Genomic DNA, 109,551 nt, shown 5'->3' on the forward strand with positions numbered 1-109,551 from the left:
GTGCTCGCCCTGGCCGAGTCGAACGTCCCCACGCTGCCGATCGAGGCGCCGCTGCTGCTGGCCCAGGGGGAGGCGGACACCCTGGTGCGCCCGGACGCCCAGCGCGACTACGTGGCGCAACGCTGCGAGGCCGGCCAGGAGCTGGAGTACCGCACCTATCCCGGGCTGGACCACATGGGATTGGTGAGCGGCGACTCGCAGCTGCTGGCCGACCTCGTGGAGTGGACCGGCGCGCGGTTCGCGGGTGGGGACTGGTCACCCACCTGCTGAGGGTCTCAGGCCGCGCTGGCGGCCGAGCCGTTGACGCGCTTGATGAGCTCTACGAACGCGTTCAGGTAGCCGACGAGGAAGCCGGCGGTCTCCTCGTCGGTGACCTCGCCCTCCTCGGTGAACAGGCCGGGGGTGGACTGGATGAAGCCCTCGGGCTGGCCCAGCTGCGGGGAGGCGAAGTGGGTCAGGATGGACTTCAGGTGCTGCTGTGCGATGGCGGCGCTGATGGGGCCGCCGGAGGTGCCGATGACCGCGGTGGGCTTGCCGGTGAAGGAGTTCTGGCCCCAGGGGCGCGAGGCCCAGTCGAGGGCGTTCTTCAGGTAGCCGGGGATGGACCGGCTGTACTCGGGCGTGACCAGCAGGACGCCGTCGACGTCGGCGATGGCCTGCTTGAAGTCGCGGGCCACCTGCGGGTAGTCGGCGTCGAAGTCGGGGGAGTAGAACGGCAGCTCGTCGATGCGGATCTCGGTGAGCTCCACCTGGGCGGAGGCGGCGAGGCGCTCGAGGGCCTTCGCGAGACGACGGTTGATGGAGGTGCTGGAGAGACTGCCGACGATGTAGCCGATCTTGGTCATGTGAACCCGCTTCCTGGTAGATAGTTGCAGATTCAACTTAGTCCTCTTCGGTCGCGGGGCCAAACCCGGCGTCTCCGTGTTCGCCCGCGGCGGAAGCCGCGTCGCGACGCCTGCGCGCCGCCCTACCGAGGACCAGACCCCACGTCACCCCGCCCAGCGTCAGCGCCACCGTCAACAGTTCCTGCCAGGTGGGTGCCCTCGACTCCAGGACGAGCGTGTAGACGAGGGCGAACATCACCTCGGTCACGATCAGCATCCCGAGCGCCGAGGCGCTGAAGTACCTGGCTGCCCGGCTCCACAGCGCAGTGGAGACCCAGGACGCGCCCAACCCGAGCACGAGGCCCCAGACCAGCACCCCCGTCGGGAAGGAGCCGATGAACTCGCCGGGGGATCCACTGGTGACGGCCAGTGCCGCCACCAGCAGCGGCAGGGTGACCAGCGTGCCGACGCCGGTCAGGCTGGTCCAGATCACCGTGCGGTGGTGCGGGTTGTCCGCCACGTACTCGGCGTTCCAGGTGCTGAAGACGTTCCAGTCTCAGGATCAGGACGGAGGAGAGCCCGAACACCCCGTAGCGGGCGAGCGTCAGCGGGATCCCGCCGACGCCACCGGCGGCAGGTGCGACGAAGGCCAGTCCCCACAGGGCACACGCGCCCAGCGCGCACACGAGTGCTGCTCTCACTTCGCCTCCTGCCGGGAACTCTACTGTCCACGTCGTCGCCGTCGAGGCTGTCGAATTGGCTGGAGGGGCAGGTACGCTTGGAGCAGTAACGCAATCCGTGTTTGCAGTAGAGACGAGGACAACCCCAATGGCGAACCCCGTATTCGCACGCAGTGACTCCTTCAACGGTCGCCGCATGCAGCAGAACAACTTCCAGCAGTACCAGCAGCCCGGCCAGCCGCAGGGCTACGGACATCCGCAGGGCTACGGCCAGCCGCAGGGCTACCAGCAGGTGCCGACGCAGCAGGCCGGCGGTGTGATGACCCTCGACGACGTGATCGCGAAGACCGCCATCACGCTGCTCGTGGTGTTCGCCGCCGCGCTCGCCACCTTCATGCTCGTCCCGATGAGCCTGCTCTACCCGATCATGATCGGCTCGGCGGTCATCGGCCTGATCACGGTCTTCGTCGTCGCCGGACGCCACAAGCTGCCCGTGGGTGGCGTGATGTTCTACGCGCTCGTCGAGGGCGTGTTCGTCGGCGCCATCTCGAAGTTCTTCGAGACGCAGTGGCCCGGGATCGTCGTGTCCGCGGTGTTGGCCACGTTCGTCGCGGCGGCGGCCACCCTTGCCGCCTACAAGTTCTTCAACATCCGGGTCACCCCGAAGTTCCGCAAGTTCGTGACCATCGCCACCATGTCGCTCGCCGGCGTGCTGCTGGTGAACTTCGTGCTCGCGCTGTTCAACGTGGACACCGGCCTGCGTGACATCGGCTCCGGCGCCGGCTGGCTGTCCATCGGCATCTCGGTGCTCGCCGTCGGCCTGGCCGTGTTCAACCTGATCGTGGACTTCGACTTCGTCGAGCGCGGCATCGCCTCCCGGGCACCCGCGAGCGAGTCGTGGCGCGCAGCCTTCGGCATCACCGTCACGATGGTCTGGCTCTACATCGAGATCCTGCGCATCCTGTCCTACTTCAGGGACTGATCCAGCGCCATCTGGCCCACGTAGCGGGCCAGGAGGTTGCGCGAACTGATCGTCCAGTGCAGCCTGCGCCAGGATTGCCAAGGCACCCAGCCGGCCCGCTCCGTCGACCCTCCCAGGTCGTGGACCACGGGCTCGCTGGGTGCTTCGCATGTTGCGCCGTAGACCACCCGCAGGGCGTGGTAGTCCTCCAGCACCCCTGAGTTCGAGCGCCCCACCCAGTGGTCCGAGTCCAGCGTGAGGACGCGGTCGATCGTGATGCGCTGCCCCGACTCCTCGAACACCTCGCGAACCACGGCCTGGGCCGGTGACTCCCCGGGGTCCACCCCGCCGCCGGGCAGGGCCCAGGTGCCGGGCACGGCGGTGAGCGAGGAGTTGACGGTCCCCAGCAGCCCCCGCTCGGACAGAACCACCGCGTAGGCGCCCACGCGCTGCTTGGTCACGGGCACCTCGTCGGGCCCGGCCTCGTCGAAGACCACATTCGGCCTGCGCCTGCGGGCCTGCGGCCGCTCGCCGGCCTTCCGCACGAGGTAGGTGAACACGATCTCGCCGTCGACGAGGACGGTGGACAGGGGCCGGAGGGGGATGTATCCAAGCCCGAGGAGTTGGTCACGAGGGTGCTCCCCGTGCGCGACCGTGAACCGGACACTCGGCGGGGCCACTGGTGTGGTGACCCCGATGATGCGCATTGGGACAGTCTAGGCGGGTTGCCGCGATACGCTGATCCGGACGCGCTGCAGCCCCAGAAGGAGTGGTCACGATGGAGTACCGGGACAACGTGAAGCTGGATCGGGCGCGCGTGCGCTACGGCGGTGGCGGCGGACGATCCGGAGGCCGCGGCATGGCCGTGGGTGGCGGCATCGGCGGTGTGATCGTGCTGGTGCTGGTGCTGCTGTTCGGCGGGAACCTGGGCGACGTGCTGGGCGGCGCCGCCATGCCGGGCGAGAACCAGCAGCCCACTGGGGAGCAGCTCGAGTGCGAGACCGCGGCCGACATCGAGGCCAACCGGGACTGCCGCTTCGCCGCCTACGACATCGCCGTCCAGGACTACTGGAGCTCGGTGATGAAGGGCTACGAGTACGGGCAGATGGTGCTGTTCAGCGGGCAGGTCCAGACCGCCTGCGGCACGGGCTCCTCCCAGATGGGTCCCTTCTACTGCCCCGGTGACCACACCGTCTACATCGACGGCGAGTACATGGGACAGCTGTTGGACCAGCTCGGTGCCGCCGGTGGTGACGCGGCCGAGCTCTACATCGTCGGACACGAGTACGGACACCACGTGTCCAACCTCACCGGCCAGATGCAGCAGTCCCGCGCCGGAGGGAACCAGACCGGCCCCAAGTCGAACCAGGTGCGCCTCGAGCTGCAGGCGGACTGTTACGCCGGCGTGTTCTTCAACAACACGATCCAGGACCCGGACTCGCCGATCGAGAGCGTCACACGGGACGACCTGATGCGCATCGCCGACGCCGCCCGCGCCGTCGGTGACGACCACATCCAGGAGCGCTCGGGTGGCCGCGTGGTTCCCGAGAGCTGGACGCACGGCTCGTCGGAGATGCGGCAGCGCTGGGTGGCGAAGGGCTACGACTCGGGGGACCCGAACGTGTGCGACACGTTCGCCACCGACGACCTGTGACCTACTCGAAGTAGGCCGAGAGGTCCCGCCCCTGCAGGTCGGTGTGGAAGATCGTGCCCCCGCAGTCGTAGCGGACCACCGGCTGGACGCGTTGGTGGCGGTTGTCCACGACGACGGAGCAGTCCTGTTCCGGGTCGTCCCGGAACTCCGCGATGGCCATGGAGATGGCGGTTGCGTCCAGCAGCAGCGGGTCGAAGGGTTCCAGCCCGAGGGTCTCAGTGCGCTGCGCGGTGAAGGTGGGCAGGCTACCGAGGCGAGTGCGCCGCTCGATCACGCCCTCGCCCTTGGGGACGTCGGCCCAGTAGCCCTCCTGCGGGCTGAAGCCCACGGCCAGGACCACCTGCGTGGCGCCCGTGACCGCCTTGAGACCGGAGGTGATGTCCGCGACGCTGTGGGTGTCGAGGGCCTTCACGACGGTGCCGTCGCGGTGGAAGAAGACCGTGCTGGACTCCGGGCGAGTGGTGACCGTCATGTAGACCTCGCCGCCGCGGTACTCCACCACCTGCAGCACCTGGTTCTCGGAGCTGGTCGCGTGCAGCGCCGCGACGTCGAGGATGCGACGCAGGTCGCCCAGCGGGAAGGTGGTCGGGTTGAAGCTGGCCTGGCCAAGGTTCTGGACGTCGCTGTCGGCCACCGAGATCACCCCGTCGCGCCAGCGGTAGGTGCGAACCTGGTCCTCGTGGTCCAGCACCGTGAGGGTCGCTTGCGTGGCGGTCACGTCCAGCTTCAGCGCCGGCAGCTCGGAGGCCACCCGGTGCAGTTCCGCGACCACCTCGTCGGCGTGGTCCACCATCTCGCCCTGGATGGGGAACTCCCCGGGGAGCGTGGCATCCGGCGAGGGGGAGGGCCGGCGGGTGTAGGAGCGCGAGGGCGTCGTCGCCCGGGTGGTGGTGACGCTCGGGGAGGCGGTGGGCGTGGAGGTGGCCGATGGCGCGACGGTTGCCGACGCCGGGCCGCTGGCGGGGACCGTCGGTGGCGCGACGGTGGGTTGGCCGACGACGGGCGCGCATCCTGCCAACGTCAGGACCAACGTGGCCAGGGCTGGCAGCGGGCGCAGTTTCACCGCTCAAGCCTAGCTCGCGTTAGGCTCGCTCCATGGCTGCCCGGTTCCTCGCGTCACACCCCTGCCAGGATGCCTGTGGCGTCATGGAGACGGGGGAGTCCGTCGAGGGTGCCCCCGTGTACGCGTGCCCCGGCTGCGACACCCGCTGGATCGAGCTGGGAGAGCGCCGTCCCGCTGACCAGCCCGGTCAGGATCAGGCCGACGGGCCGCACTTCACTCCGGTGGCGTGCACGGGGCAGTAGCCGTTCGGGTTCTTGTGCAGGTACTGCTGGTGCTCCGCCTCGGCGTAGTAGAACGTCTGCCCGGTGGAGATCTCGGTGGTGATCTCGCCGTAGCCCGCCTGGGTGAGGCTCTCCTGGAACGCCTCGCGCGACCGCTGCGCCGCGGCCAGCTGCTCCTCGTCGACGGGGAAGATCGCCGAGCGGTACTGGGTTCCGATGTCGTTGCCCTGGCGGTTCAGCTGGGTGGGGTCGTGCGCCTCCCAGAAGATCCGCAGCAGCTCGTCGTAGCTGACGCGAGCGGGGTCGAAGACGACCTTCACGGTCTCGGTGTGCCCGGTGCTGCCGGTGCAGGACTCGGCGTAGGTGGGATTGGGCGTGAACCCGCCCATGAACCCGACGGCGGTGTTCACGACGCCCTCGGTCTGCCAGAACATGCGCTCCTCGCCCCAGTAGCAGCCGAGAGCGAAGTAGGCCACCTCGGTACCCTCCGGCTCCGCGTCGAGCGGCAGCCCCAGCACCGCGTGCTCCGGCACGGGGAACAGCACCGGCTCGTCACGCCCGGGGAGCGCCTCCTCCGGGGTGATCGTGCGCGGTTCGAGGTGCTTGCGGATCCAATCCATCACGTCGATGTCCATGGCCCCAGCCTATGCGCGCCAGTCAACGGCGCGGCCGCCCTGCCGCTCCAGCTCCGCGTTGGCGCGGCTGAAGGGGCGTGACCCGAAGAAGCCGTTTCTTGCGGACAGCGGCGACGGGTGCGCACTGGCGATCACGGGCACGTCCCCGAGCAGGGGCTGCACCCCCTGGGCGTCACGGCCCCACAGGATCGCCACGAGTGGCCCGCCGCGCGCTGCCAGGGCGCGCACCGCCGCGGCAGTGATCTCCTCCCAGCCCTTGCCGCGGTGGGAGGCCGAGACCCCGGGCCGCACGGTCAGCACGCGGTTCAGCAGGAGCACCCCCTGCTCGAACCAGGCGGACAGGTCCCCGTGGCCGGCGGGCGGGATCCCGAGGTCCGCCTCGAGCTCGGCGTAGATGTTCGCCAGGCTGCGCGGGATGGGACGGACGTCGGGGGCCACCGAGAAGCTGAGCCCGACGGGATGGCCGGGCGTCGGGTACGGGTCCTGTCCCACGACCAGCACGCGGACGTCCGCCAGTGGCCTGCTGAAAGCCCTCAGCACGTGTTCCCCGGCGGGCAGGTAGCCGCGTCCGGCGGCCAGTTCGTCCCGCAGGAACGACCCCATGGCATGGATGTTCGGTTCGACGTCGGCGAGCGCCTCGGCCCAGTCCGGCGCAACGAGTTCTGAGAGGGGCTTTGCCATGGCCAGAACTTTGCCACAGGGACATCAGGGTTGATTCAGGGTTCCAATCCGTGAAGAAGTGTTCCCACAATGGAAAGGACGTTTTAACATTGGTGCATGAGCAACTTGGATCTTGGACCGATCCTCGACGAGCTGGCCGCCGGGCGGATCGACGCCGCGGAGGCCAATCGTCGGATCGAGGAACTGAAGCAGGGCGCAGAGCCCAGGGAGACCGCCGCCGAGGAACCGTCGGACGGGGAGCGGCCGAGGAGCAAGCCCCGGGCGGGCGGGCTCGAGCGGATCGCCATCACCGCCGTCGGGCGCCGGGTGCGCGTCGAGGCCGACCCGTCGGTGACCACCCTGACGGTCGAGGGGCAGCACGTGCTGCGCCGCAACGGCACCGTCATGGAGATCAGCAGCACGGGGGACTTCGGCCCCAGCTTCAACGGCTTCTCGCTGATCCGGCCGCCGCGCAGCCTCGACGACCTGCGCGACATCGGGCTCGGCAAGGAACTGGTCATCAAGGTGAACCCGCGCCTGGTGGTGGACGCCGAACTGACCACCGGGGGCCTGCGGACCTCGGGCGTGCCGAAGCTGGGTCGCATCCGCGTCACCGGGGGTGGCTGCTCGCTGGAGGACGTCACGGAGGTGTCCGACCTGCTCTCGCAGGCCGGCGCCGTGACCGTCGAGGGCCCGATCAGCACCGGGCGCTCGAAGCTGCGGGTGGAGTCGGGAAGCCTCACAGTCAACCTCACGGAGGGTGCCAACGTCACCATCCGCGGTGAGGCGCGACTCGGCCGCATCAACTGGCCCGGGGACAGCGACAACGTCGACGAGCTCATCGTCGGCAACGGCTCGGCCCGCCTCGACATCAGCGTCGTGATGGGCCTGGCGAGCATCAGGAACACGGAGGACGAGTGACATGCCGAACCACCTGTACCACGCCCCCGCAGACTGCCCCGTCTGCGGCGAGGACCTGATCATCACCCGCAAGGGTTGCCTCAAGTGCGGCACGGAACTGGCCGGCGAGTTCGCCAGCTGCACCTACTGCGCCCTCGACGAGGCGGAGCACGAGATCCTGAAGGTGTTCCTCACCTCACGCGGGAACCTGCGCGAGGTGGAGAAGCACCTGGGAGTGTCCTACCCGACGGCGCGGGCCCGGTTCGACGCCGTCGTCGCCAAGCTCGGCTTCGGTGCCGCCGTCCCCGACGACGGCCAGCAGGGCGAGCCGTCCCCCGGGGAGACGCCGCAGGAGCAGATCCTCGCGCGCGTCGCCGCGGGGGAGATCAGCAGTGAGGTGGCCGCCGGGCTGATCGCCGCCCTCTGAGTGGCTGTGGCTACAGGACCTCGACCTTGAGGATCGTGACGCTCAGCGTCTTCCCGGTCGGGGTCTCGTAGCTGACCTCGTCGCCCACCCTGCGGCCGTTCACGGCGGCGCCGAGCGGCGACTGTGGGGAGACGGCGTTCTCCACGGATGCGTCCGTGCCCAGCACCTCGCGGGAGCCGAGCAGGAAGGTGTCGGTGTCGTCCTCGTCACCGTCGAACGCGACAGTGATCACCTTGCCGGGCAGCGCCTCGTCGGGATCGCCCTCGGGCTCACCCACCTGTGCTGTGCGCAGGAGCTGCTCCAGCTGGCGGATGCGGCCCTCCATCTGGCCCTGTTCCTCGCGGGCGGCGTGGTAGCCGCCGTTCTCGCTGAGGTCCCCCTCCTCGCGCGCCGCGGCGATGCGGGCGGTCACGTCGGGACGACCAACGGTCTTGAGCTCGTTGAGCTCGGCTTCGAGTGCGTCGTGGGCCTCTTGGGTGAGCCACACGGTGTCGGCAGTGTTGTCGGACATCGAACCAGCCTAGCCCACTCAACCGGCCAACTGACAGCCCTCGAGGTCGACGGCCGCTGCTTCGCGGATGGTTCTGATCTCGACGAAGACCTCGGTGAGTTCCTTGTCGCCCGGCGGTACGTCCACCTGGAGCTCGCCGACACGCTCGTAGTTCTCCGCCTGCGCGAACAGGAAGCAGGTGGCGGGCTCGGCCGGATCCTTGCGCTGCACCACCAGTTCGACCTCGGTCACCTGGGCGCTGACGGTGTCGAAGGCCCGCACGAGCCCAGCGACCGGAGGGTTGGAGCGGATCAGTCCCGAGACGGCGACGATCACCACCGCGGCGACGAGCGCCACGGCCGCACCGATCCCGACGGCCACGTCCACGGGGTTCCGCTTCGGGTAACGGGCGGAGATTCGCGCGCGTTCGGCGTCGGAGAGTTGAGGCTTGGTCACGCCACCATTGTGCCCGGCTGGTAAAGGCGGCTGCGCACGGGCCAAGATTGGAGGCATGAACCGGCCCGGACCCGCCCCGCTTCGTCTGATGCACGTCCACGCCCATCCGGACGACGAGTCGAGCAAGGGCGCTGCCACGACCGCGAAGTACGTGGCCGAGGGGGTCGAGGTGATGGTGGTCACCTGCACCGGCGGGGAGCGCGGCGACGTGCTCAACCCCAAGCTCGCCCACGACCCCGAGGTGATCGTCAACATCGCGGAGATCCGTCGACGGGAGATGGCCGAGGCGCGCTCGATCCTGGGGGTGGACCAGGTCTGGCTCGGGTTCGTCGACTCCGGGTTCCCGGAGGGGGACCCGCTCCCGCCGTTGCCCGAGGGCTGCTTCGGGCTGGAGGACCCGGTCGTCGCAGCCGGTCGCCTGGTGAAGGTGATGCGTGACTTCCGCCCCCACGTGGTGACCACCTATGACGAGCGCGGCGGCTACCCCCACCCGGACCACGTCCAGTGCCACAACATCACGGTCGAGGCGTTCCGGGCCGCTGCCGACCCGTCGCTGTGGCCGGAGCACGGACCCGCCTGGCAGGCGGCCAAGCTCTACTACCACATGGGGTTCCACCGGCGGCGCTACGCAGCGCTGGAGGAGCTGATGCACGAGCACGGCCTCGAGTCCCGCCAGCCCGCCCCGACCCGTGACGACGACCCGTTCTCCGACGGCCGGATCACGACCTTCGTGCACTGCGGCGACTACTTCCACGTCCGAGACGCGGCGCTGCGCGCCCACGCCACCCAGATCGACCCGGACGGCCCCTGGTTCGCGGTGCCGCTGGAGATCCAGCAGGCCGGCTGGCCCACCGAGGACTACCAGCTCGTGATCTCGAAGGTGCCGACGATGATCCCGGAGGACGACCTGTTCAAGGGGTTGCGGCAGGTGCCGCTCGAACCCGAGTTCGTGATCTAGGTGTTGTTCCGGGTAGCCCAGGCCAGCCGCGCCGCGCTCGCGGCGATGGCTGCGTGGGCCGTCGGGAACCTGTTGCCCGGGGAGATGGCGCAGTACGCCTACGCTGCCGCCCTCGGCGCCTTCGTCGCCACCGGGACGACCCTGGTCACCATCGCCCGGGCCGCCACCCAGCGCGCCGCCGGGCTGGTGATCGGCGCCGCGATGGGCCTGTTGCTGCTGCCGCTGGACGTCTACGGACTGCTCAAGATCGGGGTGATCGCGGCGGTCGGGGTGCTGGTGGAGGGGGTGCGGGCGCTCGGCGACGGGGCCTCGATGGTGCCGGTGGCGGCGGTGTTGGTGATCCTGTTCGGCGGTGTGGACGCAGACGGCTACGCGATCGGCTACGTGGGCCAGTTCAGCCTCGGCATGTTGGTGGGCATCACGATCAACGCGGTGGTGATGCCGCCGCTGCACGTGGACGAGGCGCGCGGCAGGAAGAACCGCGCCATCGGGGAACTCGCCGACCGGCTGGACGAGCTCGCAGCCATGCTGCGCGGGGTGTGGCCGCCGGATCGCGAGGACTGGGCCAACTGGGCGCCGGAGCTGGAAGCCTGGGTGGTCGACGTCGAGGACGAGCTCGGTGAGGCTCGTGAGAGCCGCCGGTTCAACATCCGCACGCTGTGGCGTCGGGACCGGATCGCCGACGACGAGGCCGACGGGGCCGCGCTCCGCTCGGTGGTCAACCGAGCCATCAACGTCATCGACGCACTCTCCGGCGCAGCGTGGGAGACGCCCGTGGCGGTCCACGTGGACGGGACGGACCGTGACGCCGTCGCCGACGCCGTCGCGGCGGCTGCCGCGCACCTGCGGGCATGGGCTGGGCGCGAGGACGTGCGGGAGGTGTCGGACGCCTCGCTGGAGGCCATCGACAGGCTCTACGCCCGCGCCGTCGAGCACGGGGAACCGGAGTCAGGTGTGCTGGCCGTCGTCTTCTCGCTCCGCGCGCTGAGGGCGCGCGTGGACAGGGTGGCTCAGCGACGCGCCTGACCAGCCTTGCGGCGGCGGCCGTGCTGCCACCAGGCGGCCAGTCCGCCTCCGATGGCGCCGCCGAGGTGGCCCTGCCATGAGACACCGGCGGCCGTCGGCAGCAGCCCCACGAGGATGCCGCCGTAGACGAGCAGCAGCACCACCGACAGCGCGATCTGCCCCGGCCTGCGCGTGAAGAAGCCGCGGATCAGCAGGTAGGCGAGCCAGCCGAAGACCAGCCCCGAGGCGCCTGCCGTGACGGTGTTTGCCGGGGCGACCAGCCACACCAGCAGCCCTGAGCCCAGGATGGAGGCCGCCGTGGTGACCAGCCAGCGGGCCAGTCCCGCCAGGTAGGTCAGGACCCCCAGCACCATGAACGGGCCGCTGTTGCCCAGGAGGTGGACCCACCCGTAGTGGAGCCACGGGGCGACGAGGACATTGTCCAGCGAGTCGAGGCGGCGCGGTTCGATCCCGAGGGGGTCCAGACTGTTGGAGGTGGCCTGGTCGAACACCTCCAGGGCCCACATGAGGGCCAGCAGCGCGCCGATCACGAGTACGGCCCGGACGACGGGGTGCATCCTCCGGTCAGGTGCCGCGTGGGTGGTCATGGCGTCCATTGTCCCACTCGGCGGAGCGATAGCCTTCGGTGCATGGCCAACCGACTCGGCGACGCGACCAGCGACTACCTCCTCCAGCACGCCCACCAACCCGTCGACTGGTGGCAGTGGGGGCCAGAGGCCCTCGCCCACGCGGCGGAGACGGGCCGTCCGATCATGCTCTCGGTGGGGTACGCCTCGTGCCACTGGTGCCACGTGATGAGTGACGAGTCCTTCGAGAACGCGGAGATCGCCGCCCAGATCAACGAGAACTTCGTGCCCGTGAAGGTGGACCGGCAGCAGCACCCCGACGTCGACGCCGTCTACATGGCCGCCACGCAGGCGCTGAACAACGGCTCCGGCGGCTGGCCCATGACGGCCTTCCTCACCCCGGACGGCAAGCCCTTCTTCACCGGCACCTACTTCCCGCCGGAGCCGCGCGACGGCATGCCTTCCTTCCCGCAGGTGCTCGACGCGTTGGCCACCGCCTGGGCGGAGCGCCGCGACGAGGTGGTGGGCTCGGCCGACGTGATCGCGCAGCAGCTGGCGGGGTCCTCCGAGCCGGAGCCACCGTCGCAGGCGCCCGACCTGCGCGACGCCGTCGACACCATCGGTGCGGACTTCGACGTCATCCACGGCGGCTTCGGCAACGCACCCAAGTTCCCCACCGCCACGGTGCTCGACGCGCTGCTGGTCAAGGGCGATCCCAAGTCCCTCGACATGGCCCAGCGCACCCTCGAGTCCATGGCCCGGGGTGGCATCCACGACCAGGTGGGCGGCGGGTTCCACCGCTACAGCGTCGACGCCGGCTGGGTGGTGCCGCACTTCGAGAAGATGCTCGACGACAACGCCGTGCTGCTGCGCGCCTACGTCCGCGGCTGGCGCCGCACCGCGGACCACGACACCGCCCTGCGCGCCCTCTTCGAGCGCACCGCCTACGGCATCGTCAGCTGGCTCGTGCACGAGATGCGCACCGAGAGCGGGGCCTTCGCGGCTGCGCTCGACGCGGACTCCACCGACATCCGGGGGATGACCTTCGAGGGAGTCTTCTACCTCTGGAACCAGGAGGTCCTCACCGACGTGCTCGGCGAGGAGCTGGGCGGGTGGGCTGCCGACACGTTCCACGTCACGGCGGGCGGCACCTTCTCCGACGGGTTGTCCGTGCTGCAGCTGCGCGGCCGCCCGGACCCGGACAAGCTCGACGACGTCCGCGCCAAGCTGCTGGCCGAGCGGGCCTCCCGGTTCCGGCCCGCCACCGACCGGCTCGTGGTCGCCGGCTGGAACGGCCTGGCGATCTCGGCGCTGGCAGACGCCGCGATGGTCTTCAACGAGCCGCGCTGGCTCGAAATCGCTCTCGAGGCGGCCCAGTACCTCGTCGACGTGCACCTGGCCGACGGCGACCTGCGCCGCAGCTCCCTCGAAGGTGTCGCGGACTCGGCCGGCGGCTCCGCGGAGGACCACGGCGCCGTGGCCGAGGCGTTCGCGGTCCTCGCCGGGATCACTGGTGACGCCACGTGGCTGCGCCGTGCGGAGGGTCTGGTGGAGCGCGCCCTCGAACTCTTCGGTGCACCCGACGGCGGCTTCTTCGACTCCGCAGCCTCTGACCTGTTCGACCGACCCCGCTCCCTGACCGACCACGTCTCGCCCAGCGGCACGTCCGCCCTGGTGTCCGCGCTGCGCCAGGTCGGTCTGCTGGCCGAGCGGGAGGACCTCCTCGCCAGGGCCGAGGAGGCCGCCCGCACCACCTGGGCGACGGTTGCGCGGGCGCCCCGGTTCGCGGGCTCCGCGCTGTCGGACCTGATGGTCAGCGACGAGGCGCGGCGTGGGCTGAAGCGCGCCACCGTCGTCGTCTCCTCCGAGGACCCGTTCGACGAACTCGCCCGTGCCGTGTGGCGGATGGCGCCGGCGGGCTCGGCGATCCTGCGCGCGGCTCCCGGGACCGAGGGCTGGGGCAGCCTGCTGCAGGGTCGCTCGGAGCGGGCCGTGTACGTGTGCCGGGGCACCGTCTGCTTCGATCCTGTCGCCGACTACAACGAGTTGAGGACGCCGCTGTGGCGCCGCGCCTGAGCGCGGGGGCTATGGTGGGGCATGCTGATCTGGATCGATGACGAAGTGGTCGACGGCGCTGACGCCGTCGTGAGCGTGCACGACCATGGCCTCACCGTCGGTGACGGGGTGTTCGAGGTGGTCAAGGCCCCGGGGCTGGCGCCATTCGCACTCGAGGCGCACCTGCGTCGGCTGGTCACCTCGTCGCAGCGGATGGGACTTCCGCTGCCCGACGTGGACGTCGTCGGGGCGGCCGTCACGCGGTTGCTCGAGGCCCATCCCGGCCCCGACGCGCAGTTGCGCATCACGTGGACCGCCGGCGACGGGCCCCAGGGGTCGGATCGCGCGCGGGAAGGCAGCCCGCGCCTGGTCGTCTCGGCCGGTCCCATGCGCAGGCGCGACGCCGCTGAGAGCCTCGCAGTGATGCCGTGGGTGCGCAACGAGCGCGGCGCGATGGCCGGGGTGAAGACCACCTCCTACGCCGAGAACGTGGTGTCCCTGGCCCGCGCGCACGCCGCCGGGGCGGGTGAGGCAGTCTTCGCCGACACCCGGGGCCGGCTCTGCGAGGGCACCGGCAGCAATGTCTTCGTCGTCCGGGGCGGCCGCATCACGACGCCCACCCTCGACGTCGGCTGCCTCGCCGGCATCACGCGCGCACTGGTGCTCGAGTGGAGCGGGGCGGAGGAGGAGGACATGCCACTGGAGGCGCTCGAGGACGCCGACGAGGTCTTCCTGACCTCCACCACCCGCGACGTCCAGGCGGTCACCCGGATCGTGTGGCCGGACGGCCGGGAGCGCGAACTCCCGGCCGGGCCACTCACGGGCGAGGTGGCGCAGGGGTGGGCTAGTCGCTACGCCGCATCGACCTGATCCCCAGCCACAACCCGAGGGCGGCGGTCAGGCCGGCGGCGACGAACCCCCACACGACGGCGGGGGAGCCGAAGTCCCCGGCGAACAGTGCGCGCTCCGCCTCGACCACGTGGGTCAGCGGGTTCACCCGCGCCGCCACCTGCATCCATCCGGGCCCGCCCTCCAGCGGCAGCAGCATCCCGGACAGGATCATCAGCGGGAACAGGAACGTCTGCTGCACGGCCCAGAACATCCAGTCCTGCTTGCGGACCGCGATGGCAAGGGCGTAGCTGAGCGAGCTGATGCCCACGCCCAGGACGGCGAGCAGCACCAGGCCGGCGACGGCGCCCGGCAGGCTGAACCGGAAACCGAACGGCAGCATCACCAGCACCACCAGCAAGGCCTGTGCCACCAGTGTGATGAGCTCCTTCATCGCGCGGCCCACCAGCAACGACGAGCGGCTGAGCGGGGTCACCAGCATCCGTTCGTGCGCCCCGGTCTGCATCTCGTAGAGCAGGTTGGAGCCCACCGCGCTGGAGCCGAACAGGGAGATCATCGCCAGGATGGCCGGGACGAACCACTGCCAGACCTGTCCGGGGAGTTCGTCGCCCAGGTTCCCGGCCAGCAGGGGCCCGAACAGCGCCAGGAAGAAGATCGGCTGGACGAGGCTGAAGATGATGGAGAAGGGGTCACCCAGCACGGGACGCATTTCCCGGGAGGTGACGATGGCGGTGTCGGTCAGGACGCTCATGATGCGGTCTCCAGTTCGGGGGTCGAGCCGGTCTCGCGGAGGCTGCGGCCGGTGAGGTTCAGGAACACGTCGTCGAGGGTGGGGCGGCGCACCTGGATGTCCGCGATGTCGATGCCTGCGGCGTCGGCCAGGTGCACCAGGTCGGTGACCCTGCTGGAGCCCTGCGCGATTCCCGCGTGCACGACGGTGCCGTCGACAGCCACCTCGCTGGTGGCCTCCCACTGCGTCAGGCGTGCGGCAAGGTGGTCGGCGTCGGGGCGGCTCCCCGCGGTGACCGACAGCCGGTCACCGGCGTGCCGCGTCTTGAGCGTCTCGGGGGTGTCGTCCGCGATGACTGCGCCGTGGTCGATGATCACCACGCGCTCGGCCATGGTGTCGGCCTCGTCGAGGTAGTGGGTGGTGAGCAGCAGCGTCATGTCCGTGGCCGCCCGCAGCGCCGAGATGTGCTCCCACAGGTTGGCCCGGTTGTGCGGGTCGAGTCCGGTGGAGGGCTCGTCCAGCACCAGGAGTTCCGGGGCGTGCATCAGGCCCATCGCCACGTCCAGCCGACGTCGCTGGCCGCCCGAGAGCTCGGAGACCTTGGTGCGCTCCTTGCCCGCCAGGTCCAGCCCGTCCAGCAACTCCTGGCCACGGCGCCTGGCCTCCGTGCGGCTGAGCCCGAACGTGATGCCTTGGTAGTACAGCTCGTCGAGGGCGCGCTGGCCGTGGCCGGCGCCGTTGCCCTGCCCCACGTAGCCGAGGCGGCGCCTAACCCGCGCCGGGTCCCGCGTCACGTCGAAGCCGGCCACGCGGGCCGTGCCCGCCGTCGGGGCCAGCAGTGTGGTCAGCATCCGCATGGTGGTGGTCTTGCCGGCGCCGTTGGGTCCCAGCACCGCGACGGTCTCACCACGTTCGACCCGCAGGTCGATGCCGCGCACCGCGTGCACGGTTTCGGTCCGGCTCACGAAGTCCTTCGTCAGCCCCTTCGCTTCGATCATCTCTGTCTCCCGCTCCTGCTCTGGTTGGGTTTGCATGATGAACGCTACGAGCAGTAGAGGACAGGTTCTGTCCGCTACCGATGCGAGAATGAAGTCATGTCGAATCCGTCCGGAAGGTTGCTCGAGCTGCTCTCGCTGCTCCAGGCGCGCAGGGACTGGCCGGGCGACGCCCTCGCCCAGCGCCTCGAGGTGAGTCCGCGAACGGTGCGCCGGGACGTGGAGCGGCTGCGGGACCTCGGATACCCGGTGCAGACCACCAAGGGCCCCGCGGGCGGGTATCGCCTGGCCCCCGGACTGGACCTGCCGCCGATGCTCTTCGACGACGACCAGGCCGTGGCGGTCGCCGTCGCGCTCCAGACCGCCTCCACCGGGCTCGCGGGGATCCAGGACGCCGCGCTGCGGGCGCTGGCCACGATCCGCCAGGTGCTGCCCGCCAGGCTCCGGCACCGTGTCGACGCCCTCCAGGTGACCGCACTGCGCCACAGCGGTGGCGCCGAGGAGGTGGATGCCGAGGCGCTGCTGCACATCGGGGCCGCGATCAGGGACCACGAGACCCTGCGCTTCGACTACGCCGCGAGGGACGGGGGCGAGTCAATGCGTCGCGGCGAGCCGTACCGGATGGTGGCTCGGGGCAGCCGCTGGTACGCCTTGGTGTGGGACCTGGACCGCAGGGACTGGCGCACTTTCAGGGTGGACCGGATGGGGTTGCGCACCAACGGTCCCCGCTTCGTCCCGCGCGAGCTCAGCGACGAGGAGGTGGCCGCCCACTTCGGCGCGGAGCGGGAGCAGCCGAGCTGGCCCGTCACCGGAAAGGTGCTGATGCACGACTCGGCCCGCGCGGTCTCGAGGTGGCTGCCCCCTCACCAGGGCAGCGTCACCCCCGTCGACGAGGGCAGCTGCGTCGTGGAGCTCGGCTCCTGGTCCCACGGCGCGATGGTGGCCTGGCTGCTGTTGTTCGAGACCGACTTCGAGGTGATCGAACCCGAGGGACTGAACGAGGCCCTGGCCGACGTCGGAGCACGTGTGGCCAGGGCCTCGCAGCGGTAGGGGGAGTGGCTCAGCCCTCGCCGAGCATGTCGGTGACCAGGGCCGCGATCTGGGAGCGCTCGGAGCGGGTCAGCATGACGTGGGCGAACAACGGGTGGCCCTTCAGCTTCTCCACCACCGCGACGACGCCGTCGTGCCGACCTACGCGCAGGTTGTCGCGCTGCGCCACGTCGTGGGTGAGGACCACGCGCGAGTTCTGGCCGACGCGGGACAGCACGGTGAGCAGGACGTTGCGCTCGAGCGACTGGGCCTCGTCGACGATGATGAACGCGTCGTGCAACGAGCGGCCCCGGATGTGGGTGAGCGGCAACACCTCGATCAGGCCCTGCTCGAGGATCTCGTCGATCACGTACTTGTTCGTGACGGCCGAGAGGGTGTCGAAGACGGCCTGGCCCCAAGGCTGCATCTTCTCGCCGGCCGTGCCGGGGAGGTAGCCGAGGTCCTGGCCGCCCACCGCGTACAGGGGGCGGAACACCATCACCTTGGAGTACTTGCGCTGTTCCAGCACCGCCTCCAGTCCCGCGCACAGGGCGAGCGCGGACTTGCCGGTGCCGGCCCGTCCACCGAGGGAGACGATTCCGATGTCGTCGTCCATCAGGAGCTCGAGCGCCACGCGCTGTTCGGCGGACCTTCCCCGTACGCCGAACACCTCGCGATCCTGCTTGATCAGCTTGACCTCGCCCGACGGGAGCTTGCGTGCCAGCGCCGAGGAACCCGGGGCGTGCAGGACCACGCCGCTGTGGACGGGGACGCCGTCGGCCTCCGCCAGTTCGACGGTGCCGTGCTCGTAGAGGGCGCCGACGTCGTCGGAGGTGACGTCGAGTTCGGTCATGCCGTTCCAGCCGGTCTCGAGCGGTAGCTCGTTGCGGTACTCGTCCGCGGCGAGCCCCACGGCGGCCGCCTTGACGCGCAACGGGACGTCCTTGGACACGAGCACCACGTCGTGGCCCTCGTTGCTGTAGTTGAGCGCTACGGCCAGGATGCGGGAGTCGTTGTCGCCCAGCCGGAACCCGGAGGGCAGGGCCGTCGGGTCGGTGTGGTTGAGTTCGACGCGCAGGTTGCCGCCGGCGTCGTTGATGGCCATCGGCGTGTCCAGCCGGCCGTGTTCCAGCCGGAGGTCGTCCAGTAGGCGCAGGGCGGAGCGGGCGAAGAAGCCGAGTTCGGGATGGTGGCGCTTGGCCTCGAGTTCGGTGATCACCACGATGGGCAGCACGACGTTGTGTTCCGCGAATCTGAGGACTGCCTTCGGGTCGCTCAGCAGGACTGAGGTGTCGATGACGTAGGTGCGGATCGCCTGCTCCGCTTCGGTGGGTGCGGCGACTGCCTGGTGATCGTTGACGTTGAGCACTGGTGCTCCCTTCGCAGGGGGCAGACCCTGGGTCTGACCCCCGTGGGTGGGTCAGGTGGCCTGGGTGGCTTCGATGGAGCGGTTCTCCATGGACGTCAATGTAACCCGCCGGACCCGTGGATCGGGGAGGAACCGCGAAGAAATCACACTGCTGTAACTCGGCGTTCATGTTCGGACCCGGGACCGGGTGATTTCCTGGGTCGTAGTCTCGGGGGCATGACTTACCCGCTGCTGTCAGACGAACTGCTGGACCGCATCCGCGAGCGCGCCGCCGGGCACGACCGCGAGAACACGTTCCCCACCGACGACCTCGAGGAGCTGGCAGCCGTCGGCTACCTCACCGCACTGGTGCCGAAGTCCTTCGGCGGGGGAGGGCTGAGCCTCGAAGAACTCACGCGTGAGCAGATGAGGCTGGCCGGGGCGGCACCCGCGACGGCGCTGGCGGTCAACATGCACCACGTCTGGCTGGGCGTTGCCAAGGTGGTCCACGAGCGCGGCGAGGACAGCTGTGACTTCATCTTCACCGACGCCATGGCCGGCGAGGTGTTCGCGTTCGGTGTCTCCGAGGCGGGCAACGACCTGGTGTTGTTCGGCTCCGCCTCCGAGGCCGCGCCCGACGGCGAGGGTGGCTACGCGTTCACGGGCACCAAGATCTTCACCTCCATGTCGCCCGGGTGGACCAGGCTGGGGACCTTCGGGACCGACTCCACTGGCGAGGACGGCCCGCACAACGTCTGGGGCTTCGTGAACCGGGACGCCGGCGGCATCACCGTCAAGGACGACTGGGACGCGCTCGGGATGCGGGCGTCGCAGTCGTGCACCACGGTCCTCGACGGCGTCGCCGCACCGGCGGACCGGATCGTGCGGCGGATCCCGCCGGGCCCCACGATGGACCCGTTCATCTTCGGCATCTTCGCCAACTTCGAGATCCTCCTCGCCTCGGTCTACACCGGCATCGCGCAGCGCGCGCTGGACGTAGCCGTCGAGGTGGTGGGTCGGCGCAAGTCGATGAAGAACCAGGGCGCCCCCTACGGCAACGACCCTGACATCCGCTGGCGGCTGGCTGACGCAGCGATCCAGCTGGACGGGATGTTCCCGCAGATCTCCCAGATCGCCCGCGACGTCGACGAGCAGGTGGACCGGGGAGCGCGTTGGCTGCCGCAGCTGTCCGCGGTGAAGTCGCGCGCCACCGAGGTGGCCAAGGACGTCGTGGAGAAGGCCATCCGCGCCTCGGGCGGCTCGTCCTACTTCAACCGGCACGAGCTGTCGCGCCTCTACCGCGACGTCCTCGCAGGGCTGTTCCACCCCAGCGACGACGAGTCCGTGCACGCCGCATGGGCCAACGTCCTGCTCGGCAAGCCGGTGGAGTGGCCCCCCGCGGAGTGACTACTTGAGGATGAACCCGACCCGCAGCAGACCGTCGTCGGTGGTGGCCAGGTCCTCGACCAGTTCGGTGGCCTGCTCGAAGGCGGGCTTGTCCGGGTTGAGCACCTCCAGGTAGACCTTGTGCTCGGCCAGCGAGGCGACGGCGCGCTGGACGTCCTCGGCCTCCACGTCCACGCAGTGCGTGCTTCCCGGCCCGTTCTCGAACACCCACCTCGGGTTGTGCTCGGCGCTGGCGACGGCGTCGTGGACGGCGTTGCCGAACTCGATGTGGTCCGACTGGTTCGGGATCTCCTCGGTGTAGTTGGGGCCCGTGTAGCAGGTGATCACCACGTCGGGTCGGCGTGCGTCGATCTCCTTCGCCACGGCGTCGCGCAGCGTCTCGTCGTTGCGGAGCCTGCTGTCGGGGAAGCCGAGGAAGTCGACCACCTCGACCCCGACGTGCGCGGCTGCGCGCTGCTGTTCCTGCTCGCGCAGCGGGCCGCACTCCTCGGGGGACATGCCCTCGATACCGGCCTCACCGCTGGTGGCGAGCACGTACTCGATGGTCTTGCCGCCCCGGGTCCAGTGGCTCACCGCTGGAGCCATTCCCCACTCGACGTCATCGGGATGGGCGACGAAGACCACGGCCTTGTTCCAGTCCTGTGGGAATTGGTTCGTCATGCACCAAGACTACGTCGCGCCGGCCCCGTGCGGTCCCGGGACGGGTCAGGAGATGCTGAAGACCGCGAGCGCGATCGCCACGAGGTGGCAGGTGGCGGCAAGGATGGTGCAGGTGTGGAACACCTCGTGGAATCCGAACCAGCGCGGGCTGAGGCGGGGCTGCTTGGTTCCGTAGGCGAGCGCGCCGAGGGAGTAGAGCAGTCCTCCGACGATCACCAGGACCACGACGGCGGGGCCGCCGTTGGCCCAGAACTGGCCCAGCCAGCCGACCGCCGCCCAGCCCATCGCCACGTAGAGCAGCGTGTAGAGCCAGCGGGGGGCGCCCAACCAGACGATGCGGAACAGGACGCCCACCACGGCGATGCTCCAGATCAGCACGAGCAGGAAGACGCGGGAGTCGCCCTCGAGAAGCAACAGCGACAAGGGCGTGTAGGTGCCGGCGATGAACACGAAGATGTTCGCGTGGTCGATGCGGCGGAACACGGCAAGCGTGCGGGCGTTCCAGTTGCCCCGGTGGTAGGCGGCGCTTGTGCCGAACAGTTGGACGGCCGAGAGGGTGAACACCCCGCAGCCGATCCGGCCCAGCAGCGTCGGGGCGAAGATGGTCAGGACGAGTCCGGCGACCAGCACCAGGGGTGCGAAGCCCAGGTGCAGCCAGCCGCGCATCAGGGGCTTCTCCGGCGTGGTGCTCATCGTCGTCCGTTCAGTGCTTACGCTCACGTAGGTTACGGTACCGTAGGTTGTCCCGGTCCGCCATGGCGAAAACGCTACCTGCGCGATCTTCGCGGGGGAACGGCGGGGCGTCGCTACCCTGTTGGCATGACCTTTCTCCGCCGCGTCATGGAGCGCGTGTGGCCGCCCAGATGGTTGTACAGGACCTACGAGACACAGCTGCTCGAGAACCTGGACCGGGCCCGCCTCCCCGAGCACGTCGCAGTGCTCGCCGACGGGAACCGGCGTTGGGCAAGGCTGAACGCCCCTGGGCAGCCCCTCGTCGTGGGCTACCGGGCAGGCGCCGCGAAGCTGGAACAGTTCGTCGAGTGGTGCGACGACGTCGGCCTGAAGGTGGTCACCCTCTGGGTGCTGAGCACCGACAACCTGGACCGGTCGACCGACGACGAGCTCCAACCCCTGCTCGGCGTCATCTCTGACCTGGTGGCGGACCTGGCGGCCACCGGCCGCTGGCGGGTGCAGGCCGTCGGCGCACTGGACCTGCTGCCGCCCGAGTGCGCGGCCAACCTGCGGGAGTCGGCGGCTGCGACGGCCGACGTGAAGGGGATGCACGTCAACGTCGCCGTGTCCTACGGCGGGCGCCACGAACTCCGCGACGCCGTGCGCTCACTCCTGGCTGACCGGGCCGCGGCCGGCACCACCCTCGACGAGGTCTCCCGCACCCTGGAGATCGACGAGATCTCCGACCACCTCTACACCAAGGGTCAGCCGGACCCGGACCTCATCATCCGGACCTCGGGGGAGCAGCGTCTCTCGGGGTTCCTGCTGTGGCAGTCGGCGCACAGCGAGTTCTACTTCTGCGAGGCGCTGTGGCCCGACTTCCGCAAGGTGGACTTCATGCGCGCACTGCGCAGCTACACCCAGCGGGAGCGCCGCTACGGACGCTGAGCGGCCGATTGGTCGGGTCCGCCCGAGCGTGGGACGATGGGCCAATGGCTGGCAGGAACAAGAACGCAGGTCCCCGCGACATGGTGATCTCGCTGTTGGTCCTGATCGTGCCGATCGCCCTCATCTACTGGTTCTTCACGATGGATCCCGAGCCCGAGGTGGAGCGGCTGGACTACGGCCCCGTGCTCTCGGTGGCCGAGGAGGAGTCGCCGTACCCGGTGCTGCGGCCGGTCAACCTGCCAGAGGACTGGGTGCCGGTACGGGTCGCGTGGGCCACGGACGGCGAGCCGTGGATCAACAACGAACCCGCTGAGGGGAACTCCTGGCAGCTGGGATTCATGGCGCCCAACCAGATCTACGTGGCGGTGCAGCAGCGCGACCGCGCCCCCGTGCAGTTCATCGGCCGGGTGACCCGCGACGGCGCCGCCTCGGGAGAGTCAGTCACCCTGGCGGGGCGGGACTGGGAGCGGTGGGTCTCCGAGGACGGGCGCTCCCGCAGCCTGGTCTGGCGCGACGGCGAACTGAGTGCCGTCGTGACCGGCGACACGGACTTCGAACAGCTCGAGGCGTTCACCGCGACGCTGGCCGAGACCGGCTAGTCCTGCTGCTCGCGTTCCTGCCTGGCCTTCGCAACGACGGCGCGGGCGGCGTCGAGGTGCCCCTGGCAGATCGCCGCCAGCTCCTCGCCGCGCTTCCACAGCGCCATCGAGTCGGCCAGCGGGGCACCACCGGACTCGAGCTTGCGGACCACCTCGATCAGTTCCTCCCGGGCGGCCTCGTAGGTGAGTTCCTCAGCCATTGCTGTCCTCCTCCGTGACGCCGACGACGTCGAGTTCCAGCTGGCCATCGGCCAGGTATGCGTTGATGCGGGTCCCGGGGTGTGCGTCGCCGACGGAGGACACGGACTGCCCGCCGCCGTCGACCAGGACGGCGTAGCCGCGCTCCAGGGTGGCCTTCGGCGACATTGCGCGGATGCTGCTGATCGCCGAGCGCAGGTCCGACTCCTCGTGGCGCAGCCGCTGCTCGATGCCGGAGGCCAGTCGGTGTCGCAGCAGTTCCAGCTTGTCCAGGTGCGCGCCGAAGGTGGACGTCGGGTCCAGCAGGACCGGCCGGGTGCGGACGTCGTCCAGCCAGCGCTGGGCCACGTCGAGGCGGTTGGCGAGGGCGCCGTCGAGCCGGTGCCGCGCCTGCGAGACGACCTCGGCCTCCTGGTGGAAGTCGGGCACGACGCGCTTGGCGGCGTCGGTGGGGGTGGACGCGCGCAGGTCCGCGACGAAGTCCAGCAGCGGCACGTCCTGCTCGTGGCCGATGGCTGAGACCACCGGCGTGGTGGCCTCAGCGACGGCGCGGACCACCCCCTCGTCGGAGAACGCCAACAGGTCCTCCAGGCTGCCGCCGCCGCGCGCGATGATGATCACGTCCACCTCTGGGTCCGCGTCCAAGCGCTGCAGCGCGAGCATCACCGACTCGGCCGCGTGCGGGCCCTGCACCGTGGCGTACGCGATGCGGAAGCGGGCGGGCCAGCGGTTCTCGACGTTGGTCAGCACGTCGCGCTCCGCGTCGGAGCCCTTGCCGGTGACCAGGCCGATCGTGCGCGGGATGAACGGGAGCCGACGCTTGCGGTGCGGCTCGAACAGGCCCTCGGCCTGGAGCTTGCGCTTGAGCTGCTCCAGCCGGGCGAGCAGGCGCCCCTCGCCGGCGACGCGGATCTCGAGGCACTCGAAACTGAGCGAGGAGTTGCGGTCCCAGAGGCGGGGGCGGAGCCGGGCGGTGACGCGTGAGCCCTCCGGTAGCGGCCCGGCGGCGTCGAGCACCAGCGCCGAGGCGGTGACGGAGGCCGAGACGTCGGCGATCCTGTCCCGGAAGGTCAGGAACTGCGTCGGGCCGCTGCGGCGCTTGATCTCGATCACCTGGGCGTCCACCCAGATCTCGCCCAGCCTGCCCACCCAGTCCTTGACCGCCATGACGACGCGGCCAAGGGGCTGCGGCTCCTCGGCCGAACTGTTCATCGCCATGACGGGTACCCTACCGGCGGGCACCGACAAACCCGTCGATACGCTGATCGGCATGAAGCGTGCGAAGGGCCCGGCAAGGGGGTGGCTCCCCAACCAGCACGGGGCCTGGGCCATGCTGGTGCTGCCGTGGCTGTTCGGGCTCGCCCACACCGTCGGTGCCGGACGGTTCCGGATCGAGCAGGGGGTCCTGTTCGCGTTCTGGTTGGTCGGTTACTTCGCCTTCTTCGCGGCGGGCCTGTGGCTGAAGTCGCGGTTCAAGCCCCGCTACGTGCCCGCGCTCGCCACCTACGGCGCCGGGGCCGCGGCGCTGGGGCTGGTGCTGCTGGTCCTCACGCCGAGCTGGTGGCCCTGGGTGTTCGTCTTCGCGCCCATCTGCTCCTTCGCGCTCTGGCTGTCCTGGCGGCGCCACGAGCGCGACGTCGTGTCGGGGCTCGCCACCATCGTCGCGACCTGCCTGATCCCGGTGGTGATGGGCGGCTGGTCCCAGGTGCCCGTGGCCGTCGCGCTCGTGTGCTTCGGGTACTTCTTCGGTACCGTCGCCTATGTCAAGACCGTGATCAGGGAGCGGGGCAAACCGGGCTGGGTGGCCTTCTCCGTGGCCTGGCACGCCGCGTGCGCCGTTGCCGTCGCGTGGGTCCCCGAACCGCTGCCGCGCTGGTGGCTGGTGGCGTTCTTCGTCGCCGTCGCGGTCCGCGCCCTGCTGGTCCCGCTGCTGGGCCCGATGCGCGGCCGGAAGGTCGACGTGAAACTCGTCGGTATCTGGGAGATCGTCACCTCTGCGGTGCTGGTTGCGGTCATGCTCCCGGCGCTGCTGGGTTGATCCTCACCAGCCTCGCCTAGACTGGCAGGCATGAACGCCCCCCAGACCAAGAAGCAGGTCCTCGTCGCAGCCCCCCGTGGCTACTGCGCCGGCGTGGACCGGGCCGTGATCACCGTCGAGAAGGCGCTCGAGACCTATGGCGCACCGGTCTACGTGCGCAAGCAGATCGTGCACAACCGGCACGTTGTCGAGACACTCGAGAAGCGCGGAGCCATTTTCGTGGAGGAGCTCGACGGGGTGCCCGAGGGCTCCACCGTGGTGTTCTCCGCCCACGGCGTCTCGCCGGCCGTGCACGCCGAGGCCGCCCAGCGCCAGCTGAAGGCGATCGACGCCACATGCCCACTGGTGACCAAGGTTCACCGCGAGGCCGTGCGCTTCGACAAGGAGGACGTGGACATCTTCCTGATCGGCCATGCCGGCCACGAGGAGGTGGAGGGGACCACCGGTGAGGCCCCCGACAGGATCACCCTCGTCGAGCACCCCGACGACGTCGACGAGCTCGACGTTCCCACCGACCGCCCCATGGCATGGCTCAGCCAGACCACTCTCAGCGTGGACGAGACCATGGAGACCGTGAACCGGCTCCGCGAGAAGTTCCCGCTCCTGATGGACCCCCCGTCGGACGACATCTGCTACGCCACCCAGAATCGGCAGCAGGCCGTGAAGCAGATCGCACCTCGGGTGGACCTGATGATCGTGGTCGGCTCGAAGAACTCGTCCAACTCGGTGCGCCTGGTCGAGGTCGCGCTCGAGGCCGGCGCCGGTGCCTCCCACCTCGTCGACTACGCCACGGAGATCGACGAGGCCTGGCTGGAGGGCGTCACCTCAGTCGGCGTCACCAGCGGTGCCTCCGTGCCCGACGAACTGGTGCAGGGCGTCCTGGCTTTCCTCGAGGAGCGTGGCTTCCCGCCCGCGACGGAGGAGCGCCTGACGGAGGAGAACCTGACGTTCTCGCTGCCGCCGGAACTGCGCCGCGACCTGAAGGCGAACACAGCCCTCAAACACTGATCCTGCTGCGATCATGGGTGGATGCGTGAGATCAGGCAGAGCCGCAAGCTGAAGGACGTCCGCTACGACGTCAGGGGCCCCATCCTCGTGGAGGCCGAGCGCCTGGAGTCGCTGGGGCACAGGATCCTGCGGCTGAACATCGGGAACCCGGCTCCGTTCGGCTTCGAGGCGCCGTCCTCGATCGTCGCGGACATCGTGCACCACCTGCCCGAGGCCCAGGGCTACAGCGACTCGCGCGGGATCTTCTCCGCACGCACCGCCGTGGCGCAGTACTACCAGAGCCATGGTCTGGTGGACTGCCACGTCGACGACGTCTTCATAGGCAACGGCGTCTCCGAACTGATCTCGCTGGTGCTGCAGGCCTTCATCGACGACGGGAACGAGATCCTCGTCCCCGCCCCGGACTACCCGCTGTGGACCGGGGCGGTCTCCCTCTCGGGCGGCACTCCGGTGCACTACCTGTGCGACGAGGAGCAGGGCTGGGCCCCGGACCTGGCCGACATCGAGTCCAAGATCACAGAGAACACCCACGCGCTGGTGATCATCAACCCCAACAACCCCACCGGCGCCGTCTACGACGAGGCGACCGTACGGGCCCTCGTGGACATCGCGCGCAGGCACGACCTGGTGGTCTTCAGCGACGAGATCTACGAGAAGATCCTGTTCGACGGCGCCGTCCACCACCATGCGGCCACCTTCGCCGGCGACGACGTGCTGTGCCTGACCTTCAGCGGCCTGTCCAAGGCGTACCGCGTGTGCGGCTACCGCGCCGGCTGGGTGATGGTCTCCGGTCCCAAGCACTTGGCGCGCGACTTCCTCGAGGGCCTCACCCTGGTCTCCAACATGCGGATGTGCTCCAACGTCCCCGCCCAGCACGCCATCCAGACCGCGCTCGGCGGCTACCAGTCGATCGAGGAGTTCATCGGCCCGGGCGGCAGGTTCTACGAGCAGAGCATGCTGGCGCACCGACTCCTGAACGAGATCCCCGGCGTGAGTTCGGTGAGACCCTCGGGTGCGCTCTACGTGTTCCCGAGGCTGGACCCGGAGGTCTACCCGATCACCGACGACCAGGCGTTCGTGATCGACCTGCTGCGCTCGCAGCACATCCTCGTGACGCACGGCACCGGCTTCAACTGGCCGGAACCGGACCACTTCCGGCTGGTGACGCTGCCGGACGTGGAGCTGCTCGAGGAGGCGATCGGCCGGATCGCCGAATTCCTCGAACAGGTCAGATCAGAAACCTGAAGAAGGGGCTCTCGGCCGCCACCACTTCCACCTGCATGCCGGACTCGGTGATGCGCTGGAGCAGGAACTCGTAGTCGCCGGGCTGTCCCAGCTCTACGCCCACCAGGGCGGGCCCGGTGTCGCGGCTGCTGCGCTTCACGTACTCGAAGTAGGTGATGTCGTCCTCCGGGCCGAGGACGTCGTTGAGGAAGCGGCGCAGCGCCCCCGGCTCCTGGGGGAACTCCACGAGGAAGTAGCGCTTGCGGCCCTCGTGAACCAGGGACCGCTCCACCACCTCCGCGTAGCGGGCGACGTCGTTGTTGCCACCCGAGACGATGGTCAGGACCGTGGACCCCGCCGGGATGGCGATGCGGTTGCCGACGCCAGCGGTCGGGAGCGCGGCGGGGGCCAGGGCGCCTGCCGGCTCGGCGATGATGCCGTCGACCTGGTACATCTCCAGCATTTCGGAGCAGACCTGCCCCTCGGGGATCCTGACCAGTTCGACGTCGGCCTCGCGGATGACGTCGAAGGTGTAGTCGCCGACGCGGCTGACGGCTGCGCCGTCGACGAAGGTGTCGATTTCCTGGAGTTCCACCGGCCGGCCCGCGGAGATCGCGGCGGCCACGCACGGTGCGCCCTCCGGTTCCACCCCGACGATCCGGACCGCGGGATGATTGCTGCGCAGCCAGGCGGCGGCACCGGCCATCAGTCCACCGCCGCCCACCGGCAGCACCACCACGTCGGGCACCCGGTCGAGCTGCTCGAAGGCCTCCACGATGGCCGTCGCCTGGCCGGAGGCGGTGAGCGGGTGGTCGAAGGCGGGCACCATCGTGGAACCGTTGGCATCCGCGAACTCCTTCGCGGCGCGGCTGGCCTGGTCATAGGTGGACCCGGACATGATCAGTTCGACGTGGCCCTTGCCGAGCTGGAGGATCCGCTGCCGCTTCTGGCGTGGCGTGGTGGTGGGCACGATCACCGTGCCGCGGATGCCGAGCACCGCGCAGCTCTGCGCCACGCCCTGGCCGTGGTTGCCAGCCGAGGCGCAGACCACGCCGGCAGCCTGCTGCTCCCGGCTCAGCTGGCTGATCAGGTTGTAGGCGCCGCGCAGCTTGTAGGAGCGCACCGGCTGCAGGTCCTCACGCTTGATCCAGATGTCCGAGCCGGTGGCCGCCGAGAGCCTCGCGTTGCGCTGCACCGGGGTGCGCGCGGCGATGCAAGACAACCTGCTCGTGGCCTCGGGTACCAGTGCTGCCAGTTCAGTCAGGGCGCTCATTCGCCCATTGTGTCACCGGTGCCCGTGCGCCTGCGCAGCTCCCTAACGGTGCCGAGCTCCAAGTCCGGTTCCTCGTCGAACAGCGACGCCTCGAGGGCGCGGCGCTCCTGTCGGTCCTGGTAATCGATCATCTCCGGCACGGAGATCTCGCGAGGGGTGGTGTCCACGGTGGGTAGCTCCTTGAGGTCCGCGTCCACGACGTCGAGGTCCTTGAGCTTGCGGGCGGAGACCATCACGCGCGTCTCCAGGGTTCCGACGGCCCGGTTGAAGTGGCCGACCGTGGTGTTGAGGGACTTGCCCAGCTTCTCGAAGTGGTCCCCCAGGGAGGAGATGCGTTCGTGGAGTTCCCGTCCGAGCTTGGAGACCTTCGCGGCGGACTCCGCAAGTGCCGCCTGCTTCCAGCCGTGGGCGACGATGTGGAGCAGGGGGATGAGCGTGCCGGGAGCGGCCAGCATGATGTTTCGGCGGGCGGCGTACTCGTGCAGGTCCGGCTGCTGCTCCAGCGCCAGGCGGTAGAACTCGTCGGAGCCGAGGAACAGGACCACGAACTCGGGCGAGCCGACGTCCAGGTGCCAGTAGTTCTTGCCGCTGAGGTCGTCGATGTGGCCGCGCACATGGCGGGAGAAGGTCTCCAGGTGCTTCTTCTGCTCGACCATCTCCTCGGTGTTGTAGGCGTCGAGGACGGCCTTCAGCGGAACCTTGGAGTCCACGAACACCACCTTGCCGTCGGCAAGGTTGATGCGCATGTCGGGGCGGAACCGGTCGCCGTCGGAGCTGGTGTAGGAGGTCTGGTCGTCGAAGTCGCACCTGGCCATCAGGCCGGAGATCTCGACGATCCGGCGCAGGCTCTGCTCGCCCCAGGAGCCGCGGACCTGCGGGGTGCGCAGCGCCGTGCTGAGGCTCAGCGCCTCCCTGCGGATGGTCTCGCCGGAGTCCTTGACCGCCTGCACCTGTTCCCGCAGTTCGGCGGCGAGGGTGGCGCGCTGCTTCTCGACGTCGTTGAGCCGGTCGCTCAGGCGGTTGAGGTGCTCCTGCAGGGGAGTCACCATCTGCTGGGTGGCGGCCAGGCGGTCACTGGCAGTCTTGTCCGCCTTCGCGCTCTGCGCCTCGAGCGACTGCTCCGAGAGCAGCTTGAAGCGGTCCTCCATCGCCCTGCGGTCCGCCTTCAGCTCCTCGGTCAGCCGCAGCGCGGAGTCCCGCTCCGCCTCGGCGGTGGCCCTGCCCGACAGCGCCGTGGTCAGTTCACTGCGGACCTCCGCGGTCTGCCGCTGCGCCTCGACCGCCGCCGTGCGCAGGTCTGCCATCTGCGTCAGGTGGCCGGCCAGTTCGGAGCGGACGATCGCAGCCTCCTCGCGGGCGCGGCTGGCCTCGGAGCGGGCGGTCTGGGCATCGAGCCTGGCATCCGAGAGCACCTTCTCCTGCTCGGCCGTGGCCTCGGCCACACGGGTGCGTCGTGCCAGCACGTGGCCGGCGAGGGCGCCCAGCAGTGCCGCGACGATGCTGACGATGATGCCTGTGGTGGTCATGTGTCCACCATTTCAGGAGCCACCGACAATTGGGGTCAGCGACGCCGCCGCAGGCGCAACTTCTCCAGCTCCGCGCGCTCCGACTTGGTCAGGCTGTGCAGGCCGTTGGCGCTGATCTTGCCCAGCAGGTCGTCGAGACGCTGCTCGTCGGAGGTGTGGCGCTTCTCGGTGCGGGTGGGCGCGCGGTGCCGCGTCCTGCGCCGTCGGGTCCGCTGCTGGCTGCCGGGGATCCAGGAGTACGTACCGAGCAGCCCGACGCGCTTGGCGGCGAGGGCGACGATCACCAGCGCGATCAGCAGCGAGAACAGGCCACCCCACGCCCGGGCGGCCAGCATCTGCAGCACCTGCAGGCCGAGCAGGACGGCGCCGATCACCCAGGCGGGGATGTTGAAGAAGAACCGGCGGGTGGGGTACTCGGCGATCCACAGCAGCAGGATGAACAACTCGATGGTGTTCATGCCGAGCGCGGCCACGGAGCCGCGGGCCACGACGCCCACCAGGACGGTCGAGATGGTCAGGGCGCCCCAGCACCACAGGTACAGGCGAGCCATCGGGGCGCGGCCCACCTGCGACTCCAGGGCGGTGCCGAAATACCACAGCAGCACCAAAGTCAGCAGGCTCCACAGCGAGATCTGGTCGGCCAGCGGCCACGTGAACAGGCGCCAGACCTCGCCGTTGAACAGCGCGTCGGGCACGAGCGCGAGCAGCATCGGCAGGAACGGGACGATCACGGAGGCAAGCAGACCGAGGGCGCCGAGGGCCACCACGAAGATGGTGGACGTCACGTCCACCCGGCCTACCCGGAACCAGGAGTCCCCTTGCGCACGGGGTTCGAATGCACCACTCACAGGTACTAGGTTCCCATGCCGCTCCAAACGTGGCCAGAGCCGGGGCGGCGGTGCGGTCCACTGCGCAGGAACTCAGTCAGTGGAAGTGGGCCCGTTGCCGGGCCCAGAACCGATTGTTGATTCGTTTCAGGGATCTCGGGTGGAGTCAGCGGATGGCGATCACGTCGCCGGGAGTGGCGTGCTGCAACCACGTGCGCATGTTGGCCTTGGTGATCGACACGCAGCCCGCCGTCGCGCCGGAACCGTGCACGTGCAGGAAGATGGCTCCGCCCTTGCCCTTCACCGCGGGGGAGCGGTTGTAGTCGATGACCCCGACGAGGTCGTACTGGCCCGCGTAGTCGGCGAGGTGCTCGGACTCGGACCTGTCGAAGCCGCCGGCCGAGGCCTCGCGCCACTGGTTGTAGTGGGGCGAGTCGTTGTCGAGCACCCAGTAGGAGTTGGGGCCGACGTCGCGCCAGGACAGCGCGGTGCCCGGGTCCGGGTCCAGCCCGAAGGCGTCGTTGACGGTGAAGTCGCCGGTCGGGGTGGTCAGGGTGTCCTGCCTGCGCTCGGCCGCCGGGGCGGTGCCGCGAGCCCCGATCCTGCCGGTCGTGTCCCGGAACACTGTGCGCACGGTGCAGGAGGTGTTGGGCACCCGCTGCACCATCGTCACGACGGCGGTGGTCCCACTGCTGCGCACGGCCGTGGCGGTGGCGCGGGAGGCGGGCAGGTCGATCCTGATCCCTTCGACCGTCACCGTGCAGCTGCGTGGCGTCGTCACGTCGGGTGGGGTGGTCGTGCGGCCGAACTGCACCAGGTTGTTGAAGATCCACCTGTCCTGTTTGACGTAGCGGCCACCGGAGGCGGCCACCACCGTCGCGCGGATGAACGAGCGGCAGCCGTTGGGGCCCGTCCACTCGTCCTTGCAGGACGTGCGCCACTGCCTGCCGTTGGAGGTGAAGTCCCCGGTGCTCGCGAGCGGGTTGTCGCCCCACGCGGACTCGGGGATCGGGAGGTAGGTGAGGTTGTTGAAGGCCCACCCGTTGACCACCTCGTAGCCACTGCCGGGGTGCTCGATGATCTGGGTCGCCCAGATCTCACTCTGGCAGCGATGGATGGTGGAGGTGTACTCCTCGCACCAGGTGCGCCACTGGCGGCCGCCGACGGTGTGCTCGCCCGGCGTCGTGTAGACCCAGCCGGTGTCCGCCGCAGCCGGGCGCGGAAGCATGCCGACGGCGAGCAGCACGCCGAGCAGGACAGCGACGAGGAATCGGAGCGCGCGCCGCCCACCGTCGACCGATGGCTTCGGGAACGGAACGACTGTGGCCATTTCGGAACTCCTCTGGAGGTCGGGGTCCCGACGATAGTTCACGAACCAGTCACCGCTCCCGGCTATCGTGGGGGGCCGAACCAGCCGCGAAGGAGCGTCCTGTGTCCAAACCGATCCTGCTGTCCGTCGACGACGGCCTGGCACGCATCACCCTGAACCGGCCCGAGCGGCTCAACGCCTTCGACGCCGCCCTCGCGGCGGCGTGGGAGGAGACAGCGCTCGAGGCCACCTCCCGCGACGACGTCGGCGCCGTCCTGATCGACGCCGCCGGCCCCGCCTTCTGTGCCGGGGGCGACGTGGTGGCGATGGCCACCGAGATGGGCTCCGGCGCTGAGATCGAAGCGCTGGCGCACAGCATCAACGGAGGCATCGCCGCCCTGCGCAACTCGAGCATCCCGGTGGTGGCGGCTGCGCACGGCACGACCGCCGGCGGAGGTCTCGGCATCCTGCTCACCTCCGACTACGCCGTCGTGGGGCGGAGCTCCCGGGTCGGCAGCCTCTACGCCAAGGTGGGGCTCACCCCGGACCTCTCGGTCACCGCGCAGCTCGCCCGGGCCGTGGGGGAGCGCCGTGCCCTGCAGTTGGTGCTGACCGATCGGATGCTCGCGGCCGACGAGGCCTTGGCCTGGGGGCTGGTTGCCGAGGTGGTCGACGACGACGCCGTCGCTCGCAGGGCGGAGGAGGTGGCCCGCTCCTGGCTGGCCGGGGCAACCCGCGCCTACGGCGAGGCCAAGCGCCTCGTGCGCTCCCAGCCGGACCGTGCCTTCGCCGAGCAGCTCGCCGAGGAGGCCGAAACCATCGGCGCCATCTTCGGCAGCGACGACGCCCGCGCCCGCATCGCCGCCTTCGCGGGGAAGGCCCGCTCGTGACCGCCGCGAAGCCCCTCGAGGGCCGCACCGTCCTGATGTCCGGCGGCAGCCGCGGCATCGGCCTGGCCATCGCGCTGCGCGCAGCCGCCGACGGCGCGAACGTCACGATGCTCGCCAAGACCGACCAGCCCCACCCGAAGCTCAAGGGCACCGTCCACACCGCCGCCGAGCAGGTGCGCGCCGCCGGCGGGAGGGCGCTGGCCGTCGTCGGTGACGTCCGCAGCGACGACGACATCGCCCGCGCCGTCGAGGCCACCCTCGCCGAGTTCGGCGGGATCGACGTCGTCGTCAACAACGCTTCCGTGATCGACCTGTCCCGCACCGCGGAGCTGGCCGCGAAGAAGTACGACCTGATGCAGGACGTCAACGTCCGGGGCACCTTCATGCTCTCCCGGGCGGCCGTCCCGGCGCTGCGGGAGAGCGCCAACCCGCACATCCTCTCCCTTTCCCCACCGCTGAACCTCTCGCCCAGGTGGCTCGGGGCGCACACCGGCTACACGCTCGCGAAGTACGGCATGACGATGGCGACCCTCGGTCTGGCCGCCGAGTTCGCGGAGGACGGGATCGCGGCCAACACGTTGTGGCCCAGGACCACCATCGCGACTGCTGCGGTGCGCAACGTGATCGGCGGTGACAGGCTGATGGCCGTGAGCCGGACCCCCGAGATCTACGCCGACGCGGCCTATGAGGTGATCACGCGGCCCGCGTCGTCGTGCACCGGCCAGACACTTGTGGTGGAGGACGTGCTGGCCGAGGTGGGGGTGACGGACCTAGCCCGGTACGCAGCGGTTCCCGGGACCCCGGACGAGATGCTGTTCCCCGACATCTTCCTGTGAGCCGCGCCAGAGGCCGCGGGCGTCTCCGGTGGGTGATCTGGTTGACTGTTGGTCATGCTCAAGGACGCCGCCGCCCACCTGGATGACCTCGCCGACTTCGTCGTCGCCTCGCCCACCTCGTTCCACGCCGCTGCCACGGCTGCGGCCAGGCTGGAGGCCACCGGGTTCCTGAGGGTCGACGAGAAGGGCGCGTTCCCCCGCGGGGCCGGGAAGTTCTTCATCGTCCGCCACGGCGCGGTCGTGGCCTGGCTGCAGCCCGGCGAGATCGACGAGGCGGCCGGTTTCCGCATCGTGGGGACCCACACCGACAGCCCCGCCTTCAAGGTGAAGCCGGGTGAACTCCTGTCCAGTGCGGGCTGGAGCCAGGTGGGCGTCGAGGTCTACGGCGGCATGCTGGTGAACTCGTGGCTGGACCGCGAACTCGGGATCGCTGGCCGGATCGTCACCAGGGACGGCCAGGAGCACCTGGTGCGCACCGGCCCGATCGCGCGGGTGCCGCAACTGGCCATCCACCTGGACCGCGGCGTCAACGACGGCCTCAAGCTGGACAAGCAGACCCACCTGCAGCCCGTCCTCTCGCTCGCGCCCAAGGGGGGTCTGCTGAAGCACCTGTGCGAGCTCGCCGGGATCGACGCGGCCGACGTGGCGCTGCACGACCTCTACTGCTTCGACGTCGCCCCGCCGGCAAGGTTCGGGCTCCACGACGAGTTCTTCGCGTCCGGACGGCTGGACAACCTCTCGAACACCCACGCCGCGCTGACCGCCATCGAGTCCGCGCAGCCGGGCCGCGACGTCGCCGTGTTCGCCGCGTTCGACCATGAGGAGGTCGGCTCCGCCACCACCTCGGGCGCCGCCGGCCCCATCCTCGAGGACGTGCTCGTGCGGATCGCGTCGGCCTCCGGCCTCGAAGTCGACGGGACCCGCGCCATGCTCGCTCGTTCCTCCTGCGTGTCCGCCGACACCGGGCACGTCGTCCACCCCAACTACCCGAACCACCACGACCCGGTCGTGAGGCCGTTGCCCAACAAGGGTCCACTGGTGAAGCTGAACGCCAACCAGCGCTACGCCACCGACGCCGTCGGCGGGGCGATCTGGCTCGAGGCCTGCGAGCGGGCCGGGGTGCCCACGCAGCCGTTCGTCTCCAACAACGCCATCCCCTGCGGATCGACCATCGGACCCATCACCGCCACCCGTCTCGGAATCACCACCGTGGACGTCGGGATCGGGCTGCTCAGCATGCACTCGGCCCGCGAGATGTGCGGCGTGGAGGACCCCCACCACATGGCCCGCGCACTGTCGGCCTACTGGGCGGCGTGATGCCGGCAGGCGTCCGGTTCGCCACGCCCGAGGACGTCCCCGCGCTCGTCGCGCTGGCGGCCGCGACGTTCCCGCTGGCCTGCCCGCCCGGGACCGACCCCGCCGACATCGCCGAGTTCATCGCGACGAACCTGACCGTCGACGAGTTCGCTGCGCACGTGGCCTCGCCCACGAGGGTGGTGCTGGTGCACGAGACCGGGGGAGTGCTGGACGGCTACGTGCTGATGTTCGGCGCCTCCGAGGTCCGGCCCGAACCGTCGTTCGGAGTAACCCGCGAGCCGAGCGCCTACCTGTCCAAGTGCTACGTGCTGCCAGGCGTGCTGGGCGGCTCTGTGGCCGGACCGCTGATGGATGCGGCCAAGCAGGCGGCGGTCGGGGTCCTCGGTGCCGGGTCCATCTGGCTGAACACCAACGTGGCCAACGAACGGGCCGCCCGGTTCTACCGGAAGCACGGTTTCCAGCGGGTCGGCGGCAAGCAGATGCAGGTTGGTGCGGCCCTGATGGACGACGACGTCTTCGAAGTCCTGCTCCCGGCGGGCTAGACTCCACCCTTGTGGCACTCACCATTGGAATCGTCGGTCTACCCAACGCCGGCAAGTCGACCCTGTTCAACGCACTGACCCGCAACGAGGTGCTCGCCGCGAACTATCCGTTCGCGACGATCGAGCCCAACGTGGGCGTCGTCGGTGTCCCCGACGACCGGCTCCCGCAACTGGCGAAGATCTTCAACTCCGAGCGGATCCTGCCCGCGACGGTCAGCTTCGTCGACATCGCCGGCATCGTGAAGGGCGCCTCCCAGGGGGAGGGCATGGGCAACGCGTTCCTCGCCAACATCCGCGAGGCCGACGCCATCTGCCAGGTCACCCGCGTGTTCGAGGACGAGGACGTCATCCACGTCGACGGCAAGGTTGACCCCGCAGACGACATCGACACCATCACCACCGAACTGATCATGGCCGACCTCGCCACCGTCGAGAAGGCACTGCCGCGCGTCGAGAAGGAGGCGCGCATCAAGAAGGAGTCGCAGCCGAAGCTCGCCGCCTACCAGGCCGCGAAGGACGCGCTCGAGTCGGGCAAGGGCGTACGCGCCGCTGGCCTGGACCTGGAGGAGCTGCGCGACCTGTTCCTGCTGACCGCCAAGCCCTACATCTACGTCTTCAACTGCGACCAGGACGAGCTGGGTGACGAGGACCTGAAGGCCCGGATGCGGGAGGTGGTCGCCCCCAACGAGGCGATCTTCCTCGACGCGAAGTTCGAGTCCGAACTCGTGGAGATGGACGAGGACGAGGCGCGCGACTTCCTCGTGGAGATGGGCGTGGAGGAGCCGGGCCTCGACGTGCTGGCCCGCGTCGGCTACGACACTCTCGGACTGCAGAGCTACCTGACTGCCGGCCCCAAGGAGTCCCGCGGCTGGACCATCCCCAAGGGTGCGACGGCGCCCGAGGCGGCTGGTGTCATCCACACCGACTTCCAGAAGGGGTTCATCAAGGCTGAGGTCGTCAGCTTCGAAGACCTCGTCAACACCGGATCCATGGCGGCCGCCAAGGCTGCGGGGAAGGTGCGCCTCGAGGGCAAGGACTACGTCATGCAGGACGGCGACGTCGTCGAATTTCGTTTTGCGCTTTAACCTCTGGCGCTGGGGTTGTTGAGGAGCGTCACTCGTTCTCGATCAGTGTGATCGTGTAGTTCTCTGGCGATGGTAGTTCGACATGGTCATCGCCGAAGGGCATGTAGTTGACGGAGTGCAGGCGTTCATCGACGACCCAGAGCTCGAGTAGTCCGAGCGTTGTTTCTCCATCGGATACTTCGGCGAAGCTGAAGGGGCCACCGTCATGCATGATGCCTTGAGCATTGGCAGCGGGTGTGACGGAGATGAGGAAGCAAGCGCAGTCGTCGTGCTCGTAGCCACCCCAGGTGGCTTCTGTGAGCTGGGACCGTGCGATTGAAGATGCGGTGCCTGTGCCGCTGCAGAGAATGGCCAGCAGTCTGTTTTCCAGGGGAGTGAAGCTCCCGCCGGCGACTCGAGTGTACTTCGGGGTCATGGTGCTCCGGTCTTCGAAGGTTGCGCGGCCAGTCCGTTTAGTTGCCGGCAATGCGGTTGAGGGTCGCCACGAGGTTCAGGAACGTGCGTCTGCCGTCTGGCGTCAGCTGAACCAGCGTTGTCCCGTACCGGTTCTTACGCTCCTTGGAGATCTCCACCAGGCCGCGATCCTCCAGGTCTCGGAGGATCTTGGAAAGGTCGGGCATCGACAAGCCCGTTGTATCTTGCAGAGCAGGGAAGTCCGCTTGTTCGACCTGACTCAGGTACGACAGCGTGACGAATCGCTTGGGTGCGACCAGGTGCGCATCGATCTCTGCATATGACATTTCAGCGGCGGATCAGAAGCACGACATAGAACACCAGCCATGCCGCAGGGGCCAAGCCCGCGAAGATGAACGCTTCAGGGAACGGAATCGTCTCGCCATGCAAGAGGCCCCGCCAGACGGGGATCAGGAGCCAGACGGCGAATGCTGCGGAGATGATGGTCCCCTTTAGCCTGGGCTCGTTCGGCTGGCTCAGTCGCTTGGAGATCCAGACGTTTGACGTGACGATTGCGCCTAAGGTGAGTGGGATGGCCCACCAGGGAAATCCGCTCAGCGCGAGAAGCCCGGACGCGAATGACAGCGCGATCGTGGCAATCGCGCTCAGATGGTCACCGGCGCTGAAAACTCGCCGAGGTCTCGGCGGCATTGAGTCAAGCAGGCGCTGTGCTTCGATGGCAGTGACGTTCTGGTGCTCGCTCGGTTCGGCGTCCTTCATGGTGCCAAGATAGCAACTAGTTGCAGAAAACGAAAGTAGTGCTTTGGGCTGTCGGCCCCAGAGGTTGGTATGTGTGGCGACGTGGTGGAGTTTCGCTTCAACGTCTGAGCACCGTTCGGAGTGCGGCTGAGCAAGACGCGGGATCTGAGCAAGACGCGGGATCATCGAGCCCGCGACCGCTATGACTCGCAGTGACTTGAAGACGTACACGTGTGTCAGTGTTGTCCACATGACCGACTTTGTTGGACGCGCGCGAGCCTTCGTCAAAGCGCGCTATCCGCAGGCGATCGCAGCCTTTCTTGGCGGTAGTGCCGCATCTGGGGAAGCGACCGACTCCTCCGACTTGGACATCCTGATTGTCCTGCCCGATAGGTGGACATCCGTCGGATTCGTCGAGACGACGGAGTTCGACGGCCAGATTGTCGAGGCCTTCGTGTACGGACGCGAAGCGCTTCAATCTTGGATGGCGAAGGGGCGAAGTGACGCACGACCGGTTCTGGACCGCTTGGTTGCAGGAGGCGTGTCTTTGGTGACGAGTGAGATTTCCACGTCCATCGCAGCGATTTCGCGCGAAGCCCTGCGCGGCGGTCCCTCGCCCATCGCTCAGGAAGAGCTGAATCGTCGTCGCTACAGTCTGTCGGCTGTCATTGACGATGTCACCGATGCGATGGATCCGGGCATCCGGTGCGTTGCGATGGTAACGGCCTGGAAGGAAGCAGCTGAGCTGGCGCTACTGTCGAATGCGCACTGGCTCGGAACCGGGAAATGGTTGGTGCGGGAGTTACGTGCCAATGGGGACCCCTTTGGGCTCGCAGCCTTGGCCGTCGCTGGGTGGTCTGACGAGAAGGCTCTCGTAGACGCGTGCGATGCCGTCCTCGAGTCGACCGGCGGCTATTTGCAGATCGGGTTCACTCGGGGCACAAAGCCGAAAGACTTGTGAGGCTCTCGGCTCATCAGATGCCTATCCGTGACGCAACCCGGTGGAGTTCCGCTTCAACGTGTAGTCGGCTTCGTGGTGACGTCTGCTCAGCTGACCGAACCGGCGGGGTGCGAGGATCGGGAGGTGGCTTCCATCCAGACGCTGACCGATTCCGAACGACGACTCCTCGCGGGCTGGGCGGCCGACTGCGCCCAGCGCGTCCTGCCCTTGTTCGAGGCGGAGGCACCCGACGACGACCGCGTCCGCGACGCCGTGGAGCGCACCCGCGCCTACGCGCGGGGCGAGAGCTCGGCCGCGGACGAGATCCGCAAGCGGCTCGTCGCGGTCAAGGCTGCGAGCGCCGCGACGTCGCCGGCCGGTGCGGCGGCCGCCCGGGCAGCGGCCCAGGCGTCCGCCGTCGCCCACATGGGTGCCCATGCCCTCGGTGCGGCGGCGTACGCCGCGAAGGCGGTCTCGCTGGCGGGTCGGGCCGGGCCCGACGCCGTCGAGGCAGAGGTGGCCTGGCAGCTGTCTCGGTTGACCGACGAGCAGCGCTCCGTGCTGCGGCAACTACCGTCTCTGGGCACTGACAGCTCCGGACCACTCGGTCCGGGCCTCCTGGCAGGTGGTGTCCTCGGGACGGTCATCCGGCAGATCCAGGACGCGCTCAACCAGTAGGGCATGTCGAGCCTGGTCCGGGGTTGTGGTCTCGACACGCGCTGCTCGTTCCTCGCGGCGCTACTCGACCAGCGGGGACGGGGATTCCGTTGGTCGAGTAGGGCGCCCTGCGCCCGTGTCGAGACCTGTCACGAGGTGTGGTCTCGACCAGCGGAGGGCGGGGATCAGGCGTTCGGTGCCCGTCCCGCCGGTTGGGAGGGCTCGGGCAGGAGCGGGTCCGGCTGCCGCAGCCCGGCCTCCGCAGGTGCGTCCGGGCCGACCCTCAGGCGGGCGCCGTCGACGATGACGTCCACGGGAGCGTCGCCGCGCAGCATGGTGATCGTGGTCCCCGAACGTGTGGTGTCGACCAGCAGGAGGCGGCCGCGCCAGGTGACGCGGAACCTGATGCGGGTCAGTCGCGACGGCAGCAGCGGCGCCAGTTCGAGTTCCTCGTGGTCCTCGCGCAGGCCGCCGAGGCCACAGGCGAGGGCGAGCCAGCTTCCCCCGACGGAGGCGAGGTGCAGGCCCTTGTCCGTGTCCCCCTGCAGATCCCTCAGGTCCACCAGCGTGGACTCGCGCAGGTAGCGCAGGGCAAGGTCGGGGTGCTGGGCCCGGGCGCACACCACTGCCTGGACGCTGGCCGACAGCGACGAGTCCCGTACCGTGCGAGCCTCGTAGTAGTCGAGGTCGCGTGCCACCTCCTCGTCGGTGAAGTCCTCGCGACACCACCACAGGGCGAGCACCAGGTCCGCCTGCTTCACGACCTGGCGCCGGTAGAACTTGGCGTAGTGCTGGTGGTCCTGCACCGGGTAGGAGTCCTGCTTGTCCTCGAAGCGCCACTCCCGGTAGGTGGTGAAGTTGGTGTTCATGGGGTGGACCCGCCTGTCGGGGTCCCACGGGACGTGGACGGCCGCGGCCGCGGCGCGCCACGCCGCCACGTCGTCGTCGACGACGCCGAGCCGCGCGGCCTCCTCGGGTTCGGCGGCGCACGCATCCGCGGCGCGCACCAGGTTGCGCCGGGCCATCAGGTTGGTGAACACGTTGTCGTCGACGACCCCGGTGTACTCGTCGGGGCCGGTCATGCCGAACAGGTGCCAGCCACCGGCTTCGTCATCGTGGCCCATGGACATCCACAGGCGTGCGGTCTCGACCAGGATCTCCAGTCCACGCGTCCCCACCAGGGAGGCCCCGGTCACGTGGCTGTGCAGCCAGAGGGCGCGCGAGACGTCGGCGTTCACGTGCATGGCCGCGGTGCTGGCAGGCCAGTAGGCCGAGGTCTCGTGGCCGTCTATCGTCCGCCACGCGAAGGTGGCGCCCTTCAGGTCGAGCACCCCTGCCCGCTCCCGGGCGGCGTCCAGGGTTGAGGCGCGCCACGCGAGCAGCCGGGCGGCCGCGTCAGGGTGCAGCAACGTCAGGGCAGGGGCCACGAAGCCCTCGATGTCCCAGAATGTGTGCCCGCTGTAGCCCAGTCCCGTCAGTCCCTTGGCGCCGAGCGGGGCCCGGGAGATGCAGGCGGTGCTGGTGTGGAGCACGAACAGGTTGTACCGCATCGCCTGTTGGAGTTCCGCGTCTCCCTCGACCTCGACGTCGGCGCACGTCCACCACTGGTCCAGTGCCTCGCGCTGGTCCGCCACCAGGGCGTCCCAGCCCTTGTCCACGCCGGAGTCGACGACGGTGCGCGCCGACTCCAGCAGCGAGTCGTTCCCCGTGTCGCGGGACCAGACGTGGCCGATCACCTTGACCAGCTCCAGGGGTTCGCCCTCCTCCAACTCCGTGACGACGGTGGTGACGACGTGGTCCTCGGACACCGACTCCGTCCGGACGTCGGTGGCCCCGGTGACGAGGTGCTGCGCGGCCGCGCCCACCCTGATCCCGGTGCGCCTGGTCACGGCGCTCAGCACCCCGCCCGTGTCGTCGTTGGACACCTCCAGCACCTCGAAGGGGTCGTCCAGGGCCTCCGCCACGCGGGGGTCGTCGCTGTCCACCTCCGGCGGGCTGGCTCCCAGCACCAGTTCCGAGCGCACGGTGACGTGGGCGGTGCCGTCGAGGGCCCGGACGCGGTAGCGGATCACGCTCACCGAGCGTTCCCTCAGCGAGACCAGCCTCTCGGAGCGCAGCTCCATCGTCGTCCCCGACGCGGTGCGCCAGACCAGGTGGCGCTCCAGCACGCCGGTGCGAAGGTCGAGCGTGCGTCGGTGGGTGACGGGGTCGATCGTGCGCACGTCCAGGGGCTCGCCGTCGACGGCGAGCCGGATGGGGGTGCCGTCGGCGACCGCGATCATCGCCTGCCCCTCCTCGGGCAGCCCGTAGCCGGGCTCCGGGTACGAGAGGGGATGCGTCTCGAACACGCCCGCGAGGAACGTCCCGCGGAAGCCGTGCGGCTCGATCTCGTCCAACGTGCCCCTGATGCCGAGGTAGCCGTTCGAGAGGCTGAAGACGGACTCGCTGACGCCCATGGCGTCCAGCGCCACCGACGCCTCGCGGATGCGCCAGGGGTCGACGTCGATTCGAGGTGCAACCATGCTCCAACGATGCCGCACCGGAGGCCACCCGGTGCGGATTCGCGGCCAGCTCATCGCGGCCGTGCGGCTCCCGGATCCTCGGGCGGCACCAGGGCCACCAGCGTCACCCCGACCGATGGGATCTTCGCCTCCGGCGTCACGACCGTCACGTCACCGTCGGCGATCGTGAACATCAGTACCGCGTCGTCGCCGCGCCGCTCGCGGAACTGCTCGAGGGTGAACTCCTCGGTGAGTTTGGTGCGCTTGACGGTGTACCCGTCCTCGATCAGCTGGCGCAGCTGGTCGTGCGTGCGAGCCGGATGGAAACACGTCCGGGCGCTCAGGTGTGACGCGGTCTGGGTGCGGGGGGAGCCGGCGCCGGTCTCGGCGTCGGAGCGGGGGAGTTGGTACACGTTCGCCCGCCCCAGGACGTGGGCGAACTCGCGCGCCGCGGTGGCGTTCACCTCGTCCTCCGGCGTGCCCGCGATCAGGGACTTGATACCGGGCAGCTCCATGTCCTTGGCGGCGTAGTCGCTGAGGATGTTGGCCGTGACGGAGCGGAGCCCGGCCCGGCGCGCCCCGGCCAGCTTGGTGTAGTCGCGCGCCACCAGCGTTGTCGTGACGTCTGCCGCGTCGAGCGCCTTCGCGGCCTCGACCATCCAGGGCGAGCCACCCACGAACACCACGCCCTGCGGCGAGGCGGTCGCCAGGCCCAGCTTCTCGGCCAGCCTGCCCACGCCGAGGCCGTAGATCGCCACGGTGCACACGATCACGAAGAAGACCAGTGGCACCAGTTCCTCTGCCTGGGCCGCCAGTTCCATCAGGTTCTGGGCGCGCCGTTGGAGCGCTGCGGCCTCCTCGCCGCTGGCCCCGGCGGCCGCCTCCGCGGTGGACTCGGCGGCGTGCATGAACTCGAGCCCGAAGATGCTCGTCACGGCGGCCGCGACGATGCCGCGCGGTGCCATGAACGACAGCAGCGTGCGCTCCTGGCGCGTGACGGGCGTCCCCAGGAGGCCCAACAGGATGCTCGCCGGCCGCACCAGCACCACCAGGACGAGGACGAACACGATGCCGCGGGGGGCGATCGCGGCCACCGCCTCAGGGGCGATCCGGCCCGCTAGCATCACGAACAGCACCCCGACGAGCAGTACCTGCAGGTGCTCGGAGAACTCCTGGACGTGGCGCAGGTGCAGCTCCGGACGGTTGCCGAGGTAGATGCCCAGGACGGTCACCGTCAGCAGGCCGCTCTCGGACTGGATCGAGTTGGACAGCACCAGGGAGCCGATGGCGACCGAGAGTACAACGACGCCGTGGAGGAAGTCCGGCACGAGGTGGCGCCGGACCAGTTGTTCCAGCAGCCACCCGAGCCCCAGCCCGAGCACGGCGGCCACGCCGATGGTCAGCAGCAGGGAGCCGACCAGTTGCGGCAGCGCGTCGCCGCTGCGGCCCAGCAGCACGCCCTGGAACACCAGGACGGCGAGGATTGCGCCGATGGGGTCGACGACGATGCCCTCCCACTTCAGCAGGGCGGCGACCCGTCTGGTCGGCCGCAGCATTCGCAGGATCGGCCCGATGACCGTGGGGCCCGTCACGATCAGGATGGCGCCCACGAGCAGCGCCACCTCGAGTGAGAAACCGAGCAGCCAGGCGGTGACGGTGATCAGCACCCATGCGATCAGCGGCGTGATGGAGAACAACCGGAGCACCGGACGGCCGAGGTCTCGCACGTCCCGCAGTCGCAGTGAGAGGCTGCCCTCGAACAGGATGATCCCCACCGACAGGGTCACGGCGCCGAACAGGACGTCGCGGCCCAGTGCCGCGTCGGGCGAGACCAGCCGGCCCAGCCCGAAGCCCACCACGAGGAGCAGCAGGATGGACGGGACGCGGAGTTGCCAGGCCGCCCACTGGCACAGGGCGGCGACGACGGCCACCAGCGCGAGGTAGCCGGCGGGATCCATCCCGGCCAGCGCGGTGAGCAGTGACTCCCAGAGGTGTTCCACCTTCAAAGCCTCCCACGGCTCAGTGCCGCGCCGCCGTAGGCTGTGGAACATGATCGACGTCTTCCAGGCCTTGGGGGCGGCCCTCGGGCTGGAGGCGGGCCTGTACCGGGACTACACGGCGGCGACGCTGTGGGCCGCGCTCGGGGTGGCGCTGCTGGCCGGGACCTCGACGATGCTCGGCCACGTCGCGATCCTCCTGTTGAACAAGATCTCCGGCCTGAGACTGGTGACCAGCCTGCTGCTGAGCTTCGTGACGCTGGTTTTCCTGTACGCGAGCCAGGGTGCGGTGACCTGGGCGGTGGCGACGCTCACGCTGCGGCGCACGCTCCCGCTCGTGCCGCTGATAGCCGTCGCGTTGCTGGCGCTGGCGCCCCTGGTGTTCAACTTCATCACGGCGCTGCCCCATCTGGGGCTGGGGATCGGACGGCTCCTGCAGGCGTGGAGCTTCCTCGTGTTCTGGCTCGGCGTCGGGGTCACGTTCCAGTTGTCGTGGCCGTGGGCGCTCGGGTTCACGATCAGCGGGTGGCTGGTGATGCAGTTGGCGTCCCGGCTCCTGCACCGCCCCCTCGGCTGGGTCTACTCCCGGCTCTGGACGCTCGCCACCGGCCGGCCCACCATGGTGACCTCACAAGACATCCTGAGCGGCATGCCCATCATTCCTGTGGTGGCGAAATGATCGGCTGGACGCTCGGCATCCTCTTCCTGCTGCTCCTGCTCTTCGTGCTGCTCTCGCCGCTGGAGTCGCTGCGGTGGTGGGCCGACAGGGGGGAACGGGAGGTGCGCCAGACCTTCGAACTGTTGCCCCCGGAGGCCGACGCCGAGGACCAGGCGGGGCGCTACGTCGTCTACCTCTCCGGGGTGGGGGTCGTCGGTGGTGACCGACTGTCCGCGCGCGAGGAGGCCTGGCTGGAGGCGCTGCAGGAGGACCTGCCCGAGGTCCGCGTCGTCTCCGACGTGTTCCCCTACGCAGTCGACAACCGTGGACTGCTCCAGCGCACGACCGTGTGGCTCTGGTCGCGGCTGGACCGCTGGCGTCGGGCGGGTTCCATCAAGTTCGTGCCGTTGCTGATCAACATCCGCAACATCGCGAAGGTGCTCGTCTCGGCCGACCCGCGCTACGGTCCCACCCTCAACATCGGTCTCGCCCAGGAGATCTGGTGGTCCCTGCAGCGCCACGGCTACGTGCCGGGCACCAACACGCCCGTCACCATCGTCGGGTTCTCCGGCGGTGGCCAGATGGCGCTCGGGGCCGGGTGGTTCCTGAGCGGGCTCGGGGTGCCGGTCTCGGTGATCTCGGTCGGTGGGATCTTCGGCGACGACCCCGGCCTGGACCGAATCAGCCACCTCTGGCACCTCCGCGGCGGCAAGGACCACATCCAGCACCTGGGCACGATCGCCTTCCCGGGGCGCTGGGCAACCGCGCCGCTGTCGCCGTGGGGACGGGCGAAGCGGGAGGGGCGGATCACGACGAGGGTGATCGGTCCGATGAAGCACGACGGACCGCGTGGCTACTTCGGCAGGCGCGCGTTCGGAGCCGACGGCCGCAACCACTCCGACCTCACGCGCGCCGCCGTCTCAGACATCATCCGGACCATGGCCGCGCAGAGTTGATCGTCGGCCACGGATGGATTTAGGCTAGACAAGCCTTACCAATTCTGCATCGCCAGCCAGGTGGGGCCGGTGGGCCGCCACCACGCATCCGAGACCCGCCAAGGAGTTCCTGCATGAGTCGCCAGACGAACGGTGCGTTCCGCGCCAGGGTCGCCGGCATCCGGAGGCTGTCGGAGAACTTCACCCGCATCACCTTCGCCGGAGACGAGCTGCGCCACCTCGGCTCGGCCGGCTTCGACCAGCGGATCAAGCTCCTGTTCCCGCTCGCCGACGGCGGCTGGACGGACTTCGGCCTGTTCTCCGGCGCCACGATCTCCCAGTGGTACACCGCCTGGCGGCAACTGCCGGACGAACAGCGCAACGCCATGCGCACCTACACGGTGCGGGCGTCGCGCCCCGAGGCGGGCGAGGTCGACGTCGACTTCGTGCTGCACGGCACGGACGGCCCCGCCTCGGCCTGGGCTTCCGGCGCCGCCGAGGGCGACGGAATCGTCATCATCGGCCCGGACAGCCGGGCCGAGGGTGACGCCGGTGGCATGGAGTGGCACCCGGGCACGGCGAGGCGGGTGCTGATCGCCGGCGATGAGACGGCGGTCCCCGCGATCTGCTCGATCGTGGAGTCCCTGGACGAGGGAGTCGGCGGCCACGTCTTCCTGGAGGTGCCCTCGAGTGCCGACGTCCTCCCGCTGCGGGCCCGTGCGGACCTGAGCATCGAGTGGCTCGCCCGCGACGGCTCTGGCCACGGCAGCCTCCTCACCCCTGCGGTGGAGCGGTGGGGGCGGGAGCACGTCGCCCGAAGGGAGGCCGCCGAGGTGGAGCTCGAGACGGACCCGGACGCGCTGCTGTGGGACTCGCCGGGGGAGGCCCGGCGGGAGGCCTACGCATGGTTGGCCGGGGAGGCGGGCGTGATCACGGGCCTGCGCCGCCACCTGGTCCGGGACCTGGGGCTGGACCGCTCGTCGGTTGCGTTCATGGGCTACTGGCGCACGGGCCGCGCCGAGAACTGAGAGGCTGGAGCCGTGAAGAAGATCGGTTTCCTGTCCTTCGGGCACTACCGCGCCCCCGTGTCGACGGCCGGCAGCACGCTGCGGCAGCACGTGGAGATGGCCCGCGCCGCCGACGAGCTCGGCTTCGACGGCGCCTGGCTGCGCGTCCACCACTTCGAGCAGACCCTGTCCAGCCCCTTCCCGCTGCTCTCGGCGATGGCGGCCGTCACCACCCGACTCGACGTCGGCACCGGGGTGGTGGACCTGCGCTACGAGAACCCGTTGTACATGGCGGAGGAGGCCGCGGCCACCGACCTGATCAGTGACGGTCGGCTGCAGCTCGGGGTGAGCCGCGGCTCGCCCGAGCATGCCGCCGACGGGCAGGAGCAGTTCGGCCAGGTCCTCGCCGAGGGCGAGTCCTGGAGCCAGCACGCCCGCGGCAAGCTCGACACCTTCCGGCGAGCCATCGCCGGCGAGCCCGTCGCGCGCTCGCACGTGGCGATGCAGAACGGGGACGGGCCCGACCTGCCCGTGCGTCCCCTGAGCGAGGGGCTCGGGGACAGGATCTGGTGGGGTGCGGGCACCCATGCCACCGGCGTCTGGGCGGGGGAGCAGGGGCTCAACCTGCTCAGCTCGACGTTGCTGCTGGACGAGGACGGCAGGCCCTTCCACGTGCAGCAGGCCGACCAGGTGCGCGCCCACCGCGAGGCGTTCGCCGCAGCCGGGCACACCGGCGGCGGGCGGGCCGCGGTCACGCGTCCCGCGTTCCCGATCACCTCCGACGTCGACCAGCGCTACTTCGGCCTGCATGGCGGGACGGGGGACGCCGTCGGGGTGTTGGACAACACCCGGGCCCGCTCGGGCCCGGAGATGGCGGGTTCCGTGGAGGAGGTCGTCGCGATGCTAAGGGCCGACGACGCCGTCGCCGAGGCCGACTACGTACTGTTCGCCTGTCCCAGCCAACTCGGGCTCGACTACGTGGTCCACTGGATGGGGAACCTGGTCACCGTGGCGCGGGAACTGGGCTGGAAGTAGCCAGGAACGGCGTCAGGAGGCCCGGGGTGGCGGCGTCGGCCAGGGCGATCCCGTCGGCTGTTGCGACGTCGAGGACGCCGACCGACCCCGAGCCCGCGCCGGTGGTGGCCTCCAGCGTGACGAGGCCGCGGCGGCGCTGGAACCAGGACTGCCGCACGTTCCACCCGATGATGGCCTCGCGCTCGAGCGCGTCGGTGGTGCGGTGGAGGCTGCCCGACCTGGCCACCAGGTAGTGCTCGTCCAGGCGGTGCCCCAGGCTGCGCCAGCCGTCCCGCGCCAGCCAGAGCCCGGCGGCCGCGATGACCACCACTCCCAGCGCCATGGCCCACCACCAGCCCGGCAGCAGCGCGACGACGAGGGGCACGGTGACGACCAGCCAGCCGAGCACCACCCACAGCACCCGGAGTCGTCGGCGAAGGAATGCCTGCCGCGGGTGGGGTGCGAGGAGTTCGGGGGCCGTGGCCGGGCCGTCAGTCTCGAGGACCTTGGCCGCGACGGCGTCGGCGATGTCGCGCGGGGCGTAGGGGAGCAGCACGTTGGACTGGCTCAGGTCGTTCTTGCCGCCCTCGGAGCCCTGATTCTTCAGCCCGATCGCAAGCGCCTCGACCTGTGCGGCTCCCGCCAGGCGGACCCCGAGCGGTTCGGCGACACGCACGCCGCGGAGCCGCTCCTCGGGGAGCGAGACGGTGCGGGTCGTGAGGAGTCCGCGGCGTACCTGCAGCAGGCCGGCGTCGCGCTCCAGCCTGTGGTTCCACCAGAGCTCAGCGTGGACCAGCAGCGAACCGATGATTCCGAGCACCAGCGGGACGACGACGAGCGCGGTCACGACCACTCCCCAGCCTGCCCGTGCCGCCGTGCCGATGACCCAGTCCCAGGCCAGTTCGCCGAAACCGTCGGCGAACTGCAGGGCGATGCCCCAGATGCCGGCCGCGATCACCAGCGGGACCCAGGACAGCGGTGCGTAGGCGAGCCAGGCGGGGGCGAAGCGGCCCAGCACCCTCGCGTCCGCCACGCCCCGGGGAAGCAGTTCGGCCTGCAGCTGCTGGGCACTCGCCCGGTCCACCGGCGAAAGCTTCGCGGAGCCGTCGGAGCCGGTCTGCTCGGCGGTTCCGATGTGGAGGGTCGCCAGTCCGAAGAGGCGCTGGAGGGGGCCGGCGGACAGGTCGATCGCCCGGATCCGGTTGCGGGCGAAGGTGCGGGTGGTGCGCTTGAACACGCCGCTGCGGAGGACGAACTGTTCCGGGGTCACGGTCCAGGAGGTGTTCTTCCACACCAGCCAGCTGCCGAGGGCGACGCCGCCGACGACGAGCGCGACCACGCCCAGCACGCCCAGCGCCGACCACGGGGTCCACAGCAGCGCCAGCACCAGCGTCGTCGGCACCGCGATGAGCAGGACGACGGCGGCAGTCTGCACCACGGCGACCAGGACACTCAGCCGGCTGAGCCGGTGCTCGGTCATACGGCGTCCTCCGCCGTCGCCTCCGTGAGTTCGCTGAGGCGCGCGGCCAGTTCGTCGGCCGTGGCGACGGCCAGCCCGGAGATCTTGACCGGGCCGCGCGACGACGCCGTCGTGACCACCACGGTGGCCAGTCCGAAACGCTGCTCGAGCGGTCCGCGGGTGCGGTCCACCGTCTGCACCCGCGAGAGGGGAGCGATCCGCGACTCCACCCAGAACCAGCCCCGGCGCGCGTGCACCGCCGTGGCGCCCATCTCCCACAGGTGGTTGCGGTACCGGTACCGGGGCAGGACCAGCATGATCGGCAGGCCGACGGCGGCCACCGCGATGGCGGGCCCGAAGAACCACCACCTGCCCGCCGGGATCAGCACTCCTAGGGCGACCAGCACCGCCAGCGCGGGCACCACCCACAGCGCCTGCTGCAGGGTCCACCACGGCACCGCCCTGCGGTCGGCCCGGTTGGCCGGGGCCCTCAGCGTGGGGCTTGACATGGTCTCTCCTGTTTGCTCAATATCGGGTCCTGTCGTGCTTGGCGAGCCAGGCGTCGAACACGTCGGTCCCGCCCTCGACCTCGATCCGGTGGAACGGGATCGAGCGCTCTGCGTGGGGCAGGTCGATCTCTTCGTAGATGAAGGCGTCGCTGAACCCGGCGCGCTCGGCGTCGTGCTTCGTGGTGGCGAAGAACACGGCCGAGGGTCGGGCCCAGTAGATCGCGCCCAGGCACATCGGGCAGGGCTCGCACGAGGCGTAGACGACGGCCCGGTGCAACTGGAAGTCCGCCAGCTTCGCGCACGCCTCCCGGATCGCCACGATCTCGGCGTGCGCCGTCGGGTCCTTCGTGCTCGTCACCTGGTTCCAACCCTCGGCCACCACCTCGCCGTCGAGGACGACCACAGCCCCGAACGGTCCTCCGGCGTCGTCGTCCAGACCACGGGCGGCCAGGGTCACGGCGTGCTGCAGGTGGCGGGCGTGTTCGGCATCCTCGGCCGTGGCGGCCGGGTCGGGTGGTAGGTGGCTCACGATGCCACCGTAGGACATCCGTTCGCGTCGCGCAGGTGGTGGGTGAGTTCGTGGGAGAAGTAGAGGGCCAGGGACGAGACCGTGAACGGCGCCCCGTCCCCGCGGCGGCCGGGGCGTTCCCACTCCTCGGCGGAGAGGCCCTCGAGCACTCCCGCCGTCTCCGCGGTGGCGACGGCGAACTCATCGGCCACCGCTGCGGGCGAGGCGTTCCAGTACTGCCGGGCGATCGCCGTCGCGTCGCCGTCGAAGTTCGAGAACACCGGGTCGTCCTCGGCCACCATGGCGCGGGTGCGTTCCTCCCACACGGTGACCACGTCGCGCAGGTGACAGGCGTACTCGAGGGGGGACCATGTGGTCTCGGCCGGGCGGTGACGGGCGTCGTCGCGGGCCAGCACCGCAGTCCAGGCCGGCGCCGCGGCGCGGAGGCGCTGCACGCTCTCGGCGGCAGGGTGCGGACTCCAGCCGCACTCGTCGCAGCCCTGTTCGAGCACGACGAGCCAGTCGCGGGTGTCCGGCGGAGGGGTGGCGGGTACGGGGGTCATGGCGCCCAGCCTAGGACCGCGACCACGCGCCCCGGGGCTCAGTGGCCGAGCTTCAGCCAGCCGAGAACACTGTGGCGACCGCGCGGGCGCTGCCTGCGGACCCGCTCGTTGTAGGCGAGCTCGGCCATCTCCCGGGCGGCGTTGTGCGCCACGAGGTCCTGCTGGATGTAGAGGTACTCATTGGGGCCCATGGCCTGCTCCGATCGCGTTGGGGTGGAACTCGCTGATGTCTTCAGGGTAGATCCTAAAGAACTCTTTAGCAAGATATGTTGCGAAAGAAGTGTTGTGGAATCTTCGGGGTGGTTCTGGGGGTTTCAGGGGCGAGTGTGCGGTTCCGCGTAGATGAGGGAGAGGGCGTGGATGAAGCGGGCGCCCTCGGGGCGTCGCTCCGGGTCCCGGCGGTCCTGGAAGCGCGTGATGATCTCGGTGATCTCAGCGCCCAGGGCGCTGACCTCCTCGACGGTCGCCCAGAACCCGACGTTGGAGACCTGGGTGGCGTCCAGCCAGTCCTTGGACTCGTCGTCCATCCTGGCGGCGACCCGCCGGAAGGCCTCGGCGCGGTGCGTCACGGTCTGGACCGCGAGCTCGGTGGAGGCCAGCACGGTCTCGGGGAACTCGGGGTCGGCCTCGGTCACCAGGCCCTCGGACGTGCGACGCCACGGCTTCTCGCGGCCGCGCTGCTCCGCGCGCTCGATGAAGCCGTACTTCTCGAGCATGCGCAGGTGGAACGAGCAGCTCGCGACCGACTCGTCGGTGTGCTCCGCGCACTCGGTGGCGGTCAGCTCGCCGTGCTGGCCCAGCAGGTCCAGCAGCTGCAGCCGCAGCGGGTGTGCGAGGGCCCGGATGCGCTCGGGCTCGTGGACGACGCTCTTGGGCTGCTCCATCCGCCCATCCTAAGGCAATCTTGCACAAGGCAGCTTGACCAAGGGCGTCGAGGAGCCCGTCAGTCGTGCCGCGCGAAGCTCAGCACCTGGAGCTGGAGCTCGCCGGCCTCGTCGGAGGCGTCGAGGTCCACCTTCGCGTGGATGGCCCAGTCGCGGTTGCCGGCCGGGTCGTCCAGGACCTGGCGCACCAGCCAGACCCGACCACCGCGCTGGGTCTCGACGTCGAAGAACGCCGGCCCGCGCGAGTCCGGCCCGGTGCGGATCTCCTCGTGCTCGTCCCAGTAGTCGCCCAGGGCGTCGTCCCAGCGCTGCCTCGTCATGGGTGAGCCGGAGTCCAGGACACCCAGGGCGTCCACCTGGTCGTCGGCGGCCAGCTCCACGCGGCGCCACAGGGCGTTGCGGACCATCACGCGGAAGGCCCGCTCGTTGCCGGAGACCGGCCGCGACGGCGGCGGCACGTCGTCGGCCAACTCGACGGCGTCCGCCCCGGCGAGCGCGGTCAGGGCGGCCCACTCGTCGAGCAGGGACGAGTCCACCAGTCGCGTCACCTCTCCGAGCCAGGCGATCAGGTCCGCGAGTTCCTCGGTGCGGAAGCCCTCGGGGACGGTCTGGCGCAACGCCCGGTAGGCGTCGGACAGGTACCGCAGGACGAGGCCCTCGCTGCGCTGCACCTTGAGGTGTGCGACGTACTCGCCGAACGTCATCGCCTGCGAGTACATGTCGCGCACCACGGACTTCGGGGAGACTGCCGTCTCCAGCAGCCAGGGGTGCATGGCCCCGTACTCGAGGTGGGCCTGGTTCAGCCGTTCCTCGAGCGGCTTCGGCCAGGTCACCTCGTCGAGGATCTCCATGCGTTCCTCGTACTCGTAACCGTCGGCCTTCAGCCCGGCGACGGCCTCGCCGCGCGCCCGGAACTGCTGCGCGAGCAGGACTGTGCGCGGGTCCTCGAGGGTGGCCTCGATCACGCTCACGACGTCGAGGGCGTAGTCGGGCTCCTCCGGGTCCATGGTCTCGATCAGCGCCAGCGCGAACGCCGACAGCGGCTGGTTCAGCGCGAAGTCCTGCTGCAGGTCCACGTTCAGCTCGTAGCGACGGCCGTCCCTGGTCGGCTCGGGCAGCCGCTGGACGACGTCGGCGCGGATCAGCGAGCGGCCGAGCGAGGCCGCGCGCCGCAGCAGCTTGCGACGTGCGCGTGGCTCGCGGATGCAGCTGTCGACCAGACGCACCACCGCGGCCGCGATGTCGCCGTCGCGCTGCAGCAGGTTCAGCAGCATCGAGTGCGTGATGCGCATGCTGGCGTGCAGTTCCTCGGGCTCGCTCTCGATCAGCTTCTCGAAGCTGGCCTCGGAGTAGTTCACGAAGCCCTCCGGTGGTTTCTTGCGCCGCACGGACTTGAGCTTCTTCTCGTCCCCGGCGTGCTTGGCGAGAATCTTCGCGTTCTCCACCTCGTGCTCGGGTGCCTGCGCCACCACGTAGCCAACGGTGTCGTAGCCCGCGCGGCCGGCCCGGCCGGCGATCTGGTGGAACTCCCGGCTGCGCAGCTGGCGCTGGCGGCGGCCGTCGAACTTGGTGAGCGAGCTGAACAGCACGGTGCGGATGGGGACGTTGATGCCCACGCCCAGGGTGTCGGTGCCGCAGATCACTGCCAGCAGGCCGCGCTGCGCGAGTTGCTCGACGAGGCGTCGGTACTTGGGCAGCATCCCGGCGTGGTGTACCGCGATGCCGGCGCGCAGCAGCTTGGACAGGGTGGAGCCGAAACCGGGGGAGAACCTGAAGCCGGCCATCGCCTCCTTCAGCCCCTCGGCGACCGCCGTGCCCGCCTTCTTGATCACGCCCTGGCTCAGCAGGGCCTGCGCCTGCTCGACCGCTGCCGCCTGGGTGGAGTGGACGACGTAGACGGGGGCCTGCTGGTCCGCTACGAGGCGGGTGATGGTCTCGTGGATCGGGTCCAGGGACCAGGAGTACTTCAGCGGTACCGGGCGTTGCGCCCCTCCGATCACGGACGTCGTGCGGCCGGTGCGCTCGGCGAGGTCCTTGGACAGTTCCGTGACGTCGCCGAGGGTGGCGGACATGATCACGAACTGTGCCTGCGGCAGCTCCACGAGCGGCACCTGCCACGCCCAGCCGCGGTCGCGGTCAGCGATGAAGTGGAACTCGTCCATCACCACCTGGTCCACCACCGCGTTGCGGCCCTCCCTCAGTGCGATGTTGGCGAGGATCTCGGCAGTGCAGCAGATGATGGGGGCGTCGGGGTTGACCGACGCGTCGCCGGTGACCATCCCGACGACGTCGGCCCCGAAGGTCTCGCACAGCGCGAAGAACTTCTCGCTCACGAGCGCCTTGATCGGGGCGGTGTAGTAGCTGCGGCCGCCGGTGGCGAGCGCCACGTAGTGCGCCCCCGTCGCGATCAGCGACTTGCCGGATCCCGTGGGCGTGGTGACCACGACGTTGGCGCCCGAGAGGATCTCGATGAGCGCCTCGTCCTGGTGCGGGTACAGGGCAAGGCCGTCGCGGCCGGCCCATGCGGTGAAGGCCTCGTAGAAGGCGTCGGGGTCCTTGCCGGTGTGCTCGAGGGTGTCGGTGAGAGTCATGTTGTGTCCATCGTGTCATGACCCGGCCCTGGGAGTACGGTGCCTGCCATGGGCACGAGAACGTGGCTGGCGCTGGTGGCGGCACTGCTGGTGCTGCTGCCGGGATGCACCGAACCTGACTTTCCGCGGGACCCCGAGGGCACGCTGCTGCGCGCCATGGGCGGCGAGTTGCGGGTCGGGGTCTCGGAGAACCCGCCCCACACGGAGGTGGCCGACGACGGGTCCGTCTCCGGTGAGGAGGTGGAAATCATTCAGGGCTGGGCCGACTCCATCGGCGCCGAGGTCGCATGGAGCGACGGCGCCGAGAGCGTGCTGATGGAACGGCTGAAGCTGGGGGAGTTGGACATCGTCATCGGTGGCCTCGCCTCCGACTCGCCCTGGACCACCCACGCCGCCCTCACCCGCCCGTACGCCGAGGTGAACGGTCCCGACGGGAAGCCGAGCAAGCTGGTGATCGCCGTCCTGATGGGGGAGAACGCCCTGCAGTCCAGCCTCGAGCGGTTCCTGATCAGCGAGGGGCTGGAACCATGAGCGGGCACACGACGCTGCCGGAGCACGAGCGGGAGTTGCTCCACAAGGCCGTCCGCCTGCAGTGGGTGAGCCTGTTCGTCATGGCCCTGGTGGTCACCTCCGTCGGCCTGGTGGCGGGGCAGTCGCAGGCCATGCGCACCGCTTTCGCGGAGGACGCACTCGCGCTGCTCCCGCCCATCGTCTTCCTCGTCGGCGTGTGGCGCACCGGCAAGAGCCGGGACCCCGACCACCCCTACGGCCACCACCGCGCCATCGGGGCGGGCCACCTGGTGGCGGCCGTCACCCTCCTCGTACTGGGTGCCTCCCTCGTCTGGAACGGCGCCTCCGGGCTGGTCAAGGGCGAGCACCCGCCGATCGGGGTGTTCTCGTTCGCCGGCGTCACCGTGTGGGCGGGATGGCTGATGATCGTGGTGATGGCCATCGTGATGGTGCCGCCCATGATCCTCGGCCGGCTCAAGATGAAGCTGGCCCGTCCCCTGCACGACAAGGTCCTGAGTGCGGACGCGGACATGAACAAGGCCGACTGGACCACGGGTGCCGCCACCATCGCCGGGGTGACCGGGATCGGGTTCGGGCTGTGGTGGGCCGACTCCGTGGCGGCCATCCTGGTCTCGCTGAGCATCCTGTGGGACGGCTGGAAGAACATCCGGGAGGCGGTCCGTGACCTGCTCGATGCCCGCGCCAGCGAGATCGACTCGGCGGAACCGCACCCCCTCGTGGACAAGCTCCGCGACGAGGCCGACCGGACCGACTGGGTGGACCGCGCCACCGTCCGGGTCCGCGACATGGGCCACGTCTTCCACAGCGAGGTGATGGTGGTGCCCAGGCGCGGCGTGGACCCGACGGTGGACCAGGTGGAGGAGTTGAGGCGCCGCTGCCAGGAGCTCGACTGGAAGACCGACGACACCGTCGTGGTGGTCATGCACCACCTCCCCAAGGAACTGGTTCCGCCGGATCAGTCCTCGACGAGTGGGACGAACACGTAGAGCCCGTGCTCGGTGGTCTCGGCGCCGGGGCCGCGCCTGAGGACCCGGGTCATCCGGCCGTCGACGGGCACCACCATCACGCCCTCTTCGGCGAGCTGGTCCACCAGCGCAGTGGGCAGTGTCCCTGCCATCGCGGAGACGAGGATCCTGTCGAACGGCGCCTCGTCGGGCAGGCCGAGGCGGCCGTGCTCGGCAGGTCGGATCTCCGCCTGTGGCCAGTCCCCGGAGCGCAGCGCCGCGCGTCCGTGCTCCACCAGGGCCGGCACCCGCTCGACGCCGATCACGCGGCCCTGCGGACCCACCAGTTCCGCCAGGAGCGCGGTGGTCCAGCCGGACCCGGAGCCGACGTCGAGCACCTTCATCCCGGGGGCGACGTCGAGCAGTTCCAGCATCGCGGCGACGGTGCTGGGCTGGGAGTTCGTCTGTCCGTGGGTCAACGGCAACGGGCAGTCGAGCTGCCACTGCGCGCGCAGGTGCTCCGGCAGGAACGCCGGTCGGGGCGCGGCCACGAAGGCTGCGGCGATTCGCTCACGGGACAAGGTGTACCTCCCCGCGCTCGACGCCCAACTGTGACAGCGGCAGGTCCCAGACCTGGACCTGGGTGGGGGACCACGCACACATGGTCTCCGGCTCCGGGTCGCGGAGTGCGAACCGGACGGCGCCGCCGCCCCCGTCCTCGACCGAGGCCACCTCGGTGCACCTGGGCCAGGCGGCCACCAGCAACACCGAGTCGTCCAGGTCCACCTGCTCGACGGCGGCACCGTTGGCGTCGCGCATGGCCGGCGGCAACTCCTCCAGCCAGTCGAGCCAGTCCTCCTCGGTGGCGATGATCCGCACCGGCGCCCGCTTGTCGAAGCCGCTGAGGTCGTGCGTCGCCTCGTCCCACTGCACGACGACGTGGCCGACCGTCGCGCCCGGCAGCAGGGGCCCGCAAGCCGACAGCGTCGCGGCGAGCACGGCGATGGCCGACAGGGTCGTGATCGGGCGTCTCGGCAGCATCGGTCCTCCTCTGGACAGGGTAGGACGGGGCGGGGCCAGTTTTGCCGAGCATGGTATCTTGATATCAAGAGACTTTGAGGTGAGAGCATGTTGGTCGTGAGCGAACGGGCGCCGAGCGCGCGGCAGGCACTGGCGAGGCTGGTGTGGCCCATCTATGCGCCGATGCTGCTCGCCGCCATCGGCTCCACCGCCCTGATGCCGATGATCCCGCTGATCGCGCTCGAGCTGGGGTTCAGCGTCCCGGCGGCCGCCGCGCTGACGATGATCTCCGGACTCGTCGGGGTGCTCGGACCGATCCCCGCCGGGAGGGCCATGACCATGGTCGGGGAGCGGACGGCAATGATCGTGATGGGCGTCGGGCTCGCGCTCAGCGGGCTGGCAGGCTTCGCCGTCGTGTCCGACGGCCTCGGTGGGGGCGATGACTGGTGGCACAGGGTCGCGTTCGTCCTGGTCCTGTTCGCCTCGGCCGTGTGCCAGCAGGTCTGGATGCTGGGACGGCAGTCCTACATGGGCTCGCAGCTGCCGGTGGCGGTGCGCGCGCGGGGCATGTCCACCCTCGGCGGAATGATGCGCATCGGACAGGTGATCGGTCCGGTGCTGGGCGCCGGAGTGCTGGTGGTGGCCCACGAGGGCTACGTGTTCCTGCTGCAGGCGGTGACCGCGCTGGCCGCGACGCTGTTGGTGACGTTCAAGATGCTGCCCCCCGAGGGCGACGGCCCGGCGGCCTCTCGCGCCAGCCGACGCGAGGCCTCCCGGACCCCGATCCCGCCGACCCCCGCCCCCCATGCGCCCGGCAGGCCGGCGATCACCACGATGCTCCTGACCGGGCTCGGCATCGTCCCCTTGAACATGGCGCGCATCAACCGCCCGCTGATCCTGCCACTGCTCGGTGCGGTGCTCGGCCTCGACGCGGCCACGATCTCGCTGGTCTTCGGCGCCGCCGCGCTGGTGGAGATCGTGATGTTCGTCCCGGCCGGCACGTTGATGGACCGTAGGGGCAGGGCGGCCGTCGCCGTTCCGGCGCTGCTGGTCAGTGGCCTGTCCTACGTGCTGCTCGCCGTGCTCGCCGTCACGATCGGCACCAGGTCGGAGGCCGGGGCGCTGGTGGCAGTCACCGTGTCCGCCGTGTTCGTCGCCCTCGGCAACGGACTGAGTGCCGGCATCGTCATGACGCTAGGCGTCGACCTATCGCCCGAGGAGCACCGGACCCGCCACCTCGCCCGCTGGAACACCATCACCAGCGTCGGCAGGTTCGCCGGCCCCGGCCTCGTGACCGGGGTCACGCTCTTCGCGCCGGTGGCTGCGGCAGGGCTGGCCACGGGCGTGCTCTGCGTGGCGGGCGGGCTCTGGCTGTGGAAGTACCTGCCGGGGGTCACGCCGTCGCCGAACGGGCCTCCACCGAAATCGTCATGACCATCGTGTGGGAGCCGCCGGCGAGGACCGTCACCGCGTCGCGCTGGACGTTGCCGACCTCGATGCAAACCATCTGGTCCCACTCGTCTGCCGCGAAGGCGGGGGGCACGTCGGGCCCGGGGTTCCAGACAACGATGCTGGCGGCCTTGCCCGAGCGGATCCGGATGGTGCGGTCCGGGCCCACGAGCGCGACCTCCCCCGAATGACGGTGGACCGCGTTCAGCGCGGCGGGCAGTTCCGGATCGCCGTCGGTGGAGCGACTGACGGGTGGCGAGACGGTGTGGTCGCGCATCTGGGTGCCGTCGAGGCCGAGGATCCGGGCCCCGCCCCCGGGCACCGCGAAGTAGGTGTGGAGTGCCTCGTCGAGCACGAACTCCGTGGTGGGGGACCCGACGGTGAACCGCACTGTGAGGTCGCGGCCGAAGTTCGCCTCGTAGCGGAACCAGAGGTCGGAGGGGTAGTTCTCGGCCCCCGGCAGGTGGGCGACGTCGACGGCCTCCAGTTCCCACACGAGCCGCGTGCCGTGCTCGTCCTCGGACTGCGAGGAGAGCTGCCACGGTACCCAGCGGACGAGGCCGTGCGGCGCGGGCACCTCGACCTCGTCGCGGCCCTGCCCGAACCACGGGGCGCAGATGGGGATGCCGCCGTGGATCTCGAGTCCCTCGCCGACGGCGGCGTCGCGACTGACGAACAGCACCTCGTCGTCGCCGGCGGGCCGCCAGGACAAGACGGTGGCGCCCAGGTCCATCGCGGTGGCGGTGCAGTGCGGGTTGGAGATGCTTCGCACGCCGGCGGCTGCGAACTCCTCGGGAGTGGCCATGCGGACCACGGTATCGGCGCCGCATAGAATTCCTCACATGGCGCCCACCATCCGCTCGGCCAAGCCCGCCGACCTCCAGGCGATCGTCGACATCTACAACGAGGCCGGAGTGGGGACCACCGCCTCCTACGACCTCGAGCCCGTGGACCTGACCAACCGCCGGGCCTGGTTCGACAGGCTCCACTCCGCGGGATTCCCGGTGCTCGTCCTCGAGGACGAGGGCGAGGTCGTCGGGTACGCCTGCTACGGCCCCTTCCGGGACAAGGCGGGCTACGCCCACACCGTCGAGCACTCCGTCTACGTGGCCCCCGGTCGACGTGCGGCCGGTGCCGGGCGGATGCTGATGTCCGCCCTGATCGACTACGCCCGCGGCCACGGCGTCCACGTCATGGTGGGCGTCCTCGACGCCGAGAACGAGGCCTCCCGCACCTTCCACCGTCGGCTGGGGTTCGAGGAGTCCGCCGTCCTGCCCCAGGTGGGCCGCAAGTTCGGGCGCTGGCTCGACGTCCTGTTCACCACGCTGACGTTCCCTGCCGAGGACTGAGCGCCGCCGCACCGTTAGCATTGCTCCATGGACGAGCGGGAAGTACTCACCTGGGGCGGGTTCGGCGAGGCGTGCCGTGGCCTGGCGCAACAGGTCCGGGAATCGGGGTTCGAGCCCACGGTGATCATCGCCGTCGCGCGGGGTGGGCTCCTCCCGGCCGGCGCCCTTGCCTACGCCCTCGACGTCGACCTTGCCGACGCCATCAACGTCGAGCGCTACGCGGACCCCTCCGAGCCGGTGGCCGACCCGGTGCTGCTCGCGCCGCTGCTGGACAGCGAGTCCATCGCGGGCAGGCAGCTGCTGGTGGTCGACGACGTCACGGACTCCGGCCGCACCCTCGGCCTGGTCACCAAGCTGCTGCGCGGTTTCGGCGCGGACGTCCGCAGCGCCGTGCTCTACTCCAAGCCGAACACCATATTCACCGCCGACTTCGTCTGGAAGCAGACGCAGGACTGGGTGGTATTCCCGTGGGGGGCCGACAATGGCTGAGATCCGCAAGCACAACCCCGACGCGGGCGAGGGCATCGCGCGTCTCGTCAGGGAGCACATGGGCGACGTCCGCCCCGTCGAGCCGGGGGAGAAGCCGGCACCCGCCGACGACGCAGTGGTCGAGCCGGACCCCGACGGGGCCGAGGAGGACGCGCTCGGATTCTCCGGCGTCATGCACTGGGACGAGTCCGGTCCGACGTTCCAGTTCTGAACCCCCGTCTGCCAATCGAGTTGGCGCCCAATAGAGTGGGGGCTGTGCATATGGGCGTCGTGCGCCCTGCGTCAACCCGATAGGAAGAACTGATCGTGACTCTTGACTGGACCGAACTAGACTCGCGCGCCGTCGACACCGCCCGCATCCTCGCCGTCGACGCGGTGGAGAAGGTTGGCAACGGCCACCCGGGCACCCCCGTCTCGCTGGCGCCTCTGGCCTACCTGCTCTACCAGAAGGTCATGAGCATCGATCCCACCGACGACATGTGGCTCGGCCGTGACCGCTTCGTGCTGTCCGCGGGCCACGCGTCGCTCACCCAGTACTGCCAGCTCTACCTGGCCGGTGCGGACCTCGAGCTCGACGACATCAAGGCGCTGCGCACCTGGGGCTCCAAGACCCCGGGCCACCCCGAGTACCACCACACCAAGTTCGTGGAGACCACCACCGGCCCGCTCGGCGCCGGCGTCTCCAACGCCGTCGGCATGGCCATGGCCGCGCGCCGGGAGCGTGGACTGCTGGACCCGGACGCGCCCGTGGGCGAGTCCGTCTTCGACCACTACGTCTACGCGATCGCCGGCGACGGCTGCCTGCAGGAGGGCGTCTCGGCCGAGGCGTCGTCCCTGGCCGGTACCCAGAACCTGGGCAACCTGATCATGTTCTACGACGACAACCGCATCACGATCGAGGGCCAGACCCCGATCTCCTTCACCGAGGACGTCTCCGCCCGCTACGAGGCCTACGGCTGGCACGTCCAGCACGTCGACTGGACAAACGGCGGAACGGAGTACCGCGAGGACCTCGACGCCCTCAACGCGGCGATCGAGGAGGCCAAGTCGGTCACCGACCGCCCCTCGTTCATCAAGCTCACCACCGTCATCGGCTGGCCGCTGCCCAACAAGCAGGGTTCGCACAGTGTCCACGGCAGCAAGATCGGTGGCGACGAGATCGCCGCTCTGAAGGAGAAGCTCGGCTTCGCCCAGGAGCCATTCGCCGTCGACCAGGACGCCGTCGACCACGCCCAGCGCAACGTTGCCGAGCGCGGTCGCGCCGCCCGCGCGGCGTGGGACGCCAAGTTCGCCGAGTGGCAGTCGGCCAACCCGGAGCGCAACGCACTGCTGGAGCGCGTCCGCGCCCACAAGCTGCCGGAGGACCTCTCCCTGCCGGTGTTCGAGGAGGGCAAGAAGTCCACCCGCGCCGCCTCCGGTGAGGTGCTCGCCGCGCTCGCGGACCAGCTCCCCGAGCTGTGGGGCGGCTCCGCCGACCTCGCCGGCTCCAACAACACCACCATGAAGGGCGAGCCCAGCTTCCTTCCGGCGGAGCGCCAGACCGACGAGTGGCAGGGCAATCCCTACGGGCGCACCCTGCACTTCGGGATCCGCGAGCACGCCATGGGTGGCATCGTCAACGGCATCGCGTTGTCCGGCCTGACCCGTCCCTACGGCGGTACCTTCCTGGTGTTCTCCGACTACATGCGTCCCGCCGTGCGGCTGGCCGCCATCATGGGCGTGCCCAGCACCTTCGTGTGGACGCACGACTCCGTCGGCGTGGGCGAGGACGGCCCCACGCACCAGCCGGTCGAGCACGCCGCTGCACTGCGCGCCATCCCCGGCCTCGACGTCGTCCGCCCGGCCGACGCGAACGAGACCTCGGTGGCCTGGGGCGAGATCCTGCGCCGCACGCAGAACCCGGCGGGCCTGCTGCTGTCGCGCCAGGACCTGCGCACCGTCGCCCGCGGCGAGAAGTACGCCTCGGCCGACGGCGTCGCCAACGGCGCCTACGTGCTCAGCGAGGCCTCTGCCGAGGCCCGGGTGATCCTGATCGCCACCGGCTCCGAGGTCGAGGTCGCACTCGACGCGCAGGACCAGCTCGAGGCCGACGGCATCCCCACCCGCGTGGTCTCGATGCCCTGCCAGGAGTGGTTCGACGACATGGACGACGAGTACAAGGAGTCCGTCCTGCCCGCGTCCGTCACCGCGCGCGTCAGCGTCGAGGCCGGCATCTCCATGGGCTGGTCCAAGTACGTCGGCGCAGGCGGCGCCTCCGTCTCGCTGGAGCACTTCGGTGCCTCCGCCAGCGGCGCCAAGTGCTTCGAGGAGTTCGGCTTCACCGCCGCCAACGTGGCACAGACCGCCAAGGGCCTGCTCGGCTGACGCGGTTCGAACGGCAGACGGCCGCGCATCCCTGCAGGGGTGCGCGGCCGTTCGCGCGTACCGACGCGGCAGGGCCGGCTCAGGTGCTGGGGGCGGTGGAGCGTCGGACCACCAGTTCGGGCTGGAAGACGGTGCGGCGGGGGATGCTCTCGGGGTCGTGGGCCTCCTCCAGCAGGACCCGCAGCGCGGTGCGGCCGATCATGCGGGCCGGCTGCTGGATCGACGACAACGGCACCGCGCCCACCTTCGCGAACGGGATGTCGTCGAAGCCGATCAGGCCGATGGCGTCGGGCACCAGCATCCGCCCGTCCACGACGAGCGTGTGCAGCAGCCCGAGCGCGATCATGTCGTTGGCGGCGAAGATCCCGTCGGGGCGCTCGGAGGGCGGCCGCGCGAGCAGCCGGGTGCCGGCCGCGGTCCCCTCCTCGATGGTCATCTCGGCGGTGGCCACCACCTCGAGGTCGACGTCGACCTCGGAGTGCTCGGCGGCCACGCGCGCCCCGGCGAGCCGGTCGTTGACCTGGCGCACGTCGAACGGGCCGCCGACGAAGGCGATGCGTCGTCGCCCGGTCCTGATCAGGTGCTCCACCGCCATGCGTCCGCCGAGCACGCTGTCGATGGACACCGACGAGAACAGGTTGTCGCCCGAGAACCTGTCCACGAGAACCGCCGCGATGCCCCGGGAGCGGAGCTCCTTCAGCTCCCGGGTGATGTCGCCGTAGGGCGAGATGAGCACGCCCCTGACCTGCTGCTCGACGAACAGGTCGAGGTAGAGGCGCTCGCGTTGCTTCACGTTGTCGGTGTTGCCGTGGATGATGGCGATGCCGTGCTTGGTGGCCTCGTCCTCGGCGCCGCGCACCACTTCGTTGAAGTACGGGTTCTGCCCGTCGAGGACCACGAACCCGACGGTGGAGCTCACGCCGCCGCGCAGCTTCCTGGCCGCCTCGTTGCGCACGTAGCCGAGTTCCTCGATCGCCTGCGTCACGCGGACGACGGACTCCTCGGAGACCACCTCGGGACGGTTCAGGACGTTCGAGACCGTGCCCACGGAGACGCCCGCTCGCTGTGCCACGTCGCGAATACTGACCGCCATCGATACCTCCGCCTATAACGATTCCGTCACCTATGACGTTTCACTTGACCGGCTCACCGGCGCGTCCATATAGTAACTGAACAACGCATGAATCGTTTCATGCCCCACAAACCTCGAAGAGGAGGCCACATGGAGGACGCGGTGGTGACCCCGTCTCCGCCAGCGCTGGAGCTGGAGCGGGTCGTCAAGTCATTCGGACCAGTCGTGGCCCTGCGCTCGGGCTCACTGACCATGCGACGCGGATCGATCCACGCGCTCGTCGGTGAGAACGGTGCGGGCAAGTCGACGCTCGTCAAGATCGTGGCGGGCCTCTACCGCCGCGACTCGGGCGAGCTGAGGCTGGAGGGCGAGTCCGTCGACTTCACGAGCACCTCGCAGTCCAAGGCCGCCGGGATCGCCGTGATCTACCAGGAGCCCACACTCTTCCCGGACCTCACGGTCACGGAGAACATCTTCATGGGCCGCCAGCCCACCGACCGGATCGGGCGGATCGACCGGCGCGCGATGCGCGCGGAGGCGCTCGAGATCTTCGAGCGGCTCGGCGTGGCCATCAACCCGGACCGTGTCGTCGAGGGCCTGTCCATCGCGGACCAGCAGCTCATCGAGATCGCCAAGGCGATCTCCCTGGACGCGCGGGTGATGATCATGGACGAGCCCACGGCGGCGCTGTCGGGCTTCGAGGTGGAGCGGCTGTTCGCCGTCGCCCGCAGCCTGCGCGACGAGGACCGGGCGCTGCTGTTCATCTCCCACCGCTTCGACGAGGTCTTCGAACTCTGCGACACCGTCACCGTGATGCGGGACGGCTCCTACATCGACACCCTCCCGATCGACGAGACCAGCGTCGACGAACTCGTCAGCCTGATGGTCGGCCGCGACGTCACCGAGATGTACCCGAAGCTGCCCGCCGACGTCGGCGACGTCGTCCTCGAGGTGGAGGGCCTGACCCGCACCGGCGTGTTCCGCGACATCTCCTTCAGCGTGCGCGCGGGGGAGATCGTCGGGTTGGCCGGGCTCGTGGGCGCCGGCCGCAGCGAGGTGGCCCGCGCGGTCTTCGGGGTGGACCGGTACGAGGCCGGGTCCGTGCGGCTGCACGGCAGGCCGCTTCCCGGGGGCAACCCCAGGCTGTCGACCGCCCGCGGCGTCGCGCTCGTCCCGGAGGACCGTCGCAAGCAGGGCCTCGTCCTCGACGACGGCGTCTCCCGCAACATCACGCTCAGCATCCGCTCGCGGCTCGCGAAGTGGGGACTGCTGTGGAGCGGCCTCGAGAACGAGGCCGCCAAGGTGTGGGCCAGCCGGCTCGAGGTCAAGACCGCGGCGCTCGACGCGGAGGCCGGGACCCTCTCGGGCGGCAACCAGCAGAAGCTGGTGCTCGGCAAGTGGCTCGCCACCGAGCCGAAGCTGCTGATCGTGGACGAGCCCACGCGCGGCATCGACGTCGGGACCAAGGCCGAGGTCCACCGTCTCATCAGCACGCTCGCCCAGCAGGGGATCGCGATCCTGATGATCTCCTCCGAACTGCCCGAGGTGCTCGGCATGGCCGACAGGGTGCTGGTGATGCGTGAGGGCTCGCTGACCGCGGAGTTCTCCCGGGACGAAGCCACCCCCGAGAACGTGATGCGCGCCGCCACCGTGGCCCAGGAGGTGTCGCGATGAGCGCCGCGACCTCCTACCTGAAGTCGTTGGGCAAGGCTCGTGAACTCGGGATCGTCATCGCGCTGCTGCTGGTGATCGCGGCGGCGACCCTGCGCAACCCGAACTTCCTGTTCTCCTCGGACGGCTTCCGGGACCTGCTCCTGACGCCGTCCCTGCTCCTGCTGGTGGCCGTGGGCCAGGCAGTGGTGATCATCACGCGCAACATCGACCTGTCCGTCAGTTCGGTGGTCGGCCTGTCCGCGTACCTGACCGGACGCCTGTTCATCGACGTGCCGGGCATCCCGATCGTCGCGGTGATCCTCGCGGGCGCGGCGTTCGGGGCGGTCCTGGGCGCGATCAACGGACTTCTCATCGCGTTCGCACGCGTACCCGCCCTCGTAATCACGCTCGGCACCATGTACATCTACCGCGGGCTCAACGTGGCCTGGGCCGGCAGCAGCCGGATCAACGCCTCGGACCTGCCGCTCGGATTCCGGGCGCTCGGCACCCAGCAGGTGCTGGGGATCCCCGTGCTGACGATCATCGCGGTGGTGGTGCTCGTGATCGTCGCCTGGTACCTGCGCAACATGCGGGGCGGCCGCGAATTCTACGCCATCGGTTCCGATCCCGACGCCGCCCACCTCTACGGACTCAAGGTGACGCGGCGGATCGTGGTGGCGTTCGTGCTCTCCGGAGCCCTCTCCGGCCTGGCCGGGGTACTGTTCGCCGCCCGGTACGGCACGGTCAGCTCCGCGGCCGGCACCGGTTGGGAGCTGCAGGCCATCGGTGCCGCCGTCATCGGCGGCGTGGCCATCGCAGGCGGCGTCGGCACCCTGTGGGGAGCCGCGCTCGGCGCCTTCCTGCTGATGACGATCAACCGGGCGCTGCCCATCCTCGGCATCCACGACTTCTGGTCGCGTGCAGTGGTGGGCGTCCTGATCATCGGCGCCATCGTCCTCGACCGCGTGCTCGCGGTCCGACAGAGCAGAAGACTCGTCGCAGAACGGGAGGAGACGGCATGACCGCCACCGGAGCGGCACCTGCCCGCACCTACAGGAACCACGCCCGTCCCGCCTGGCGCAGGGCACTGCTGAACCGTGAGGCAGCCATCATCGCGATCCTCGTGATCGTCTACGTGGTCTCCCTCGCGGTCGTGCCCAACTTCAGCGGGCCGCTCACCATCACCTACCTGCTGCGCGACGTGGCACCAATCCTGTTGATCGCCCTGCCCATGACGCTGATCATCGTCACCGAGGAGATCGACCTCTCGGTGGCCAGCGTCGTCGGTCTCTCCAGCGTCCTGACCGGCCTGCTCACCCAGGCGGGGGTGCCGTTCCTGTGGGCGGCCGTGGTCGCAGTGCTCGCGGGGGCGCTCGCCGGAGTGCTCAACGGGTTCCTCGTGACGGTGGTCGGACTGCCCTCGCTCGCCGTCACGATCGGGACGCTCGCGCTGTTCCGCGGCATCGCCGTCGGCCTGCTGGGCACCACTGCCATCACCGAGTTCCCCGAGGAGTGGACAAGCTTCGCAAGGTCCAACATCCCCGGCACGCCGGTGCCGACGATCATGGTCGCGTTCGCCGTGCTGGCCGTGGTCTTCGCCGTCGTCCTGCACTTCACACCGTTCGGCCGGGCGCTGTTCGCCATCGGCCTGAACAAGGAGGCGGCAGCCTTCTCGGGGATCGACGTCGGGCGCAGCAAGTTCCTGCTCTTCGTCGCAAGCGGTGCGGTGTCAGCGTTCGCCGGCGTCTACTTCACGTTGCTGTACTCCAACGCGCGCGGTGACAACGCGATGGGCCTGGAGCTGCAGATCATCGCGGCGGTCCTGCTCGGCGGGGTCTCGATCTTCGGTGGCCGAGGTGCGATGCACGGCGTGATCGCCGGTGTGCTGCTGATCGGCACCCTGGGCAGCGCCCTGCGCCTGGCCAACGTCACCAGCGACATCATCAACGTGATCACCGGCCTGCTGCTCGTCTTCTCAGTCATCTCCTCGAGCCTGCTGGCGTGGGTGCACGACCGCCGGGCCGCGGCGATCGGCAGACGCAGGGGGGTGAGCGCCCCTTCCTCGCGCACCCCGTGAGCCCGGACAACCCGGGAGACCCAGACCAGGAACCAACCCCGACAACCCCAGACAATCCAGTCCATGACCGAAAGGAAACAATGATGTTTGGACTTCGCAACGCGGGCATCGCCCTCCGCACGGTGGCGGTCGCTTCCGCTGCCGCTCTCGCCCTCACCGGTTGTGGTGGCGACACCCCGACCGAGAGCGACCCCACCGCCGACGACACCGCCGGCACCGCCCAGACCACCGGCACCGGTGGCGGCGACGTGTCGATCACCTTCCTCCCGAAGAACCTCGGCAACCCGTACTTCGACACCTCCAGTGCCGGTGGCAAGGAGGCCGTCGACGAGATCGGCGGCACCTTCAGCGAGATCGGCCCCACCGACGCCAGCCCCACCTCGCAGGTCAGCTTCATCCAGACCGCCGCGCAACAGGGGACGGGGGCGTTGGTGATCTCGGCCAACGACCCGAGCGCCATCTGCGACGCCATCGACGAGGCCCGCAGCGCAGGCGTGAAGGTGGTCACGTTCGACTCCGACACCAGCCCCGAGTGCCGCGACCTGTTCATCAACCAGGCCGACGCCGAGGGCATCGCCCGGGTCCAGGTGGACCTGATCGCCGAGCAGATCGGCGACTCCGGCCAGGTCGCCATCCTGTCCGCCGCCGCCAACGCCACGAACCAGAACGCCTGGATCGAGCTGATGGAGGCCGAACTGGAGGCCAACCACCCCGACATCGAGCTGGTCGAGGTCGTCTACGGTGACGACGACGACCAGATGTCGTTCGACCGCACCGCGGCACTGCTGCAGACCTACCCCGACCTGAAGGGCATCGTCTCGCCCACCACGGTCGGCATCGCCGCCGCAGCCCGCTACCTCTCCACGTCCGAGTACAAGGGCGAGGTGGCGCTGACCGGTCTGGGCACCCCCAACCAGATGCGTGAGTACGTCGAGGACGGCACCGTCACCGCCTTCGCGCTCTGGAACCCGGGCGACCTGGGCTACCTGGCGGCCTACGCCGCCAACGCCCTCATCGCCGGCGAGATCACCGGCGCCGAGGGTGACAGTTTCGAGGCCGGCCGCCTCGGCAGCTACGACGTCGGACCCGACGGCGTCGTCCTGCTGGGCGACCCGTTCGTGTTCAACGCCGACAACATCGCCGACTTCGACTTCTGAGTCGAGCCGACGAACACGAAGGGCCCCGCTCCGGCGGGGCCCTTCTCGTCGTCCGGTTGGGGCCGCCAGTACCCTTGGGACATGCGCCTCAAGGACATCCTGGACAAGCTGCCCGCACTCGACTCCAAGCCCGTCGTGCTGGAACTGGACCTGGCCCGCGGCCTGGTCGAGGTGCGGCCGACCAACCCTCTGAAGGCGCTGCAGTCGCTCAACGCCACCACCATGACCGCCGTTCGGGAGCACCTGCACGCCGCCGCGAAGGACAGCCGGGTGGCGGGGCTCGTCGTCCACGCAGTCAACCCCGGGCAGCAGATCAGCATCCTCGACGAGGTCGGCCAGTTGGTCGAGACCTTCGGCGAGTCGAAGCCCACCGTCGCCTGGGCGGAGTCGTTCGGCGAGCTGGACAACAGCCTCGCCGCCTACAAGCTCGCCACCGCCTGCCACGAGATCTGGCTGCAGCCCACCGGGGCCGTCGGAATCGGGGGTGCGGAGCTGAACATCGTGCTGCTCAAGGGCCTGCTCAACAAGGTGGGCGTGGAGCCCCAGTTCGGGCAGCGCAAGGAGTACAAGTCCGCCGCCGACCAGTTCTCCGCCGACGAGGTCACCGACGCCAACCGCGAGATGATGACGCGCATCGGGCAGTCCATCGTCGACGACGCCGTCGCCACCATCGCCCGTCGCCGCAACCTCGACGTCGCGGCCGTGTGGGACGCCGTCAACGAGTCCCCGCTCACCCCGGAGGCCGCCCTCGCGGCGGACCTGGTGGACCACCTGGGCTACCGGGACCAGGCCTACGCCGCGTGCCTCGACGCCTGGAGCGCCCAGCCCGAGCACCTCAGGTTCGTCTCCCGGTGGAGCCCGAAGCCGTCGCTCGCCGCGGTGCGGCGCAAGCACGGCGCGAAGGTGGCCGTGGTCCCGCTGCGCGGCGCGATCGTCACCGGCAGGGGAGGACCCGGCGGCATGGGCGGCGAGCAGGTGGGCTCCGACGTCGTCGACGAGCACCTGCGGGCCGTCCTGCGCGACGACGCAGTCAAGGCCGTCGTGTTCGAGATCGACAGCCCCGGCGGGTCCGCCGTCGCCTCCGACTTCATCCGGCGCGCCGTGCTGCGGGTCCGCGAGAGCGGCCGCCCCGTGGTGGCCCGCATGGGCTCCGTGGCGGCCTCCGGCGGCTACTACGCGGCCATGGGCTGCACCGAGATCGTGGCCCAGCCCACCACCCTCACCGGCTCCATCGGCGTGCTCGCGGGCAAGATGGTCACCGCCGGCCTGTACGACAGGCTCGGCCTCAAGCGCGAGTCCATCCGCATCGGCGCCCGCGCCGGCATGCTGTCCTCGAGCAGCGAGTTCACCGAGGAGGACTGGGCCAAGCTCGACGAGTCGCTGGACCGGATCTACGCCGATTTCACCACCTTCGCCGCCGAGGACCGGGGCATGGCCCACGAGGACCTCGAGAAACTGGCCCGCGGCCGGGTGTGGACGGGGGCCGACGCCCACGAGCGCGGCCTGGTCGACCACCTCGGTGGCTGGCGCACCGCCTGGGAGCGCACCTGCGCGCTGGCGGACCTGGACCCGGACAAGACGCCCGTGGAGCGGATCGGACACCTGGGGATGCTGGAGCGCCTGCTGCCCGCCAACTCCAGCGAGGCCCGCTCGGCCGCAGGCGTGGTCGGCCAGCCCACTGCGGAGGACCTCCTGGTCCGGGCCGCGGCCTGGCTGGGCCTGTCAATCCCCGGCGCCCTCAGCCTGCCTTTCCGCATCGACATCCGCTGAGCCACGTTCCTTGCGGAAGGACAGGTCGAGGGACTTCGGGATCAGCAGCGCGTAGGCGGCGCCCAGCAGCAGGATAAGGCCGCCGACGAGGAATCCCGTGCCGAAGTTCGTCGCGTCGATGATGGCCCCGGCGATCAAGGGGCCGGCGATGGCGCCGATGTCGGTGATCATCGAGAACACCGCGACGGGGACGCCGCCACGGCCGTCGGTGGCGTCCGCCACGGCGGCGGTCGGCGCGGTCCCCTGGAACGCGGCGCCGACGCCGTAGACGCACAGCACCAGGATCAGCAGCCAGATGTTCGGGGCGAACGGCATCGCGATGGTGGACAGGCCGCAGATCACCCCGGCAGCGATCAGGATCGGCTTGCGGCCCAAGCGGTCTGTCCACGTCCCGGCCGCGCCGAGCATCGCCGTCTGGGCGGCGGCCGCCACGGCGAAGGCGACGCCGGTCCAGGCGGTGTCCAGCAGCAACATCTCGGTCACGAGGATCGGGATCAGCGCGTTGCGGACACCGAAGGACTGCCAGCCCTGCCCGAGAGCGGCCACGCAGGCGGCCTGGTAGCGCACGTCGCGCAGCACCTCGCTGAACCGACGCGGCTCCCTCGAGTGCGCGTGCAGCACGGGCGCCCGCGCGGGCAACATGAACGCGACGAACACGGCGGTCACCACGAGCATCACGGCGTAGAAGTAGAACGGCGCCCGGTAGGAGATGGCGCCCAGCAGGCCACCAAGGGCCGGACCGCCCATCGAGCCCAGCAGGAACCCGCCCTGGTAGAGCCCCGACGCCCGGCCGCGCAGGTCCTCCGGGGCCGACGCCAGCAGCATGTTGATCGCCGAGATGGTGAACATCGCGGATCCGATGCCGCCGAGGCTGCGCAGCACGATCATCGCGGCCAGGCTGGGGGCCAGGGCGGTCGCCACCGTCGAGGCCGCGACGATCAGCATTCCGATGGTGATCGCGTTGCGCTCACCGATCCCGCGACCGATCCGGGCCGCGAACGGGCTCATCACCGCCCGCATCGCCGCGAACATGCTGACCACCAGGCCCAGCTGGAACGCGTTGGCCTCGAACGTGCGGGCGAACGGGGTGAGCACCGGGATGACCACGCCGAAGCCGATCGCCACCAGGAAGCCGGCCGCCGAGAGCACCCACGTGGTGCGCGGCAACCCCGTGGCCCTGATGCGGTCCCTGAGACCCAATGCTCCTCCTGAAATCGTGCTCGACCCAACCGTCGATCCTAGCCGGGGGACGTCGGTGGTGCCGAACGTGCTTTGGTCGCGGCACAGCGCCCACGTACGATTGTCCAAGTGCGACGGCGGGTCGCCTTCGAAGGGGAGCAAGTTGAGCGAGCGAAAGTTGTCCGGCGGCAGCGGCAAGAAGAAGTGGGTCCTGGGTGGGATCATCGCCCTTCTCGTCGTCCTCGGAGGAGTCTACGTCGGGGGCTACTTCATCGCCGGGAACCAGATCCCCGCAAAGGCCGAGGTGGAGGGCGTCGCCATCGGCGGGCTGTCCCCGGCCCAGGCCGAGGAGAAGTTGCGCGCCGAACTGGGGCCGGAGTACGCCAAGCCGATCACCATGGCCGCGACCGACGGCTCCGTCATCGAGATCCCGCCGCTCGAGAACGGGTTCGTGCTCGACTACGAGCAGGCCATCACCGACGCTGGTGGCGGCTTCAGCTGGAACCCCGTCGACATCATCAACGTGTTCAACGGCGGCGGCCCCGTCGAACTGCCGAAGCTCGTGGACCAGGCGGCGGTCAAGCGCGCCGTCGAGGGCCAGTCGGACAAGTTCGTGACCGAGGCCGAGAACGCCACGCTCGCCTACGTGGACGGCGCCATCGCCCGCACCGACTCGGTCAACGCCACCAGGCTGGACACCGACGCCACCACCACCGCCGTGGTCGAGGCCTTCGAGACCCGCGAACTCGAGATCGAGCCCGTCCTGTCCGAGTCGGAACCGGCCGTAACCACCCAGAAGGTGGACCAGGCGGTGGATACCTTCGCCGGGCCGGCCATCTCCGGACCGGTCACCATCACCGCCGGTGACGGCAGCTTCCAGGTCACCCCCGAGCAGATCGCCCAGGTGACCACCCTCGCGTTCGACGAGTCCGGAACCTTCAGCCACAGCATCGACGGCGAGCTCCTGATGGAACTGACCGAGGAGGCTCGCACGGAAGGGCTGGACCTCGCCGACGCGAAGGACGCCTCCTACACGCTCTCGGGTGGCACCATGACCGTCGTCCCGGCCACCGACGGCGGCACCGTCGAGCCCGAGGCGGTCGTCGCGGCACTGGACGAGGCCCTCGTCAAGGAGGGTGAGGCCCGTACCGCCGCCGTCGAGATCGTGCCCCTGCCTGCGGATTTCACCACTGCGGAGGCCGAGGCGGCCAAGCCGAAGGAGGTCATCGGGGAGTTCACCACGAACTACCCGCACGCCGCGTACCGCAACACCAACCTGGGACGGGCCGCGGCCACCGTGAACGGCTCCGTCCTGCTGCCCGGGGACGTCTTCAGCCTCAACGACACCCTCGGCCCGCGCACCGCGGAGAACGGCTACACCGACGGCTACGTCATCAACGGCGGCGTCCTCGTGCGCGAATCCGGCGGCGGTATCTCACAGGCCGCCACCACGCTGTACAACGCCGGCTTCTTCGCCGGTCTCGAGGACGTGGAGCACAAGCCGCACTCCCTGTACTTCTCCCGCTACCCCGCGGGCCGGGAGGCGACCATCTACTACGGCTCCATCGACATGAAGTTCCGGAACGACACCCAGAACCCCATCTACATCCAGGGCTACGTCAACAAGTCCTCCTCGGGCTCGCGCGGCTCGATCACGTTCAAGATCTGGGGAACCAAGGAATGGGACCGGATCGTGTCCACCGAACTGGTGCGCTCGGACTACTACAACGGGGAGACGAGGACCGTCACTTCCGCTGACTGCGAACCGCAGGCAGCCATCCAGGGGTTCACCGTCACGTGGAGCCGCCTGTTCTACAAGGGCGGTGAGGTCGCGAAGAAGGAGGACTACCGCTGGAAGTACTCCGCGGGCGACCAGATCGTGTGTGGTTGATTAGCGCTAGGCTGGGCCCTGCCCAGTCTGCAACACGAAGGAGTTCTTCATGACCTACATCATTGGTCTGCCGTGCGTCGACGTGAAGGATCGGGCGTGCGTTGAGGAATGTCCCGTCGACTGCATCTACGAGGGCAACCGGATGCTCTACATCCACCCCGAGGAGTGCGTGGACTGCGGCGCCTGCGAGCCGGTCTGCCCCGTCGAGGCCATCTACTACGAGGACGACGTTCCTGCCGAGCAGGCCGAGTTCTACGACATCAACGTCCAGTTCTTCGACGAGATCGGTTCGCCCGGTGGTGCCGCGAAGATGGGTGTCATCGACGGCGACCACCCGAAGGTCGAAGCACTGCCGCCCCAGGCTGAGTGATGTCGCTGGCGCGCAGCCTCCCTGACTTCCCATGGGACTCGCTGCGAGCAGCCAAGCAACGCGCGGCCGAGCACCCAGGGGGGATCGTCGACCTGTCCGTCGGCACGCCCGTCGACCCGACGCCCGACGTCGCGGTCAAGGCCCTCGCCGAGGCCGGTCAGGCGCCCGGCTACCCGACTGTGTGGGGCTGTCCGAGGACGCGCGACGCCATCATCTCCTACCTCGAGCGGGAACTCTCCTCGGTGGAACTGACCGACGAGAACGTGCTGCCGGTGATCGGGACCAAGGAAGTGGTGGGCTGGCTGCCGCAGCTGCTCGGGGTCGGACAGGGACGCTCCGTCGTCCACCCCGAGTGCGCCTACCCGACCTACGAGGTCGGGGCCCTGGTCTCCGGTGCCCGTCCCGTCCCGCTCGACGACCCGGCGCGCGTGCCCGACGACGCCGGCATCATCTGGATCAACTCACCGGCCAACCCCACCGGCCGCATCCTCGGGCTCGAGGAACTGCGAGCGTGGGTCGCGGCGGCACGATCCGCGGGTGCGGTGCTGGCCAGCGACGAGTGCTACGCCGAGTTCGGCTGGGACGCCGAGGTGCTCTCCGTGCTGGACCCGCGCGTCAACGACGGCGACCTGACGGGTCTGCTCGCCGTCCACTCCGTTTCCAAGCGTTCCAACGCCGCCGGCTACCGCGCGGGTTTCGTCGCGGGGGACCGGAGCGTCATCGCCGAACTGATCGCGGTCCGCAAGCACCTCGGGATGATGCTGTCGGACCCTGTCCAGGCCGCCATGCGCGCCATGCTCGCCGACCAGTCCCACGTCGACGAGCAGCGGGAGCGCTACCTGGGCCGCCGCCGCACGCTGCGCAGCGCGCTGGAGCAGGCGGGATTCAGGATCGACCACTCCGAGGGCGCCCTGTACCTTTGGGCGACCCGGGACGAGAACTGCCGGGACACGATCGACTGGCTCGCGGAGCGGGGCATCCTCGCGGCGCCCGGGGACTTCTACGGTCGAGAATCCCACCAGCACGTCCGGATCGCGCTGACCGCGACCGACGAGCGCATCGCCGCCGCAGCAGCCCGGCTCACGCAGTAGCAGGCGCCGCATGCGCCCGGCGCGCTTCAGTCGGTGCAGCACTCCGCGGAGTCGAGCCAGCTCTCCGCAAGGTCGAGCCGCCAGGACACCTGGGCGGGCCAGTCCGGAGCCTGGGCCCGGAACGGACCCACGGCCAGGCCCATCAGCCGCGCCGCCACCCGCCTGCGCAGGTCAACCCCGTCGAGCCTGTCGTCCCAGAGCCGCTGCAGTTCGACGGCGTAGGAGCGGACCCGGTCGGGCTGCGAGGAGATCGCGGACCAGAGCGTCAGGTGCGCCAGCATCACTGCCGCGTCCTCGGCGGGCCGACCCCAGCCGACCGTGTCGACGTCCAGGAGGCTGACGATTTCACCGTCCTCCACGAGGAGCTGGGCCTCGTGGTAGTCGCCGTGCGCCACCACCCGCTCGGTGACCTCGTCGGAGCCGATGCGCTCCAGCAGGGTCCTGACCCTCTCGGCCTGCGAGGGCAGCAACGCGGTGAGGATCTCAGCCATCCGGACGGCGGCGTTGATGGAGGAGGTCACCTCGCCCATCCGCGACAGCTCGGGCAGCTGCTCCGGCAGGGCGACGACGGCCTCCGGGTCCGGCAGGGTGGCGCCGGGGTCCTCCAGGACCTCACGCAGCGTGCGGCCGCGCATGGTCGGCATCACCAGCAGGCCGAGCTCGGGGTGTGCGCCCAGCGGCTGTGGTACGGGAACGTGCTGCGAGAGCTCGTCGTGGCGGCGGCGGAGCCCCTCCAACCGCTTGGGCTTGACCAGCTTGAGGTAGACGCGGTGACCGCCCTCGCCCTGCGCCTCGACAACCGCGCGGCGGCCGGGGCGGTAGGCGCGCAGTCGGGTGGTGGGGGAGCCCAGGTCGCCGTCGAGGCCGGCCACCAGCTGGGCCGCCACCCCGGGATCCAGAACCCGCTCCAGGGCGGGCAGGAACGGGTCGTGGGGGACCTTCCACACGGTGACGCCATTGGGTCCGTCACCCACGCGCAGCGCGCCGTCGGGCCCCTCCTGGGTGGTGGCGACGAACTCGCCGAGGCCGGCGAGGCGTCCGCCCTCGATCTGCGCGGTCCACTGCACCGTGCAGCTCTTGCCGGGCCACCAGGTGACGTTGGTCAGGTGGTGGGCGACGAGCGTGCCGCCCGTGGTCCGCGCGAGGGCGTCCAGTGGGCCGGAGGTGTCGTCGGTGAGTAGTGCCGCAACTGCCGGCAGGTCGGGGTCCCGCAGGGACGCCGTCCACTGCGCACCGGTCATCGGGGTGGTCATCATTGCCTCAGTTTGAGTGTCCCGACTCCTGGTTGGCCGTCGGGTGAGCCTTGGCTCCATGTGGTCGTGTTGCCCTGCCGCCAGGTGTGGCCGGGCATGACAGCCGACTCTATCCCCGCGAGTCTGGTATTTGCCAAAGCGAGCTGTGTCGCTGCCCACAGCGCCGCGTCGTCGTCGGAGGTGAGGGTCACCGTGGTGCCGTCGACGGTGGACGTGACGCCCGGAACCTGCGCGACGACGTCGGCGAAGGCTGCCGGGTCGCCGGGGGTGTCGGTGCGGTCCACGCAGGACAGGGACGCCGGGCGGGTGCCGCGCAGGGAACCCGCCAGCGCGATGGCGTTCTCCTCGTGCTTGCGGTAGGCGTCCGGGTGGCCGCTGCGCTGCACCGCCTGGGCCATCTCGGTGATGCCGCGGTTCTCCCAGTCGTCGAATTTCACCAGTTCCTCGTAGAAGCGGCCCGACGAGTACCAGGGGTCCAATATCTGTTCCTCGGTTCCCCAGCCGTAGGAGGGGCGCTGCTGGAACAGCCCGAGGGAGTCCCGGTCGCCGTAGTCGAGGTTGCGCAGGCCCGACTCCTGCCAGGCGGTCGCGAGTGCGATGACCGCGGCCTGGGCGGGCAGGTCGGCCTTGTACGAGGCGGCGACGATGACGGCGGCGTTGCGGGACTGCTCCGCGGTGAGCTGCAACTGCTCGGAGCCGTCGACATTCACGTAGCAGCGCTCCCGCACGAGGCGGCTCATCAGGTAGTCGTAACCCTTCCAGGCGCCGAACCCGAGGAGACCGATGGCCAGGACGAGTGCGACGGTCCAGGCGAGTGTCTTCTTCGACATCAGTTGGCGTGCAGGTCAGCGTTGAGCCTGACCGGGGCGCCGTGGCGGCTCTTGGCGAGGACCTTGCCGGAGATGGAGTCGCGCAGGAACAGCAGGTCGTTCTGGCCGGAGAGCTCGCGTGCCTTCACCACCCTGCCGTCGGCGAGGGTCAGCTTCGTGCCGGCGGTGACGTAGAGACCAGCCTCGACGACGCAGTCGTCGCCCAGTGAGATGCCGATGCCGGACTCCGCCCCGAGCAGGCACCTCTCCCCGATGTGGATGACCTCCTGGCCGCCGCCGGAGAGCGTGCCCATGATGGAGGCGCCGCCCCCGATGTCCGAGCCGTCGCCCACGACGACCCCGGCGGAGATGCGGCCCTCCACCATGGACGTGCCGAGCGTGCCGGCGTTGAAGTTGACGAACCCCTCGTGCATGACTGTGGTGCCGGAGGCCAGGTGAGCCCCGAGCCGCACCCGGTCCGCGTCGGCGATCCGGACCCCGGTGGGGGTGACGTAGTCGATCATGCGGGGGAACTTGTCCAGCCCGTAGACGATGAGCTGCTCGCCGCGGGCGCGCAGGAGGGCCCGGATCCGGTTCACGTCGTCGGGGCGGCACGGCCCACGGCTGGTGAAGGCGTTGTTGGGCAGCTTGCCGAAGATGCCCTCGAGGTTCAGCCCGTGCGGGCGCACCAGGCGGTGGCTCAGCAGGTGGAGCCGCAGGTAGGCGTCCTCCACGCCGGTGGGTGGCTCGTCCAGGTTGATCTGGGTGCGCACCACCTTGGTCTCGACCTGGCGGATGTCGTCGTCGAACTGCGCCTCGACCAGCGCCGACGGTGCGTCGTCGGGTGCGCCGTCGCCCAGTTCCGGGCGGGGGTACCAGGCGTCCAGCACCTCTGAGGTGCTGTGGATCGTGGCGAGCCCCCAGGCGGAGGCGATGCGCGGCTCGTCTGTCATGAAGAAGATTCTACGGGAGGTCCGGAGGTGCTCAGGCGAGCACCTTCTTCGCGGCCATCTCGATGCCGACCTTGATCAGGTTCTGGCAGAGCACCTGGGCCGGCGGGATCCAGCCGAGCGAGGCCCCGAAGGTGGCGGGGATGGCGGCGATGGCCGCCCAGAACTTCGCGGCGAACACCGACAGGTCCACGATCATGAGGATCTTCAGCACCAGGATCGCGGCGCCGATCACCAGGAGGCACGTGCCGGTCACAGAAGCAGCCTTCGACAGGTTCTCGGAGACGTCCCTGGGGGAGTTGTCGCTCTCGAAGTTCTCCACGAAGGCGCCCACGGCCGGGCCCTCGTTGCGGGCCTTCACGTGGTCGGCGGCCTCGGTGCTGGTCTGCACCAGCCGGGTGACGGCGTCGGAGAAGCGCTGCCACTTGCTCGCCCACTGCAGGATTTCGGTCTCCTGGCCCTCGGGGAACTCGAAGCCGCACATGTTGATGAACTGGACGAGTACGCCCGGGAGGTTGATGCTCATCAGTAGTCCTTCCCCACGAGCGCCGAGAGTGCCTCGGCCGCCTCGGTGGTGTCCTGGTACAGGCGACCCACCATCTGGAGGGTCTGGGCCTGGTCGAGGAGGCCGTCGACCAGACCCTTCACGATCTCGCCGAACGCCTCCATGAAGGCGCGGTAGAGCTGGTTCACGATCTTGCCGAGGACGTCGTTCTCGCCGAGGATCCTGAAGTCGGAGACGGAGGCCACGAGGTTGTCGATCTCGTTGTGGATGAACACTGTGGCCTCGGAGATGATGGAGCCCGCCCGCTCGTAGGAGGCCGGGTCGAAGACGATCGCTGCGCTGCTCATCGGGTCAACCCTGCCTCGCCGCGTGCTGCTCCAACATCGCCGTCATCTTGTCCAGGTACTCGTCCAGCGAGCGGGCCGCCTCCTCGCGGATGCCGTCGATGGCCCCGCCGATCGCCGCCGGGTCCGGGGCGTCGGCGGTCATCGCCTCGTGGAGGGCCCGGTTGTGGGCCCCGATCGCGCCGTTGACGGCCGCCCGGATGTCGTCGGCCAGTTCGACGCTGGACTTGCGCAGCGACCGCGGGTCGATCGAGACGTCCTCGACCTCGCCGCCGGAGACGGTGATGCGCACCATCTCGTCCTCCGAATGGCCCTCGCCGGAGACCTTCGGCGGTTCCGGGACCTCGACGGGCTGCTCGACCTGCTCGGCGAGCCTGCGCAGGACGTCTTCGAACTCATTCATCAGGTGGCCTTTCTCAGGTCAGGGTGGGATGGACCGAGGCGAACAGTTCACCGAAGGTCGCGTACGTGCGGGACGGGTCGTCGCTGGTCCACGTGATCCGGTCCACCACCTTCCAGCAGGTGTCCTCGGTGTCGTGCGCGAACAGCTCGTGGCCCGACTCGCCGACGAACCGGAGCGGGGTCTCGACCGAGTCGAGCCCGTGCACCAGCCGTTCGTTGGAGTCGAACAGGCCGGGGTGGAACTCGTTGTCGCCCCAGGCGTCGACGATCCCGTAGAACAGGCGGCCGTCGTGCTCGAAGCCGTTGCAGGTCAGCAGGAACGCCCGGTAGTCGTCGGGGAGCTGGAGTTCGAAGAGCCGCGCGAAGGCGGAGGCGATGGCCGTCACCTGGTCGGTGTTGGCCGCAGGCGGTTGGGGGTAGCCGTCGGCGGTTGCAGCGGCGACGGCGGCGGCGAAGTCGGTCACGAGGCCGCCCCGAGCACGAGCACGACGTGGGTTCCGTCGGAGCCGATGGCGAGGATCCGGGTCTCGCCGACGCGGATGTCGACGAGCTGGCTGTGGAGGCTGTTGGCGAGCAGCTGGTTCTCCGGGGTGGTCCGGAGAAGCACCCAGTTGGTCGCGATCCTGTCCACGAGGTGCCCCGAGGGCACCCGGCCCTGCTGGCACTGCGCCACCTGCTTGTCGTTGAGTCCATGGTCGCGCAGCACCTCGGGGTCGGCCCGGCGCAGCGCCTCGCGCTGCTGCTGGAGGTCGTCCCCGGTCCAGATCGCCGCACGGCGTTGCTCGGGGGTGAGGTGCCGGTACGGGCGGTCCTGGAGCACGCCCCGATGGGCCCCGTAGTCGTCGCCACCGATGGCGCGTGCCTCACCGGGGTCCTCGAACGCCCGGCCACCCGTGGCGCCGGTGTGCTGGCCGAAGTCCTCCCTGCTCCGGTCCCGCTGGGGCCGGCCGGCGACCTGCGACGGCGTGCCGGTCAGGGCGGGCCCACTGGGGGCGCTCCCGGCGCCAAGGGTCTTCTTGATCCACTTCACGAGGAACCTGGCGACGAACTTCGCGAAGATGCCGGAGAGGCCGGTGCTGGTGGATGCGGTCGTGGACACATCCAGAATGCTACGGAGCCGGCGGGTCACCGGAAGGGGGTCACCGGGGAACTGAGTGCGGGTGCTCAGCCGGCCCGGGGATCTTGCGGCGGACGTCGTCGCGCTCCGACGGCCCTGGGCTCCAGGCGCTGACCCACGGCAGGTGCTCGCTCACGTCCCGGATCCCGTCCTCCACCTTGGTGAAGCTGCCCGCCAGCACGCCCTTGGCCAGCTTGCGGTCCGATGCGTCGGAGTTGTGCCACAGCGCCCAAAACAGCGCGTCGATCCGTACCCGGGCCTGCCGGCAGAACGCGTCGGCCAGCGCCACGCCGTCGGGGCGGGTGTCCTGCTGCGCCCTCGCCCGCACGCAGCACGCGGCCATCGCGTACAGCTCCGCGCCGATGTCCACCGCACGGCCCAGGTAGGCCTGTCGGTGCTCGAGGCGTCCCTGCCAACGCGCCATCCCTGCGAACACCTGCCGGGCCAGCCGTCGGGACGCGCGCTCCATGTAGCGGACGTGTGCGGCCAGGCGCCCGAACTCCGAGTAGGCCCCCGGAAGGTTGCCGGCCCCGGCGGCCAGCGTCGGGAGCCACCCGGCGTAGAAGCCGGTCGCCCTGCCCACGGCGCGTGCCTTCGCGTCCAGTCCGGCCTTGGGGTCGATGATGTCGCCGGCCACCGTCAGGTGCTGGTCCACCGCCTCCCGGGCGATCATCAGGTGCATGATCTCCGTGGAGCCCTCGAAGATGCGGTTGATGCGCATGTCGCGCAGGATCTGCTCGGCCTCTGCGCCGCGCTCGCCGCGGGCCTCGAGCGAGTCGGCGGTCTCGTAGCCGCGGCCGCCGCGGACCTGCACCAGTTCGTCGACCACCAGCCAGCCCAGCTCCGAGGCGTGGAGCTTCGCCAGGGCGGCCTCGATGCGGATGTCGAACCTGCCGTCGTCTGCCAGCAGGCACGACAACTCGAGCATCGACTCGAGGGCGTAGGTGCTCGCCGTGATGAAAGCCACCTTGGTCGCGATGGCCTCGTGCTCGCCCACGGGGCGCCCCCACTGCTCCCGCTCGAGCGACCACTGCCGCGCCACCCTGGTGGACCACTTGGCGGCGCCCACGCACATCGCGGGCAGGGACAGGCGTCCCGTGTTCAACGTGGCGAGGGCGATCTTGAGGCCGCGCCCGACGCCGACGAGGAGGTTCTCGTCGGGCACGAAGGTGTCGTGGAACCGGATCAGGGCGTTCTCGATGCCGCGCAGGCCCATGAAGGAGTTGCGCGCCTCGACGGTGATGCCGGGGGAGTCGGCCTCCACGACGAAGGCGGTGATCCCACCCCTGGCGCCGTCGGTGGCGGGCACCCTCGCCATCACGACGTAGAGCCCCGCGACGGTGCCGTTGGTGGCCCACAGCTTGACGCCGTTGAGCACGTGCCCGCCCTCGACCGGGTCCGCGGTGGTGCCGAGCCGGGCAGGGTCCGAGCCGACGTCGGGCTCGGTGAGGAGGAAGGCCGAGACCTCGCCCGCGGCCACCCGTGGCAGGAACCTCTCCTGCTGCTCCGGCGTGCCGAACATCTTCACGGGCTGCGGCACGCCGATGGACTGGTGGGCGGACAGCAGCGCCCCGAGCGACGGGTGCGCCGACGAGATCAGCGTCAGGGCCCGGCAGTAGTGGAGGTGGCTCAGCCCGAGGCCACCGTGCTCGGTGGGGACCTTCATGCCGAAGGCGCCCAGTTGCCCCAGCTCGGCGAAGACCTCGTCGGGGATGCTGGCCTCGCGTTCGATCCGACGGCCGTCGATGCCCTCTGCTACGCGGCGGGCCCGTGCGAGGAACTCCTCGCCGGTGGCCTCGGCCTCCGGGCTCGCAGTGGGCCAGGGATCGATGAGGTCGAGGCGCAGCCGTCCGAGGAACAGCTCGCGCCCGAAGCTCGGTCTGGTCCACTCGGTCTCGCGAGCTCCCTCGGCGACCTTTCGGGAATCGGTTTGTGTGGTCATCGCGCCTCCTTGCGCAGGCGGGGCCGGATTTTGTTATTGCGTCGGCAGCACCTGCCCCACGAGGTACGCCTTGGACTGGTCTGAGTTGACGACGGCGAACTTCAGTTCGTCGTCGGCCGCGAAGCGGACCCTGCCGGGCAGGGAGATCGGCTTGGTGAAGGCGACCCTGACCGTGTGGGTCCCCGGCAGTCGGGGACCGAGCGAGGACAGGGCCTTCGCGTGGGTCCACATGCCGTGGATGATGGCGCGCTTGAACCCGAACGGCATCGCCGTCAGGCGGGAGAGGTGGATGGGGTTGGTGTCCCCGGAGACCTGCGCGTACTGGCGTCCCAGGTCCGCGGGCAGCCGCCACAGCTGCGAGGCCGCCACGTCGGGCGCCTCGAGGCGGGGTGCCGGGACCGGGGTCCCGGGCAGCTTCCTGCCCAGGGCCAGGTAGGTGCTCGTGCCGGTCCAGACGATCTCGGACCCGACGCGGATCTCGCCGACGAGGTCGAAGCTGACCCCGCGCTTGTGCGGCGCCAGGTTGTTGCAGGTGACCCGCACCCACAGCTTGTCGGCGACGGTGACCGGCCGGTGCAGCGTCATCTCGTTGCTGACGTGGACGGTCCCGGCCAGCGGGAACGGGAAGTCGGCCTGCGCCATCAACCAGGCGTGCAGCGGGAAGGTCTGGACGTGCAGCCACGTCGCCGGGACGTGGTCTCGCAGCCCGAACCCTGTGACGTGGTTGTAGGCCACCAGCCGGGCGGGGTCCTGGGCGAGGGACTCGACCACCACGCTGCGGCTGGGCAGCCCTGCATCCGGCCCCGGCCGGTTGAAGCCGGTGGCGAGGGCCTTGACGAACAGTCCGCCCAGGCTGGGCAGTTCGTGGAGTCGCTTGAGCTCGTCGGCGGCCATCAGGCCCCCACGAGGTTCTGGCCGCAGACGCGGACCACCTGGCCGGTGACGCCGCCCGAGGCGGGATTGGCGAGCCATGCGATGGTCTCGGCCACGTCCACCGGCTGCCCGCCCTGGCCCAGCGAGTTGGTGCGACGGAAGATCTCCCGGCTGACGAAGGGGATGGCCCCCGTCATCTCGGTCTCGATGAATCCGGGGGCGACGGCGTTGACGGTGACCGGGCGGTGCTCCAGAGCCTCCGACTCGGCCCACACCAGCCCCATGACGCCTGCCTTGGACGCGGCGTAGTTGGTCTGGCCCTTGTTCCCGGCGACGCCGGAGGTGGAGGCGATGCCGATGATGCGGGAGTTCTCGGCGAGACCACCGGGGAGCGAGGTGTCGAGGAGGATCTCGTTCATGCGGATCTCGGCGGCCAGGTTCACGTCCAGCACCTGCGCCCAACGCTTCTCGTCCATGTTCGCGAGCATCTTGTCCCGGGTGATCCCGGCGTTGTGGACGATGGCCCAGATCTTCGCGTCGGCGCCGTGGACCCGCGCGACGTGCGCGGCGATCCGGTTGCCGGCCTCCGGGATGGTGATGTCCAGCTGCAGCGCGGACCCGCCCACCTCGTTGGCCACCTCTGCCAGCGACTCGCCGGCGGCCGGGATGTCCACGGCGACGACGGTCGCGCCGTCGCGCGCGAAGGTGCGGCTGATCGCGGCGCCGATGCCCCGGGCGGAGCCGGTGACCACCACGATGCGTCCCTTGAACGGGCAGCTGCGGTCGTAGTCGGTGCCGGTGGCGTCGCCCTCCTTGCGGGGGCCCACCCGCCACGACTGCCCGGAGACGAATGCGGAGCGTCCCTCGAGGAGGAAGTCGACGGTCGAGGCCAGGTCCGCGGCGGTGGTGCCCTCGCGCACGAACACGAGGTTCGACGTCGAGCCACCGCGCAACTCCTTGCCCACGGTCCGGTTGATGCCGTCGATCCCCTGGGCGACGGCGTGGGCCTCCAACCCGTCGACGGCGGAGGCGTCGGTGGCCAGCAGGACGATCCGGCCCGAGCGCTCCAGCGACTTCATGGCCGGACGCAGCACCTGCCGCAGTTGCTCGAGCTGTTCGATGCTGCGCAGGCCGGTCGCGTCGACGACGAGTGAGCCGGGGCGGGTGGGGTAGCTGGGCGGAGCCTCCCGGCCCTTCTCGTCCTTGGTGCGCAGTTCGGGAAGGTCCCGCAGCGCCTCTTCGGCGCTGATCCCGAGCTCGGCGAGCACGGAGGCGCCGATGCCGCCCCCGTCCAGCTCCGCCAGGACCACGGGTCCGATGAGGGTGCGGCCGCGCTTGAGGCGCGGCGGGTCGGACAACCCCGCCCGGCGGGCGACCGCGCGCCCCGGTCCGGTGTTGTAGATGGTCTCGAGGATGCTCCTGGACGCCATGTCAGCAACCCTCCATGATCGCGGTGACGGCCTGTCCGCCTGCGGCGCAGATGGAGATCAGTCCCTTGGAACCGGGCCCCTTGTCGGCCAGCATCTTGGCCAGGCTGGCCACGATGCGGCCGCCGGTCGCGGCGAACGGGTGCCCGGCCGCGAGTGAACTGCCGTTGACGTTCAGCTTCGAGCGGTCGACGGTGCCGGTGCCGTTGGCCTCCAGGCCCTTGATGGTGGCCAGGACGGTGGCGGCGAAGGCCTCGTGGATCTCGATGAAGTCGAAGTCGTCGAGGGTCATCGAGTTGCGCTCCAGCAGGGCGGGGATGGCACGGGCGCCGCCCATCAGGAGGCCCTCCTTGCCGGTCACGTAGTCGGTGGCGGCCACCTGCGAGTCGACGATGCGGGCCAGCGCGGGCCAGCCGTTGGCCCTGGCCGTCTCCTCCTCGGCCACCAGGACGACGGCGGCACCGTCGCTCAGGGCCGTGGAGTTGCCGGCGGTCATCGAGGCACCCTCGCCCTTGCCGAAGACCGGCCGGAGCCTGGCGAGCTTCTCCAAGGTGGTGTCGGAACGCAGGATCGTGTCCCGGGTGACCCCGAGGTAGGGGGTGACAAGGTCGTCGAAGAAGCCGGAGTCCCAGGCGCGGGCGAGGTTCTGGTGGGAGGCGAGCGCAAGTTCGTCCTGCGCCTCGCGGGTGACGTCCCACTCCTTGGTGGTGATGGCCTGAGACTCACCCATGGACAGGCCGGTGCGTGCCTCGTTGACCGCGGGTGGGACGGGGACCAGGTCTGCGGGTCGGACGGCCAGGAATGCCTTCAGGCGGTCCGGCAGGTTACGGGCGGTGTTCGCCCGCAGCAGCGCGCGCCGCAGCTTCTCCGTGATGACGATGGGGGCGTCGGAGGCGGTGTCGGCGCCACCTGCGATGCCGGTGTCGACCTGGCCGAGGCGGATCTTGTTGGAGACGTAGATGACGGCCTCCAGGCCGGTCCCGCAGGCCTGTGCGAGGTCGCACGCCGGGGTGTGGGGCGACAGGGCGGAGCCGAGCACCGACTCGCGCGTCAGGTTGAAGTCCCTCGTGTGCTTCAGGACCGCGCCGGCGGCCACCTCGCCGAGCTCCGCGCCGGCCAGCCCGAACCGGGCGACGAGCCCGTCGATCGCTGCCGTGAGCAGGTCCTGGGCGGAGGCTGCGGCGTACTTGCCGCCCGCCTTGGTGAACGGTGTGCGGTTTCCGCCGACGACGACGGCGTTGCGGGTTTCCATTGAGTGAACCTCCGGAGCGGGGTGTTTTCGGCATTGAAAAGTGTCTGGGACTCAGGGTAGCAGGTACTTGAAGTTTGCGATACCGTAGGACACATGAACACGACGACGGCGTCAGACGGACGGGCCACCCGCTGGCAGGAACACAACCTGCAGCGCAGGCGGGACCTGGTCGCCTCGACGCTGCGTGCGATCCGCCGGCACGGGGCCGGGGTCGGCATGGACGAGGTAGCGGCCGCCGCCGGCACCTCCAAGACCGTCATCTACCGCCATTTCGGTGGCCGCACCGGCCTCTACGTGGCGGTGGTGGAGTGGGTCCACGCCTTCATCCGGTCGAAGCTGATCCCGGCGCTCGAGTCCGCCGCGGACATGGACCCGGCTCACCTGGTCGCAGAGCTGACGGACCGCTACCTCTCCCTGGTCGAACGGGACCCGGAGATCTACCAGTTCGTCGTCACCCGCCCCACCGACTCGGACCCGGTCGCGGACCCCGTGACCGGTATCACCGGCCGCATCGGCGACGAGCTGGCCGAGGTGCTCCGGGTCTGGCTGGACGCGCGTGGGCTGGACACGAACGCCGCCACGGCCTGGGGGCACGGGATCGTCGGCTACGTCTGGGCGGTGGCCGACAAATGGATCACCACCGGGCACAAGCGCCCCCGCGCAGAGATCGTCGCGTTCACCGCCCAACTCTTCACACCCGCATTCGCGAACCAACCACCAGCCACGGAAGGCAATCGATGATGATCACCCCAACCGGCCAGGCCCTCAAGGTCTCCTTGGACGGACGTTTCCACGAACTCAAGGAGAAGTGGCGCAGCGAGATCAGCTCCGCCGACATCGTCCGCGACCCCACCCTGCCGATGGCGGAGGCCCGGGTCTGGGCTTTGGAGAAGCTCGTGGACCTCGCCAGCCGCGGCTTCGCCGTCGCCGGGTTCCCGAACCACCCCGGCACCGTCGCCGAGTCCGTCGCCCACTTCGAGATGCTGGCGCTCGGTGACCTCTCGCTGAACATCAAGTCGGGCGTCCAGCACGGCCTGTTCGGCGGCGCGATCACCAACCTCGGCACCAGCTGGCACCACGAGCGCTTCATCGACGGCGTCGTCGACTGCTCGATCCTCGGCTGCTTCGCCATGACCGAACTCGGCCACGGCTCGGACGTGCAGTCGGTCGAGACCACCATCACCTACGTGCCCGAGACCGACGAGTACGAGGTGAACTCGCCGACCCCGACCTCCCGCAAGGCCTACATCGGCAACGCGGGCAAGGACGGCCGGATGGCGGTCGTGTTCGGACAGCTGGTCGCCGCTGGCGAGAACCAGGGCGTGCACGCCATCCTGATGGACATCCGTGACGAGGACGGCAACGACGCACCCGGCGTCGAGACCGGTGACCAGGGCCACAAGGGCGGGTTGCTGGGCGTGGACAACGGCACACTGTTCTTCGACCACGTCCGCGTGCCGCGCCGCATGCTGCTGAACCGCTACGGCGGCGTCAATGACGAGGGCGTCTACGAGTCCGAGATCGCCAGCAAGAACGCCCGCTTCTTCACCATGCTCGGCACCCTCGTGCGCGGGCGCATCTGCGTCGGCAGCGCCGCCGCGATGGCCACCCGCAAGGCCCTCACGATCGCCACCCGCTACGCCCTGCAGCGCACCCAGTTCAACCGCCCCGGAGCCGGCGGGGAGATCACGCTGCTGGACTACCAGACCCACCAGCGCAAGCTGCTGCCGAACATCGCCCGCGCCTACGCCTCAGGGTTCGCCATCAACGTCGTGAGCGAGCAGTTGCAGCGCGTCAACGACACCAGGGGCTCCGACCCGACGGCGGCCCGCGAGCTGGAGACGCGCGCGGCCGGGCTCAAGGCGACGCTGACCCGCTGGACCAACGACACCATCCAGCTGTGCCGCGAGGCCTGCGGCGGTGCCGGCTACATGACGGAGAACGGCCTCACCCTCCTGCGCCAGGACGCAGACGTGTTCGCCACGTTCGAGGGCGACAACACCGTGCTGATGCAGCTCGTGGCCAAGGCGCTCCTGCTCGACTACAAGAAGAGCTGGGGCGAGTTGGACATGATCGGCACCGCCCGCTCCGGGGCGAAGCTGCTCGGTGACCGGTTCATGGAGCGCACCACCGCCGGCACCACCATCGGGCGCCTGATCTCCAACGCCACCCTGAAGCCCGAGGCCCAGAAGATCAAGGCCCGCGGCTGGCACCTCGAGATGTTCGAGTTCCGTGAGCGCCACGTCGTGGAGGGCCTGGCCCGCCGCATGCGTGAGGCAGGCAAGTCCGACGGGCAGGCGGCCTTCGAGGCGGTCAACGACTGCCAGTCGCACATGCTCGAGGCGGCTCGTGCACACACGGACCGAGTCATCCTCGAGGCCTTCGTCGAGGCCATCTCGGGGGTTCGCGACGAGTATGTCCGCTCGCTGCTGATCCGGGTCTGTGACCTGTACGCGCTCAGCACGATCGAGGACAACCGCGCCTGGTTCATGGAGCACCACGCCTTCGACAGCGGCCGCAGCAAGGCGGTCACCGACGCCGTCGACGGCCTCTGCAAGGACCTCCGGGGCAAGGCACAGGAGCTGGTGGAGGGCCTCGGGGTGCCGGAGAAGTGGCTGAACTCGGCCATGCTGGAGCCGACCCGGGAGGAGGAGGCGGCGGCGAGCGCCGCCTGAGCACCGGGCCGCTAGGCTCAAGCCATGAGCCTTGACCTCTCCGCGGACCTAGTCAGCCTGCTGCGAACGATCACCGACGTCGAGAGCGTCTCCGGGAACGAGAAGGAACTGGCCGACCTCATCGAGGAGGCGATGCGCACGCTCGGGCACCTGGAGGTGCACCGCGACGGTGACGCGGTGATCGCGCGCACCAACCTCGGGCGTCCCGAGCGGGTGGTCATCGCGGGCCACATCGACACGGTGCCCGTGGCCGGGAACCTGCCCAGCCGGCTGGAGGAGGGGGAGCGCGGCCTGCACGTCGTCGGACGAGGCACCTGCGACATGAAGGCCGGCGTGGCGGTGCAGCTGAAGCTGGCGGCCGAGCTCGCCGAGCCCAATCGTGACATCACGTGGATCTTCTACGACAACGAGGAGGTCGGCGCCGACGAGAACGGGCTCGGTCGGGTGGCGGAGAACTCGCCGGAGCTGCTCGAGGCTGACTTCGCGGTGCTGATGGAGCCCACTGACGCGCAGATCGAGGGCGGCTGCCAGGGCGTGCTCCGCATCTTGATCACGGTCCCCGGCAAGGCGGCCCACGCGGCGCGCTCCTGGCTCGGCGTCAACGCCATCCACGGCCTCTCCGACGTCCTGGACCGACTGAATGCCTATGAGGCCCGCGAGGTCGTCGTCGACGACCTGACCTACCACGAGGGCCTCAACGCGGTCCTCGTCTCCGGCGGGGTGGCCACCAACGTGATCCCGCCCTCAGCGCGCATCGAGGTCAACTACCGATATGCCCCGGACAAGACCACCGAAGAGGCGCTGGCGGAGCTGCGACGCGTCTTCGAGGGCCACAGCTTCGACATCAACGACGTCTCGCCGGCGGCCCGCCCGGGCCTGGACCAGCCGCTGGCGCGGGCCTTCGTCGAATCGGTCGGCCAGCCGGCCAGGCCGAAGTACGGCTGGACCGACGTCGCCCGGTTCTCGGAACTGGGCATCCCGGCGGTCAACTACGGGCCGGGGGACCCGTCGCTGGCCCACACCGACCACGAGTACTGCCCCGCCAACCAGTTGGACCAGTGTGCCGAGGGCCTGCGGGTCTGGCTGAGCAACCAGGAGGACGACGCATGACCGACAAGCGACGCCAGGGCGCGGTGACCCGCCGCGGCCGGGAACGGAACGCACCCACCACCGACGAGGCGCTGCTGGCCAAGAACGGCCCGGACTGGATGCACAACGACCCGTGGCGGGTGCTGCGCATCCAGTCGGAGTTCGTCGAGGGCTTCGAGGCCCTCTCCAGCCTCGGGCCCGCGGTCAGCCTCTTCGGTTCGGCGCGCGCCAGGCAGGACCACCCGATGTACCGGTCGGCAGAGCGAATCGCCCGCGGACTCGTGGACAAGGGCTTCGCCGTCATCACCGGCGGCGGCCCCGGCATCATGGAGGCCGGCAACAAGGGCGCCACGGACGCCGGCGGCGACTCGGTCGGGCTCGGGATCGAGCTCCCGTTCGAGCAGGGCCTGAACCAGTACGTATCGCTCGGCGTCGACTTCCGGTACTTCTTCGCCCGCAAGACCATGTTCCTCAAGTACTCGCAGGGCTTCATCACCCTGCCCGGCGGGTTCGGCACGCTCGACGAGCTGTTCGAGGCCCTCACCCTGATCCAGACCGGCAAGGTCACGCACTTCCCGGTGGTGCTGTTCGGCACGGACTACTGGGGCGGCCTGATGGACTGGGTCACGCACACCGTCGCCGACGGCGGCTTCGTCGCGGAGAAGGACCTGAGGCTGGTCACCCTCACCGACGACGTCGAGGAGGCGGTGGAGGCGATGGGCATCCCCGGTGCGCCGGCCACCGCCCCCGAGGGCTCCGAGCGCTAGGCTTTCCACCATGGTTTGGGCGATCGTCGTAGTGGCCGTGCTGGTGATGGCAGTGGGTGCCTGGGTGGGCACGGGCAAGCTGGGCGAGATGCCCGACGTGGTCAACGACCGCCCCAAGGGCCGCATCCCCGACGGCGAGGTCGATGCCGCGTTCCTTGAGGGGCTCGCGGTGCCGCTGGCCCCCACCGGGTACGACCCCGCGCAGGTGGACAAGTATCTCGACGACGTGATCGCCGGGGAAGCCGCGCCCGCCGCCGAGGTGCGCTTCGACACGGTGCGGCGCGGCTACGACATGCAGGTGGTCGACGCCATCCTCGAGCGCGTCCCCGGAGCCCACGAGGCCCGACGGGCAGTCGCGCAGGACGCGGAACCGGCTGCCGTGGAGGACGTGGCCGATACGGTTGCGGACACCGAGACGCGCTGAGGCGTGCCGTGGCCCGCGAAATGCGGAATAATAGGGCACAACCACGTAAACGCAAAGGATCGAGGTTGGCAAGATGGCAGCGATGAAGCCCCGTACGGGTGACGGCCCCATGGAGGTCACGAAAGAGGGCCGGGACATTGTTATGCGCGTACCCGTGGACGGCGGTGGACGCCTGGTGGTCGAGATGAACGCCACCGAGGCAACGGCCTTGTTGACCGCGCTGAAGGACGTCGTCGGCTGACGAACGCCCTCCGCTGAACAACGAGAGGCCGCCCGGTGCGAACCGGGCGGCCTCTTGGCGTCTGCAGCCTGCTACCGGCCCGCGTGGTGCGCGATCGCAGCCTCGTAGACGGCGACCGTCTCCTGCGCGATCCTGGCCCAGGAGAACTCCTCGATACAGCGCTCCCGGCCGGCCCTGCCGAAGGCTCGTGCCTGCTCCGGGTTCCGCGTGAGCTGGTTGACACGGTCGGCGAACGTGGACTCGAAGTCGGAGACGAACGAGGGATCGTCGGCCCGTGCCGGGTCGTAGGGGACCAGGAGGCCGGTCTGGCCGTCCATGACGACCTCCGGGATGCCTCCGACCGCCGACGCCACGACTGCGGTCTCGCAGGCCATGGCCTCGAGGTTGACGATGCCCAGCGGCTCGTAGACGCTCGGACAGGCGAACACGCTCGCATGGGTCAGGACCTGCCGCACCGAGGCGCGGGGCAGCATCTCCTGGACCCAGACCACCGGTGCCGAGCGCTGCTTCTCCAGCTCGGCGAAGGCCGCCTCGAACTCGGCCGCGATCGCGGGGGTGTCTGGGGCGCCCGCGAGCAGCACCACCTGGGTGTCGGGGTCGAAGCTGGTTGCTGCCCGCACGAGGTGCACGAGGCCCTTCTGGCGGGTGATCCGGCCGACGAACGCCACCGACGGGCGGTCCGGGTCGATGCCGAGGCCCTCCACCACGTCGCGCTCGGTGTCCGGACGGAACTCGTCGGTGTCGATCCCGTTGCGGACCACGTGCACCCGGTCGGGATCCAGGTCCGGGTAGCTCGCCAGCACGTCGAGGCGCATGCCGGAGCTCACCGAGATGACTGCGTCGGCCGCCTCATAGGCGGTCTTCTCCGCCCAGGAGCTGATCGCGTAGCCGCCGCCGAGCTGCTCGGCCTTCCAGGGGCGGTGCGGTTCCAGCGAGTGGGAGGTCACCACGTGCGGGACGTCCCGGATCAGCCCGGCGAGGTGGCCGGCCATGTTGGCGTACCAGGTGTGCGAGTGCAGCACGTCCACGTCGTCCGCCACCGCCGCAGCCATCGAGAGGTCCGCGCCCAGCACGCGCAGGGCCGCGTTGGCCCCGGCCGGGTAGCTCTCGGCGTGTGCCGTCGCGCCCTCGCGGGGGTTGCCCATGCAGTGGACCTCGACGTCGATCAGCTTGCGCAGCTGCGGGACCAGCTGCGCGACGTGGACGCCGGCGCCGCCGTAGATCGACGGCGGGTACTCACGTGTCAGCAGCGACAGTTTCATGCTCATGGGACTGATCGTGTCACAGAACTTCCGGGGTCGGCACACGGATCCCGGAGGTTGTGGCCCGAGGCGACGATGCATCTTTTGCCAACTGGTTGTGGGGCCCATATGGATGCAATAGGTTCAGCCCATGGCCGCTCGTCCGAAAATCCTGTCCATCGTCCTCGCCGGTGGTGAGGGAAAGCGGCTGATGCCGCTCACCGCCGACCGCGCGAAGCCAGCCGTGCCCTTCGGTGGCAACTACCGGCTGATCGACTTCGTGTTGTCCAACCTCGCCAACGCCGGCCTGACCAGGGTCGCGGTCCTCACGCAGTACAAGTCACACTCCCTCGACCGCCACATCTCCATGACCTGGCGGTTCTCCACGTTGCTCGGGGCCTACGTCACCCCGGTGCCGGCGCAACAGCGGCTGGGGCCGCGCTGGTACCAGGGCTCCGCGGACGCCATCTACCAGTCGCTCAACCTGATCCGCGACGAGGACCCCGACTACGTCGTCGTGTTCGGCGCGGACAACATCTACCGGATGGACGTCTCCCAGATGGTGGACGCCCACATCGACTCCGGCCTGGGGGCCACCGTCGCCGGGATCCGGGTGCCACGCAAGGAGGCCAGCGCGTTCGGCATCATCGACGCCGCCGCCGACAACAAGATCAAGAGCTTCCTCGAAAAGCCCGCCGACCCGCCGGGGCTGGTCGACTCTCCCGACGAGTCGTTCGCGTCGATGGGCAACTACGTCTTCACCCGGCACGCCCTCATCGAGGCGCTGCGTGCCGACGCCGAGAACCCCACCGCGAAGCACGACATGGGCGGCGACATCGTGCCCTGGTTCACCGAGCAGGGGCAGGCGCAGGTCTACGACTTCCAGGACAACGTGGTTCCCGGCGCCACCAGCAAGGACCGCGACTACTGGCGCGACGTCGGCACCATCGACGCCTACCACGAGGCCCACATGGACCTGGTCTCCGTGGACCCGGAGTTCAACCTCTACAACTCCCAGTGGCCGATCCTCACCAACCAGGCGCAGCTCCCGGGCGCGAAGTTCGTGATCCGAGGCAAGGCCGAGGACTCGATCGTCAACCCCGGCTGCATCATCTCCGGCGGCGAGGTGGACCGGACAGTGCTCGGCCCGAACGTCCACGTCGACAAGTGGTCGCAGATCACCGACTCCGTGCTCATGGACGGCGCCAGGGTGGGACGCGACTGCGTCGTGCGCAAGGCCATCCTGGACAAGGGCGTGACGGTGCCCGACGGGGTCCAGATCGGCGTCGACCACGAGCACGACAGGGCACGCGGCTTCCACGTCTCCTCCGGTGGCGTGGTCGTCATCGGCAAGGACGCGGTGGTCCCGAAGGACTGACACGAACGGGGGCACGCCCTCGGCAAGCACCGAGCTCGCTGCGCTCGCGCGATTTTCTGTTCCGACGAACCAGGCGCGCTTCGCTCGACGGTTCGTCGGTCAGTTCTTGACCGCCACCAGCAGGCCGTTGCCGATCGGCAGCAGGGTCTGCTGGTACGCGTCGGACTCGTTGACCGCCTGCAGCGCCTCCCGGATGATGATGGCCTCGTCGCCCTCGTTCTCCGGGTCCGCCACCTGGTTGTGCCACAGGACGTCGTTGACCACCAGCAGGCCACCGGGGCGCAGCAGGCGCTCGGCGTTGGCGACGTACTCCACGTACTCCAGCTTGTCGCCGTTGACGAACACGATGTCGTAGGCGCCGCTGTTCAGCTTGGGGAGCACCTCCAGCGGGTTGCCCGCGATCAGGCGGAACTTCGAGGACGTGTAGCCCGCCTCGGTCAGCAGCTTGCGCGCGGGAAGCTGGGAATCGGTCTCCGGGTCGATGCTGGTGAGGATCCCGCCCTCGGCCATGCCCTCGAAGAGCGCGAGCGCCGAGGCGCCCATCGCGGTGCCGACCTCGACGACAAGCTTGGCCCGGGTGGTGGCGGCGAGCACCGTCAGCGTGGCGACGACGCCGGGGCTGATCGGAGTCAGGCCGCTGAGGGTGGCCTCGTCCCTGGCGAGGCGCACGGCCTCGGGCATCGCGACGTAGTCCTCGGCGAACTCCCAGCTCTGCTGGCTCGGGACTGCATTGTTCTGCGGCTGTGTGCTGTTCACAGGGCCACCCTACCGATTCCCCTAGGATGAGCGCATGAGTCATGACGCAACCACCGAACTGGGGGACCAGCCCGAAGACACGCACATGCCGGTCTTCGGTCGATTGCTCACCGCGATGGTCACGCCGTTCGGCAAGGACGGCGGCATCGACCACTCGGAGGCGGCCAGGCTCGCCGCGCACCTCGTCGACGACCTCGGCAACGAGGGGCTCGTCGTCAACGGCACGACTGGGGAGTCGCCCACCACCTCCGACGAGGAGCAGGCGGCGCTGCTGCGGACCGTCGTCGAGGCAGTGGGGGACCGGGCGAGCGTGGTCGCCGGCGTCGGCACGTTCTCCACCGAGCACACGGTCCACCTCGCCGAGCAGGCAGCCGCCGCCGGCGCCGAAGGCCTCCTCGTGGTCTCCCCGTACTACTCCCGCCCGCCGCTGGACGCGCTCGAGGCCTACCACCTCGCCGTCGCGGAGGCCACGGACCTGCCGATCATGCTCTACGACATCCCGCACCGCGTCGGGCTGCCCATTCCGGAGGACCTCCTCATCCGGCTCGCGGCGCACCCGAACATCGTCGCGGTCAAGGACGCCAAGGGTGATGCGGTGTCGTCCTCCGCCGTGATCGCGGCCACCACGCTCGACTACTACGCCGGCGACGACGGCTTCCTGCTGCCGCTGCTCGGCGTGGGCGGCGTCGGGGTGGTCGGGACCTCCACGCACTTCAGCGGACGTCAGGCAAGGGCCATCATCGAGGCGCACGCCGCCGGCGACACCCGGCGCGCCATCGCCATCCACCAGGCCGCGCTGCCGGTCTTCCGGGGCGTGTTCGCCACGCAGGGCTGCATGATGGTGAAGGCCGCCCTCAACGCGCGGGGATGGAGCGTCGGTGACTGCCGACCGCCCATGGGCACCGTCGCGCCGGAGATGCTGGAGACGTTCCTGGCCACGCTGCATCACCTTCTCGAGGACTGAGCCCGGGAACATTCGGGGTCGCCCGAGCGTTGTACCTGTGCATGGACTCACAGCTTCCTCACAGGTGGGGCTGTCAGACTGGATTAATGGAAGGGTCGCGATTGTTCAAGGGCAAGCCGAAGCAGGCCGTCGACGAGGCGGTCGGTTGGACTGCGCCCACGTGGGCCGAGCTGGTCCGTGACCACTCCGCCCAGGTGTACCGGCTGGCCTACCGGCTGACCGGCAACCAGCACGACGCCGAGGACCTGACCCAGGACGTGTTCGTCCGGGTCTTCCGGTCCATCCACACCTTCCGGCCCGGCACCCTCGAGGGCTGGCTGCACCGCATCACCACCAACGTCTTCCTCGACGGCGCCCGCCGCAAGCAGCGGATCCGGATGGACGCCCTCAGCGTCGCCCCGGACCACGTCTGGGGCTCCGCCTCCGGTGCCGGGGACCTGCACGCCGACGCGATCCTCGACGCCGACGTCGCGGAGGCCCTCGCTGGCCTGACCCCCGAGCAGCGCGTCGCCGTCGTCCTGTGCGACATCGAGGGACTCAGCTACGAGGAGATCTCCGACGTCCTGGACATCAAGCTCGGAACCGTGCGCAGCCGTATCGCACGCGGCCGCTCCCAGTTGCGCGCCTCACTCGCGCACCGGGCACCCGTGGAGGGACACGAGCGCTACCTCGGGGTGTCCTGACGGTGACCGAGGGGCTGGGCAACGGTCGGTGCGGCAGGTTCTCCGAGGACCTGTCGGCGTTCGCGGACCACACCCTGCCCCCGCGCCGCTGGCAGCAGGTGGGCTACCACGTCGCCGGCTGCCCCGCCTGCCGTGACGAGGTCGCGGCCATCAAGCGCGTCTGCTCCAGGCTGAGCGGCAGTTGCGCCGCTCCCACCACGTCGGCCCCCGAATCGCTCGCCGCCCGGCTCGAACGGATCGCGGAAGGGGCCTCGGACGCCCCCCTCTACATGTCGGCCGGTGCCCCCGGCGAGCTGCCAAGCCGTCGTCGGGCCCGCAGCAGGCTCATCCGGCAGGGGAGCATCGCCGGCCTGGGTGCCCTGGCGACGATGTTCGTGCTCGCGCTGATGCTGGCACCGGACCCGCCGACGGTGGAGGACCCGGTCCACATGGCGCGCGAGGAGTACTCGCTGTCCATCACCTCCATCAGCGTCAACGAGACCATCGGGGCGGTGCTGCTGGCCCACGAGCGCGGGGCCCGGCCGTCGGAGCCCGTGCAGCAGCGGGCGCGGGCGAGCATCGTCGGCTCGCCGTTCGAGATCTCCGCCCGCGAGGCCGCGGCGGCCCTGTCCCACGGGCCTGAGGCCCACCTCACGTACTCAGGGACCCAGCGCGTCTGGATCTCCGACGGCAGGGGAGCGTTCCACGTCAACGACGTCAGGGTGGACGAGGTCGCCGGCGAGGGCTCGACCCTCGCGGTGCTGGACGCGCAAGGGGACGAGTTCGTCTCCTGGTTCGTGCCCACCTCCACCTGCTGCAGCCCCACCAGCCCTGCAGGTTGGAGCTTCCTCGAGTACGAGGGCCGCGACCAGGTGGCCGGACGCTGGGCGAAGGTCATCGAGGCGCGTGACGTCGACGGTCACACCGTCTCCAAGTGGTGGGTGGACACCGCCAACGGGATGGTGCTGTGGACCGAGCGGTACGACACCTTCGGCCGCCCCACGGTGATCTCAGGCTTCACGGAGCTGGACCTCGAGCACGCCCAGCTGGCCCCCGACGGGATCGAGCTGGCGTTCATGAACGTTCCGGCCGCCGTCGTGAGCGAGCCCGTCCAGGAGTGGTGCACCGGCCTGCGGTACTGCCCCGAGATGCTCGCCGGCATGCCGCTGGTGGCGCACGCGTCCTCGGACCTGGGGAACCGGACCACGATGCGACTCGTCTACTCGGACGGCTTCCGCAGCGTCAGCGTCTACTGGACCGAGGGCCTGCTCGCCGCCGACGGCGCCACCCGGGTGAGCGACGACACCCCGGGCATGCCCGAGGTCGAGGTGTGGCAGGCCGGCCACGGCGTGGTCTCGGTGGCCACCAACGGAGGGCTCGCCGTGCTGGACCGCGCGGTCAGTGCGCTGCCCGCGGAGGAGCCCTGGCGACCCACCCTGCTCGAGCGGTTCCGTGAGGGACTGGCGCGAGTGGGCGGGATTAACTGAAACCACGACCACCCGGTAGCCTGATTCCGTGTTTGGCATTGATGCAGTTGAGCTGGTGTTGCTCATCGCGCTCGCCGTCATCCTCTTCGGCCCCGAGAAGCTGCCACAGTTCGCCAAGAAGGCCGCCCGTGTGGTCGTCTACCTGCGGGGCATCGCCAACAACGCCCAGACCCAGCTCCGCTCCGAACTCGGCCCCGAGTACGCGGACCTGGAGATCAAGGACCTGAACCCGAAGGCGTTCGTGGCCAAGCACATGAGCGCCGAGATCCAGGCCATCGAGGAGGCTCGGGCGGACCTCGCCAACGCCAAGACCACCGTCACCTCGGCCGCCACGATGGCCAAGCAGGAGACCCGCTCGGCCACCACCCAGGCCGCGGCCGCGATCAAGGACAAGAACTCCACCGCGGCCGCCACCGTCGACAGCCCCGTCCTGTTCGACGACGAGGCCACCTGAGCGGCGCGCCGGCTCAGTTGGTGGACACGGGCAGGCGCTGACCCACCAGGCTCGGCCTGCGGCCGGCGATGTCGGCCGCGAGTGCCTCCAGGGCCTGCGCGGCCGGGTGCTCGGGAGCGGCGGCAACGATCGGGGCGCCCCTGTCACCGCCGGCGAGCAGCGCCTCGTCGAAGGGCACCTGGCCCAGCAGCGGAACCTCGTAGTGGACGCGCTCGGTGAGGCCGTCGGCCACCTTCCGGCCACCGCCAGTGCCGAACAGCTCCACCCGATGGGTCTTGGAGCAGTGCGGGCAGAGCGTCTCGAGCCAGCTCATGTTCTCCACCACGCCGAGCACTTTCTGTTCCATGATGTGCGCCATGGTGCCGGCCCGCTCGGAGACCTCGGAGGCTGCCTGCTGCGGCGTCGTGACCACCAGCACCTCGGAGGAGGGGATCTTCTGCCCGAGGCTCATGGCGACGTCGCCGGTGCCTGGCGGCAGGTCGAGCAGGAGGAAGTCCAGATCTCCCCAGTAGACGTCGGCCAGCAACTGGGTGAGCGCGCGGTCGAGGATGGGTCCCCGCCAGGCGACCACCTGGTCCCGGCTCGGCTTCAGCATGCCGATGCTGATCACGGCGATGTCATGGGTGACGTTCGGGTCGTCCTTCGAGGGGATCACTGCGGGCACCGGCATGATCATGTCCTCGACCATGGTGGGGCGCGCGTCACCGAGCCCGAGCATGTCGGGGATGGAGTGGCCGTAGATGTCCGCGTCGAGGATTCCGACCTTGCGTCCCTGGCGGGCCAGCGCGACGGCCAGGTTCACGGTGACCGACGACTTGCCCACGCCGCCCTTGCCCGAGGCGACGGCGAGCACCTTGGTCAGGTTGCCGGGCTGCGCGAACGGGATCAGGCGCTCCATCTGGCCGCCGCGCAGCAGCTGGCGCATCGCCTCGCGCTGCTCATCGGTCATGACACCGAGCTCCACGCGTACTCCCGTGACGCCCTCGACGGCCTCGACGGCGGTGGTGACACGTCCGGTGATCTCGGTGCGCATGGGGCAGCCGGACACCGTCAGCAGCACCCGCACGAAGACCTGGCCGTCGTCGGTGGCGGTGATCTCGTCGACCATGCCCAGGTCGGTGATGGGGCGTCGGATCTCCGGGTCCTCCACCTCGTGGAGGGCGGCTCGGACGAGGGGCAGCAGAGGATTCTCAGTCACACCCAAGTGTCTACGCGTTCAGATTGCGCAAATCAAACCGGACCCTCGCGCAGATGGTCACGGGAGCGAGGCGACCGTGCGGGATTTCTCGTTCAGCGCATCGCACATCACGGTGGTGCTCAGGGCAACGAGGGCGGGCAGCCACAGCCCGGCGAGACTCGCCAGGACCACGATCGCCGGTCCGAGGACGCAGTGCACGGTGAGGCGTTCCTTGTAGCTGAGGCGTCGCGACGAGCCCGGTGCCAGCAGCAGGGCCCAGCACAGGCCGTAGGCCACCACGAAGAGGGCCGCGACGACCGCACCGAGCCACCAGCCCCCGGCGATCCGCCACAGCGACCAGGCACCCAGGCCGAGCAGGGCGAGCTGGCCGAGGAACAGCACGATCGCGTACCAACGGAGTTCACTCATCGATTTCTGCCACCTTGTTGAGTCTCGCCTCGAGGTCCCGGAGCTCCCCGCGCAGTTCGCCACGGACGAAGTCGCGGGTGGCGAGCTCACCCAGGGCCATTCTGATGGCCGCGATCTCACGGGCCAGGAAGTCCATGTCGGCCCGGGACTGCCGGGCCACCTCGCGGTCCTCGTCCAGGCTGAGCTTGTCCCGCATCTCCTGGCGGTTCTGCGCCAGCATGATCAGCGGCGCCGCGTAGGAGGCCTGCGTGGAGAAGAACAGGTTCAGCAGGATGAACGGGTACGGGTCCCACCTGAACCCGAACAGCCCGACGAGGTTGACCACCACCCACGCGATCACGAAGACCGTCATGTAGAGCAGGAACTTCGCGGTTCCCATGGACTGGGCCACCCATTCCGCGAACTTCCCGAAGGTCTCCGAGTCAAGGGTGACCTGCGGGAACAGCGAACGACGGCGACCGCCCGGCTCAGAGAGGATGTTGCGGTCGCGGTCGCGGTCGCGGTCCCGCTCGCGCTCAGCCCCGGCCACCGGTCACCTCGGAAGCGCGCTGGGCGTCCATCTGGATACCGCGCCAGTCGTCGGGGAGCATGTGGTCGAGCACGTCGTCGACCGTCACGGCGCCCACGAGCTGGCCGAGGTGGTTCACCACGGGAGCCACCACCAGGTTGTAGGTGGCGAAGAATCGGCTCACCTCGGCGAGGGGTGTGGTGGGGGTGAGCGCCTCCAGGTTCTGGTCCAGCATCGTGGCCACCTGCAGCGTGGGCGCCGAGCGCAGCAGCTGCTGGAAGTGGCAGGCCCCGATGTAGCGGCCGGAAGGCGTCTCGTGCGGCGCCCTGGTGATGAACACCATGGCGGCCAGGGCGGGGGTGAGCTGCTCGTCGCGGCACCTGGCGAGGGCCATCGCGACGGTGGCGTCGGTGTCCAGGACGATCGGCTCGGGCGTCATCATGCCGCCGGCGGTGTGCTCCTCGTAGAGCAGCAGCCTGCGCACGTCCGAGGCGTCCTCCGGCTCCATGCGCTGCAGCAGGTCCTCGGCCATCGCCGCCGGGAGTTCCTTGATCAGGTCCGCGGCGTCGTCGGGATCCATCTCCTCGAGCACGTCGGCGGCGCGCTCGTGGTCCAGCGCCTGGATCAACTCCACCTGCTCGTCCTCGGGCAACTCCTCGATGGCCTCGGCGAGGGTCTCGTCGTCGAGGGCGTGGACCACCTCGGCGAGCCGCTCCGGGTCGAGGTCGTGGAGTTCGCGGGCGACGTCGGCGGCCTTCATGTCCGAGAACTCGGCGACGAAGTGCGCGGCGGTGCGCCCCTTGGCGAGCACCAGGTCGGGCACCTCGTCCCACCGGACGATCTCGGTGGTGGAGCGGCCGCCGAAGCCGAACCGGCCCACCTTCGTGCGGCTGTGCAGCGCCACCGATCGGACCTCCCACTCGCGGTTGCGGACCTGCACGATGGACACGTCGTAGATCTTTGTGGGGTGCTCGCGGGGGACCGGCCTGTCGAACAGGTCCCCGTCGACGAGCAACTCGGTGTCGCGCTTCTGGAACTTGCGGGTGTCCACCTGCCCGAGGATGGAGACCTGGTTGGCGGTGATCGCGTGGACGCGGATCATGGGGACGAAGATCCGCTGGCGGGCGAACAGCTCCACCAGCAGGCCCCGCACGCGCGGCGCCAGGCTGCCAGTGCGGAGGTGGAAGACGACGTCCCGGATGCGGCCCACCTGGTCCCCGGCCGCGTCGACGAGGGGGAGGCCGATGACGCGTGAGACATAGACCTGCGTGTCCTTGGCGTTCATGGGTGGCAATCTACACTCACGCATGGGGGCTTCGCCCCCATGGACCCCCACTCACGGGGCTTCGCCCCGTGTACCCCGCTCACGGGGCTTCGCCCCGTGTACCCCACTCACGGGGCTTCGCCCCGTGTACCCCACTCATGGGGCTTCGCCCCCATGGACCCCCACTCACGGGGCTTCGCCCCGCGTACCCCGGACCTGTCCGCGCCTCGGTTGGGACGAACTTGCCGCCCGGGCCCGGGCTCGGGGATAGAGTTCTCAGCGACGGACCTCGCGCACGAAGTCAGGAGCACACCATGAGTCTGAACCCACAACAGGGAATGGGTCTCGAACTCGAGTACCCGCAGCACCTCGCGGAGTACAGGACCTACGCGGAGGCGCAGGAGGCGGTGGACTACCTCTCGGACAAGGAGTTCCCGGTCCAGAATCTGGTGATCCTGGGCACCAACCTGCGCACGGTGGAGCGCGTGACCGGGCGCCGGACGTGGGGCAGTGTGCTCGTCAACGGCGCGGTCGGGGGCCTCGGGATGGGCATCTTCGTCTCACTCATGCTCTGGTTCTTCTACCGCGGCTTCGCGTCGTTCCTGTTCATGCTGTTGATCGGCCTCGTGATGGGCGCCGTCTTCGGGCTCATCACCTCCGCCATCGGCTACGCCCTCAGCGGTGGCAAGCGCGACTTCGACTCCATGCGGCAGACCATCGCCACCGCCTACGAGCTCCAGTGCGAGCACAAGGTGGTGGAGCAGGCCCGCCAGCTGCTGGCGCAGCGACCCGGCGCCCGCGCCGAAGCGTTCGAGTGAGCAGCGGCCCCCAGTTCTGGGACGACCGCTACTCCCACCCCAACTACGTCTTCGGCTACAGGACGAACGACTTCCTGGCCGCCAACGCGCGCTTCCTGAGGCCCGGATCCCGGGTGCTGTGCCTGGGCGACGGCGAGGGGCGCAACGGCGTCCACCTCGCCAAGCTGGGCCACGACGTCGTAAGCCTCGACCAGTCCGGCGTCGGCCTGGCCAAGGCGGAGCAGCTCGCCGCGGACAGCGGCGTGCGGATCGAGACCTGGCAGGTGGACCTGGCCGACTGGGTGGACCATCCCGCCCCTGAGCGGAGCTGGGACGCGATCGTGTCCATCTTCTGCCACCTGCCGTCCGAGCTGCGTCGTCGCGTCTGCCAGACCTCCACGGCCCAGACCCGCCCGGGCGGGATGCTGCTGCTGGAGGCCTACTCGCCCGCCCAGGTCGCCCTCGGGACGGGCGGCCCGAAGGACCCGGACAAGCTGCTGACCAGGCAGGACGTGCTCGCGGACTGGCAGGGATGGCGCCTGGACGTGAGGCTCGTGGAGCGGAGGATCTTCGAGGGCATGGGGCACCAGGGCCTCTCCAGCGTGGTGCAGGTGCTGGGAAAGCGGACCTGACCTCCCCGCGCCCGAGTGGGTTCGGTAGCTTGGTGGGGGACAGAGTCTTTCGGCGAGCAGTGAGGTGGACCGATGAAGTTGACGTTTGACACCTACAACCCCGGCGGACGGGCGGAACGGATCCTCGTGCTCGGGCCGAGCCTGGGCGGCAACGCGCAGCACCAGTGGACCGCGGTGGCGGAACGCCTCCGGCACGAGGCTCGCATCGTGTTCGTGGACCTGCCCGGGCACGCACTCACCCCGGTCTGGGACGACGCCGACGAGCCGACGCTCGACGTCGTGGCCGAGGCCGTCATGGACGTGGTCCGGGAGGTCAGCGAGGAGAACGACGGGCTGCCCGTGTTCTTCGCGGGGCTGTCGATCACGGGCGCGACGGGTCTGCACATCGCCAGGGATTTCGAGGACGAGATCGCCGGCGTGGCGGTGCTGTGCTCGGCTGCCACCGTCGGCGAACCCGACGCCTGGCGGGCGCGCGCGGACGCCGTCGAGGAGCGGGGCACCCAGCACCTGGTCGACGAGCTGCGCAAGCGCTGGTTCACACCGGACTTCCGGGCCCGGCAGCCCCGGACCGTGGACACCCTGCTCGAGGGGGTCGCGGTCACCGACGACCACTCCTACGCGCAGCTCTGCCGCGCGCTGGCGGTCCACGACGTGCGGGCCGACCTCGAGAACATCCGCACCCCGCTGTTGCTCCTCGCTGGCGAGCGGGACTCCTCGACGCCGTTCGGGAACGTGGAGCTGGTCGCCAGCACGGTTCCCGGTGCGGAGCTGCGCACCATCCCGGAGGCCGCCCACCAGATCACGGTGGCCGACCCCGAGGACGTCGCGGGAGCGCTGTCCAGCTTCATGGCGCGGGTCAGCAGGCCCAGGCGCCCCCACCTGGAGGACTGACCGGGTCAGCCCTGCAGTTGGGCGAGCCACGCCTCCAGGTCGTCGGCGGCGCGGGGGAGCGCGGCGGAGAGGTTCTCGTGGCCGTCGGCCGTGACCAGGATGTCGTCCTCGATCCGCACGCCGATGCCGCGGTACTCCGCGGGCACCAGTTCGTCGCCCGCCTTGAAGTAGATCCCGGGCTCGACGGTGATGACCATGCCCTCGGCCAACGTCCCCTCCCGGTACACCTCGCGACGCGCCTGCGCGCAGTCGTGCACGTCCATGCCCAGGTGGTGCGAGGTGCCATGGACCATCCAGCGTCGGTGGTAGCCGCCCTCCTGGGCAAGGGTCTCGTCAACGGTGCCGGGCAGGATCCCCAGTTCGTGGAAGAACTCCGCCAGCACCTTGACCGCGGCATTGTGCGGGTCCATGAACGAAGCCCCCGGCCGGCAGGCCTGGATCCCGGCCTCCTGCGCCGCGAGCACCACCTCGTAGACGCGGCGCTGTGCGGCGCTGAACCGGCCCCCGACGGGGAGGGTGCGGGTGACGTCGGCGGTGTACAGGGAGTTCACCTCCACCCCGGCGTCCAGCAGGATCAGCTCGTCGCCGACCAGTTCGCCGTCGTTGCGGATCCAGTGGAGCGTGTTGGCGTGGTCGCCGCCGGCGGCGATGGTGTCGTAGCCCACTGCGTTGCCGAGGTGGCGGGCGTGGAGTGCGAAGATGCCCTCCACCCAGCGCTCGCCGCGACCGTTGGCCACGGCGTTGGGGAGCTCGCGGGCGACGGCCTCGAAACCGATGCGGGTGGCGTCACAGGCGCGGCGCATCTCCTCGATCTCGAACTCGTCCTTGACCAAGCGCAGTTCCGAGACCACGCGGGCGAGCTCGGCGTCGCCGTCGACCTCGTCGCGGCCCCGCAGCTCGTCGACCAGCGCTGTCACCTCCGGGTCGGCGTCGCGCACCACGAGCAGCCTTTCGGCCGCGGCGAGGTCCTCGCGCAGGTTGCGGACGTCGGCCACGGCGAGCCCGGTGCGGGCGGCCATCTCGTCCAGGGAGTCACGCTTGCCGACCCACATCTCGCCGTAGCGGGCGTTGGCGTAGAACTCCTCGTCGGTGCGGGGTGCCCGCGGCCGGAAGTAGACGGTGGCGACGCCGTCGGCGCCGATCACCAGCGCCGCGTCCGGCTCCCGGTCCTCGCCGAGACCGCTGGTCCAGGCGAAGGCGGTGTGCGGGCGGAAGCGGTAGTCGGTGTCGTTGGAGCGGACCTTCAGCGGCCCGGCGGGCAGCACCAGCGTGGCGCCGGGGAAGGCCGCTGCCACCTTCTCGTGGCGGGCCGCCACCCAGTCAGCAGCCGCCAGACGCGCCACGTCGGAGTCCGTGTCGGGGCTCCAGCCCTGCACGATGAACTTCTTGAACGTCTCCGAGTAGGGGGGCTTGCGATTGTCCGAGGTCATGGGGCCACAGTCTAGTCCGGTGCAGAACAACCGGCAGGGGCGTAGATTGTCCCCCTAGGACAACTCAACTGGAGGACACGAGATGCTCGCCGAACCCGCCGACCAGATCCGCCTGCTCGAACTCGCGGACCTGGACCAAGAACTTGGCAGGGTGCAGCACGCCGCGCAGGCCCTGCCCGAACACAAGCAGATCAACGAGCTGATGGCCGCCAGGCAGGAGGTGACAGACGCACTCGTGGCCGTCACCACGGAGGTGGACGACCTCCAGGTCGCAGTCCGTCGCGCCGAGGCTGACCTCGTGCCCGTGAAGCAGCGACTGGAGCGCGACGCCAGACGGGTGGAGGACGGATCGGTCACCGACGGAAAGACGCTGCGGGGACTCATCGACGAGGTCGAGCACATCAAGCGCCGCATCGCCACGCTCGAGGACGAGCAGCTCGAGGTCATGGGACAGCTCGAGGACGCCGAGAGCCGCAAGCGCGACATCGAGCAGCGCAAGACCGGCATCGAGGCGAGGCTGCGGGACCTCGTCGGGGTCCGGAACGAGAAGGTCGGCGCACTGCAGGCGGAGGCCGGCGAGATCAGCGCCTCACGCAAGGCCAGGGCCGCTGCGGTGGCGGCGGACCTGCTGAAGCTCTACGAGCGGATCCGCGAACAGCGTGGGCTGGGCGCGGCCCGCCTCGCACGCGGGCGCTGCAGCGGCTGCCAGCTCGAGATCACCGTCTCGGACCTGGACACCTACCGCAAGGCGCCCGCCAACCAGGTGCTGCGCTGCGTCGAGTGCGACAGGATCCTGGTGCGGACCGCGGAGTCGGGTCTCTGATGCCGGCCCGCCACATCGAGTTCCGCGGCGTCCCGGAGGAGGTCCGCAAGGGTCTGGACCGGCTCCGCGCGTCCCTCGAGCTGCCGGAGGGGTTCCCCACCGACGTCGACGCGCAGGCCGAACATCTGGCGGCCTCCCCTCCGGAGTTCCCGGATCACAAGGACATGACCGACGTCGAGTTCGTCACCGTCGACCCGCCGGACGCGATGGACCTGGACCAAGCGCTGCACATCCGGCGCGAGGGGGAGGGCTACCGGGTCCGCTACGCGATCGCCGACGTCGGGGCCTGGGTGGAGCCGGGCAGCCCCGTCGACCGCGAGGCCCACCTGCGCGGCCAGACCCTCTATGCGCCGAGCGCGAAGGTCCCGCTGCACCCCAGGGCGCTCAGCGAGGGCGCCGCGTCCCTGCTCGCGGACGGCGTCGCACGGCCCGCAATGGTGTGGACCCATCTACTGGACGCCAAGGGCGAGGTGACCGCCACCACGCTCGAGCGCGCCATGGTGGTCAACCGCGCCAAGCTCAGCTACGAGGGGATCCAGGCAGACCTCGACGCCGGCAACGCCAACGAGACGGTCCGCCTGCTCGCTGAGGTGGGACCGCTGCGCGAACGGATCGAGGCCGAGCGCGGCGGCATCTCCCTGAACCTGCCGGACCAGGAGATCGTCACAGACGGGCACACCTGGCTGCCGGTCTTCCGCGAACTGGTGAAGGTGGAGGACTGGAACGCGCAGATCTCCCTGCTGACCGGGATCGCCGCAGCCGACCTGATGATCTCCGGCGGGGTGGGGATCCTCCGCACCCTGCCGCCCGCGGAGGACCATGCCGTGGACAGGTTGCGCCGAGCTGCCAGGACGTTGGGCGTCGAGTGGCCCAAGGGCCAGTCGTACCCGGACTTCGTGCGCAGCCTGCACCCGTCGGACCCGAGGGAGCACGCCGTCCTGGTGAAGTGCACCATGCTGTTCCGGGGCGCCGGTTACCTGGCCTTCGACGGTGAGGTGCCCGACGCCAACCTCGAGCACTCCGCGCTGGCCACCCCGTACGCGCACACGACGGCGCCCCTGCGACGGCTCGTGGACAGGTTCGTGCTGGAGATCTGCCATGCACTCGCCAACGACCTGCCGGTGCCGCAGTGGGCGCGAGAGGCCCTGGACACGCTGCCCGAACAGATGCAGGCGTCCGGCCGGAAGGCCGGCTCCTACGAGCGCGGCGTCGTGGACCTGGCCGAGGCTCTCGTGCTCTCCGACAGGGTGGGGGAGATCTTCGAGGCCGTCCTGATCGACGTCTACCCGAAGAACTCGATGGGCACCTTCCAGATCGCCGACCCGGCGGTCGAGGCGGAGCTCAAGGCCGACAGGCGCGACGTCGGGACGAGGATCCGCGTCCGGCTGGACAAGGTGGACCTGGTCTCGGGCCGCCTGACGTTCAGCCACCCAGGCTGAATCGCCTCAGAGCAGGTCGCGGCGCAGGTCGGCCGCCGGGCGGGGGGAGAGCAGGCCCGGGGCCACGTCGAACACGGTCTTCGCGCCGTGTTGGCCCGCGGCGCTCATCCGGTGGACGGCGCGGGCGTAGGCCACCAGCGCGCTGGCGGTGAACTCAGGGTTGCTCTCGAGGGCGAGCCGGTACTCAACCACCTGCGAGTTGCCCTCGCCGGTGGAGCCGCTGCGGATCACGAAGCCACCGTGCGGCATGGCCGCGTGGTCCCGCTCGAGCTCCTCGGCAGTGATGAAGTTCACGGTCGTGTCGTAGTCGGCGAAGTAGTGCGGCATACCGACGATCTCGGACCGCACGGCCTCGGCGTCGGCGCCATCTGCCAGTACGACGAAGCACTCGCGGGTGTGCTTCTCACGCGTGGACAGCTCCGGTCGGCCGCCCGCGCGCACCGCCTCGACGGCCGCGTCAGCGGGCAGGGTGTACTGGACCGCCCCCGCGACCCCCGGGACGCGACGCACGGCATCGGAGTGGCCCTGGCTGAGGCCTCGGCCCCAGAACGTGTAGGTCTCGCCGTCGGGCAGCAGCGCCTCGCCGAAGAGCCGGTTCACGGAGAACACGCCGGGGTCCCACCCGCAGGAGATCAGCGCGGTCCGGCCCGCGGCCCGTGCGGGGGCGTCCACGGCCGCGAAGTACTCGGGGATGGTGGCGTGCGTGTCGAAGCTGTCGACGGTGTTGAACAGGGCTGCCATGGCCGGGCCCTGTTCGGGCAGGTCGGACTTGGACCCGCCGCACAGCACCAGCACGTCGATGTCCTCGGTCCGCTCCGGCAGGCTGTCCCAGGGGTGGACGGGAACCTGACCCGACAGCGTCGTCACCGTCTCCGGGGCCCGGCGGGTGAAGACCCCCACGAGCGTCATGTCCGGGGTCTTGGCGATCGCGGCCTCCACGCCGCGGCCGAGGTTGCCGTAGCCGCCGATGCCGATTCGGATTGGGTGCTGGGACACGTGGGAGACCTTTCGTCGGGTGCGCGAACAGCCGATGATACTGGTGGGGGACGAGCCGGCCGGTAAGCCGGATTCTGTCGAAGGATGATCATCCATCTGGGCCAACCGTCACCGGTTGGCTCGGTGCGACCTACCCGGACACCTCGCGCGAGCAGCGCTCGGACGGTGTCCGCAGCCAGCGAGCTGGCCTTCTTGGTCTTGCTCCGGGTGGGGTTTGCCTAGCCACGCAGGTCACCCTGCGTGCTGGTGGTCTCTTACACCGCCGTTTCACCCTTGCCCGGCTCTCGCCGGGCGGTCTGTTCTCTGTGGCACTTTCCCGCGGGTCACCCCGGGTGGGCGTTACCCACCACCCCGCTCTGCGGAGTCCGGACTTTCCTCAGCGCATGCGCCGCGATCATCTGGCCGACTCGTCCGCGACCATTCTAGCGCTCACGGCAGGGTGAGGATGTCCGCCCCGGATTCGGTGACGACGAGGGAGTGCTCGAACTGGGCGCACCAGGAGCCGTCGACGGTGGTGACGGTCCAGTTGTCGTCCCACTGCTGGGTCTCGGCGGAGCCGAGGGTGAGCATGGGCTCGATCGTGAACGTCATGCCCGGTTCCATCACGGTGTTGAGGCGCGGCTCGTCGTGGTGCAGGATCACCAGCCCGGAGTGGAACGACGTGTGCACCCCGTGCCCGGTGTACTCCTTGACCACGCCGTAGTTGAAGCGCCTGGCGTAGGCCTCGATGACCCGGCCGATGACGGAGATCGGGCGACCGGGCTTGACCGCCCTGATGCCGCGCATCAACGCCTCCTGCGTCCGCTCGGACAGCAGTCTGGCCTCCTCGGAGACGTCGCCGCAGAAGAACGTGCCGCAGTTGTCGCCGTGGACGCCGTTCTTGTACGCCGTGACGTCGATCTTGACCAGGTCGCCGTCCTCGAGCGGTCGGGCGTCGGGGATGCCGTGGCAGATCACCTCATTGACCGAGGTGCAGATGGACTTCGGGAACGCGCGGTAGCCGAGGGCCGAAGGGTAGGCGCCGTGGTCCAGCATGTACTCGTGCGCCACGGCGTCGAGGTGGTCGGTGGTGACTCCCGGGGCGATCGCCTTGGCCGCCTCCTGCATCGCGTTGTGGGCGATCCGGCCCGACTCACGCATCGCCTCGATGACCTCGGGGGTCTGCACGTGCGAACCCTTGTAGGGCTTCGGTGCGGGTCGGTCGACGTACTCCGGACGCGTGATGGACCTCGGGACGTCGCGACGGGGGCTGATACGGTGCGGGGTAATACGGCTCACGGGGCCAGTCTAGGCGAGCGGAACTCTCAGGCGCGGTCGACGAGCGCGCCCAGCGGTGAGTCCGCCGGGACCTCCGGGAGCCGGGCGGCCCCGTCGAGGCCCGTGCCGGCGGCCTCCACCACCTCGACGCCCGGCACCTGCGCGGCCAGTTCCTCCCGGAAGGTCGACTCCACGAGCCGGTTGCGGAAGACGTTGCCCAGCCGGCCCA

General features: G+C 69.8%; 117 protein-coding genes and 1 other RNA gene (2 of these 118 only partly in view). 58 read left to right on the forward strand and 60 right to left on the reverse strand.

Translation table 11 applies throughout. The features are described 5' to 3' along the window. Positions 1–270, forward strand: partial view of an alpha/beta fold hydrolase gene (locus tag FOJ82_RS06125; protein ID WP_185975651.1) — the 3' portion only. It extends 738 nt beyond the left edge of the window; 270 of the gene's 1,008 nt are visible here — the last part of the coding sequence; the start codon falls outside the window, past its left edge; its stop codon occupies positions 268–270. A 5-nt stretch (positions 271–275) separates the two neighbouring features. On the opposite strand, the gene FOJ82_RS06130 is transcribed toward FOJ82_RS06125, so the two are convergent. Continuing rightward, positions 276–845 carry an NADPH-dependent FMN reductase gene (locus FOJ82_RS06130; protein ID WP_143937584.1) on the reverse strand — a complete coding sequence of 190 codons (570 nt, stop codon included), beginning with the start codon at positions 843–845 and terminating at the stop codon, positions 276–278. Positions 846–882: 37 nt separating this feature from the next. Beyond that, positions 883–1,344, reverse strand: a complete 462-nt coding sequence (locus tag FOJ82_RS06135) for a hypothetical protein (protein ID WP_143937585.1) — start codon at positions 1,342–1,344, stop codon at positions 883–885. 308 nt (positions 1,345–1,652) lie between these two features. On the opposite strand from FOJ82_RS06135, the gene FOJ82_RS06140 reads away from it, so the two are divergent. Further along, a complete protein-coding gene (locus tag FOJ82_RS06140; protein ID WP_143937586.1) occupies positions 1,653–2,486 on the forward strand; it encodes a Bax inhibitor-1/YccA family protein in 834 nt (277 codons plus the stop codon). Here FOJ82_RS06140 and FOJ82_RS16865 read toward each other — a convergent pair. Further along, positions 2,471–3,172 (reverse strand): NUDIX hydrolase, encoded by a 702-nt coding sequence (locus FOJ82_RS16865; protein WP_143937587.1) that lies wholly within the window; start codon positions 3,170–3,172, stop codon positions 2,471–2,473. The genes FOJ82_RS06140 and FOJ82_RS16865 overlap by 16 nt on opposite strands. Positions 3,173–3,243: 71 nt before the next feature. On the opposite strand from FOJ82_RS16865, the gene ypfJ reads away from it, so the two are divergent. After that, a complete protein-coding gene (gene ypfJ, locus FOJ82_RS06150; RefSeq protein ID WP_143937588.1) occupies positions 3,244–4,119 on the forward strand; it encodes a KPN_02809 family neutral zinc metallopeptidase in 876 nt (291 codons plus the stop codon). A gap of 1 nt (position 4,120) precedes the next feature. Here ypfJ and FOJ82_RS06155 read toward each other — a convergent pair whose 3' ends face one another. The 3 genes from FOJ82_RS06155 to FOJ82_RS06165 all read right to left on the reverse strand — a co-directional run bounded on the left by FOJ82_RS06155 (position 4,121) and on the right by FOJ82_RS06165 (position 6,719). Next, positions 4,121–5,182 carry a hypothetical protein gene (locus FOJ82_RS06155; RefSeq protein WP_143937589.1) on the reverse strand — a complete coding sequence of 354 codons (1,062 nt, stop codon included), beginning with the start codon at positions 5,180–5,182 and terminating at the stop codon, positions 4,121–4,123. A 193-nt stretch (positions 5,183–5,375) separates the two neighbouring features. Beyond that, positions 5,376–6,038 (reverse strand): peptide-methionine (S)-S-oxide reductase MsrA, encoded by a 663-nt coding sequence (msrA, locus tag FOJ82_RS06160; protein WP_143937590.1) that lies wholly within the window; start codon positions 6,036–6,038, stop codon positions 5,376–5,378. A gap of 9 nt (positions 6,039–6,047) precedes the next feature. Further along, positions 6,048–6,719, reverse strand: coding sequence for a uracil-DNA glycosylase (locus FOJ82_RS06165; protein WP_143937591.1), 672 nt, complete (start codon positions 6,717–6,719; stop codon positions 6,048–6,050). Positions 6,720–6,815: 96 nt separating this feature from the next. On the opposite strand from FOJ82_RS06165, the gene FOJ82_RS06170 reads away from it, so the two are divergent. Beyond that, a complete protein-coding gene (locus FOJ82_RS06170; protein WP_143937592.1) occupies positions 6,816–7,619 on the forward strand; it encodes a hypothetical protein in 804 nt (267 codons plus the stop codon). A 1-nt stretch (position 7,620) separates the two neighbouring features. Then, on the forward strand, positions 7,621–8,025 hold the full coding sequence (locus tag FOJ82_RS06175) for a DUF2089 domain-containing protein (protein WP_143937593.1): 405 nt from the start codon (positions 7,621–7,623) through the stop codon (positions 8,023–8,025). Between the two features lie 10 nt (positions 8,026–8,035). Here the strand turns inward: FOJ82_RS06175 and greA are convergent, their stop codons facing one another. Both greA and FOJ82_RS06185 read right to left on the reverse strand, forming a co-directional pair. Beyond that, the gene (gene greA / locus FOJ82_RS06180; protein ID WP_143937594.1) at positions 8,036–8,536 is read right to left on the reverse strand and encodes a transcription elongation factor GreA; all 501 of its coding nucleotides are present in this window, start codon (positions 8,534–8,536) and stop codon (positions 8,036–8,038) included. A gap of 18 nt (positions 8,537–8,554) precedes the next feature. Continuing rightward, the gene (locus FOJ82_RS06185; protein WP_185975652.1) at positions 8,555–8,971 is read right to left on the reverse strand and encodes a DUF4307 domain-containing protein; all 417 of its coding nucleotides are present in this window, start codon (positions 8,969–8,971) and stop codon (positions 8,555–8,557) included. Between the two features lie 55 nt (positions 8,972–9,026). On the opposite strand from FOJ82_RS06185, the gene mca reads away from it, so the two are divergent. After that, on the forward strand, positions 9,027–9,929 hold the full coding sequence (mca, locus tag FOJ82_RS06190) for a mycothiol conjugate amidase Mca (protein ID WP_143937596.1): 903 nt from the start codon (positions 9,027–9,029) through the stop codon (positions 9,927–9,929). Next, positions 9,930–10,955: an FUSC family protein gene (locus FOJ82_RS06195; protein WP_143937597.1), complete on the forward strand. Its 1,026-nt coding sequence runs from the start codon at positions 9,930–9,932 to the stop codon at positions 10,953–10,955. Here FOJ82_RS06195 and FOJ82_RS06200 read toward each other — a convergent pair. Then, the gene (locus FOJ82_RS06200; protein WP_221933067.1) at positions 10,940–11,482 is read right to left on the reverse strand and encodes a rhomboid family intramembrane serine protease; all 543 of its coding nucleotides are present in this window, start codon (positions 11,480–11,482) and stop codon (positions 10,940–10,942) included. The genes FOJ82_RS06195 and FOJ82_RS06200 overlap by 16 nt on opposite strands. A gap of 102 nt (positions 11,483–11,584) precedes the next feature. Between FOJ82_RS06200 and FOJ82_RS06205 the strand changes: the two genes are divergently transcribed. After that, positions 11,585–13,597, forward strand: coding sequence for a thioredoxin domain-containing protein (locus FOJ82_RS06205; RefSeq protein ID WP_143937599.1), 2,013 nt, complete (start codon positions 11,585–11,587; stop codon positions 13,595–13,597). Positions 13,598–13,618: 21 nt separating this feature from the next. After that, a complete protein-coding gene (locus FOJ82_RS06210; RefSeq protein WP_143937600.1) occupies positions 13,619–14,446 on the forward strand; it encodes an aminotransferase class IV in 828 nt (275 codons plus the stop codon). Here the strand turns inward: FOJ82_RS06210 and FOJ82_RS06215 are convergent. Together FOJ82_RS06215 and FOJ82_RS06220 are read right to left on the reverse strand one after the other, a co-directional pair. Continuing rightward, entirely contained in the window at positions 14,421–15,176 is a 756-nt protein-coding gene (locus tag FOJ82_RS06215; protein ID WP_143937601.1) for an ABC transporter permease, read from the reverse strand. The genes FOJ82_RS06210 and FOJ82_RS06215 overlap by 26 nt on opposite strands. Further along, the gene (locus FOJ82_RS06220) at positions 15,173–16,153 is read right to left on the reverse strand and encodes an ATP-binding cassette domain-containing protein (protein ID WP_143937602.1); all 981 of its coding nucleotides are present in this window, start codon (positions 16,151–16,153) and stop codon (positions 15,173–15,175) included. Before FOJ82_RS06220 ends, FOJ82_RS06215 begins: the two co-directional genes overlap by 4 nt. A 96-nt stretch (positions 16,154–16,249) precedes the next feature. Here FOJ82_RS06220 and FOJ82_RS06225 point away from each other — a divergent pair, with 96 nt between their 5' ends. After that, on the forward strand, positions 16,250–17,200 hold the full coding sequence (locus FOJ82_RS06225) for a helix-turn-helix transcriptional regulator (protein WP_143937603.1): 951 nt from the start codon (positions 16,250–16,252) through the stop codon (positions 17,198–17,200). Positions 17,201–17,210: 10 nt separating this feature from the next. Here FOJ82_RS06225 and phoH2 read toward each other — a convergent pair whose 3' ends face one another. Beyond that, a complete protein-coding gene (gene phoH2 / locus FOJ82_RS06230) occupies positions 17,211–18,548 on the reverse strand; it encodes an RNA 5'-3' helicase PhoH2 (RefSeq protein WP_143937604.1) in 1,338 nt (445 codons plus the stop codon). 216 nt (positions 18,549–18,764) lie between these two features. Here phoH2 and FOJ82_RS06235 point away from each other — a divergent pair, with 216 nt between their 5' ends. Then, on the forward strand, positions 18,765–19,934 hold the full coding sequence (locus tag FOJ82_RS06235) for an acyl-CoA dehydrogenase family protein (RefSeq protein ID WP_143937605.1): 1,170 nt from the start codon (positions 18,765–18,767) through the stop codon (positions 19,932–19,934). Here the strand turns inward: FOJ82_RS06235 and FOJ82_RS06240 are convergent, their stop codons facing one another. Both FOJ82_RS06240 and trhA read right to left on the reverse strand, forming a co-directional pair. Then, the gene (locus FOJ82_RS06240; protein WP_143937606.1) at positions 19,935–20,594 is read right to left on the reverse strand and encodes a PIG-L deacetylase family protein; all 660 of its coding nucleotides are present in this window, start codon (positions 20,592–20,594) and stop codon (positions 19,935–19,937) included. 45 nt (positions 20,595–20,639) lie between these two features. Beyond that, complete coding sequence (gene trhA / locus FOJ82_RS06245) at positions 20,640–21,287, reverse strand: PAQR family membrane homeostasis protein TrhA (RefSeq protein ID WP_143937983.1); 648 nt, start codon at positions 21,285–21,287, stop codon at positions 20,640–20,642. Positions 21,288–21,413: 126 nt separating this feature from the next. Between trhA and FOJ82_RS06250 the strand changes: the two genes are divergently transcribed. Next, positions 21,414–22,214 (forward strand): isoprenyl transferase, encoded by an 801-nt coding sequence (locus FOJ82_RS06250; protein ID WP_143937607.1) that lies wholly within the window; start codon positions 21,414–21,416, stop codon positions 22,212–22,214. Positions 22,215–22,258: 44 nt separating this feature from the next. Further along, positions 22,259–22,813 carry a DUF4245 domain-containing protein gene (locus FOJ82_RS06255; RefSeq protein WP_143937608.1) on the forward strand — a complete coding sequence of 185 codons (555 nt, stop codon included), beginning with the start codon at positions 22,259–22,261 and terminating at the stop codon, positions 22,811–22,813. On the opposite strand, the gene FOJ82_RS06260 is transcribed toward FOJ82_RS06255, so the two are convergent. Together FOJ82_RS06260 and xseA are read right to left on the reverse strand one after the other, a co-directional pair. After that, positions 22,810–23,013: an exodeoxyribonuclease VII small subunit gene (locus FOJ82_RS06260; RefSeq protein ID WP_143937609.1), complete on the reverse strand. Its 204-nt coding sequence runs from the start codon at positions 23,011–23,013 to the stop codon at positions 22,810–22,812. The genes FOJ82_RS06255 and FOJ82_RS06260 overlap by 4 nt on opposite strands. Then, positions 23,006–24,229, reverse strand: a complete 1,224-nt coding sequence (gene xseA, locus FOJ82_RS06265; RefSeq protein WP_143937610.1) for an exodeoxyribonuclease VII large subunit — start codon at positions 24,227–24,229, stop codon at positions 23,006–23,008. Before xseA ends, FOJ82_RS06260 begins: the two co-directional genes overlap by 8 nt. A gap of 52 nt (positions 24,230–24,281) precedes the next feature. Between xseA and FOJ82_RS06270 the strand changes: the two genes are divergently transcribed. From FOJ82_RS06270 to FOJ82_RS06280, 3 genes are read left to right on the forward strand one after another with little or no spacing between them, the layout of a single operon-like run. After that, on the forward strand, positions 24,282–25,049 hold the full coding sequence (locus tag FOJ82_RS06270) for a YwiC-like family protein (RefSeq protein WP_185975654.1): 768 nt from the start codon (positions 24,282–24,284) through the stop codon (positions 25,047–25,049). Positions 25,050–25,079: 30 nt separating this feature from the next. After that, on the forward strand, positions 25,080–26,057 hold the full coding sequence (locus tag FOJ82_RS06275) for a 4-hydroxy-3-methylbut-2-enyl diphosphate reductase (protein ID WP_143937612.1): 978 nt from the start codon (positions 25,080–25,082) through the stop codon (positions 26,055–26,057). 21 nt (positions 26,058–26,078) lie between these two features. Continuing rightward, the gene (locus FOJ82_RS06280) at positions 26,079–27,302 is read left to right on the forward strand and encodes a pyridoxal phosphate-dependent aminotransferase (protein WP_143937613.1); all 1,224 of its coding nucleotides are present in this window, start codon (positions 26,079–26,081) and stop codon (positions 27,300–27,302) included. Here the strand turns inward: FOJ82_RS06280 and ilvA are convergent. From ilvA to FOJ82_RS06300, 4 genes are all read right to left on the reverse strand, one after another. Further along, complete coding sequence (ilvA, locus tag FOJ82_RS06285; RefSeq protein WP_143937614.1) at positions 27,286–28,554, reverse strand: threonine ammonia-lyase IlvA; 1,269 nt, start codon at positions 28,552–28,554, stop codon at positions 27,286–27,288. The two genes, FOJ82_RS06280 and ilvA, sit on opposite strands and share 17 nt — an antisense overlap. Beyond that, positions 28,551–30,080, reverse strand: coding sequence for a DNA recombination protein RmuC (locus tag FOJ82_RS06290; RefSeq protein WP_246099780.1), 1,530 nt, complete (start codon positions 30,078–30,080; stop codon positions 28,551–28,553). The genes ilvA and FOJ82_RS06290 overlap by 4 nt, the downstream gene beginning before the upstream one ends. A 35-nt stretch (positions 30,081–30,115) precedes the next feature. Continuing rightward, complete coding sequence (locus tag FOJ82_RS06295; protein WP_143937615.1) at positions 30,116–30,865, reverse strand: DUF6576 domain-containing protein; 750 nt, start codon at positions 30,863–30,865, stop codon at positions 30,116–30,118. 208 nt (positions 30,866–31,073) lie between these two features. Continuing rightward, positions 31,074–32,237, reverse strand: coding sequence for a L,D-transpeptidase family protein (locus FOJ82_RS06300; RefSeq protein ID WP_143937616.1), 1,164 nt, complete (start codon positions 32,235–32,237; stop codon positions 31,074–31,076). A 101-nt stretch (positions 32,238–32,338) separates the two neighbouring features. Between FOJ82_RS06300 and FOJ82_RS06305 the strand changes: the two genes are divergently transcribed. From FOJ82_RS06305 to ychF, 5 genes are read left to right on the forward strand one after another with little or no spacing between them, the layout of a single operon-like run. Beyond that, entirely contained in the window at positions 32,339–33,106 is a 768-nt protein-coding gene (locus FOJ82_RS06305; RefSeq protein WP_143937617.1) for an enoyl-CoA hydratase/isomerase family protein, read from the forward strand. After that, a complete protein-coding gene (locus FOJ82_RS06310; RefSeq protein ID WP_143937618.1) occupies positions 33,103–33,942 on the forward strand; it encodes an SDR family oxidoreductase in 840 nt (279 codons plus the stop codon). Before FOJ82_RS06305 ends, FOJ82_RS06310 begins: the two co-directional genes overlap by 4 nt. Before the next feature lie 48 nt (positions 33,943–33,990). Further along, a complete protein-coding gene (locus tag FOJ82_RS06315; protein ID WP_425472483.1) occupies positions 33,991–35,259 on the forward strand; it encodes a M18 family aminopeptidase in 1,269 nt (422 codons plus the stop codon). Continuing rightward, complete coding sequence (locus FOJ82_RS06320; protein ID WP_185975655.1) at positions 35,259–35,801, forward strand: GNAT family N-acetyltransferase; 543 nt, start codon at positions 35,259–35,261, stop codon at positions 35,799–35,801. The genes FOJ82_RS06315 and FOJ82_RS06320 overlap by 1 nt, the downstream gene beginning before the upstream one ends. Positions 35,802–35,812: 11 nt before the next feature. Then, positions 35,813–36,886: a redox-regulated ATPase YchF gene (gene ychF / locus FOJ82_RS06325; protein ID WP_143937621.1), complete on the forward strand. Its 1,074-nt coding sequence runs from the start codon at positions 35,813–35,815 to the stop codon at positions 36,884–36,886. Positions 36,887–36,914: 28 nt separating this feature from the next. Here ychF and FOJ82_RS06330 read toward each other — a convergent pair whose 3' ends face one another. From FOJ82_RS06330 to FOJ82_RS06340, 3 genes are read right to left on the reverse strand one after another with little or no spacing between them, the layout of a single operon-like run. Continuing rightward, positions 36,915–37,301: a hypothetical protein gene (locus FOJ82_RS06330; RefSeq protein WP_095796336.1), complete on the reverse strand. Its 387-nt coding sequence runs from the start codon at positions 37,299–37,301 to the stop codon at positions 36,915–36,917. A 37-nt stretch (positions 37,302–37,338) separates the two neighbouring features. Further along, on the reverse strand, positions 37,339–37,626 hold the full coding sequence (locus FOJ82_RS06335) for a transcriptional regulator (RefSeq protein ID WP_095796337.1): 288 nt from the start codon (positions 37,624–37,626) through the stop codon (positions 37,339–37,341). A 1-nt stretch (position 37,627) separates the two neighbouring features. Beyond that, entirely contained in the window at positions 37,628–38,059 is a 432-nt protein-coding gene (locus tag FOJ82_RS06340) for a hypothetical protein (RefSeq protein ID WP_143937622.1), read from the reverse strand. Positions 38,060–38,288: 229 nt separating this feature from the next. Here FOJ82_RS06340 and FOJ82_RS06345 point away from each other — a divergent pair, with 229 nt between their 5' ends. Further along, positions 38,289–38,999: a nucleotidyltransferase domain-containing protein gene (locus FOJ82_RS06345; protein WP_185975656.1), complete on the forward strand. Its 711-nt coding sequence runs from the start codon at positions 38,289–38,291 to the stop codon at positions 38,997–38,999. Between the two features lie 123 nt (positions 39,000–39,122). Beyond that, the gene (locus tag FOJ82_RS06350) at positions 39,123–39,656 is read left to right on the forward strand and encodes a putative immunity protein (RefSeq protein ID WP_143937624.1); all 534 of its coding nucleotides are present in this window, start codon (positions 39,123–39,125) and stop codon (positions 39,654–39,656) included. Between the two features lie 164 nt (positions 39,657–39,820). On the opposite strand, the gene FOJ82_RS06355 is transcribed toward FOJ82_RS06350, so the two are convergent. Further along, positions 39,821–42,157, reverse strand: coding sequence for a glycoside hydrolase family 65 protein (locus tag FOJ82_RS06355; RefSeq protein WP_143937625.1), 2,337 nt, complete (start codon positions 42,155–42,157; stop codon positions 39,821–39,823). A 50-nt stretch (positions 42,158–42,207) separates the two neighbouring features. Then, positions 42,208–44,136, reverse strand: coding sequence for a cation:proton antiporter (locus FOJ82_RS06360; RefSeq protein WP_221933052.1), 1,929 nt, complete (start codon positions 44,134–44,136; stop codon positions 42,208–42,210). A 49-nt stretch (positions 44,137–44,185) separates the two neighbouring features. Here FOJ82_RS06360 and FOJ82_RS06365 point away from each other — a divergent pair, with 49 nt between their 5' ends. The 4 genes from FOJ82_RS06365 to FOJ82_RS06380 all read left to right on the forward strand — a co-directional run bounded on the left by FOJ82_RS06365 (position 44,186) and on the right by FOJ82_RS06380 (position 47,768). Next, complete coding sequence (locus FOJ82_RS06365) at positions 44,186–44,812, forward strand: hypothetical protein (RefSeq protein ID WP_143937626.1); 627 nt, start codon at positions 44,186–44,188, stop codon at positions 44,810–44,812. Then, positions 44,809–45,747: a hypothetical protein gene (locus tag FOJ82_RS06370; RefSeq protein WP_143937627.1), complete on the forward strand. Its 939-nt coding sequence runs from the start codon at positions 44,809–44,811 to the stop codon at positions 45,745–45,747. Before FOJ82_RS06365 ends, FOJ82_RS06370 begins: the two co-directional genes overlap by 4 nt. Positions 45,748–45,860: 113 nt before the next feature. After that, entirely contained in the window at positions 45,861–46,754 is an 894-nt protein-coding gene (locus FOJ82_RS06375) for a siderophore-interacting protein (RefSeq protein ID WP_143937628.1), read from the forward strand. A gap of 12 nt (positions 46,755–46,766) precedes the next feature. Continuing rightward, positions 46,767–47,768 (forward strand): LLM class flavin-dependent oxidoreductase, encoded by a 1,002-nt coding sequence (locus FOJ82_RS06380; protein WP_143937629.1) that lies wholly within the window; start codon positions 46,767–46,769, stop codon positions 47,766–47,768. Here FOJ82_RS06380 and FOJ82_RS06385 read toward each other — a convergent pair. The 7 genes from FOJ82_RS06385 to FOJ82_RS06410 all read right to left on the reverse strand — a co-directional run bounded on the left by FOJ82_RS06385 (position 47,737) and on the right by FOJ82_RS06410 (position 54,261). Continuing rightward, entirely contained in the window at positions 47,737–49,227 is a 1,491-nt protein-coding gene (locus FOJ82_RS06385) for a PH domain-containing protein (RefSeq protein WP_143937630.1), read from the reverse strand. The genes FOJ82_RS06380 and FOJ82_RS06385 overlap by 32 nt on opposite strands. Continuing rightward, positions 49,224–49,715 carry a PH domain-containing protein gene (locus FOJ82_RS06390; protein ID WP_143937631.1) on the reverse strand — a complete coding sequence of 164 codons (492 nt, stop codon included), beginning with the start codon at positions 49,713–49,715 and terminating at the stop codon, positions 49,224–49,226. The genes FOJ82_RS06385 and FOJ82_RS06390 overlap by 4 nt, the downstream gene beginning before the upstream one ends. Positions 49,716–49,731: 16 nt before the next feature. Next, positions 49,732–50,244 (reverse strand): nucleoside deaminase, encoded by a 513-nt coding sequence (locus FOJ82_RS06395; protein ID WP_281279932.1) that lies wholly within the window; start codon positions 50,242–50,244, stop codon positions 49,732–49,734. Beyond that, complete coding sequence (locus tag FOJ82_RS06400; protein ID WP_143937633.1) at positions 50,241–50,786, reverse strand: DinB family protein; 546 nt, start codon at positions 50,784–50,786, stop codon at positions 50,241–50,243. Before FOJ82_RS06400 ends, FOJ82_RS06395 begins: the two co-directional genes overlap by 4 nt. 38 nt (positions 50,787–50,824) lie before the next feature. Continuing rightward, positions 50,825–50,977 (reverse strand): hypothetical protein, encoded by a 153-nt coding sequence (locus FOJ82_RS16155; protein WP_185975657.1) that lies wholly within the window; start codon positions 50,975–50,977, stop codon positions 50,825–50,827. Between the two features lie 123 nt (positions 50,978–51,100). Then, on the reverse strand, positions 51,101–51,670 hold the full coding sequence (locus FOJ82_RS06405; RefSeq protein WP_143937634.1) for an ArsR/SmtB family transcription factor: 570 nt from the start codon (positions 51,668–51,670) through the stop codon (positions 51,101–51,103). A gap of 59 nt (positions 51,671–51,729) precedes the next feature. Further along, positions 51,730–54,261, reverse strand: coding sequence for a DEAD/DEAH box helicase (locus FOJ82_RS06410; RefSeq protein WP_143937635.1), 2,532 nt, complete (start codon positions 54,259–54,261; stop codon positions 51,730–51,732). Positions 54,262–54,309: 48 nt separating this feature from the next. On the opposite strand from FOJ82_RS06410, the gene FOJ82_RS06415 reads away from it, so the two are divergent. Together FOJ82_RS06415 and FOJ82_RS06420 are read left to right on the forward strand one after the other, a co-directional pair. After that, positions 54,310–54,792, forward strand: a complete 483-nt coding sequence (locus FOJ82_RS06415; RefSeq protein WP_143937636.1) for a transporter substrate-binding domain-containing protein — start codon at positions 54,310–54,312, stop codon at positions 54,790–54,792. Continuing rightward, on the forward strand, positions 54,789–55,778 hold the full coding sequence (locus FOJ82_RS06420) for a cation diffusion facilitator family transporter (RefSeq protein WP_143937637.1): 990 nt from the start codon (positions 54,789–54,791) through the stop codon (positions 55,776–55,778). Before FOJ82_RS06415 ends, FOJ82_RS06420 begins: the two co-directional genes overlap by 4 nt. On the opposite strand, the gene FOJ82_RS16660 is transcribed toward FOJ82_RS06420, so the two are convergent. Then, positions 55,748–56,317, reverse strand: a complete 570-nt coding sequence (locus FOJ82_RS16660) for a protein-L-isoaspartate O-methyltransferase family protein (RefSeq protein WP_246099781.1) — start codon at positions 56,315–56,317, stop codon at positions 55,748–55,750. The genes FOJ82_RS06420 and FOJ82_RS16660 overlap by 31 nt on opposite strands. After that, on the reverse strand, positions 56,307–56,777 hold the full coding sequence (locus FOJ82_RS16665; protein ID WP_246099782.1) for a hypothetical protein: 471 nt from the start codon (positions 56,775–56,777) through the stop codon (positions 56,307–56,309). The genes FOJ82_RS16660 and FOJ82_RS16665 overlap by 11 nt, the downstream gene beginning before the upstream one ends. Before the next feature lie 87 nt (positions 56,778–56,864). Here FOJ82_RS16665 and FOJ82_RS06430 point away from each other — a divergent pair, with 87 nt between their 5' ends. After that, positions 56,865–58,190 (forward strand): MFS transporter, encoded by a 1,326-nt coding sequence (locus FOJ82_RS06430; protein ID WP_143937638.1) that lies wholly within the window; start codon positions 56,865–56,867, stop codon positions 58,188–58,190. Here FOJ82_RS06430 and FOJ82_RS06435 read toward each other — a convergent pair. Next, on the reverse strand, positions 58,150–59,010 hold the full coding sequence (locus FOJ82_RS06435) for an aldose epimerase family protein (RefSeq protein WP_143937639.1): 861 nt from the start codon (positions 59,008–59,010) through the stop codon (positions 58,150–58,152). The genes FOJ82_RS06430 and FOJ82_RS06435 overlap by 41 nt on opposite strands. Positions 59,011–59,047: 37 nt before the next feature. Between FOJ82_RS06435 and FOJ82_RS06440 the strand changes: the two genes are divergently transcribed. The 4 genes from FOJ82_RS06440 to tkt all read left to right on the forward strand — a co-directional run bounded on the left by FOJ82_RS06440 (position 59,048) and on the right by tkt (position 62,407). Further along, positions 59,048–59,554, forward strand: coding sequence for a GNAT family N-acetyltransferase (locus FOJ82_RS06440; RefSeq protein WP_143937640.1), 507 nt, complete (start codon positions 59,048–59,050; stop codon positions 59,552–59,554). Positions 59,555–59,581: 27 nt separating this feature from the next. Continuing rightward, positions 59,582–60,043 carry a phosphoribosyltransferase gene (locus tag FOJ82_RS06445; protein WP_143937641.1) on the forward strand — a complete coding sequence of 154 codons (462 nt, stop codon included), beginning with the start codon at positions 59,582–59,584 and terminating at the stop codon, positions 60,041–60,043. Then, positions 60,036–60,254, forward strand: a complete 219-nt coding sequence (locus FOJ82_RS06450) for a hypothetical protein (protein ID WP_143937642.1) — start codon at positions 60,036–60,038, stop codon at positions 60,252–60,254. Before FOJ82_RS06445 ends, FOJ82_RS06450 begins: the two co-directional genes overlap by 8 nt. Positions 60,255–60,349: 95 nt before the next feature. Next, positions 60,350–62,407, forward strand: a complete 2,058-nt coding sequence (gene tkt / locus FOJ82_RS06455) for a transketolase (protein WP_425472484.1) — start codon at positions 60,350–60,352, stop codon at positions 62,405–62,407. Positions 62,408–62,486: 79 nt separating this feature from the next. On the opposite strand, the gene FOJ82_RS06460 is transcribed toward tkt, so the two are convergent. Further along, positions 62,487–63,479 carry a LacI family DNA-binding transcriptional regulator gene (locus FOJ82_RS06460; RefSeq protein WP_221933053.1) on the reverse strand — a complete coding sequence of 331 codons (993 nt, stop codon included), beginning with the start codon at positions 63,477–63,479 and terminating at the stop codon, positions 62,487–62,489. Positions 63,480–63,629: 150 nt separating this feature from the next. On the opposite strand from FOJ82_RS06460, the gene FOJ82_RS06465 reads away from it, so the two are divergent. The 5 genes from FOJ82_RS06465 (at position 63,630) to sppA (ending at position 70,136) form a co-directional block, all read left to right on the forward strand. Next, on the forward strand, positions 63,630–65,153 hold the full coding sequence (locus tag FOJ82_RS06465) for a sugar ABC transporter ATP-binding protein (protein ID WP_143937645.1): 1,524 nt from the start codon (positions 63,630–63,632) through the stop codon (positions 65,151–65,153). Beyond that, positions 65,150–66,154, forward strand: a complete 1,005-nt coding sequence (locus FOJ82_RS06470; RefSeq protein ID WP_143937646.1) for an ABC transporter permease — start codon at positions 65,150–65,152, stop codon at positions 66,152–66,154. The genes FOJ82_RS06465 and FOJ82_RS06470 overlap by 4 nt, the downstream gene beginning before the upstream one ends. Further along, on the forward strand, positions 66,151–67,209 hold the full coding sequence (locus FOJ82_RS06475; RefSeq protein ID WP_143937647.1) for an ABC transporter permease: 1,059 nt from the start codon (positions 66,151–66,153) through the stop codon (positions 67,207–67,209). The genes FOJ82_RS06470 and FOJ82_RS06475 overlap by 4 nt, the downstream gene beginning before the upstream one ends. Before the next feature lie 80 nt (positions 67,210–67,289). Then, complete coding sequence (rhaS, locus tag FOJ82_RS06480) at positions 67,290–68,366, forward strand: rhamnose ABC transporter substrate-binding protein (protein WP_221933054.1); 1,077 nt, start codon at positions 67,290–67,292, stop codon at positions 68,364–68,366. Between the two features lie 81 nt (positions 68,367–68,447). After that, positions 68,448–70,136 carry a signal peptide peptidase SppA gene (gene sppA, locus FOJ82_RS06485; RefSeq protein ID WP_143937649.1) on the forward strand — a complete coding sequence of 563 codons (1,689 nt, stop codon included), beginning with the start codon at positions 68,448–68,450 and terminating at the stop codon, positions 70,134–70,136. Here the strand turns inward: sppA and FOJ82_RS06490 are convergent. Beyond that, positions 70,089–71,336, reverse strand: coding sequence for an MFS transporter (locus FOJ82_RS06490; protein ID WP_246099783.1), 1,248 nt, complete (start codon positions 71,334–71,336; stop codon positions 70,089–70,091). The genes sppA and FOJ82_RS06490 overlap by 48 nt on opposite strands. Before the next feature lie 142 nt (positions 71,337–71,478). On the opposite strand from FOJ82_RS06490, the gene FOJ82_RS06495 reads away from it, so the two are divergent. Genes FOJ82_RS06495 through dapC form a run of 3 tightly spaced genes read left to right on the forward strand, consistent with a single transcriptional unit; the run spans position 71,479 to position 74,667 of the window. Beyond that, positions 71,479–73,206 (forward strand): VanW family protein, encoded by a 1,728-nt coding sequence (locus FOJ82_RS06495; RefSeq protein WP_185975658.1) that lies wholly within the window; start codon positions 71,479–71,481, stop codon positions 73,204–73,206. A 49-nt stretch (positions 73,207–73,255) separates the two neighbouring features. Further along, positions 73,256–73,576 carry a ferredoxin gene (fdxA, locus tag FOJ82_RS06500; RefSeq protein WP_143937652.1) on the forward strand — a complete coding sequence of 107 codons (321 nt, stop codon included), beginning with the start codon at positions 73,256–73,258 and terminating at the stop codon, positions 73,574–73,576. Continuing rightward, entirely contained in the window at positions 73,576–74,667 is a 1,092-nt protein-coding gene (gene dapC, locus FOJ82_RS06505; RefSeq protein ID WP_143937653.1) for a succinyldiaminopimelate transaminase, read from the forward strand. Before fdxA ends, dapC begins: the two co-directional genes overlap by 1 nt. A gap of 26 nt (positions 74,668–74,693) precedes the next feature. On the opposite strand, the gene FOJ82_RS06510 is transcribed toward dapC, so the two are convergent. Genes FOJ82_RS06510 through FOJ82_RS06565 form a run of 12 tightly spaced genes read right to left on the reverse strand, consistent with a single transcriptional unit; the run spans position 74,694 to position 85,541 of the window. Continuing rightward, entirely contained in the window at positions 74,694–75,923 is a 1,230-nt protein-coding gene (locus tag FOJ82_RS06510) for a phosphotransferase family protein (protein WP_143937654.1), read from the reverse strand. Beyond that, positions 75,920–76,750 carry a hypothetical protein gene (locus tag FOJ82_RS06515; protein WP_143937655.1) on the reverse strand — a complete coding sequence of 277 codons (831 nt, stop codon included), beginning with the start codon at positions 76,748–76,750 and terminating at the stop codon, positions 75,920–75,922. The genes FOJ82_RS06510 and FOJ82_RS06515 overlap by 4 nt, the downstream gene beginning before the upstream one ends. Then, a complete protein-coding gene (gene dapD, locus FOJ82_RS06520) occupies positions 76,750–77,682 on the reverse strand; it encodes a 2,3,4,5-tetrahydropyridine-2,6-dicarboxylate N-succinyltransferase (RefSeq protein WP_143937656.1) in 933 nt (310 codons plus the stop codon). Before dapD ends, FOJ82_RS06515 begins: the two co-directional genes overlap by 1 nt. A gap of 31 nt (positions 77,683–77,713) precedes the next feature. Continuing rightward, positions 77,714–78,205 (reverse strand): WXG100-like domain-containing protein, encoded by a 492-nt coding sequence (locus FOJ82_RS06525; RefSeq protein WP_143937657.1) that lies wholly within the window; start codon positions 78,203–78,205, stop codon positions 77,714–77,716. After that, the gene (locus FOJ82_RS06530) at positions 78,205–78,531 is read right to left on the reverse strand and encodes a hypothetical protein (RefSeq protein ID WP_143937658.1); all 327 of its coding nucleotides are present in this window, start codon (positions 78,529–78,531) and stop codon (positions 78,205–78,207) included. The genes FOJ82_RS06525 and FOJ82_RS06530 overlap by 1 nt, the downstream gene beginning before the upstream one ends. 4 nt (positions 78,532–78,535) lie before the next feature. Then, complete coding sequence (locus FOJ82_RS06535; protein WP_143937659.1) at positions 78,536–78,931, reverse strand: YbaB/EbfC family nucleoid-associated protein; 396 nt, start codon at positions 78,929–78,931, stop codon at positions 78,536–78,538. 13 nt (positions 78,932–78,944) lie between these two features. Beyond that, positions 78,945–79,394: a YrhA family protein gene (locus tag FOJ82_RS06540; RefSeq protein ID WP_143937660.1), complete on the reverse strand. Its 450-nt coding sequence runs from the start codon at positions 79,392–79,394 to the stop codon at positions 78,945–78,947. Then, complete coding sequence (locus FOJ82_RS06545) at positions 79,391–80,029, reverse strand: hypothetical protein (RefSeq protein ID WP_143937661.1); 639 nt, start codon at positions 80,027–80,029, stop codon at positions 79,391–79,393. Before FOJ82_RS06545 ends, FOJ82_RS06540 begins: the two co-directional genes overlap by 4 nt. A 40-nt stretch (positions 80,030–80,069) precedes the next feature. Next, positions 80,070–81,989: an acyl-CoA dehydrogenase family protein gene (locus tag FOJ82_RS06550; protein WP_143937662.1), complete on the reverse strand. Its 1,920-nt coding sequence runs from the start codon at positions 81,987–81,989 to the stop codon at positions 80,070–80,072. A 33-nt stretch (positions 81,990–82,022) separates the two neighbouring features. Continuing rightward, positions 82,023–82,883 (reverse strand): MaoC family dehydratase, encoded by an 861-nt coding sequence (locus FOJ82_RS06555; protein WP_185975659.1) that lies wholly within the window; start codon positions 82,881–82,883, stop codon positions 82,023–82,025. Further along, positions 82,883–84,292, reverse strand: coding sequence for a 3-oxoacyl-ACP reductase (locus FOJ82_RS06560; RefSeq protein ID WP_143937664.1), 1,410 nt, complete (start codon positions 84,290–84,292; stop codon positions 82,883–82,885). Before FOJ82_RS06560 ends, FOJ82_RS06555 begins: the two co-directional genes overlap by 1 nt. A gap of 1 nt (position 84,293) precedes the next feature. Continuing rightward, positions 84,294–85,541: an acetyl-CoA C-acetyltransferase gene (locus tag FOJ82_RS06565; protein ID WP_143937665.1), complete on the reverse strand. Its 1,248-nt coding sequence runs from the start codon at positions 85,539–85,541 to the stop codon at positions 84,294–84,296. A 93-nt stretch (positions 85,542–85,634) separates the two neighbouring features. On the opposite strand from FOJ82_RS06565, the gene FOJ82_RS06570 reads away from it, so the two are divergent. The 6 genes from FOJ82_RS06570 to FOJ82_RS06595 all read left to right on the forward strand — a co-directional run bounded on the left by FOJ82_RS06570 (position 85,635) and on the right by FOJ82_RS06595 (position 90,737). After that, positions 85,635–86,282, forward strand: coding sequence for a TetR/AcrR family transcriptional regulator (locus FOJ82_RS06570; RefSeq protein WP_143937666.1), 648 nt, complete (start codon positions 85,635–85,637; stop codon positions 86,280–86,282). After that, positions 86,279–88,216 (forward strand): acyl-CoA dehydrogenase family protein, encoded by a 1,938-nt coding sequence (locus tag FOJ82_RS06575; RefSeq protein WP_246099784.1) that lies wholly within the window; start codon positions 86,279–86,281, stop codon positions 88,214–88,216. Before FOJ82_RS06570 ends, FOJ82_RS06575 begins: the two co-directional genes overlap by 4 nt. A gap of 24 nt (positions 88,217–88,240) precedes the next feature. Then, entirely contained in the window at positions 88,241–89,326 is a 1,086-nt protein-coding gene (gene dapE, locus FOJ82_RS06580; protein WP_143937667.1) for a succinyl-diaminopimelate desuccinylase, read from the forward strand. Then, entirely contained in the window at positions 89,323–90,072 is a 750-nt protein-coding gene (locus FOJ82_RS06585) for an LOG family protein (protein ID WP_143937668.1), read from the forward strand. Before dapE ends, FOJ82_RS06585 begins: the two co-directional genes overlap by 4 nt. A 10-nt stretch (positions 90,073–90,082) precedes the next feature. Beyond that, on the forward strand, positions 90,083–90,496 hold the full coding sequence (locus FOJ82_RS06590) for a DivIVA domain-containing protein (protein ID WP_143937669.1): 414 nt from the start codon (positions 90,083–90,085) through the stop codon (positions 90,494–90,496). A 73-nt stretch (positions 90,497–90,569) separates the two neighbouring features. Continuing rightward, positions 90,570–90,737, forward strand: a complete 168-nt coding sequence (locus tag FOJ82_RS06595; RefSeq protein ID WP_143937670.1) for a DUF3117 domain-containing protein — start codon at positions 90,570–90,572, stop codon at positions 90,735–90,737. A 71-nt stretch (positions 90,738–90,808) separates the two neighbouring features. Here FOJ82_RS06595 and glgA read toward each other — a convergent pair whose 3' ends face one another. Then, positions 90,809–91,999 (reverse strand): glycogen synthase, encoded by a 1,191-nt coding sequence (glgA, locus tag FOJ82_RS06600; RefSeq protein ID WP_143937988.1) that lies wholly within the window; start codon positions 91,997–91,999, stop codon positions 90,809–90,811. 130 nt (positions 92,000–92,129) lie between these two features. Here glgA and glgC point away from each other — a divergent pair, with 130 nt between their 5' ends. Beyond that, a complete protein-coding gene (gene glgC, locus FOJ82_RS06605) occupies positions 92,130–93,356 on the forward strand; it encodes a glucose-1-phosphate adenylyltransferase (RefSeq protein ID WP_143937671.1) in 1,227 nt (408 codons plus the stop codon). A gap of 99 nt (positions 93,357–93,455) precedes the next feature. Here the strand turns inward: glgC and FOJ82_RS06610 are convergent, their stop codons facing one another. After that, on the reverse strand, positions 93,456–94,112 hold the full coding sequence (locus FOJ82_RS06610; RefSeq protein ID WP_143937672.1) for an O-methyltransferase: 657 nt from the start codon (positions 94,110–94,112) through the stop codon (positions 93,456–93,458). An 85-nt stretch (positions 94,113–94,197) separates the two neighbouring features. Between FOJ82_RS06610 and dapA the strand changes: the two genes are divergently transcribed. The 4 genes from dapA to FOJ82_RS06630 all read left to right on the forward strand — a co-directional run bounded on the left by dapA (position 94,198) and on the right by FOJ82_RS06630 (position 97,679). Then, entirely contained in the window at positions 94,198–95,076 is an 879-nt protein-coding gene (gene dapA, locus FOJ82_RS06615; protein WP_143937989.1) for a 4-hydroxy-tetrahydrodipicolinate synthase, read from the forward strand. Positions 95,077–95,162: 86 nt separating this feature from the next. Beyond that, positions 95,163–95,759: an RNA polymerase sigma factor SigE gene (sigE, locus tag FOJ82_RS06620; RefSeq protein WP_143937673.1), complete on the forward strand. Its 597-nt coding sequence runs from the start codon at positions 95,163–95,165 to the stop codon at positions 95,757–95,759. Positions 95,760–95,761: 2 nt separating this feature from the next. Then, entirely contained in the window at positions 95,762–97,225 is a 1,464-nt protein-coding gene (locus tag FOJ82_RS06625) for a zf-HC2 domain-containing protein (protein WP_143937674.1), read from the forward strand. Positions 97,226–97,253: 28 nt separating this feature from the next. Next, positions 97,254–97,679, forward strand: coding sequence for a sec-independent translocase (locus FOJ82_RS06630; RefSeq protein WP_143937675.1), 426 nt, complete (start codon positions 97,254–97,256; stop codon positions 97,677–97,679). Positions 97,680–97,692: 13 nt separating this feature from the next. Here FOJ82_RS06630 and FOJ82_RS06635 read toward each other — a convergent pair whose 3' ends face one another. From FOJ82_RS06635 to FOJ82_RS06650, 4 genes are read right to left on the reverse strand one after another with little or no spacing between them, the layout of a single operon-like run. After that, complete coding sequence (locus FOJ82_RS06635) at positions 97,693–98,877, reverse strand: Mrp/NBP35 family ATP-binding protein (protein ID WP_246099786.1); 1,185 nt, start codon at positions 98,875–98,877, stop codon at positions 97,693–97,695. Positions 98,878–98,934: 57 nt separating this feature from the next. Next, a complete protein-coding gene (locus FOJ82_RS06640) occupies positions 98,935–99,285 on the reverse strand; it encodes a hypothetical protein (protein ID WP_143937677.1) in 351 nt (116 codons plus the stop codon). Next, the gene (locus tag FOJ82_RS06645) at positions 99,278–99,814 is read right to left on the reverse strand and encodes a DUF1003 domain-containing protein (RefSeq protein ID WP_425472485.1); all 537 of its coding nucleotides are present in this window, start codon (positions 99,812–99,814) and stop codon (positions 99,278–99,280) included. Before FOJ82_RS06645 ends, FOJ82_RS06640 begins: the two co-directional genes overlap by 8 nt. Beyond that, a complete protein-coding gene (locus FOJ82_RS06650; RefSeq protein WP_143937678.1) occupies positions 99,801–101,078 on the reverse strand; it encodes a magnesium transporter MgtE N-terminal domain-containing protein in 1,278 nt (425 codons plus the stop codon). Before FOJ82_RS06650 ends, FOJ82_RS06645 begins: the two co-directional genes overlap by 14 nt. 293 nt (positions 101,079–101,371) lie before the next feature. Between FOJ82_RS06650 and FOJ82_RS06655 the strand changes: the two genes are divergently transcribed. From FOJ82_RS06655 to FOJ82_RS06665, 3 genes are all read left to right on the forward strand, one after another. Next, on the forward strand, positions 101,372–101,875 hold the full coding sequence (locus FOJ82_RS06655; RefSeq protein ID WP_143937679.1) for a YflT domain-containing protein: 504 nt from the start codon (positions 101,372–101,374) through the stop codon (positions 101,873–101,875). Beyond that, positions 101,872–102,486 carry an SAM-dependent methyltransferase gene (locus FOJ82_RS06660; protein WP_143937680.1) on the forward strand — a complete coding sequence of 205 codons (615 nt, stop codon included), beginning with the start codon at positions 101,872–101,874 and terminating at the stop codon, positions 102,484–102,486. Before FOJ82_RS06655 ends, FOJ82_RS06660 begins: the two co-directional genes overlap by 4 nt. Before the next feature lie 72 nt (positions 102,487–102,558). Continuing rightward, positions 102,559–103,377 (forward strand): alpha/beta fold hydrolase, encoded by an 819-nt coding sequence (locus tag FOJ82_RS06665; protein WP_143937681.1) that lies wholly within the window; start codon positions 102,559–102,561, stop codon positions 103,375–103,377. A 5-nt stretch (positions 103,378–103,382) separates the two neighbouring features. Here the strand turns inward: FOJ82_RS06665 and FOJ82_RS06670 are convergent, their stop codons facing one another. Next, the gene (locus tag FOJ82_RS06670) at positions 103,383–104,807 is read right to left on the reverse strand and encodes an aminopeptidase P family protein (RefSeq protein WP_143937682.1); all 1,425 of its coding nucleotides are present in this window, start codon (positions 104,805–104,807) and stop codon (positions 103,383–103,385) included. Positions 104,808–104,889: 82 nt separating this feature from the next. On the opposite strand from FOJ82_RS06670, the gene FOJ82_RS06675 reads away from it, so the two are divergent. Together FOJ82_RS06675 and FOJ82_RS06680 are read left to right on the forward strand one after the other, a co-directional pair. Continuing rightward, positions 104,890–105,630, forward strand: coding sequence for a zinc ribbon domain-containing protein (locus FOJ82_RS06675; protein WP_143937683.1), 741 nt, complete (start codon positions 104,890–104,892; stop codon positions 105,628–105,630). Continuing rightward, positions 105,630–107,069, forward strand: a complete 1,440-nt coding sequence (locus FOJ82_RS06680) for an RNB domain-containing ribonuclease (RefSeq protein ID WP_143937684.1) — start codon at positions 105,630–105,632, stop codon at positions 107,067–107,069. The genes FOJ82_RS06675 and FOJ82_RS06680 overlap by 1 nt, the downstream gene beginning before the upstream one ends. A gap of 6 nt (positions 107,070–107,075) precedes the next feature. Here the strand turns inward: FOJ82_RS06680 and FOJ82_RS06685 are convergent, their stop codons facing one another. The 4 genes from FOJ82_RS06685 to FOJ82_RS06700 form a co-directional block, all read right to left on the reverse strand. Then, the gene (locus tag FOJ82_RS06685) at positions 107,076–108,065 is read right to left on the reverse strand and encodes a diaminopimelate dehydrogenase (protein ID WP_185975660.1); all 990 of its coding nucleotides are present in this window, start codon (positions 108,063–108,065) and stop codon (positions 107,076–107,078) included. Between the two features lie 47 nt (positions 108,066–108,112). After that, positions 108,113–108,475, reverse strand: an RNA gene (gene rnpB, locus FOJ82_RS06690) — RNase P RNA component class A. Between the two features lie 19 nt (positions 108,476–108,494). Next, on the reverse strand, positions 108,495–109,343 hold the full coding sequence (map, locus tag FOJ82_RS06695; protein WP_143937685.1) for a type I methionyl aminopeptidase: 849 nt from the start codon (positions 109,341–109,343) through the stop codon (positions 108,495–108,497). 26 nt (positions 109,344–109,369) lie between these two features. Then, positions 109,370–109,551 carry the 3' end of an N-acetylglucosamine kinase gene (locus tag FOJ82_RS06700; protein ID WP_143937686.1) on the reverse strand. 712 nt of this gene lie beyond the right edge of the window, so 182 of the gene's 894 nt are visible here — the last part of the coding sequence; its start codon lies off the right edge, out of view; the stop codon is at positions 109,370–109,372.

Origin of the sequence: Tessaracoccus rhinocerotis, from assembly GCF_007197885.1 — a bacterium.
Taxonomy (GTDB): Bacteria; Actinomycetota; Actinomycetes; order Propionibacteriales; family Propionibacteriaceae; genus Arachnia; species Arachnia rhinocerotis.

Coding starts and splice junctions, on each gene's coding strand:
- FOJ82_RS06170 (WP_143937592.1), top strand. CDS start 6,816: ATGAGCAACTTGGATCTTGGACCGATCCTCGACGAGCTGGCCGCCGGG.
- glgA (WP_143937988.1), bottom strand. CDS start 91,999: ATGAAACTGTCGCTGCTGACACGTGAGTACCCGCCGTCGATCTACGGC.
- FOJ82_RS06475 (WP_143937647.1), top strand. CDS start 66,151: ATGACCGCCACCGGAGCGGCACCTGCCCGCACCTACAGGAACCACGCC.
- FOJ82_RS06450 (WP_143937642.1), top strand. CDS start 60,036: ATGGCTGAGATCCGCAAGCACAACCCCGACGCGGGCGAGGGCATCGCG.
- FOJ82_RS06420 (WP_143937637.1), top strand. CDS start 54,789: ATGAGCGGGCACACGACGCTGCCGGAGCACGAGCGGGAGTTGCTCCAC.
- ilvA (WP_143937614.1), bottom strand. CDS start 28,554: ATGAGCGCCCTGACTGAACTGGCAGCACTGGTACCCGAGGCCACGAGC.
- FOJ82_RS06575 (WP_246099784.1), top strand. CDS start 86,279: ATGATGATCACCCCAACCGGCCAGGCCCTCAAGGTCTCCTTGGACGGA.
- dapA (WP_143937989.1), top strand. CDS start 94,198: ATGCCGGTCTTCGGTCGATTGCTCACCGCGATGGTCACGCCGTTCGGC.
- FOJ82_RS06400 (WP_143937633.1), bottom strand. CDS start 50,786: ATGACCCCCGTACCCGCCACCCCTCCGCCGGACACCCGCGACTGGCTC.
- FOJ82_RS06140 (WP_143937586.1), top strand. CDS start 1,653: ATGGCGAACCCCGTATTCGCACGCAGTGACTCCTTCAACGGTCGCCGC.
- FOJ82_RS06355 (WP_143937625.1), bottom strand. CDS start 42,157: ATGGTTGCACCTCGAATCGACGTCGACCCCTGGCGCATCCGCGAGGCG.
- FOJ82_RS06565 (WP_143937665.1), bottom strand. CDS start 85,541: ATGGAAACCCGCAACGCCGTCGTCGTCGGCGGAAACCGCACACCGTTC.
- FOJ82_RS06560 (WP_143937664.1), bottom strand. CDS start 84,292: ATGGCGTCCAGGAGCATCCTCGAGACCATCTACAACACCGGACCGGGG.
- FOJ82_RS06300 (WP_143937616.1), bottom strand. CDS start 32,237: ATGGCCACAGTCGTTCCGTTCCCGAAGCCATCGGTCGACGGTGGGCGG.
- FOJ82_RS06340 (WP_143937622.1), bottom strand. CDS start 38,059: ATGAAGGACGCCGAACCGAGCGAGCACCAGAACGTCACTGCCATCGAA.
- FOJ82_RS06225 (WP_143937603.1), top strand. CDS start 16,250: ATGTCGAATCCGTCCGGAAGGTTGCTCGAGCTGCTCTCGCTGCTCCAG.
- FOJ82_RS06345 (WP_185975656.1), top strand. CDS start 38,289: ATGACCGACTTTGTTGGACGCGCGCGAGCCTTCGTCAAAGCGCGCTAT.
- FOJ82_RS06515 (WP_143937655.1), bottom strand. CDS start 76,750: ATGTCGAAGAAGACACTCGCCTGGACCGTCGCACTCGTCCTGGCCATC.
- FOJ82_RS06385 (WP_143937630.1), bottom strand. CDS start 49,227: ATGACCGAGCACCGGCTCAGCCGGCTGAGTGTCCTGGTCGCCGTGGTG.
- FOJ82_RS06220 (WP_143937602.1), bottom strand. CDS start 16,153: ATGATCGAAGCGAAGGGGCTGACGAAGGACTTCGTGAGCCGGACCGAA.
- FOJ82_RS06250 (WP_143937607.1), top strand. CDS start 21,414: ATGACCTTTCTCCGCCGCGTCATGGAGCGCGTGTGGCCGCCCAGATGG.
- FOJ82_RS06680 (WP_143937684.1), top strand. CDS start 105,630: ATGCCGGCCCGCCACATCGAGTTCCGCGGCGTCCCGGAGGAGGTCCGC.
- FOJ82_RS06130 (WP_143937584.1), bottom strand. CDS start 845: ATGACCAAGATCGGCTACATCGTCGGCAGTCTCTCCAGCACCTCCATC.
- FOJ82_RS06640 (WP_143937677.1), bottom strand. CDS start 99,285: ATGAGTGAACTCCGTTGGTACGCGATCGTGCTGTTCCTCGGCCAGCTC.
- FOJ82_RS06670 (WP_143937682.1), bottom strand. CDS start 104,807: ATGACCTCGGACAATCGCAAGCCCCCCTACTCGGAGACGTTCAAGAAG.
- glgC (WP_143937671.1), top strand. CDS start 92,130: ATGGCCGCTCGTCCGAAAATCCTGTCCATCGTCCTCGCCGGTGGTGAG.
- FOJ82_RS06415 (WP_143937636.1), top strand. CDS start 54,310: ATGGGCACGAGAACGTGGCTGGCGCTGGTGGCGGCACTGCTGGTGCTG.
- FOJ82_RS06550 (WP_143937662.1), bottom strand. CDS start 81,989: ATGACCACACAAACCGATTCCCGAAAGGTCGCCGAGGGAGCTCGCGAG.
- sppA (WP_143937649.1), top strand. CDS start 68,448: ATGCGCCTCAAGGACATCCTGGACAAGCTGCCCGCACTCGACTCCAAG.
- FOJ82_RS06410 (WP_143937635.1), bottom strand. CDS start 54,261: ATGACTCTCACCGACACCCTCGAGCACACCGGCAAGGACCCCGACGCC.
- mca (WP_143937596.1), top strand. CDS start 9,027: ATGAACCGGCCCGGACCCGCCCCGCTTCGTCTGATGCACGTCCACGCC.
- FOJ82_RS06445 (WP_143937641.1), top strand. CDS start 59,582: ATGGACGAGCGGGAAGTACTCACCTGGGGCGGGTTCGGCGAGGCGTGC.
- FOJ82_RS06330 (WP_095796336.1), bottom strand. CDS start 37,301: ATGACCCCGAAGTACACTCGAGTCGCCGGCGGGAGCTTCACTCCCCTG.
- FOJ82_RS06275 (WP_143937612.1), top strand. CDS start 25,080: ATGAACGCCCCCCAGACCAAGAAGCAGGTCCTCGTCGCAGCCCCCCGT.
- FOJ82_RS06435 (WP_143937639.1), bottom strand. CDS start 59,010: ATGGCCACTCCCGAGGAGTTCGCAGCCGCCGGCGTGCGAAGCATCTCC.
- FOJ82_RS16665 (WP_246099782.1), bottom strand. CDS start 56,777: ATGCTGCCGAGACGCCCGATCACGACCCTGTCGGCCATCGCCGTGCTC.
- FOJ82_RS06535 (WP_143937659.1), bottom strand. CDS start 78,931: ATGAATGAGTTCGAAGACGTCCTGCGCAGGCTCGCCGAGCAGGTCGAG.
- FOJ82_RS06215 (WP_143937601.1), bottom strand. CDS start 15,176: ATGAGCGTCCTGACCGACACCGCCATCGTCACCTCCCGGGAAATGCGT.
- greA (WP_143937594.1), bottom strand. CDS start 8,536: ATGTCCGACAACACTGCCGACACCGTGTGGCTCACCCAAGAGGCCCAC.
- FOJ82_RS06240 (WP_143937606.1), bottom strand. CDS start 20,594: ATGACGAACCAATTCCCACAGGACTGGAACAAGGCCGTGGTCTTCGTC.
- FOJ82_RS06675 (WP_143937683.1), top strand. CDS start 104,890: ATGCTCGCCGAACCCGCCGACCAGATCCGCCTGCTCGAACTCGCGGAC.
- fdxA (WP_143937652.1), top strand. CDS start 73,256: ATGACCTACATCATTGGTCTGCCGTGCGTCGACGTGAAGGATCGGGCG.
- FOJ82_RS06210 (WP_143937600.1), top strand. CDS start 13,619: ATGCTGATCTGGATCGATGACGAAGTGGTCGACGGCGCTGACGCCGTC.
- FOJ82_RS06335 (WP_095796337.1), bottom strand. CDS start 37,626: ATGTCATATGCAGAGATCGATGCGCACCTGGTCGCACCCAAGCGATTC.
- FOJ82_RS06465 (WP_143937645.1), top strand. CDS start 63,630: ATGGAGGACGCGGTGGTGACCCCGTCTCCGCCAGCGCTGGAGCTGGAG.
- FOJ82_RS06390 (WP_143937631.1), bottom strand. CDS start 49,715: ATGTCAAGCCCCACGCTGAGGGCCCCGGCCAACCGGGCCGACCGCAGG.
- FOJ82_RS06320 (WP_185975655.1), top strand. CDS start 35,259: ATGCCGGCAGGCGTCCGGTTCGCCACGCCCGAGGACGTCCCCGCGCTC.
- FOJ82_RS06280 (WP_143937613.1), top strand. CDS start 26,079: ATGCGTGAGATCAGGCAGAGCCGCAAGCTGAAGGACGTCCGCTACGAC.
- rhaS (WP_221933054.1), top strand. CDS start 67,290: ATGATGTTTGGACTTCGCAACGCGGGCATCGCCCTCCGCACGGTGGCG.
- FOJ82_RS06470 (WP_143937646.1), top strand. CDS start 65,150: ATGAGCGCCGCGACCTCCTACCTGAAGTCGTTGGGCAAGGCTCGTGAA.
- FOJ82_RS06255 (WP_143937608.1), top strand. CDS start 22,259: ATGGCTGGCAGGAACAAGAACGCAGGTCCCCGCGACATGGTGATCTCG.
- trhA (WP_143937983.1), bottom strand. CDS start 21,287: ATGAGCACCACGCCGGAGAAGCCCCTGATGCGCGGCTGGCTGCACCTG.
- FOJ82_RS06590 (WP_143937669.1), top strand. CDS start 90,083: ATGGTTTGGGCGATCGTCGTAGTGGCCGTGCTGGTGATGGCAGTGGGT.
- FOJ82_RS06365 (WP_143937626.1), top strand. CDS start 44,186: ATGATCGACGTCTTCCAGGCCTTGGGGGCGGCCCTCGGGCTGGAGGCG.
- FOJ82_RS06510 (WP_143937654.1), bottom strand. CDS start 75,923: ATGATGACCACCCCGATGACCGGTGCGCAGTGGACGGCGTCCCTGCGG.
- FOJ82_RS06235 (WP_143937605.1), top strand. CDS start 18,765: ATGACTTACCCGCTGCTGTCAGACGAACTGCTGGACCGCATCCGCGAG.
- FOJ82_RS06595 (WP_143937670.1), top strand. CDS start 90,570: ATGGCAGCGATGAAGCCCCGTACGGGTGACGGCCCCATGGAGGTCACG.
- FOJ82_RS06205 (WP_143937599.1), top strand. CDS start 11,585: ATGGCCAACCGACTCGGCGACGCGACCAGCGACTACCTCCTCCAGCAC.
- FOJ82_RS06440 (WP_143937640.1), top strand. CDS start 59,048: ATGGCGCCCACCATCCGCTCGGCCAAGCCCGCCGACCTCCAGGCGATC.
- ypfJ (WP_143937588.1), top strand. CDS start 3,244: ATGGAGTACCGGGACAACGTGAAGCTGGATCGGGCGCGCGTGCGCTAC.
- FOJ82_RS16155 (WP_185975657.1), bottom strand. CDS start 50,977: ATGGGCCCCAATGAGTACCTCTACATCCAGCAGGACCTCGTGGCGCAC.
- FOJ82_RS06270 (WP_185975654.1), top strand. CDS start 24,282: ATGAAGCGTGCGAAGGGCCCGGCAAGGGGGTGGCTCCCCAACCAGCAC.
- xseA (WP_143937610.1), bottom strand. CDS start 24,229: ATGGCGATGAACAGTTCGGCCGAGGAGCCGCAGCCCCTTGGCCGCGTC.
- msrA (WP_143937590.1), bottom strand. CDS start 6,038: ATGGACATCGACGTGATGGATTGGATCCGCAAGCACCTCGAACCGCGC.
- FOJ82_RS06175 (WP_143937593.1), top strand. CDS start 7,621: ATGCCGAACCACCTGTACCACGCCCCCGCAGACTGCCCCGTCTGCGGC.
- dapE (WP_143937667.1), top strand. CDS start 88,241: ATGAGCCTTGACCTCTCCGCGGACCTAGTCAGCCTGCTGCGAACGATC.
- FOJ82_RS06570 (WP_143937666.1), top strand. CDS start 85,635: ATGAACACGACGACGGCGTCAGACGGACGGGCCACCCGCTGGCAGGAA.
- FOJ82_RS06655 (WP_143937679.1), top strand. CDS start 101,372: ATGAGTCTGAACCCACAACAGGGAATGGGTCTCGAACTCGAGTACCCG.
- dapC (WP_143937653.1), top strand. CDS start 73,576: ATGTCGCTGGCGCGCAGCCTCCCTGACTTCCCATGGGACTCGCTGCGA.
- FOJ82_RS06375 (WP_143937628.1), top strand. CDS start 45,861: ATGAGTCGCCAGACGAACGGTGCGTTCCGCGCCAGGGTCGCCGGCATC.
- FOJ82_RS06430 (WP_143937638.1), top strand. CDS start 56,865: ATGTTGGTCGTGAGCGAACGGGCGCCGAGCGCGCGGCAGGCACTGGCG.
- FOJ82_RS06650 (WP_143937678.1), bottom strand. CDS start 101,078: ATGAACGCCAAGGACACGCAGGTCTATGTCTCACGCGTCATCGGCCTC.
- FOJ82_RS06405 (WP_143937634.1), bottom strand. CDS start 51,670: ATGGAGCAGCCCAAGAGCGTCGTCCACGAGCCCGAGCGCATCCGGGCC.
- FOJ82_RS06530 (WP_143937658.1), bottom strand. CDS start 78,531: ATGAGCAGCGCAGCGATCGTCTTCGACCCGGCCTCCTACGAGCGGGCG.
- FOJ82_RS06585 (WP_143937668.1), top strand. CDS start 89,323: ATGACCGACAAGCGACGCCAGGGCGCGGTGACCCGCCGCGGCCGGGAA.
- sigE (WP_143937673.1), top strand. CDS start 95,163: ATGGAAGGGTCGCGATTGTTCAAGGGCAAGCCGAAGCAGGCCGTCGAC.
- FOJ82_RS06370 (WP_143937627.1), top strand. CDS start 44,809: ATGATCGGCTGGACGCTCGGCATCCTCTTCCTGCTGCTCCTGCTCTTC.
- dapD (WP_143937656.1), bottom strand. CDS start 77,682: ATGACAGACGAGCCGCGCATCGCCTCCGCCTGGGGGCTCGCCACGATC.
- FOJ82_RS06665 (WP_143937681.1), top strand. CDS start 102,559: ATGAAGTTGACGTTTGACACCTACAACCCCGGCGGACGGGCGGAACGG.
- FOJ82_RS16865 (WP_143937587.1), bottom strand. CDS start 3,172: ATGCGCATCATCGGGGTCACCACACCAGTGGCCCCGCCGAGTGTCCGG.
- FOJ82_RS06260 (WP_143937609.1), bottom strand. CDS start 23,013: ATGGCTGAGGAACTCACCTACGAGGCCGCCCGGGAGGAACTGATCGAG.
- FOJ82_RS06525 (WP_143937657.1), bottom strand. CDS start 78,205: ATGAGCATCAACCTCCCGGGCGTACTCGTCCAGTTCATCAACATGTGC.
- FOJ82_RS06290 (WP_246099780.1), bottom strand. CDS start 30,080: ATGACCACCACAGGCATCATCGTCAGCATCGTCGCGGCACTGCTGGGC.
- FOJ82_RS06555 (WP_185975659.1), bottom strand. CDS start 82,883: ATGGCCGCCGACGAGCTCAAGCGACTCCACGAACTGCCCAGCCTGGGC.
- FOJ82_RS06165 (WP_143937591.1), bottom strand. CDS start 6,719: ATGGCAAAGCCCCTCTCAGAACTCGTTGCGCCGGACTGGGCCGAGGCG.